The following is a 115,343-nucleotide window of genomic DNA, read 5'->3' on the forward strand; positions in this document are numbered from 1 at the left end:
ATTCCAGGCATCGGATATATCAATGGCGGAATGATCCTGGGCGAGATTGGCGATATTCATCGCTTTTCAAAGCCCTGTCAGCTGCTTGCATTTGCCGGACTGGATCCTTCTATATATCAGTCTGGAAATTTCAATGCCAGCCACACAAGAATGTCTAAACGTGGCTCCCGGGTTCTCCGGTATGCATTGATCAACGCAGCTCACAATGTAGTTAAGAACAACAACACCTTCAAGGCTTACTACGATGCCAAGATGGCTGAAGGCCGGAACCACTATAATGCTCTGGGGCATTGTGCCGGCAAACTCGTCAGAATCCTTTTTAAGATGCTGACGGATGATGTGGCATTCAATCTTGAGTAAGCTCTAACTCGAGATCATAGTAGATTTTGAAAAGCACCCTTTGGGGAGCTCTGTTAGAGTTACCCTTTTATAGCCACTGATAAAAAAGGTAATTTTCTGCTAATCTATGCTTGACTTTTCATAGCTGGTCTCCTTCCCCATCTTTTGCAATCTGGAATAGGATGCAAACTGTTCATCACGGGTATCATCCCCCCAGCGAAGCTGCAGAATCGCATAGGAATCTGTCGCACTTTCCAGAAATGCCACCATCTTTTCATCCTGAGATGCAGCTCCATTTACCTCATCCCATTTCTGAATTTTGTCATTCATCGCCATCTATATCTGCCTCCTTACTATTATTTGAAAATGGCAGACCTTTGACTTTAGCATCCTGGATCTGCCTGTTTCTTCTGTTTTCATCATAGGGTGCCCGAATACCAACACACCTCTTAGGAACTCGATAGGTTACTGCCTTTTGTGGTCCTTTGCTCAGCAAGAGAAACTGTTCCGGATAGTTTTCTGCAAGTTCCTTAAGTTTGCGAATTAATCTGGCATCATGTGTATAAACCTTTGCAGTATCGATCTCGTTGTCGAACAAAATGACTGTCTCCTGCTCAGCTAGAGTTAAATGATAATTACTTGAACTCATATCCACCTCACATCTGCTTAGAATCCGGAAATCTCATCTCATAAGTAGGACTTCCATCTGATTTTGTATGCATTACAACAGTTGCATCATAGAATTTTCCTGTTCTGGCAGATACACAGCCACTCAGGAAAACCTTTCCTTTTTTCACAAGCTGCTCTGCAATCTGCGGTGTCATCCCCCTGCCAATTTTTCTGAAATAATGATTTTCTTTCCAGATCATGAAATGGCATTCCGGATTACTACAGAACCAGCCCTTATTCCTTTCTACTACCTCAGATCCACAGGCCGGACAATTCCCAATGGATTTTCCCTTTTGTGGTAGAAGGATTTCAGACCCTTTTCCGCTATGGCATTCCTTAACCAGGCCAGACACCATCTCCGTTATCTCATCCATAAAATCAGAACTGCGATAACTACCTCTTTCGATTTTCAAAAGCTTTTCCTCCCAATCTGCAGTCATAGATGCTGACTGAATCTGTTCCGGGACAACCGTAATCAGGGCAATTCCTTTTTCTGTTGCAATCAGATATTTTGTTTTCTTATCTCCCTTACGGCTGATATATCCCTTCTGAACCATTTTCTCGATAATACCGGCTCTTGTCGCAGGCGTTCCAATACCTTTCCGTTCTACATCAGCCGATACATCTGCCGCATTTTCCATGGCGGATAATAAGGAGTCCTCAGTGTAATGCTTCGGAGGAGTAGTCTTTCCCTCTTTGATCAGACAATTACGAACAGGGAAAACATCTCCTTCGTCAATATCAGGAAGCACTGCCAGTTCTTTATCTGCCTTTTCTTTTTTCAGATACATTTTCTGAATGGCTTTCCAGCCTTCCTGATCAACTTCTACACATTTTGAGGAGAAGTTCGCTGATCCGCATTCCAGAGTCAGTGTTGTTTCCTTGTATTTGTAATCATCCGAAACCGCCACCTCGAATCTCGCAGCAATCAAAGTACATATCTGCTGCTCTCCAAATGGAAGCTCGTTCAAAACAATTGTTTTAAAACTTCTGGTCGGAATAATTGCATGGTGATCTGTAACCTTACTACTATTCGTTACCTGTCTCACCTTCAGGTCGTTACTCAAACCAGTCTCATGAAATAACTCTGACACACCTTCAATCCAGTCCGGAAGTAACTCGTACATATCCTCAGTCAGATACCTGCTGTCTGTACGCGGATATGTGATCAGCTTCTTTTCATATAAGGACTGAGCATAATCCAGTGTCTGCTGAGCCGTAAAACCAAAGATACGATTCGCCTCTCTCTGAAGACTTGTCAGATCATACAGGGCAGGAGCATGCTCAATTTTCTGTCTTTTCTCAATCTCCACTACTCTGGCACTATGCTTACGCCTGCACTGATCTAGCAGCTGTTCTGCCTCTTCTCTTGATTTCATCTTTTCGCTAACCGCACTGAAATCATCTAACTGAATTTCTACTGTATAAAATGGTTCTGAATGAAAACCTGTAATTTCTGCATCCCGCAGAACAACCATTGCAAGGGTCGGTGTCATAACTCTTCCCACCTGAAGTGTCTGCCCATGAAGACATGAAAAAAGCCGGGTAGCATTAATACCGACAATCCAGTCAGCTCGCTCCCGACAAAGGGCTGCTTCATATAAAGCATCATATTCACTTGAAGGTTTTAAATTACGGAATCCCTCCCGGATTGCATCATCCTCCATGGATGAAATCCACAGTCGCTCCATCGGCTTCGTGCAGTGGCACTGATGATAGACAAGACGCCCTATCAGCTCTCCCTCTCTGGCCGCATCGGTCGCCAAACAGATTGAATCCACGCTTGAATCTTTCATCAGTTTCTGAAGAACAGAAAACTGTTTTCTGGTCGATTTACTCACCTGATATGTCCATCCCTGATCCGTGGTCTGTGGCAAAATGGGAAGATCTTCATACCGCCATCTTGCATAGATTTCATTATAAAAATCCGGTGGTGCAAGTTCTATCAGGTGCCCCAGGCACCAGCTTACAATATACCCATTGCCCTCCAGATATCCATCACAGTGTTTGTTTGCACCAATAACCTTCGCAATCGACTGTGCAACGGAAGGTTTCTCCGCTATTACTAATTTTGACATATACATATCCATCCCCTCAAGGCTTAATCCATCCAGACTCAAACCACTCAAATCCAAACCTTCAACCGAAAAAGTTGTCTCATCCTTCTTTTCAGGCTTCTCTCGATCAATAACCGGAGTCTCCTTCTTTTCTGTCTCCACTTCTTTACTCTCGGCCAAAGCAGATGAATTCTCTGTAACCTGCTTTTCAGCCTCACCTGTATAGGCAAACGCAGGCGTAGAAAAGGCACTGGTTCCAAGCACCAGTGCCATAAAAGCTGCCATCATTCTGATTTTTAATTTCATGTCTTATTCCTCCGTTCCATTCATCCTCTGCAGATTTTCAGGATTCACATTGCCTGCATTTGCAAGGCGAATGATTTCTGCAAGCTGCTCAGGGGTAAGATTGGCTGCATGTACCATGTCATGAATCTCGGAATTCTCCTCCTCACGATACTTTCTATCCAATTCTTTCACCTTTGCATCCCACTCATCACGCTTTTTACGTGCCCTTTCACGTTCAGCTGCAATCTTTTCAAGCTTTGCGCTCATGCATTACTCCTTTCTACCGAATTCGTCCCATACAATAATAGTGCGCACGCCAATAATCTGTTTCAATCGAAGCATACGAAATGGGGTTACCGCAGTGGATCATCATTCCGTTCCCCACAAATATTCCTACGTGACTGGCACCGGCCGTATCATAGGTTCCCTGGAAAAAGATCAAATCACCTGGCTTTGCCTGGCTCTTCGGAATGATATCACAACATCCCATCAGACCATTGGCTGTCTGCCTGCCGACACTCCATCCATTTCCGCAGTTATTGATAACCCAGGATACAAAACCAGAACAGTCAAAGCTGGTGCTTGGACTACTGCCGCCCCATACATAAGGGTATCCCAGATATTTCTCGGCTTCATGAATCATTTTTGCAAACTTAGCATCCGTCAGCGCTTCTCCCGGAATATCGTAATCAGTATATTCGCCAACATAGTTTGCATAGATATCGTCCTCAAACAGATACGGGCGGTTGCCTTTCGTCTCCAGCAGAATCTGATATCGCTCCCACTCATCATCCGTCAAATTGAGATTATTGATTACACTGCTGAGTGAATGATTCGTTGCTGTAATGGTAAGAATTCTTTTTGTTTCTGTTGTTGTTACATCGACTGTGTTAGTTCCATTACTATCTGCCAGATAACATTCCCACTGTTTGCAATACAGGCAGCGATAAAAGATTTTCCGGTACCAACATCACCCCATAATAAAAGGCCAAGGTTATCTGCCTTCGCCTTACTCCAATTCTCAACATATTTCTTCGCCATACGGATATCTTTATTGTCGTCTGCCACATCAAAACGCCATTCCAGGAGATGCTTCTCCTGAATTCCACTGGACTTTAATCTGCGGATCCGTTCCAAACGTTCCTGTTCTTCCTCACGGCGCTTTCGCTCTGCTTCCTCTTCGCAGCGGCATTTGCACATGCAATTTACAACTCTCTGCACTCCGAACATTTCCACACGAGTCTGTGCTTTCGTATGGCATTTCCCACAATAAATCAAACCATCTTCTCCAATATATTCATTTCCTTCAGGCTGTCGCTCAGCCGTAAATCGGTTCATGATCGTCTTTGCTATCTGCGATGCAGAATCATTCATAAGCTTTCGCCCTCCTCATAGCGGTAATTGGAATGGCTGTAACTAAGTCCACCACTTTTATTTTTACCGGTTTCTTTTCTTGCCCAGCTGCGAATCGTAGCCAGGTGATTCTTATACGACTTACCACTGGAAGCCATGTACTCCGACAAGCGTTCAATACGCAGTTCGTAATCTACCGGAAATTCCGCCCTCAATCGTTCCAAATCCTCATCAGACAGTAAGACATTCTGATATTGACCGAACTTATGCCGGTTTCCTACATTCTCTCTGTATTTGTTTTCTTCTGTCTTTGATTCATTAGTATTTAATTGTGGCGGGTTCTCCACCTGCGGCTTTTCCACATCCGACATATCCATATGCGGTTTACCCGTGTGCGGCTTTTCCGTATGCGGTAATCCCTTATTCGGGTTTGAGGCAGGTGTTTCATATATCACATATTCGATTCCTCCAAGCCTTCCATGAGCATCTCTGGTCTGTTTACGCACCAGATAGCCTTTGCGTTCCAGTTCTTGAAGTGTAGTAACGATACAATCCTTACCCTCCAGACAAATTGCCACCAGTCCCCTGACACTATAATCCCAGTTCTCAGGAAGGCTAAGAATCTGCGATAACAGACCCTTGGCCTTTAAACTCAGTTCCTTGTCACGAAGATGGTAATTACTCATCGTAGTAAAATTCTTATTCTTCTCAACTCTGATTACAGCCACGGCGTTCACCGCCTTTCTCTGCTTTCTTAGGAGCTTCTACCCGCTTCTTATCCGCCTTATTGTCTGCTGATGCGCGGTTTCTTCTGCTTCCGTAATCCTTACAGGTCTGCTGCATCATACGTTCATATGCCTGCAGATGACCTTCTGTGAACAAAGTCATCCTACTCACCTCTTTTCTGTTTCGCTAAAAGCTTGCGAAAATGATTCTTCCCCTTTGCGGTAAACAGTGTATACTGCGACTGAATGCCATTAGGCCGGTAATAATCCTTCAAAACAAAATAACCCCTCTTAGTAAATTCTGCATAAGGCATCAATTTGTGTTCCTGGTCTCTGTACAGGTAATGCTTACTCAGTAGGAACTCGATCAGATCTCTCTCCGGAATCTCTAATTCCTTTGCAGTATTTCTGATATTGGTACAATCATGGGCATTGATAAACTGATCAAAGTATTCAACCTTCGGCTGTGCCACCTTGAGCTGTTCCTGCGCCTGTTCCTTCTCTTTCTTTTCTTCAAGAAGCTGCTGTGCTAAGAGAGTAATCAGCTCTGGATTTTTGGTAACCTGCTCCAAGAGAGGAACTGTCATATATGCACCATGTTTTCGGATTGAAGGAATTACTTCATGGGTGATCCATCTCTTAAACTGTTTCGCCTCCGGCTTTCTGGAACTGAGAACCAGGGCGTATAATCCTGACTCATTTACAAAAGTCAGCATCTGTGCCCCGCCTCTCTGTCCCGAATGACTGTCATTTAAAGTGACGGTCATTTTCTCGTCATCATCAAGCCTGGTGACGGCCTGTCGGCTGTTTCCAATCTCAAGAGCATTACAGACATCCAGCGCAGAAAACCAAGGAATCTCTTCCAGAATCATTGTTCTGATCTGTCCGAACTGATTACTTGAAAAAATCTGTAATTCATTTACTTCGCTATTCATAACATTGCAGGCCTTTCTCACAATTAGCCCAGCGCAGGTTCGCTCTTGGTCTTATGCTTTCCAGGCTCTGCTTTCGGCTGCAGGTCCATGTCCTGCTTCTTGCTCTGAAGATCCTTTAATACCGAAGAACGTTCTTCCTTCTCTTCACTCTTCGCTTCCTTCTCAGCCTGTCTGGCCTCAAATTTCTCTCCAAGTTCAAAGGTTCTCGATTCCGCATCGTAGTGATATACGCTGTCTGTCAGCTGATCAGCCAGGCTAACCTCAGATGCATTGATGGAGGTAACCATCTCTCTCAGTTCATCAGTTCTCATCGTTCCATCATCCGGAAGGAACAGAACCTCATGCACAGAAGAAGGAAGAATGAATACATCTCCACCGAGTTCCTTTGCTGCCTGATCCATGAAATCCGGATAGAACATAACTGCGGCACCCTGAACCTTACTGTCATTGGTCGCCACATACATAGGCGGTGCCATATCCGCAGGCATCGCATCTGCAGGCATTCCCATCAGTTCAGCCATGACTTCTGCCATAGTTTTGAAGGATGCCGGTCTGATCTCAGGTGCATTTTCCAGTGCATCTGCATGAAGCTGTTCCTTGGTTACACCCATCTGAGCCATGATGTCGTTTGTGATCAGGATAGTAGCTGCCCCCTGCTCATTGCTATCCAACTGCAGGCGGTACACCATGGACATGTTCTCCACATCGGTGTGAGGAACATTCTCCAGCATCTCCTTGTTGCGCTCTGTACCAACAACATCAAAACAAAGCATCTGCTTGGCAGTTTCATAATTCATGATGTCTGCCACATTCACATCCGGCGCCTGAGCAAGTCCTGCGTCTACCTGAGTAACTGCCATTGCCAGAACGCCCTCATAGGATTTGCCTTCCTGCAGCTGTTCAAAAAGCTGATCTGCATTCAGGTTCATTCCTACATGACTGTCTGCCGGAGTGATACTGATTCCGGTATAAGAACTGCCCTGCAGCTTCTCAACCGAATTCTGTCTTACATCTGCACCCGGAGAAATCTCTGACAGTGCGTCCTTAAGATCCTGTTCCAACTTGTTTACGAATTCCTTGAAATCCATACGTCGTTGACCTCCTTAAAAAGAAATAAAAAAAGAGCACCAGTTCATTCCTGCTTAAAGAATGAGCCAGTGCTCTATGTAATCTGCTATAAATTCATTTTCATTTGGTCAAATCGTGACAGACCGTGTTAAAAGGATTTTGCTCTCTGCGATGCTCTTTGAATCCGAAATATCATGCTTTCCAGAGCGGGAAAATGACTCTGCTTTTTCTCGAAAAACAGGCAATTTTCAGCCCCTCCTTAAGCCCCTTTTGCATCCAAAACAGGCTTTCAGCCCCTCTTAAGCCCCGGCTAAAGCCATCAAATTTTGTCAAATCGTGACAAACCGAGACAAAGCTCACAGAGATTTTGGGCAACAAAAAACCCCGAAAAACCTTGATTTTTCGGGGTTTGTAAGCATTTTGAGTAGTCTCCGAAGAGATGATTATCTCTTACTAAACTGTGGTGCTCTACGAGCTGCTTTGAGACCGTACTTCTTTCTCTCCTTCATTCTCGGATCTCTGGTGAGGAATCCTGCCTTCTTGAGTGCTGGTCTGTACTCAGCATCCATCTCGCAGAGAGCTCTTGCAATACCGTGACGGATTGCACCAGCCTGGCCAGCGATACCACCACCGCAAACATTTACGAGGATGTCAAGCTTGCCCTCGTTCTGAGTCAGAACGATCGGCTGATTAACGATGGTCTTGAGGGTATCAAGGCCGAAATACTCGTCGAGGCTTCTCTTGTTGATTGTGATCTTACCAGTGCCCGGCATGATGTATACTCTGGCAACGGAAGACTTTCTTCTACCTGTACCGTAATTTCTGTTTGTAGCCATTGTAATATCCTCCCTTAGAATGTAAGCTCAACAGGCTTCTGTGCCTGGTGCTTGTGATCTGCGCCAGCGTATACGAAAAGCTTCTTATACATCTGTCTGCCTAATGGTCCGTGAGGAAGCATACCCTTAACAGCATACTCGATTACCTTCTCAGGCTTGTTATCGCGAAGCTCACGAAGTGTGGTCTCCTTCATGGAACCTACATACTTAGAGTGTGTGCGATAAACCTTCTGATCCAGCTTCTTGCCGGTTACAGCGATCTTGTCTGCGTTTACGATGATTACATAATCGCCGCAGTCAAGGAACGGTGTGTAGGTTGGCTTGTTCTTTCCACGAAGAACCTTAGCAACCTCTGATGCAAGACGTCCGAGCGTCTTGCCCTCTGCATCTACTACATACCACTTTCTGTCGATTGTAGAAGCTGTAGCTACGTATGAATTCATAACAACCTCCTGTGATAAGGCTACTTACTCTGGTCTCTGTCCAAAACAGAACTTCTGTAAAACGGTCACCGCATTTGGGTTTGAATGCTCGCGCTCTGCAAGTGGTCCACTCTGAGACTGATTTCAGTATTTAATGTAGCCTGGGTCTCAGTTTCTGAGCCCTTGCTTAATTAGTTCCCCGTCGCATTCCGGACATGATATGCCCCTTCAGGCGACAGCTTTAATAGTATATGCGGAATCGTTCGGCCTGTCAATGGATTTTCGTGAAATTCCGTTGGCAGGCCGAACCCACAGGCCGGCCCCGGAGTACTGTGCTTCTGGTGGCAGCGCTCCGAGTCCGGCCTTTGTATCCGTTCATTTCAGTCCAGAGATCTCCTTCGGAAGGGACTCCATCCACGGGATGATGCGATCGAGACTGTCGATCTGAGCGTCACAGAGGTCCACGAGGCCGGAGAGGTCGTTCATGTCCGGGATGCCGAGCACATAGCCACCGGCGGCGTAGCCAGCCTTCACGCCGTTTACAGAGTCTTCCACGACGACGCAGGCGCGCGGGTCTACACCGAGGCGCTCTGCGCAGATGAGGAAGAGGTCCGGCTCCGGCTTTCCGTGGGTGGTGAGGTCACCGCAGCCGACGAAGTCGAAGGTATCCTCCATCTTCGCTTCGCGGAGGTAGTGCATGACCTGTGGGGTGCGTGTGGAGGAGCCGATGGCGATCTTATAGCCGTGCGCCTTCAGCCAGGCGAGGGTCTCGTCGAGGCCCTTCATCTTCGGCACACCTTCGCGGTCGACGTAGCGGAACACCTCTTTCATGCGAATCGCGCGCTCTGTGGCGTAGCTGAAGCCCGGATTCGCGGCCTCGAAGACCTGTGATCCGTACTCGAGGGAGGCACCGCGCATCTGATCGAGCATCTCGTCGTCGATGTGGAAGCCACGGATCGGTGCGAGCTTGAACCACATTGTGCGGTACAGGCGCTCGGTATCGAAGAGTGTACCGTCCATATCGAAGATAAATGCCTTAATCGGAAGTCTCTCTGAAGTCATACTGTTTCTCCTTTTTTCTGCAGATACGTTTATATCAAATGGTCTCTGCATCTTGGCCGATATTCGGCGCGTTCCATCTTGCTTTCACAGACTGGGTATCATTCATTTTCAGAAACCCTATCTTGTGTGGCCAATGTCTTTATATCCCCATCATCACGCGAATCATCTGCGGTGGCAACTTCGTCGTAGTGAAGTGCGCAGAGGCACAGTCCGTGCGCGGGCACGGTCGGTCCCGCGGTGGTTCTGTCCTTCGCCGCCAGCATGGTCCGGATATCCTCTGGCGCGCGTCGTCCGTTTCCGATGACGAGGAGCGTGCCGACGATGATGCGGATCATGTGGTAGAGGAAGCCGTTGCCGCGGATGCGGATGACGAGCTGTGAACCCTCCTCCAGGATATCGATGCTGTAGATTTCGCGGATGGCGTCGCCGCCGTGTTCGAAGACCTGGCTGTCCGGGTTCACGAAGCTCGTGAAGTCATGGACGCCGACGAGCTCACGGGCGGCTGCCCGCATGCGCTCGAGGTCGAGCGGGTAGGTGTAGTTGTACGCATAGAGGCGCGTCAGCGGGTTCGCGACGCGGCCATGATCGATGCGGTATTCGTAGCACTTTTCGTGTGGCACGAAGCGCGGGTGGAAGTCCATGCTGACCTCGTCCGCCTGCATCACACGGATGTCCGGGGGCAGGTAGCGGTTGATGGCCTTCGGAAAGTTCGCCGCCGGGATCGTGCTTTCGGTGTCGAAGCAGGCGACGTTCCCGAGCGCATGGACGCCGCTGTCGGTGCGGCTTGCGCCCACGACCGGGAGGATGCCCGGAGCTGCGGCTTCGTCTACATGGTCTGGTGACGTCAGCGGATCCAGACTTTTTTCCGGTGCTGCGCCGTAGACGGCCTCCTTCGGCAGGAGCTGTCCGAGCGCACGCTGGAGCTCGCCCTGGATCGTCGGGAAACTGCCCTCCGGGTGGGCTGCTGTAGGCTGCTGGATCTGCCAGCCCCGGTAGTTCGTGCCATCATATGCGATTGTGAGCCTGATTCTTCTCATCTGATCTTTCCTGTGCACGCTGCTTCCTCCGCAGCGCCATAAAAGTGAAGGTCGCCTGCATTGGCCCAGGAAAGGCGATGCGGCGACCAAAGTCATGGGTGTCCGTGTCAGAACGGCAGCGCCACGAAGCGGGAAACCACAGACAGGCCGAGGTAGAGGAGCATGAGGGCGTAGGCGATGCGGTCGCGCGCAGCATAGCGAAGCGGCTTCATCTTCGTACGACCCTCGCCGCCGTGGTAGCAGCGGGCCTCCATCGCCATCGCGAGGTCGTTCGCGCGGCGGAAGGCACTGATGAAGAGCGGTACCAGGATCGGCACCATCGCCTTTGCGCGCTGGAGCAGATTCCCGCTCTCGAAGTCGGCGCCGCGGGCCTGCTGTGCCTTCATAATCTTATCCGTTTCCTCGATGAGGATCGGGATAAAACGGAGTGCGATCGACATCATCATCGAGATTTCGTGAACCGGTACGCCGACCTTTTTCAGGACACCGAGTCCCTTCTCCAAACCGTCGGTGAGCTGGTTCGGCGTGGTCGTCAGTGTCATGAGCGAGGAGCCGAGCACGAGAAGGATGAGACGTGCACCCATCATGAGTGCGATGTGGAGACCCTCACGGGTGATCTTCAGAATCCAGAACTGCACGAGCACCTCGCCTGGAGTCAGGAAGAGGTTGAAGCTCACGGAGATCAGGAGCAGAATCACGATGCTCTTAAGCCCCCGCGTCATGAAGCGGAACGGCACGTTACTGATTTTGATGAGGATCGCGAGGGCGAGCGCAGCGACGCCATACATGATCCAGCTCTTCACGATGAAGAGGGAGATCAGGAAAAGCACGGTGCCGAGCAGCTTCACCCGCGGGTCCAGACGATGGATCACGGAGTCGACCGGATAGTACTGTCCTAAGGTTACTTCTCTCAGCATACGCCGTCCTCCTTTCCTGCCTGTTCTCTACTTTCCTGCGGAGTCGCTGCGGCTGGCTTGATCTGACCATCCTGTGCCAGCGAGTCGTCGGCTGCTGTCCTGCTCTCCTGTGCTGTTTTCACCGGCTGTTTCCCGGCGAGGGATGTCGTATAGCGCTTCCAGAGGTCCACGATGGCATCACACATCTCATCTACGGTGTCCGGGCGGTCCTTGAAGCGGATGCCGACATCCTTCAGCTCATGGATGAGGTAGGTCATCTGCGGTGCGCCGAGTCCCATCTCCTCGAGCTCGAGGTAGCGCTTGAAGATCTCCTCCGGAGTGCCGCTCATGCGCAGCTCACCGTGATCCAGCACGATAACCTGCTCCGTGTAGCGTGCCACGTCGTCCATCGAGTGTGATACGAGGACGATCGTCATGCCGCTCTGCTTATGCAGGAGCTGGATCTGATGGAAGAGGTCGTCTCTTCCGGCCGGGTCGAGGCCGGCGGTCGGCTCATCGAGGATCAGAATCTCTGGGCGCATCGCCAGTACGCCGGCGATCGCAACACGCCGCTTCTGTCCGCCAGAGAGCTCAAACGGCGACTTCTGCCAGAACGCCTCGCCGAGGCCGACCATACGCAGCGCTTCCTCTGCACGCTTCCGTGCTTCTGCCTCCGGCACCCCCTGGTTCTTCGGGCCGAACATGACATCCGTGATGACGTCGACCTCGAAGAGCTGATACTCCGGGTACTGGAACACGAGGCCCACCTTGAAGCGAAGCTCCTTCATGTTGAACTCCGGTGCATAGATGTTCAGGAAGCCGTCCGGGCTGACGAGCGCGGCTGCATCCGCTGCCTGTGCCGCCTTCCGGGTCTTCGCGCTCTGGTCCTTCCGCGGCTTCCGGAAGTCAGTGTCGTCCCGGAACTTCACTTCGATCGTGCCCTCCGTCGCTTTCAGAAGGCCGTTCAGATGCTGGGTCAATGTTGACTTGCCGGAGCCTGTGTGGCCGATAAATCCGACGATGGAGCCCCGCTGGATCTCGAAGGAGACATCCTTCAGGGCATAGCTCTCCATAGCCGTACCCTTCTGATAGACATGGCTTAAATGCTGTACGCGGATGACCGGATCGGTGATGTCCATATGAGCCGGCTTCTTCTTCACGAAATTCGGCTCGAAATCCACCTGCTTCGGAAGACAGCACTGGAGACAGGCCACGAGCTCCTCACGGGTGAGGACGGCATCCGGTACCGGCATCCCGGCCTTCTGCAGCTTCCACGCAAGCTCCGTCACCTCCGGTACATCCATGTGGATGGCCTTCAGCTCCTCGACATGGCAGAACACTTCACGTGGTGCGCCGTCCATAACGACCTTACCGCCGTCCATGACGATGATTCGATCCGCATCGACGGTTTCCTCCATATAGTGGGTGATGAGGATGATCGTCACACCCATCTTCTGATTCAGCTCCCGGATGGTCTCGATCACTTCTTTCCGACCGCTCGGATCGAGCATCGCCGTCGGCTCATCGAGAACGATGGTTTTCGGAAGCATCGCCATCGTACCGGCGATCGCGACACGCTGCTTCTGCCCGCCACTGAGACGGTTCGGGGACTTCATACGGTACGGCACCATATCGACGGCTTCAAGCGCACGATTCACACGTGTCCAGATCTCGTCGGTCGGTACGCCGATGTTCTCCGGGCCGAAGCCGACATCCTCCTCGACGACGGAGGCGATGATCTGGTTATCCGGATTCTGGAAAACCATGCCGGTTTCCTTTCGGATATTCCAGATTTCCTTTTCATCCTTCGTATCGCGGCCACTGACGAGCATGGTTCCCTCACTCGGCAGGTTGAGACCGTTGATGAGCTTTGCCAGGGTCGACTTGCCGGAACCGTTGTGGCCGAGCACACACACGAAGCTCCCGGCCTCGATGGACAGGTTGATGTTATCCAGGGCCCGGGTCTTCTCTACGACTTTATCGTTCTCATCTGTGCGGATGTAGTCATACGCCAGATGTAATGCATCTATGATTTTCAATTTGTTAACCTCATATCAGCTTTGTGGTTTATAGCCCAATTAGTATATTAGAAACGGCTGAAAAACACAAGAGCGGACCCCTGTGGTCCGCTCTTTCATACATTTTCAGGTAGCAGTTTGGGCAGGGGCCCCTACCTGAACGGGTATGATTTTTAATTCGATCTTCAGTGTACCCAGTGGCCGTCGGCGGCGATGGTGTACCCGCCGAGGACAGTGGTGCTTTTCGCCATGTGACCGTAATTGCTGTCGTTTTCCGAGGTCTTCGGATAGAAGTAGTAGTACTGGTCCTGGCCGCTGCTGTCCTTCATGATGACCCAGCCGGTACGCATGCGTCCGTCATGATCGAAGTAGTAGGTCTTCGGTCCGACGATGGCGATCTGGTTTTTAAACATCATACCGTAATATGGGCCTTCAGCCGGATTGAAGTAGTACCATGCGCCGTTGATCACGTCCCAGGAAACCTTCATCGCCCCGGAATCCCTGAGGTAATAGGTGGCGCCGTTGGTATCCGTGTAGAAGCCGGTCAGCATACGACCGCTCGCATCGAAGCGATAGTAGTGATCCTGCCAGAGGAGCCAGGTGTTCGCCATGTTCTGACCGGTCACGGTACGGAAGTACCAGCTTCCGCCGCTCTTATACCAGCTGCCGCTGAGTGCGCCCTGTGACTGTGTGCTGCCGTTCGTCGTATCGCCGTACACCGTATAGGTCGTGTTGTTTCCCGTACCGAGCGTTTGCGTCCCGGTCGTGGTGCCAGTTCCGGTGCCGAGGTTGACCCCCGGGAGGGTGCTCGTGTGCCCGGTGTTTGCATTATACACCGTATAGGAGGTACCGGAGTTATACAGATCGACGCCGGTGCTTGTACCGTTCGTACTGATCACCGTGTTCGTGCTGCCGGAACCGTAGAGGTTGGTGATCGTCTGATTCTGGTTCTGATTCAGGATATACGTGCCATTCGGATACTGACCGGAGCCTGAAGAGATCTGACTCTCCGTGACGATCAGGCTGTCGGACTGAATGCCGAGGGACGCCTGTCCACCACTCTGGCTCGTGCCATACGGTATGCTGCTGACCTCGAAGTAATACCCGCCAGCCCGTGTCATATACGGATACAGGTTCAGGTTCGTCTGGTCGGTCGTGATCGTCGTAACGCGGCTTCCATCCCGGAAAAGCGTCACCTTATAGTAGCCGGAGCTCATCGTCGGCTGACCCCAGGTCGCCATGCCGAGGGCCGTACTCCATCGCGGGCTAACCGGCTCGCCGTAAGTGCCCTTGATCCCCTTCAGTGAAAGAACGACGCGCAGCCCATAATTTCCGATGGTCTGAGCCGATACGAAGGTACCGCCGCTGATACGGACGTTTGAGCTGTTATACGAGCCGTTGAAGTAGTAAAACGTACTGTAGCCATTGGCGTGTTCCTTCTCCTGGGCTGAAAGGTAGAGGAGAACCTTCGGCTGCGTGCCCACCGTAAGGCTGCCGTTCGTGTCATACCACTCTGCACTGTCGATGACATACTGGTCGGTATCCGGGACAGCGAAATCACTCTCGGACAGGGATGGAAGCTCATGATCTCCTCCCTCGAGGCTCAGATCCTTCAGATAGTCTGAAACCGTAATCTTCACCGTACTGATACGTGCATTTCGATCGGCCGCCCAGACGGTCACACTCATCATCAGAAGCAGGACGATAAGCAGCAGGCACTGCCACAAGGATCGTTTCGCGCTCTTCTTCATCTGTCTTTTCATACGAACCTCCCTAGTATTCTCTAATCTAAGTATACTAGACCAGGATCAACAATCAATCTCAAATAGTTTACGAAATTCTGACGCACCACGCTGCGGATGGCCCTCTCATGGATATGTACAAAAAAGACGAAACCATCCGAAGATGATTTCGTCTTTAAAAAATCGCCTGATGTTCTCTTAAGCATTAAACGAGCTCAAGAAGAACCTCCATAGCAGCGTCACCCTTACGGAGACCGATCTTTACGATACGAGTGTAACCACCGTTACGGGTAGCATACTTCGCACCATACTCGTCGAAAAGCTTGGCAGCGAGATCAACACTCTTGGTGTTCTTCTTCTGACCAGCCTTAGCTGCAGGAACCTCCGTTACCGGGTAAAGGTATGCAAGCATCTGACGACGTGCATGAAGTCTGGATGGCTTATCCTTCTTGATGGTCTTCTCGATCTCGTCATAAACGGTAACCTTCTTACCATCAACTACTTCCTTTACACGCTTGCCATCGGCGTCCTTACGAGCAACCTTAGCCTTAACGGTAACCTCTTCGTAGTTGTCCTTCTCACGAACTGCAAGTGCGATTAGCTTCTCAGCCTGCTTACGAACTTCCTTCGCACGAGCCTCGGTTGTAACGATCTTGCCGTTTGCGATCAGAGAAGTGGTCAGTGCGCGAAGCATGGCCTGTCTCTGGCTGGACTCTCTACCTAACTTTCTATAATTTGACATAATCTATTTCCCCCACCGTGCACTTCGGTCTTACCGGTTTTTATGTATCTCAGCTTCTGCAGCTCCCTGCAGACGAATCAGACCATCCCGGATGGATCACTCCTCCTGAGTGGAAAGGCTGAGATTTAACTCCTTCAGTTTTGCAAGAACTTCCTCAAGTGACTTACGACCCAGGTTACGAACCTTCATCATATCATCCGGTGTCTTCGCACAGAGCTGCTGTACGGTGTTGATCCCGGCTCTCTTGAGACAGTTATATGAGCGAACGGAAAGCTCCAGCTCATCGATGTTCATCTCGAGGATACGCTCCTTACCGTCGACTGGTTTCTCAACCATGACTTCGGTCGTCTGCGTATTCTGAGACAGATCAATGAAGAGGGTCAGATGCTCGGAAAGAATTTTCGCTGCTTCAGAAACAGCATCATCCGGGCTCATCTTACCGCTGGTAAATACATCCAGTGTCAGCTTATCGTAATCGATCTTGTTACCGACACGTGTGTTGCTGATGGCCATATTTACACGCTCTACTGGTGTGTAGATCGCATCCACGTCGAAAACTCCTTCCGGAAGTTCTGCGATTCTGGAACGGTCTGCACCGACATAGCCTCTGCCCGATGTGATGGTGATTTCCATCTCGAGCTTCGCATCCTGAGCGTCAAGAGTTGCAATCTTCTGCTCCGGATTCAGGATCTCCAGACCTTCTGCCAGCTGGATGTCGGACGCCGTAACGACGCCCTCACCCATATGCGAAAGATATACAACCATTGCGTCATCGGAGGCTGAAGTGTTCTGAATCTCGAGACTCTTAAGGTTCATGATGACCTCAGTCAGAGACTCCTTTACACCCGGGATCGCATCGCCATCCCGATCGGCACCGGTAATCTTGACCTGAGAAACTGCAGCACCGGTCAGAGCAGAGAGCATGATGCGCTTCAGCGCATTGCCCAGCGTAGTACCGTAGCCTCTTTCCAGCGGCTCGCATACGAATCTGCCGTACTTCTTATCATCTGAAATCTCAACAATCTCAATGTTTGGTTTCTCAAAATCGAACATGCAATGCCTCCTTTATTGCAGGCTAATTATTTTGAATACAACTCGACGATAAGCATCTCGTTTACTGGAACGTCGATTTCCTCTCTGGAAGGAAGCTGCTTTACAGTCGCCTTGAGGTTCTCCTGGTCGCAATCGATCCATGCCGGAACCATACGGCCGTTGGTAACCTCGAGGATATCCTTAAATCTCTGAAGAGACTTCTTGGACTCCTTGACAGCAACTACATCGCCAGCGGATACAAGGTAGGAAGGAATGTTAACAACCTTGCCATTTACAGTGATGAGTCTGTGATCAACGATCTGACGTGCCTCACGACGAGTACGAGCAAGGCCCATACGGAAGATCACATTATCCAGACGAGACTCAAGAAGAACCATGAGGTTGGTACCGGTCTGTCCCTTCATCTGGTTAGCCTTTGCATAGTAGTTACGGAAAGGCTTCTCAAGTACGCCATAGATGAACTTCGCCTTCTGCTTCTCACGAAGCTGAAGACCATACTCAGACATCTTACGACGCTGGTTTCTGAGCTGTCTGTTTGACTTCTTATCAATTCCTAAGAATACAGGGTCAAGTCCGAGTGACCTGCATCTTTTAAGTACGGGAGTTTTGTCAACTGCCATAATTCTTTCTCCTTATAATATCAAGTAATTTACGTGATACGTCCTTTACACCCGTGGGCTTCGTCGGACAGATCTGCCGCTATTTTATACATACTGCGGCCTATGTCTGTGGTGAATCAACTCAAGATAATCCAGAAAAATCAGGATTATACTCTTCTGCGCTTTGGTGGACGGCATCCGTTGTGTGGAACCGGTGTTACATCCTTGATGGAAGTAACCTCGAGACCGTTGGCCTGGAGTGCACGAATAGCTGCCTCACGTCCTGATCCTGGTCCCTTAACACTTACATCCACATACTTTAAGCCGTGTACTAAAGCTGCCTTAACAGCAGTTTCAGCAGCCATCTGAGCTGCATATGGAGTAGATTTTCTTGAACCCTTGAAACCAAGACCACCAGCACTTGCCCATGAAAGAGCGTTTCCTTCAGCATCTGTCAGTGTAACGATAGTGTTGTTGAAAGATGCCTGAATATGTGCCTGTCCGCGTTCAACGTTTTTCTTTACGCGCTTCTTTGTAATTCTCTTACCTGACGCCATATTAAAACTAACCTACTTTCCTTTTTCTGTCTTCCTGTATTTAAAACATGAAGATCACAATAGTTACTTCTGATTCTACATCAGTGTGATCATTTCTGATCTGGACTTTCTCTTACCTTAAAGAAGAATACTCTCTAATAGATTACTTCTTCTTGTTAGCAACAGTCTTACGCGGTCCCTTACGTGTTCTGGCATTGGTCTTGGTCTTCTGACCTCTAACCGGAAGGCCTCTTCTGTGACGGATGCCACGGTAGCAGCCGATCTCCTGAAGTCTCTTGATGTCCAGAGCTGTTGATCTTCTGAGGTCACCTTCTACTACCTGGTGCTCAGCGATGTAGTTCGCAAGCTCCTTGACTTCATCGTCAGTGAGATCCTTAACACGTGTGTCAGGGTTAACGCCTGTTGCCGCGAGAATCTTATCAGCGCTGGACTGACCGATACCATAAATGTATGTCAGACCAATCTCGATACGCTTCTCTCTCGGTAAATCGACACCTGCAATACGAGCCATTTTTGTTTCCTCCTGTAAAAATTAACCTTGTCTCTGCTTGTGCTTAGGGTTTTCGCAGATAATTCTGATAGAGCCTTTCCGCTTGATGACTTTGCATTTCTCGCAGATAGGCTTTACTGATGATCTTACCTTCATAGTAATTCCCCTTTCTAATAACGAATTCGAACAAAGTTGCCGTATCATTCTAACAAAGCGCTCCACTATTGTAAAGCCCTTTTTAAAGGAATTGTAAGAATATCGACCGCTTTATTTGTCTCTCCAGATGATACGTCCCTTGGAAAGGTCGTACGGTGAAAGTTCGATGGTCACCTTGTCACCTGGAAGAATTCGAATGTAATTCATACGAAGCTTTCCGGAAATGTGTGCCAGTACCTGATGGCCATTCTCAAGCTCAACCTGGAACATGGCATTCGGAAGTTTTTCAATTACTTTGCCAGTAATCTCGATTACATCTGATTTAGACATTCAGTTCTCCTTCTTATTTATTTAATGTGATTAATAAACTCTTATCCTCACCCGGCATCGTCAGCAGCTCAGGCTCACCGTCGGTGATGAGAATCGTGTTTTCATAGTGGCAGGAAAGACTGCCGTCATCCGGAACGACATTCCAGCCGTTATCCCGTGTATGGCAGATCGGTGATCCTAATGTGATCATCGGCTCCACCGCCAGTGTCATACCAGCGCAGAGCTTCGGTCCTTTCCGATGCATATCATAGTTCGGAATTTCCGGATCCTGATGGATCTCCGCTCCGATACCATGTCCGCAATATTCTCTCAGGATGCCACAGCCCTGAGACTCTACATAATTACCGATGGCCGACGTAATATCGTTCAGATGATTACCGGCGACGGCCTGCTTCATACCTTCGAAGAAGCTCTGCTGGCAGACTCTGATCACCCGCTTCGCATCCTCGGAAATCTCACCCACCGCCCAGGTTCTGGTCGCATCTGCATTATAGCCATGATAGCTGGTGCAGGTGTCGATGGAGACGATATCACCATCCTTCAGAATCACATGACGATCAGGGATACCATGGATGACTTCTTCGTTGACAGAGATGCAACAGGTTCCCGGGAAGTCATATAAACCCTTCATGCTTGGGAAGCCACCGAGCTTCCGCATGATGCCCTCGGCCAGTTCATCCAGTTCCTTCGTGCTGATACCAGGGGCGATCTTCTCTCCGAGACGATTGTGCATCTCGAAGAGAATCTTGCCTGCCTCACGCATCAGTTCGATTTCACGTTTTGATTTGATTTCGATCATGAGTACTTCTTTCTGAATACGCTTAATGTTTTACAGCAGAGGCTGTTCTGTCACTCACCTTCCGAAGAATCAGTTCTCGGAAAGGATCGCTACGACATCCTCAAATACCTTCGGAAGCTCCTGTGTTCCATCAACTTCACGAAGCACGCCGGCGGTCTTGTAGTACGCGATGAGCGGCTCTGTCTGCTGATGGTAAACATTGAGACGATCCTTTACGGTCTCCGGCTTATCATCCGAACGAATGATGAGCTCGGTACCGCACTTATCACAGATGTTTTCTGTCTTCGGTGCTGCGTATACGATATGGTAGGTTGCACCACACTTCGGGCAGGCACGTCTGCCGGACATACGCTTGATGATGGCTTCATCCGGAACATCGATGTTCAGTGCGAAGTCGATCCGATCGCCCTGGCTCTTCAGTGCCTCTGTCAGGCTTTCCGCCTGCGGAATCGTACGTGGGAAACCATCGAGAACATAACCGTTCTTACAGTCATCCTGTGCGATACGATCCAGCAACATTCCGATCGTTACCTCATCCGGAACCAGCTCGCCCTTATCGATGTAGGACTTTGCCTTCTGTCCGAGCTCTGTACCACCCTTGATGTTCGCACGGAAGATATCACCCGTCGAAATGTGTGGAATATCATACTTATCAGCAATCTTGATCGCCTGTGTACCCTTACCGGCACCAGGCGCACCTAACATAACAATCTTCATTTGCGTTCTCCCGATAGTACTATAGTAATAAACACTGATAGCCTCCCCAGATCGTATGTCTGAGGAGGCTTGGTGTTGACGATTAATCGTTCAGGAATCCCTGGTAGTTTCTTACAACCATCTGAGACTCAATTGCCTTCACGGTCTCAAGCACGACACCGACGATAATGATCAGAGACGTACCGGCGAAGGAGATACGACCAACATTGAACACTCCGGAGATAAAGATCGGAATGATCGCGACGATGGCCAGTCCTGTCGCACCGATGAAAATAATATATGTAAGAATATTATCAAGGTAATCGCTGGTTGGCTTACCCGGACGGATACCCGGGATAAAACCGCCCTGTTTCTTCATGTTATTTGCAATCTCTAACGGATTAAAGGAAATCGATGTATAGAAATATGCAAAGAAGTAAAGCAGCAGAATGTAGATCACCAGTCCGATCGAGTAGATCGGTCTGTCCGGATTGCACCAGGAGCCTGAGTTCAGTGCCATAAGGATCTGACCAGGAATCGTGCTGTAATCCACCTTGATGATCTGACCGACCACAACCGGCATGGTCATCAGTGAGCTGGCGAAGATAACCGGCATAACACTTGCTGTATTGACCTTCAGAGGGATGTTGGAGGACTGTCCGCCCACCAGGCCTCTGCCCTGCACACGCCGGCTGTACTGAACCGGGATGGTTCTCTGCGCGTCGTTGAGGATGATCGTAAATACAACTAGTCCGATAATTGCTGCAACGATGATGATCGCTGCGACAACCATCGTTGCCACATTCTTTCCGCTTATGAATCTGATGTACAGCGTCTGGAAATCGCTCGGAACAGAAGACAGAATATTGAAGAGGAGGACGAGGGAGATACCATTGCCCACACCCTTATCTGTGATCTGCTCACCGATCCACATCAGAAGTGCCGAGCCCGCCGTCATCGCTATAACAGCGATCGCGATATCAGCGATCTTTCTTCCTGTGCTCGCCTCGGCGAAACCGATCAGAAGTCCCTGACCGCCAAATCCGATAGCCATCGCAAGTGACTCGATAAGAGCCAGACCGATCGTTACGTATCTGGTGTACTCAGTGAGCTTCTTTCTTCCCTCTTCACCATCCTTCTGCATCTCCTCGAGGGCCGGAATGGCCACGGTGAGCAGCTGGATGATGATGGATGAAGTGATGTACGGTGTGATGGACAGTGCGAAGATCGACAGCTGCTCGAAGGAGCCACCGGTCATCGTATTGAACCAACCGAATGCATCATTATTGGACATGCTGTTAAACAGCTCGCTAAAGTACTGCGCGTTCACACCCGGGATAGGAAGATTCGATCCAAACCTAATTACTACGAGCATCAGGAAAACGAACAGAAGCTTTTTCCTCAGTTCTTTTACCTTAAATGCATTAAGTAGTGATTTGAACATTATCAGATTACCTCACAGGTGCCGCCTAAAGCTTCGATCTTCTCCTTAGCAGATGCTGAGAAAGCATTCACCTTTACATTGAGCTTCTTTGTAAGCTCGCCGTTACCAAGAATCTTAACGCCATCGTTAACCTTCTTGATGATGCCCTTCTCGAGAAGAGCCTCGATGGTTACTTCCTCACCCTCGTTGAAACGAGTGTCAAGAGTAGAAAGGTTGATACCTGTGATAACCTTAGAATTACGATCAGTGAATCCTCTCTTCGGGATACGTCTGAACAGAGGCATCTGACCACCCTCAAATCCTGGTCTTGGTGCTCCAGATCTTGCCTTCTGGCCCTTTGCACCCTTACCTGCGGTCTTGCCGTTTCCTGAACCATGGCCACGGCCACGTCTGAAGTTCTTTGACTGCTTTGCGCCGTCAGCCGGCTTTAAATTAGCTAACTCCATTGTATGCCTCCTTAGATTTCTTCAACTTTTACAAGATGGTTAACTCTCTGAATCATACCTCTTGTAGCACCGTTGTCCGGAAGCTCTACACTCTGACGGATCTTACGGAGACCAAGAGCCTGAACAGTAGCTCTCTGCTTAGGGATAGCTGCGATTGGAGACTTAACAAGTGTAATCTTTAACTTCTTATCTGCCATTTTGATACCCCCTATTAACCTGTGATCTCAGCTACAGTCTTGCCGCGGAGTGCAGCAAACTCCTCAGGAGTCTTCATGGAAGTGAGGCCCTGAAGGGTAGCGAGTACAACGTTTGTCTTATTGTTCGAGCCCAGAGACTTGGTACGAATGTTCTTGATACCAGCAAGCTCAAGTACAGAACGAGCAGGACCACCAGCGATGATACCAGTTCCTTCCGGTGCCTTCTTCAGAAGAACAGTAGAGCTTCCGAACTTACCAACATAATCGTGCGGTACGGACTTCTCCTCGGTTACAGGGATTGTAACGATAGCCTTTACAGCAGCCTCACGAGCCTTACGGATCGCCTCTGGAACCTCGACTGCCTTACCGATACCACAACCTACATGACCATTGCCGTCACCAACTACTACGAGAGCAGAGAATCTCATGGTACGACCACCCTTAACGGTCTTCGCAACACGCTTGATGGCTACGACGTTGTCGTTTAATTCTAACTGATTTGCATCAATTCTTTCACGCTTCATCTTGCTTGTTTCTCCTCTCGATTAGAATTCAAGGCCAGCTTCTCTTGCAGCATCTGCGAGAGCCTGAACCTTACCATGATACAGGAAGCCGCCACGGTCAAATACAACCTGCTTGATTCCCTTAGCCAGAGCCTTCTCCGCGATGGCCTTACCAACGTACTGAGCAGCCTCAATATTGCTTGTGTTCTCTAAGTTTGCATCCTTATCAAGAGTAGAAGCAGCGCAAAGAGTGTTGCCTGCTACATCATCGATAATCTGTGCATACATATGCTTGTCAGATCTGAATACGGAAAGACGTGGTCTCTCTGGAGTACCAGAAAAACGGTTTCTAAGTCTCTCGTGCTTCTTCTGGCGAAGTTCAGCTTTATTTCTCTTACTTACCATTTCACTTTCCTCCTAATTATTTCTTACCTGTCTTACCAACCTTACGTCTGATGATCTCATCAGCATACTTGATACCCTTGCCCTTATATGGCTCCGGTCCTCTCTTGCTGCGGATCTCAGCTGCGTACTGACCAACTGCTTCCTTGTCAATGCCGCGAACGAAGATGGTATTTGTGCCATCAAGTACAGTCTCAACACCCTCCGGATCTTCCATGGTAACCGGGTGAGAATAGCCGAGTGTAAGGGTCAGTGTCTTGCCCTGCTTCGCTGCTCTGTAACCTACACCGTTGATCTCAAGCTTCTTCTCGAAGCCGTTGGTTACACCATCAACCATGTTGTGGATGAGCGCTCTGGTAAGTCCGTGAAGGGACTTCTCCTTCTTATTATCGTTTGGTCTGGTAACAACGATCTCGCCGTCCTTCTGCTCGATGCCGATTTCTGGAGCGAACTGCTTCTCAAGAGTACCCTTCGGTCCCTTTACAGAAAGAACGTTGTTGTCCTTCATCTCAACAGTAACGCCTGCTGGGATTACTACCGGTAATTTTCCGATACGTGACATACTAATGTCTCCTCTCTTAAATTCTCTGCCTTTTCAGACAGTTTTCAGATTACTAGTTACTATTTGTAAGCCTGTTCAGACTGTTCAGAATATAGTTTAGTGGGTTAATTAAACTAAATTACCAAACAAATGCCAGAACTTCGCCGCCTACGCCCTTTGCTCTTGCTTCACGATCAGTCATAACGCCCTGATTGGTGGAAACAATGGCGATACCAAGACCGCCCAGTACGGAAGGCATGTTCTCCTTGCCAGCGTATACTCTCAGACCCGGCTTGGAAATCTTACGGATGCCGCCGATGATCTTATCGTTCTTCGTAGCGCCATACTTAAGAGTAACCTTGATGTCCTTGAACTTGCCGTTGTCAACGAGCTCATACTTTGCGATGTAGCCCTCATTTACCAGGATGTCAGCGATAGCAAGCTTCATCTTGGAGGATGGGATAGTTACTGTGTCGTGCTTTGCAGTGTTTGCATTACGGATTCTTGTAAGCATATCTGCGATTGGATCACTCATACTCATGTTTACGGATATCCTTTCTTAAAAAAATATAGTTTGTTATATGTCCGTATAATTTCGGACAAAGCAAATGCCGCGTCAACAGGGTGATCTCACCTGACCAGTCCATAGGATACGGGATCCGATGCTTAGTCAAATGGCACAGCATATGCTGTGCGGCCTGCGGCGCAACATTTACATTATAACCATTTTTCTCCGAGTTGCAACCCGGTCCGGCGTATCTTTTTGAAGTAAATTATGTACTTCTTTAAATACAATCCAGAAATTATCGCCCTTGACAACACAATCCCGAAGGATCACATTGCCGCAGGCTCAAATGGTGAAAGGTCCTGATTACCAGGAAGCCTTCTTAACACCAGGGATCTCGCCCTTGTATGCAAGCTCACGGAAGCATACACGGCAGATACCGTACTTCTTAAGAACAGAGTGAGGTCTTCCGCAGATCTTGCATCTGGTATATGCTCTGGTGGAGAACTTCGGAGCCTTCTGCTGCTTTAACTTCATTGATAACTTAGCCATATTTTCCTCCGATTACTTTGCGAACGGCATGTTGAACAGTCTAAGAAGCTCTCTTGCCTCTTCGTCCGTCTTTGCAGTCGTAACGAAGATGATATCCATACCTCTTACCTTATCAACCTTATCAAACTCGATCTCAGGGAAAATGATCTGCTCCTTGAGGCCAAGTGCATAGTTACCTCTGCCATCAAATGCGTTCGGGTTAACGCCTCTGAAGTCTCTTACGCGCGGAAGTGCGAGGTTGATCAGACGATCAGCGAACTCGTACATTCTCTCGCCACGAAGAGTAACCTTACATCCGATAGCCTGTCCCTCTCTGATCTTGAAGTTTGCAACAGACTTCTTCGCCTTGGTGGTTACAGCATGCTGACCAGTGATGATCTCGAGATCACGCACTGCACTGTCGAGAACCTTGGAATTTTCCTTAGCTTCTCCAACGCCCATGTTGATAACGATCTTATCAAGCCTAGGAATCTCGTTAACGTTCTTGTAACCGAACTTCTTCGTCATAGCTTCCTTGATCTCGCTATTGTAAAGATCCTTTAATCTAGCCATCTTAAAATTCCTCCTTTCTCTTACTCAACGACCTTACCGGTCTTCTTCGCAACTCTTACCTTCTTGCCGTCCTTAACCTCGAAGCCTACGCGAGTAGCCTGTCCGTCAACAACGAGCATCACGTTGGAAGCGTCGATCGGAGCCTCCTTGTGAAGGATGCCACCCTGCGGGTTAACCTGAGATGGCTTCTGGTGCTTGGTTACCATATTGCAGCCTTCAACGACTACCTTATTGGTTGCCGGGTCAAAGGAAAGGACCTTGCCCTGCTTACCATTGTCCTTACCGGCAATGATCTTTACCATATCGTCTTTCTTAATTCTACGCATCTGGCAACCTCCTTACAGTACTTCCGGAGCGAGGGAAACGATCTTCATGTAACCATGATCACGAAGCTCTCTTGCTACCGGTCCAAAAATACGTGTTCCCTTAGGTGTTCCATCGTCCTTAAGGATAACAGCTGCATTCTCGTCGAACTTGATGTAGCTGCCGTCCTTACGACGGATATCATCAACGGTTCTTACTACAACAGCCTTGACAACGTCACCCTTCTTTACCTGACCGCCTGGGATGGCATCCTTCACGGATGCGATGATTACATCTCCGACAGCAGCATATCTTCTGGTTGAGCCACCCATAACGCGGATGCAAAGAAGCTCTCTTGCACCTGTGTTATCAGCAACTCTAAGTCTTGTTTCCTGCTGAATCATATAATGCTCCTTCCTTGCCTCTTAATTACTTAGCCTTCTCAACGATCTCAACAAGTCTCCATCTCTTTGTCTTAGAAAGAGGTCTTGTAGCCATCACCTTAACAGTGTCGCCTACGCCAGCTTCGTTGTTCTCGTCGTGAGCGTATACCTTAACGGTTCTCTTTACGATCTTACCGATGACAGGATGCTTAACGTGATCCTCGATAGCGATAACGATGGTCTTGTCCATCTTTGCACTAACGACCTTACCGGTACGTGTTTTTCTCAGATTTCTCTCCATTGTTGTGCTCTCCTTTCTCACGCTTTTGCTTTCTCTGTGATAACTGTCTGAATACGCGCGATGTTCTTGCGAACCTCGGTGATTCTTGCTGTATTATCGAGCTGGTTGGTAGCGTTCTGGAATCTCAGATTAAAGAGCTCCTTCTTTGCAGAAACAAGCTCAGCATTGAGCTGCTCTGTTGTCTTCGCCTGTAACTCTTCTACGTAAGTTTTCTTCTTCATTAGTTATCACCGCCTTCCAGATCGGCCTTCGTAACGATCTTGCAGTTGCAAGGAAGCTTGTGACTAGCAAGTCTAAGTGCCTCTCTTGCCGTCTCCTCAGGTACGCCGGAAATCTCAAACATTACTCTACCTGGCTTAACTACAGCTACCCAGTACTCTACAGCGCCCTTTCCGGAACCCATTCTGACGCCGAGTGGCTTAGCTGTGATCGGCTTGTCAGGGAAGATCTTGATCCATACCTGACCGCCACGCTTGATGTATCTTGTAAGGGCAACTCTGGCTGCCTCGATCTGATTGGATCTGATCCAGCAAGGCTCAGTTGCGACAAGACCGAACTCACCATAAGTAACCTTATTACCTCTCGTAGCCTTACCCTTCATGTTTCCACGAATCTGCTTACGATACTTCGTTCTCTTTGGCATTAACATAATTACTTATCGCTCCCTTCCTTGGTATTCTTGGTAGGAAGAACCTCTCCCTTGTAGATCCATACCTTCACACCGAGTCTGCCGTATGTGGTAGCAGCCTCAGCGAAGCCATAGTCGATGTCAGCTCTGAGTGTCTGAAGAGGAATGGTTCCCTCGGAATAGAACTCACGTCTTGCGATATCAGCACCGCCGAGACGACCACTTACAGAAGCCTTGATACCAAGTACGCCGGACTTCATGGTTCTCTGCATTGCCTGCTTCATCGCTCTTCTGAACGATACACGGTTCTCAAGGGACTGCGCGATGTTCTCAGCTACGAGCTGTGCATCGCGATCCGGTCTCTTGATCTCCTTGATATCGATGTTGACATTCTTGGAGGTAAGCTTCTGAACTTCCTTTCTTACCTTCTCGATCTCAGCGCCGCCCTTACCGATAACGAAACCTGGCTTAGCAGTGTAGATCACTACGCGAACCTTATCGTTTGCAGCTCTCTCGATCTCGATCTTCGCAATTCCTGCAGAGTAAAGTCTCTTCTTCAGGAACTTACGGATGTTGTAGTCTTCAACAAGTGCATCTGAAAAAGTATTCTTGTCAGCATACCACTTGGAATCCCAATCTTTAATAACGCCGACTCTCATGCCGTGCGGATTGACTTTCTGACCCATTTATATGCCTCCTTCTTACTTTCTCTCGTCTAAAACTACAGTAATGTGTGAGTTTCTCTTCAAAATTCTGTAAGCTCTGCCCTGTGCTCTCGGATGAATTCTCTTCATCGTAGGAGCTGCACCAGCATAGCACTCAGCAACATAAAGATTATCTCTATTCATGTTGTTGTTGTTCTCTGCATTAGCAGCAGCAGACTCAAGAAGCTTCTTAACTAAAGTAGAAGCGTATCTAGGATTGTATGTTACGATACCGAGTGCCTCGTCGAGGTTCTTGCCTCTGATGGCGTCAAGAACGAAGCATGCCTTCTGTACGGATACTCTTGCATATGAAAGAGTAGCTGAAGGTCTCTTTACAGTATTCGCATTTCTCTCTCTCTTAATCTGAGATCTATGACCCTTTGACATTTTAGAAATGTCCTCCTTTCAAATATGCGTGAGTTATGCTCTCTTCTCGTTGCCAGTGTGGCCGTGGAAGGTTCTGGTTACAACGAACTCTCCGAGCTTGTGTCCAACCATGTCCTCTGTAACATATACAGGAACGTGCTTTCTACCGTCATGAACTGCGATGGTGTGACCAACAAATGACGGGAAGATGGTGGAACGACGAGACCAGGTCTTGATAACGGCCTTGTTTCCGGAAGCATTCATATTATCGACAGCCTTCTTCAGCGAAGCGTCAATAAATGGTCCTTTTTTAACTGAACGTGCCATATTATTCTCTCCTCCTCAATTACTTGATGGCTCTACCATCACGTCTTCTGATGATAAGCTTGTTGGAAGCCTTCTTCTTATTACGTGTCTTAAGACCAAGTGCTGGCTTGCCCCATGGAGTGCAAGGACCAGGTCTTCCGACAGGTGCCTTACCTTCTCCACCACCGTGCGGGTGATCGTTAGGGTTCATGACAGAACCACGAACAGTAGGTCTCCAACCCATGTGTCTCTTTCTACCAGCCTTACCAAGGTTGATGAGGTTGTGGTCACCGTTACCTACAACACCGATGGTTGCACGGCACTCTACAGGAACCATTCTCATCTCGCCGGACGGAAGACGAAGAGTTGCATACTTGCCTTCCTTCGCCATCAGCTGAGCAGCGTTACCAGCAGAACGTACCATACGTGCGCCCTTGCCAGGGATAAGCTCGATTGCGTGAACGTTTGTACCTACAGGAATCTTGGAAAGCGGTAAGCAGTTACCAACTCTTGCCTCAGCCTCAGGTCCGTTCATAACCTTCATACCGTCGGTCAGACCGTTCGGTGCGAGGATGTATGCCTTCTCACCATCAGCATAAGCGATGAGTGCGATGTTGGCTGTTCTGTTCGGATCATACTCGATTCCGATAACAGTTGCAGGGATACCATCCTTGCTGTTTCTCTTGAAATCGATGATTCTGTACTTCTGTCTGTTTCCACCACCCTGGTGACGAACAGTGATCTTACCCTGATTGTTTCTACCAGCGTTCTCCTTTACTGTAGAAAGAAGAGATCTCTCCGGAGTCTTCTTCGTAATCTCAGAAAAGTCAGAACCGGTCATGTTTCTTCTCGAAGGTGTATAAGGTCTATATGTCTTAATACCCATGACTTATTTTCTCCTTTTTACTAGTCACGTATAATAGAGAATTTTTCACGTGACGTACTATGCTATCTGTAAATTAAAGGCCCTTGAAAATCTCGATTTCCTTGGAATCCTCAGTTAAAGTAACGATAGCCTTCTTCGTTGCAGCTGTCTTGCCGAGCTTGAGACCTCTTCTCTTGGCCTTGCCGTCAGCGTTCATCGTATTTACAGCCTTTACCTTTGTACCCTCGAACATCTTCTCAACGGCCTCACGAACCTGAGCCTTGGTTGCGTCCGGATTTACAAGGAATGTATACTTCTTGGATGCCATCTCGCCCATGGACTTCTCAGTGATAACCGGGCGGAGAATAACGTCGTAATACTTAATGTCTGCCATTATGCGTATACCTCCTGGATCTTCTCTACAGCTGCCTTCGTAGCAACTACAGTCTGGTACTTAAGAACGTCGTATACATTGAGCTCGTTCACACCGGCTGTCTTGATGTCAGCGATGTTTCTAGCAGAAAGAACGGTGTTCTTATCGTTCGAATCAAGAAGAACGAATGCCTTCTCAACCTTGAGTGCATCCAGCATAGCCTGGAAGTTCTTGGTCTTGATCTCGTCGAACTTGATCTCATCAACAACGATGAGCTTGTTCTCCTGAACAGCGTTGGTGAGTGCAGACTTAAGAGCTGCTCTCTTCTCCTTCTTGTTCATGGTTGTTGTATAGTCACGTGGTACCGGTGCGAATACAACTCCGCCGCCCTTCCACTGCGGTGCTCTGATGGAGCCCTGTCTTGCATGACCTGTGCCCTTCTGTCTCCAAGGCTTTCTTCCGCCTCCGGAAACCTCTGCACGAGTTAATGCCTTCTGTGTGCCCTGACGCTTGTTTGCAAGCTGAGCAACAACTGCGAGGTGAAGGAGATGCTCATTGATCTCAACGCCGAATACGGCATCGTTAAGATCCATCTTTCCAACTTCCTTGCCCTGCATATCAAATACTGATACGTTAGCCATTTATGTGTTCCTCCTTTCGTACGTTTCAGGCCTTCACTGCTTCTCTGACAGTTACAAGAGCCTTCTTAGGTCCCGGTACAGCTCCCTTTACAAGAAGCAGGTTGTTCTCAGCATCTACCTTAACGATGGTAAGATTCTGAGTTGTAACCTTTACAGCACCCATGTGTCCTGGCATTCTCTTGCCCGGAAGTACACGTGAAGGTGTTGCGGAAGTACCATTGGATCCTGCGTGACGGTGGAACTTGGAGCCGTGGCCCATCGGTCCTCTGGACTGGCCATACTTTCTGATAGCGGACTCGAATCCCTTACCCTTGGAAATAGCGGTAACGTCGATCTTGTCGCCCTCAGCGAAGATGTCAGCCTTGATCTCGTCCTTAACGTTGTAGTTCTCAGCGTCCTCAAGTCTGAACTCCTTCACAAATCTCTTGCAAGGAACACCAGCCTTGTCGAACTGACCCTTCATAGGCTTGTTTACGAGATTCTCTCTCTTATCCTGGAAGCCTACCTGGATCGCTGCGTAACCGTCGTTCTCAACAGTCTTAACCTGTGTAACAACACAAGGACCAGCCTGAAGTACAGTTACTGGAATTAACACGCCATCTTCGTTCCAGATCTGTGTCATTCCTACTTTTGTTGCTAAAATAGCTTTCTTCATGTGTTCTCCTTTCTACAGCGGAGCCCGATTTCTCAGACTCATACTAGAATCATTACTTGTTCTTCATCTTGATATCGACATAAACGCCAGCCGGCATCTCCAGTCTCTGAAGAGCATCCATGGTCTTCTGGTTCGGACTGATAACGTCGATAAGTCTCTTGTGTGTTCTCTGCTCGAACTGCTCACGAGAGTCCTTGTACTTGTGTGTAGCACGAAGGATGGTTACGATCTCCTTCTTTGTCGGAAGTGGAACCGGACCGGATACCTGTGAACCCGTCTTCTTGCAGTTCTCCACAATCTTTGCGGCTGACTCGTCTACAAGGACGTGATCGTAAGCCTTAAGTGTGATTCTCATTACTTGACTTGCCATAAAAAAAGTCGCCTCCTATCGGTGATTTGACGATAAGTCGGTGACTGTACATTAACGCGCACACCTGTCCCATGTGAGATAAAGGATCGATCTGCGCAAATCCATCTGCTGTTTGATGGATTAAATTGTAGTACAGTGACCTGCCGTCAGTTTCTAAACTAGACATTCGCTCCCTGAAGTTCTCTTACATGACTTATACTTGGTTGCCGTCTCAACTCTCAGGCGGAGCCCGGAGGCTCACTGGATCCAAAGGATACTGTTGTACGGATCTTGGCTTTCGTCCATGCAAGCAATCTTCATTTCAACGCTATCATGTCACAGCGTGTACAAAGATAACACACATGCTTTTTTATTGCAAGCAATTTTTCTGAAAACGTGTATAAAATCCGATACACGTTTCCACACTGCCGTGTGTATCACGATATAATGTACAGCACAGCAGGTAACCACCTCGCCGTGCGTGTCATATCATACCATCTGTTTTTCTGAATTGCAAGACCTTTTTTGATCGCAGTTCAGCGGGGACCCGGACTGCAAACGAACGAATGCAGCCATCTGTTCTATACCAGAAGAGAGCCCGCTCCTTTCGGAAACGGGCCCTCTTCTATATAGAAAGGAAATCTCATCCTCAGTCGATGTCATCGACATCCGGCGGAGTCGCGGTCATCGCCTCGAGGCTGCCATCGAGGTTTGCCTTCAGCGTACCGTCGGCATTAGTCGATACCTTATTACCATCCGCATCGCGGAGATTTGTTTTACTCTTCATGACCAGTCCGGAGTAAGAGATCACGTAGTTCTTTCCATCTACGTAGCAGGTCTGGTACTTCGCACTCTGATCCGCCTGCTGCAGTCTGCCCTCATAATAGAGGTAACCGTTCTTCACGCCGGTGTAGCCGCGGCCGTTGCTCTCTGCATAGTAGGTGATCTTATCGCCATCCGCCTCGGTCATCACGAAACGTCCGGTCTTTACCGAGCAGTCTGCTCTGCTGGATCCACAGTAGTAGTAATGCACGCTTGCGTCGGTCGTCGTGGAACCCTTCTGCATGCCATATACCGGATTTCCCTTTTCGTTGAAGAGGTACTTCTTACCGCTGATCGACTGCACGAGGAAGTTGCCGGTCGTTCCAGCTGCCGGTCGTCCATTCGAGCGGAAGTAGAAATACTCTACATCACCGCTGGCGAGACTCTCATCATAGGAGCCATCGCTGTTCTGCGGTCCGGTCGTCGTATACCAGGTGTTCTCGATCAGCTGGCCCTGCTTGAAGTGATCGTCGGTTTTCATCGCGAAATACATGTATCCGCTGATCTCCGGGGTCGTATCCTGTACCTTCGACCATCCGAGCTGCATCACGCCATTCTCATCGAAGCCGTACTTGAGACCATTGATGGTCTTTACGGTAACGTTATAGCTGTCAGACGCGTACTTTTTATTCGTTCCAGTGGCGAAGAAATACCAGGCTGCATGATTCGTGCTGTAGTTCACATCGTCCTCATAGAAGCTCTGGTCCTCCTCCGGAATCGTCAGGTACTGCCAGCCTGAAACAGCGGCACCTGTGTTCGGATTACAGTAGTAGCTGTTTCCATCTACCCAGCCGGTCTGCATCACACCCATCTCATCGAAGTAGTAGCGATAGCCGCCAACGGTCTGCCAGCCGCCCTTTTTCAGGGTGCCGTTCCCGGTAGCGTAGTACCAGATCACCTGACCGTTGCTCTCCGCCTTGATCCAGGCGTTCGCCGCCACGGTTCCGTTATCCTGCATATATACCGGCTCGCCGCTGGTGTTCGTCGTCCAGCCGGCCGCAAATGCACTCGTCGCGGAAATCACCGCAAGCGCACCGGCTGCGATCAGAAGTTTTCTAAGCTTTTCTTTCATCATATCGTATCCCTCCGGACCCGGCTCTACCGGCCCCAACGCCTGTGGATGCACTGGCTCCGGTCGCCGCCGTCCTCTTTCGGACCGGATGTATGCGCTCGTGTGCGCCTCACCGGACGATTTTCCAGTCTGCATCATACTTATGCTATAATAATAGCCTTTCACTCATGCAAATGCAATTTCTATTCCATGAAGAATACTGAATAATCCCGGCGAAATGCTTACGATTCTCTTACATTCACACGCGTCACCGTGGCTTCGTTCGTCACGCCTACCGCCTTCGGCCAATGCTGTTTTCTCTACTATTATGACTTTTCGCAGCTTTCCCAGCGGCCGCTGCAGCCGCATGGCAGCACGAGTCCGGTTTCCGTCACCGGCAGGCCAACCTCTTCCGAGTGGATCACACCGCCGAGGCGTGCACGGATCGCCGTGCCGAGCATATAGCTCATGACCGCCGGCTGCAGTCCGGTCGTGTAGGAATTGATGAGGAAGAAGATGCTGTCTTCTGTCAGCAGCTTCGCCGCCTGCTGCACGAGCGGATAGACCGAATCCTCGATCTTCCAGATCTCCCCCTTCGGTCCACGACCATAGGATGGCGGATCCATGATGATCGCGTCATAGGTATTTCCACGGCGGATCTCACGCTCTACGAACTTCATACAGTCGTCGACGAGCCAGCGGATCGGCGCATCCTTGAGATGGGAGGCCTCTGCGTTTTCCTTCGCCCACTGCACCATGCCCTTCGAGGCGTCCACATGGGTCACCTGAGCACCGGCCGCGGCCGCGGCCAGGGTCGCACCGCCCGTATAGGCAAAGAGATTCAGCACCTTCACCGGACGGTCGATACCTGCCTGCTTCCGACGCTCCACTTCCCCGAGGATACGATCCGCGAACCAGTCCCAGTTCGCCGCCTGCTCCGGGAAGAGACCGGTATGCTTAAACGTAAACGGCTTCAGGTGGAAGGTCAGGGTGCGTTTTTCTATAGGAAGCTTCTCGAGCTGTGCATAGACCGGTGCCGTCGGGCAGTAGGTCGCACGCACGTCCGGCTTCAGGGTCGAGGCGGCCGCATCCGCGCCACCGAGCACGTAGGAAATCTTCCACTGCTTCGGAAGATCGAAGAACTCCCACTCGCCGCCGCCCTTGTTCGAGCGATGATAGTGGCCGTTCAGCTTCTTCCAGTACGGATTCCGGAAGGGTGTCTGCCAGATAACCTGTGGATCCGGGCGACGGAGGATATACTTCCCCCAGCGCTCCAGCTTGTCGCCGTTTGATGTGTCGATAACCTCATAATCTTTCCAATGATCTGCAATAAACATAGAACTCCTATCGTCCTCCGCTGAGAATTTTCCACTGCAGCGGCAGGTACCGTTTCAGTACACGCTTCAGCCCATACGCGGCCGCGACAGCGACCACCGGGGTCAGCAGGTACAGCGCGAGGCGCACCGCTTCTCCCCATCCGTCGTACGGAATGCCCAAGTACTGTATCATATAATACTGTGCGCGCGCAATCGGATAATGCACTGCGTACAGAAAGAAGCTGTTTTTCATATAGGGTTTCGCTTCCGGCAGACGGTCTCCGGGCAGGACGAACCAGACGCCGAGCACGAGCAGCAGTCGTCGCACGATGGCGACGAGCGCCTGCGGACCACTCCCGGACAGTGAAAGCACAAACAGTGGAAGCTGCTGAAGGCACTTTCCGATCCAGCGCGCCAGTGCCCCTCCGCTCATCAGGTAGGCCGGCATCGACATCCGCGCGATGCCGCTCCCATCATAGAACACGAAGCTCATCAGCTTCGCCGGGGTCAGGATCTGCAGCAGCCATGCTAGCAGCAGGAGGCCAATGCCGGCGATGCGGCACCCTCTCTCCATGGAGCTGCGACGCTGACGGGCGTTCGCTGCCACCGGCAGGACGACGATCTCCGCCTCCCCTTTCACCTTTCCAGGCATCGCCTTCCGGAGAAGCCGGGCGTCCGCTGCGGCGCCTTCGAACAGCCCCCGTCCATGACAGGCGAACAGGGCGCCGACGCCATAATAGATGAGGGCGTCTGCATTGACCAGCGGGAGCGTGGCGCCTGCACCGATCGCGGTGGCGAGCAGGAGAAGTGACAGAAGCATAACGAACGCGTTCCGGAGCAGCAGGTAGAGAAGAGGCGCGAGGAGCGTCAGCAGCATCAGCTGGTACATATACCAGAAGGTCGGATTACAGCTGTGGTTCGCAGCAGCCTCACTCATCGCCGTGAGGGAGAAGTGCCGACGGCCGGTCAGCACGTAAGCGAGATACCAGAGCACATTCCATGCGCCATAGGGTACGAGCAGCGACCAGACCCGCTCCTGCCACTTCCGCCCGATATCCCGGAAGCCATGCAGTGTCCGGAAGAAGAGGTAGCCGGAGATCAGAAAGAAGCCCGGCACCGCCATCTGCCCGAGGGCGTTCGACAGAAGGTGCTCGACGTGGCCGGCGACGCCGGTGATGCCGGCAAGCTCTGCACCGGTATGGTCTGCGGTCAGGATCATCGAGCTGAGCGTCGTGTTGTCGATCGCGAGGTTTACGCTGTGAATCAGGACGACGAGCAGGGACATCAGGAAGACGTACCAGTTTATTTTATTTCGAAATCTGTTTTCTTGTGTCGGATTCATAGCCTTTATTTTACATAGAAAAAGAGCCGCCTGCAACGGCGACTCTTTCGTATATCGATCCATATATCGGTCAGCGGATCCTGTGGATCGGAACGTCTTTTGATACACACCGCCATCTCCGGGCAGTTGGTTCAGTATCACGTCCGAACACGGCACAATCCATGCGATTTACAGTGGAAGCTCCATCTGCTGGGTCATCTGCTCGCGATGTGCTCTGTAGGCAGCGACCTTATCGTTGATTTTCTGGCTGGAATCCAGGATCGAGGAGATCGACATATCATGATTCAGGTTGTCGATGATGAGGGCGATGTACTTCGCCATATCGACGCTGATGTACCACGGCTTCGTCAGAAGCTCCGGCTGCTGGTAGATCAGGTTCGTGGTGAAGACACCGTTTAAGGTGCCGTTTGCGTACGCCTGGTCGAACTTGTTGAAGCCGGAGGTGAAGAGACCGAAGGTGCAGCATGCGAAGACACGTCTCGCCTTACGCTCCTTCAGCTCCTTGGCCGTATCGATGAGGGACTCACCGGAGGAGATCATATCGTCGATGATAAATACATCCTTCCCCTCTACATCTGCACCGAGGAACTCATGGGCCACGATCGGATTACGGCCGTTGACTACCTTTGAGTAGTCACGTCTCTTATAGAACATACCCATGTCGATGCCGAGCACGTTTGCGTAGTAGATCGCACGGCTCATACCACCCTCATCCGGAGAGATGATCATCATGTGGTTCTTATCGATATCGAGGTCCTCTACATGTGCGAGGATCGCCTTGATGAACTGGTAGGAGCAGGAGATGTTGTCAAAGCTGTCCTGCGGGATCGCATTCATGACACGTGGATCATGTGCATCGAAAGTGATGAAGTTCTCCACGCCCATCGCATGAAGCTCCTGGAGCATCATCGCGCAGTCGAGGGACTCACGTCCGGTACGCTTGTGCTGGCGGGACTCATACATGAACGGCATGATGACATTGATGCGCTTCGCCTTGCCGGTCGTCGCTGCGATGACGCGCTTCAGATCACTGTAGTGATCATCCGGGGACATGTGGTTCACCTGGCCGAACAGGCTGTAGGTCTGTGCATAGTTCATGACGTCAACCATCAGATACAGATCCACGCCACGTACGGTCTCGAGGATGTTCGCCTTCGCCTCACCGGAGCCGAAGCGGGACACCTTCGCCTGTACGATATAGCTGTCCTTCTGGTAACCGTTGAACGCGATGGTCTCCTTGTGATCACTCTCACGCTGGGTACGCCATGTAGAAAGATACTCATCGACCTTCTGGCCCAGTGGCTGGATCGAATCGAGCGGCATCAGCGCCAGTGGTCCCACCGGGATACGCTCAATAAACTCTGAAGTTCTGGAATCTGACATTCTCTCTCCTCCTTAGAAACGTTCCAATCTCAAATCAACCTTCTTTATATATGTAAACAGTCATGACTGTCAACATCTTTTTACCATACATTCTATAACTACAGCTTTTTCCATAACAGTACAGACAGAGGACCCGGTGGGCGGTAGCTTTTCCACCTATCCCAGAGGCCTATGGGCTTTCGGCTCAGCGCAGCCTCTGGTCCACTCCGTAGAGCGGGATGTAGTCGTACTCCGCCATGATACGGGAGACGATACGATCAGAATAACGGTCCTGCATCGCCCGGAAGTTCAGATTCGTCGAAATCATCACGGACTTGTGCAGTACCATCCGCTGATTCAGCACATAAAAGAGACGCGAGGTCGTATAGCTGTTGTTCATCTCCGTACCGAGATCGTCGATCACGAGGAGATCGCAGTTCAGGATCGCATCCTCTGTTTCCTCCTGCTCCTCCACATCATGCCGGAGCGCTCTCGAAAAGCTGTCGAAGAGATCCGTGCTGGTGAAGTAGATCACCGAATGGTAGCTGTCCATCAGCGCCTTCGCCACACAGTTGATGAGGAAGGTCTTTCCGGTACCCGGATTTCCCATCAGGATCACGTTGCCGTGCCGCTCATCGAAGTTCTGCGTCCAGTCCAGCAGCAGATTCCGGACCTCCGCCATATACTGACGGTTCGTCTTTCCGCCCGCACCATCGATCAGCTCCCGATCATCGAAGCGTGTGAGATCGAAGTGATCGAAGTTCTGTGTTCGTACGATACGCCCAAGATGGGACTGCTGATAGATAAACTGCATCTGCATCTTTTTGAAGCAGTGACACTTCTCCCCACCGATGAAGCCGGTATCCTGGCAGTCCGGACAGGTATACTGCATCTCGAGATAGTCTGCCGGGAAGCCGTTTCGCACGAGCAGATCCTTCTTCTCCTCGCCGATGGCGCGGATATGGTCCTTCAGGTTCCGAAGCTCCTCCTTCTGTCCCTCGCGCATCAGCTGGAGCGTGCGCCCCGCCTCTGCGCGCACAGAAGCCTCCAGAGCCTTCAGCTCCGGAAGCTTCTGATACGCGTCCTTTTTCCGTGCCTCGAGATGCAGCGCATCCTTCATCCGACGGACGTCATAGACGTGCATGATTTGATTATACTGTGCATTCGTGAGTGCCATTCTTCATCCTGTCCAGCACACGCTTCTGTGCGATGCTGTCATAATCGATTTCTGACTTTTCTATGTTAAGGAACTTGTTGTTTCTGGAGCTGGAACCACGGGTCTTCTTTTTCGTCTTCTTCTCTTCGAAGGACCTGATCAGCTCCCGTGCCTGTGCCAGCGTGACGATGCCCTGCTCGTGCCAGTTGATCGCGACAGCCTGCAGATACTTGCTGGTCGTCTTCTTGATGCTCGCACAGTACTCAAGCAGATACTCGATGACATCTGCCTGCATGTGGAGATCTTTATACATATACTGAAGCGTCTCCACCTGACGGATGCTCGGAAGTGTCGGCAGCACATGCTTCGCCACAAACAGAATACCGGCGAACTCCTCGTCATCGAACACATCATCGACGGTACCGGAAAGCTTCTCGAGCTTCTGCTCGGCCTGCTCCATCGCCTGTGCCGGAATCGCGGTCGAAACAGCCGCCGCAGCGCTCTGCGCCTCTGCTTCCGCCTCCATATCGCAGGTCTCGCGGAGCTCCTCGCGAACGAGGGCATCGGTCCCCGCCTTAAAAACGCCCTGCTTCTCCCAGTAGCGCACGGCACGCTCGATATCACCGTCGGTCAGGTTCAGTGCATCCGCTGCATCCGTCACCGTAAACTGCTCTCCCTTATGCCGAAGCATCAGAAGATATACTTTTATATAATCCCCGTTCGCCGATCCCAGATACTTATCCAGAAAATCGTTCGAAATACAGGTCGCATGTACCGCAAGGTTATCAACAATATTTGTGCCCATCTCAACTACCCGGTTCTATCTACATTCCGTGATACGGAAATCTACAGTTAAAAAAATCCGATGCAAAATCGATCACGCAGACGTCGTTCTCAGGGTACGCGCCCACCGCAATGCCCGGTGGCAGAACCACCGTTTGCTTCGGTGAAATGATGATAACACAGGGTGCAAAGCTCTTCAACCGATCCAGTCCACAACTTTATCCACCTAAGTTATCCACATCGCGGTGGATAATGTTCACAGCTGAAAAGTCAAGACCTACATCTCGATTCTAAATTGTTTACAATTTTATTGCAATGTGTAAAAGCGCGTAAAATCGATGTCAAGAGCGGCAGCGGATTGTATTTAAATAGTACAATCCGGTGTTTATCCACAGCATAGCGGTGGATTTCCATTAATATCTGTTGATGAAAACTTATTTCTTTTTGGTAAACGCTTACATTTTCAGTCGGATCTGGCAGGTGGCCCGGCGGGATTCGTAATACAAAATGAGGCCAGAACCCGCGTAAGGGGTTCTGGCCTCGTCTGATCAGGCTTCTTCCACGATGGCACCCGGCTGCTTCAGCAGGTCGTCGCCGACCTTATAGATGTCGCCCGCGCCCATCGTAATCAGGACATCCCCCTCCTCTACATGCTGCAGGAGGAAGTCCTCGATGTCTTCAAACTTCGGAATGTAATATACATTTGTATTCTGCTCGAGCATATGCTTCCGCAGATCATCGGAGCTGATGCCGATGGTGTTCTTCTCTCGTGCCGCATAGATGTCCGCCAGCACGATCTCATCCGCCTGGCTCAGCGCGCCTGCAAAATCATCCAGCAGCGCCGCCGTACGACTGTAGGTATGCGGCTGGAATACGATCCAGAGCTTCCGGTGCGGATACTTCTTCGCCGCCTCGATGGTCGCTGCGATCTCCTGTGGATGATGCGCATAGTCATCGATGATGGTGAAGCCGTTCACACTGCCCTTCTTCTGGAAGCGGCGGTCTGTGCCGGTGAAGCGCTTCAGGCCGCGCAGAATCACCTCCATCGGGATATCGAGGGAGCGTGCGACCGCAACTGCTGCCAATGAATTATAGATATTATGCTCGCCGGTGACGCCGAGCTCCACCTGTGCCAGCTCTTCGCCCTTATAGAAAAGGGTATAGCTCGGGTGTGCGAACTTATCGTAGCTGATGAAGTTTGCCGTATAGTCTGCATCCTTCTCGTGTCCGAAGGTGACTACCCGGCACTTCAGCGCCTGCGTGAAATACTCACTGTGCTTGATGTCCTTATTGATCACCAGCAGGCCATCCTCCGGCAGCTTCTCTGCGAAGAGCTTAAAGCTGTGACGAATATCATCGATGTCCTTAAAAAAGTCGAGGTGATCGGCTTCGACATTCAGGATGACCTCGATGGTCGGGAAGAAGCTGAGAAACGAGTTCGTGTACTCACAGGCCTCCACGACGAAGGTCTCCTGTCCACCGACGCGGATGTTTCCACCGATGTCCTTCAGCATGCCGCCGACAGAAACGGTCGGATCCTTATGCGCCTCGAGCAGGATCTCCGTGATCATCGAGGTCGTGGTCGTCTTTCCATGGGTGCCCGAGACATTGATCGCCTCCTTATAGTTCCGCATGATCTCACCGAGGAGCTGGGCCCGGGTCAGCATCGGGAGATTCTTCTCCTGTGCGGCTCTGAACTCCGGGTTATCCGGGTGAATCGCCGCCGTATAGACGACGACGTCGATGTCATCTGTGATGTTTTCTGCAATCTGCGGATAGTGGACCACCGCGCCCTGCGCTGCCAGCTGGTCGGTCAATGCTGACTCATGGCTGTCGGAGCCGGACACCGGAAACTTCCGTGAGAGCAGGATCTCGGCGAGACCGCTCATGGAAATACCGCCGATACCGATGAAATGAACGTGTACAGGCTTATCAAACTGAATCTGATACATATATTCTCTACCTTCTTATCAATCTCTTATTTCATTGATTTTTTCAACGAGTTCAGCATAATCCCCGCAGTACTTTTTGTAAAGAGGAGAAACCGCATCCCGGAAGCGCTTCTTTTCCCGCTCTGGCAGCACGATTTCGACGGTGCCCTCCCGAAGACACTTCTCCCGTGCACTCGTTTCACGTGCCGTCCAGAGCTCACGCTCATAGAGGCCGGCCGCGTCCGCACAGCGCTGAATCGTCGCCTGATCCTCCGCGGAAAGCTGCTCCCAGGTCGCACTGCTGACGAGCATCAGCTCCGGAACGCGCATATGCTCATCCACGGTATAGTACCGGGCGATTTCGTCATGCTGCATCGCCTCGTAGGACGCCCAGTTATTTTCCGCGCCATCGATCTCACCGGTCTGCAGCGCATCCTTGACGGCTTCGTAGACGATCGGCACGGCTTCCGCCCCCAGCGCCTCGACCATATCTTCTGCGAGTTCTGCCTGCTGGACACGGATCTTCATCCCCTGCATGTCCTCGAGGCAGTGGATCGCTTCATCCGTCGTATAGAAATTACGAACGCCGGCATCAAACCAGGAAAGTGCAACCATACCGCTTCCCTGGAAGCTGTCCTTCACCTGTGCACCGATCTCCCCATCCAGTACCCGCCACATATGGTCTCGGTCCTCATATAGATAGGGCAGCTGCAGTACGAGCGTTTCTTCACTATAGTCCGGCAGATTCGAGAGCGAACAACGACAGAAATCGATGCCACCATAGGATACCTGTCGTACCGTAGAATCCTCATCCCCGAGCTCTGCGTTCGGATATACACGTATCTCGATGCGGCCATCGGTTTCCTGATTCACCTGGTCTGCAAAGCGGCGTGCTGCCTGGACGGTCGGATAATTGCCCGTCTGGTTATCGGCATAGCTGAACACATATTCCGGGACCTTTCTCTGCCTCTCCTGTGATGTCTGCGACTGATTCGTCTGCGCGTCTGTGATCCCCGCAGCATCCGCACTCGCTGTCGACGCCACACCGGCACCGCCTGTACTCTGCGAGCTCGCCTTCTTCGACGCATCGGCCGCTGCCGTACTGCATCCAGGCAGCTGACTCAGCAGAACGACGCCGCCAAGACTCAACAGCAGGCACTTTCTGCGTCCTCTGAAAGAAAAAATCGTCTGTCTCTTCATGTCACTGCGTCTTTTCACTGTCTACCGTCACTTCGTCTTTTTCGCCGGATGAGCCTTCACTGCACTTGCCTCTGCAAACTGCAGGAAGGATTTGCTTTCTTCTTTACTCTGAAAGGCATAGCCCGGAATCACCAGTCCGTGTCCACGTCCAGTGTACAGTACCGTCAGATTCAGAAAGCGACGAACCGCATAGATTTCCTTCCATGTCAGTGTCTGGTGCTGCTCCCCTACGGTGATATAGATATGCTCCTCCGAAAATGCAAGCTCTGTATCCTCCTGGATCTTCACTGCATTTTTTCTGCATCGAACATAAACGATAAGCGGCTGAATGAGCGGGAAATAAACTGTACCGATCGCTGAAACGATGAGCCAGCCCATCCAGTGATTTCCGTAGCTGGCACCCGCGAGGACCGCCATCGCGAAGGTAAAGACGACATTGACCACGCCAACCAGCGAGCTGTACTGATAGATCATCGCGAGCTCCCACATCTCCTTCACGCCGTTTCTGTATTTAAAATGATAACGCATGCATGCACCTCTCTTCCTGTTTGCATCCATCTTATAAAAAAAGCACGGCGGATTCAACCGCCGCGCTTTTTAATCGCATAAATTCACATGTAGACACGCTGCTTACAGCTTGCCGATCATGGAAAGAACACCGGTACCCTGCTGTACATATCCGAAGAGCTTCGGAATGAGGAGGGAGATGTTCGGAATGAAGGTGATCATCATGAGTGCGACAACCATCATTACATAGAACGGAAGCATCGCTACGACGATCTTCTCCATCGGACGCTTCGCAATCGCTGCACCGATAAAGAGAACCGAGCCAACCGGCGGTGTCAGAAGACCGATACCACAGTTGAGAACGAGGATGATACCATACTGAACCGGATCCATACCGATGGACATAACGATCGGAAGAAGGATCGGGGTCGAAATCAGGATGATCGGCGCCATATCCATGATGCAGCCGAGGATCAGAAGGATGAGGTTCACGAGCAGTGCGATGACAACCGGGTTGTTCGAAACACCGGTGATCAGGTTTGCTGCGAGATCCGGAACATGGAGTCTGGTCAGGCAGTAGCCGAAGATCGAGGAGGTAGAGATAAGGATCAGCACGATACCAAGGGTCTCTACACAGCTGTCGAGGCACGCCCATGCCTGCTTCCAGGTGATACCCTTATAAACGTAAATCGATACAAGCAGTGAGTAGATAACGGCGATCGCAGCAGACTCCGTCGCTGTGAACACGCCGGCTACGACACCGACGACGACGATCAGGATGCACAGCAGTGCCCAGATGGAGGTTGCGAGGCTGCGTCCCAGTCTCTTCAGTGAGAACGGCTCACCCTTCGGATAGTGTCTCTTCTTCGAGATGATGTAGGAACCGATCATCAGGGAACCTGCGAGAACAACGCCTGGAAGGTAACCTGCGAGGAAGAGCGAACCGATGGAGATACCACCTGCCGTGGTCGCGTAAATAACCATATTGTGGGATGGCGGAACCAGCATACCCTCAACAGAGGATGCGATGGTAACAGCCGTCGCAAAGTCAACATCATAACCACGGTTTACCATCATCGGGATCTCAAGAGAGCCGAGGGATGCGGTATCTGCAGAAGCGGATCCGGAGATACCACCGAAGAAGTAGGATGCCAGGATGTTTACCATGGCGAGACCACCGGTCATCCAGCCGACGAAGGCGTCTGCCAGATCCAGCAGCTTCTCAGAGATACCACCGGTTCCCATGTATACACCCATGGTGATGAAGAACGGAACGGCCATCAGGGAGAAAGATGAAATACCCTTTACCATCTGCTGTGCAACGGTGTTCAGCGGAAGTCCCTGATACATCAGGCAGCAGACCGATGAAAGTGCTACAGAGTACGCAATCGGCACTCTAAGGAAAACCAATGCGAAGAATGTAATCAGGAGAACTGCAATAGCGGTTGTATTTGCCATAATTATTTCGCCTCCTTTTCATCCGGTGTATCAAAATGCATGCCGTCATCCGGCTTATAATTCTTATCCAGAATGTGCTCGATATCGATCACTAAGCGCTCCAGCTCGAAGAAGATCATCGCGAAGCCGGCCAGCGGAATCGGGAAATACATCCACTTCTTACTGAGCCATGGCATGGAGATGAAGGAACCCTTCGCACCGATGCCGTTTGCATACTTCCAACCGACGATCAGCATGATGAACGCAAGTACCATGACAGCGATATCATCGAGAAGATCCAAGGCCTTCAGAAGCCCCGTCGGAAGATAACGATCGAAGGTCGTCATACGAATATGCGCATTACGACGGATAGCCAGTGCCGCAGAAAGCACGGACATATAGGCCATCAGTGTCAGGATCGTCTCCTCGCCCCAGCCTGGCGCCGGTAAGAAGGTGAGGTAACGTCCCAGTACAACCCAGGTCATGATGAGGATATCAGCCACGAGAAGCAGCTTACAGAGCACCATGACGATTTTGTAAACCCAATCATAGATTGGCTCAAACTTTTTTAAAGCGTCAAGCATAGAATCCCCCTTCTAAAACTATGAGGTGCTCACGGACACGCCGTGAGCACCTCACTACATGTCATTCGAAAATGACGTTTGGTTAATTTTTTACAGATTAAGCAAGTGCCTTGATCTGATCAAGCACATCCTTAAGCTCGCCGGTAGCATACTCCTCGGTGATCGGTGCGCATGCAGCCTCCCACTCGGACTTGTCAGCGATCTCGATGACGTTGCAGCCACGACCCTTGAGCTCCTCGAGAACCTTATCCTCAGTCTCAGCAGCGATCTTCTGGCAGTAATCAGAAGCGATCTTGGAAGCCTCGGTGATAACGTCTCTCTGGTTGTCGGTCAGCTTGTTGTTCCAGGACTCATCAGAGATAACAACCTCGATTGCACCCAGTGTGTGACCATCCAGTGTAAGGTTTGGACCAACCTCGTCGAAACGGTTGGAAGCGTAGTTTGCGATCGGCTGACCAGCACCATCAACGGTGTTTGTCTGAAGTGCGGAGTAAAGCTCGGTCATGGAAACAGATGCAGGGTTTGCACCGAGAGAAGAAACCATCTTCTGCATGATCGGGTCATTGGAAACACGGATCTTCATGTTCTTAAGATCAGCAACGGTAGAAACCGGCTTGCTCTCAACTGTAAAGAAGTGTCTGAAGCCCTCCTCGCCGTAGAAGAGACCCTTGATACCAACACCAGCCTCCTCAGACTCGTTCAGAATCTCTGCACCGAGATCGCTGTGTACGAAGTTCCAGAAATGCTCTCTGGACTCGAAAACGTACGGGAGAGAAAGAAGAACGGACTTGGATGCGCCGTAGGAAGTCAGAGCGAATGCAGAGATACGGGACATATCGATGTCTCCGCCACCGCCGAGCATAGAGTCAAGAACGTCCTGCTCTGCGCCGAGTACGCCGGATGCCTGAAGGTCGATGGTGATGGAACCACCGGAGATTGCCTCAACAGCCTCCTTGAACTTGGTATCCATCTGTCCGCAGATAGTACCCTCGAGCGGGTTAACCTCAGCCATGGTCAGGGTAACCGCCGGATCAGCTGCTGCAGCCTCGTTTACAGTGTACTCACCGTCTGCTGCTGCGGCCTCGGTCGTCTTCTCCTCTGCTGCTGCAGTGGTCTCCTCAGCTGCGGCCTCAGTAGCTGCCTCGGTTGCTGCTGCAGTGGTAGCTGCTGCAGTGGTCTCAGCCGGCTTGGATGAGCCACAGGCTGCAAGGGATGCAACCATGGTTGCGGCGAGAACGCCACTTAAGATTCTCTTCTTCATAATAGATATCCTCCATTTTGTATAATTTTGACATCCACACTCTGCGGATGTCTTTCACACACAAGCACATTATAAAGAACAATCCTGCGTGGAAACAGAGGAAAATTCTGACATTTGCCGTACTATTTTAACATTTTGTTCACATTTGTTATTCACTTTTATCAAAGTACACAAAACAAGAAACCATAATCTGTGCGATACTCACAACAGATTATGGCTTCTCTCACCATTATGACGTTTTTATGAACAATCAGCCCAGCTGATTTCGATACTCAGATGGGCTCATGCCGGTGATCCGGCGGAACACCTTCGTGAAATAATTACTGTCCGCATAGCCGACCCGCTGGCCGACTTCCTTTACGTTGCAGGAAAGCTCAGCGAGTGCCTTCTTCGCGAGCTCTACCCTGTACTCTGTCAGATAGGTCACGAAATTCTTTCCGAAGTTCTGCTTGAAGAGCTTACAGAAGTACGCCTCGCTGTAGCCGAAGGCACTTGCGATATCGAGCACGGAAACGTCCTCCATATAATGCGCCTCCACGTAGCGGCGCATGCGGGATACGATCCGGTCCTCACCACTCTCTTCCTGCGCGTGGTCTGCTTCGCCCTCCCCCGGCGTTTCCACTCCGGAGGATCCACCTGCCGCTGCTTCCGTCTCCACCTGTGGCAGCGGCTGAAGCTGACCCGCCTTCACCTGATCGACATAGTGCATCGCCGAATCAATCGAGAGAAACAGCTCCGTCTCATCATACGGCTTCAGAAGATAATCGAGCGCATGCACGGAAATCGCCTTCCGCGCATAGTCAAACTCGTTAAAGGCGGTCAGAAAGAGGATGGCACAGTTCCGGTCCTTCTGCCGGATCTGCTCCGCTGCCTCCAGTCCCGTGATACCGGGCATCTCGATGTCCAGCAGCAGGATATCCGCCCCCTTTTCCTCATACAGCTTCAGTACCTCGCGTCCGTTCTCCGCCTCATAAAATACCGCCGATTCCTCACCGAACTTCTGGCGCAGCTTTTTCAACAGTACCTTCCGCTCGATGGCCTCATCATCTGCCACCAGGATTCTGTACATACCAAGCTCCTTTCCTCCATATAAACTGAAACCTGACGGGATCTGCTCCCGTTCGTCTTAAGAATTTCGTAAGGGGGTCTGACCCCATAAAATTTTTCTAAACAAAATCTAAAGCCGAAGTTTATGGGGTCAGACCCCCTCCAGCGCCGGACGCGGTTCCGCTCCCTCCCGTTCCTGTGGGATCGTCAGTGTGATGCGTGTACCGACGCCTTCCTTTGCGTCAATGCGGAGATCGCCACCCTCCGGATAGAGTGTACGAATCCGGCGATAGATATTGCCGAGACCGATGCCGATCCGCGCCGTCTTATTTTCCTCCGGGTTATGCATGCGGGCGTTCAGCGCAGACAGCCGCTCTTCCGCGATGCCCAGTCCGTCGTCCTCGATCAGGAGGGTGACGATCTCGCTCGTCGGATCCTCGGTCACGGTAACCGAGACTGTACCGCCCTGCTCCTTCTTCGACAGACCGTGTACGATGGCATTTTCCACCAGCGGCTGCATCGTAAAGGACGGAATACGAATATGGCTGACGTCTTCCGGCGTGTTCACCTGATACTGTATGCGACTTCCGAAACGCATCTTCTGAAGATACATATAGTTTTCAGCGATGCGGAGTTCCATGTCGATCGGCACGATCTGCTCGCGTGTGTTCAGATTATACCGGAAGAGCTGTGCAAGCGACTGCGTCATCTTCTCGGTCGTCGGGGCATCCTCGAGATCCGCCATGGAGCCGATCATATTCAGTGTATTAAAGAGAAAATGCGGGTTGATCTGACTCTTCAGCAGCTCGAGCCGATTGGCATTGAGCCGTTTCTCCATCTCGCTGTTCTCGAGCTTCTCCTGCTGCAGCAGCTCTGTCATCCGATGGTTTTCCTGAATCGTCTGGATATTCTCCTCCATCGCATGCTTCATATCGTTAAAGATCGACACGAGCTCACCGAGATCGTCCCGGTTTTCTACATGGATATCCTCTCCAGAGAAATCGGAACGAGCGATGCGCTGCGCCTCCTGGCTGAGCTCCCGAACCGGCTTCGCGATGGATTCCTTCATCACGTTTCCCATCTCCACGACGATGACGAGCATAATCAGGGTGAAGTTGATAAAAATAAACGGCAGCACCCGGAAGAGCGGGAGCTTCTCGGTATACGCACTCGAGCCAGCCTCTACGGTCAGCTGCAGCAGCCGGCGGGAATACTGCTCGAGGTAATCCTCCCGCTGATTGTATTCATTGAGACGTTTCAGGAAATCGGTCCGGTTCGTACTTTCAGACAGCATCTCATCACGGAGCGCCGCAAACTGCTGATACGCATTCCGGATATTCCAGGTACGGGCATAACGTTCCGCTCCGATGATTTCATAATCAAACGGAAGCGCTTCGATCGAGCGTTCCGTACGGTGAATCGCCTTCTCGAGCATATCCCGTGCCGTTTCGGTACCGGCAGAAACATAGCCGTCGAAGGCAAGGCCCTCCTCTTCCATCGCTTTCATAAAGGACTGGCAGGCGCGGTTTTCATCGAGGAGCTGACCGTAGTCTCGGAGAGAATAGTTCATCGTGAACATGGCGAAGCCGGCCGAGACCAGTATGATGAATACGATCACAGCCGCAAAGCTCTGCACCTTCCGGTCGATGGACATACGCCACCACTGACGTTTAAACATGCCACTCCTTTCGGATCTCTCCTTCACAGCGCTGCACCTCGCGAAGCAGGTCCTGGGCGGACCACAGGACGGCACCACTTCCCCAGGTGATGACCTGCACTACCTTATCTGAGGTCGCCACGGTGACGTTATACTGCTTCGAGAGCTCGTGGGTCTCCTCCTCGATGTACTCGTCGGCCGTCATCGCTTCCCGCGTGAAGACCACGTAGATATTATGGTACTTCGTCTGCTCTACGACATGCCCTGCCACACGATAGGCATCGAACACGACGATCAGCTCGACGCCGGTGTAGCCGGCATAGTTCGACAGGATATCGAGGAGCTTTCCACGCGCAGCATCGAGATTCACCGCGGCCAGTGCCTTCAGCTCCTCCCAGGCAAATACGATGTTATAGCCATCCACGAGCAGATAATTCTTTTTCTTCACCAGCGGTTTCTTCGTCCGGCGGTTCTCTGCGAGATTTTCTTCCTTTTCCCGTGCACGAATGGTGCGGGCACTCGCGATATTCATGTCCTTCGCCCGGTTTTTGATCGGTCCGTAGGTACGCACGAAGATATCCTCGAGCTCCTGATCCGCGATGTAATGACCGCCGCTCTTGTAGCCCTCGTCCTTCTTGCCCTCATGCATACGCTCGAGGCGCAGGGCATCCGCTTCGAAGTCGCGCTTCTCCACCGGGCCCTCCAGCTCGAGCGGCGACTCGACATGCATGTAGCTCTCCACCTCGTCAAACGGCACGATGAAGCCGGTACCATGCGCACAGAAAACGGAGGAGCATGGATTCAGGATATCCTGATCCGGGTCATAGCCCCGGGCAAGGATTACCTCCTCCGGATTATGACAGCGGTCGTAACCGCTGAAGCGCAGAGAGAGACTACCCAGACCCTTCGTGTAGGCCATCAGCTCCTGATGGTAGTTCCGCATCCGAACGACCGGTGCGGTACCCTCGAGCACTGCCCGCTCCCCCTTCATCTCCGGAGAGCCGAAGTGTGCATTCATATTCGAGAGATCCGTCATCGCACGGCCGATATAGTCGGTCGGAATGTCGAGCGTGAAGGCATAGTACGGCTCCAGCAGGATGTTCTCCGCCTTCCGGAGTCCCTGGCGCACCGCACGGTAGGTCGCCTCACGGAAATCGCCGCCCTCGGTATGCTTGTTGCTGGCCCGTCCGGCCACGAGTGTGAAACGAAGATCGGTGACCGGGCTGCCGGTGAGTACACCGATATGCTCCCGCTCCTTGAGATGGGTCAGTACGAGACGCTGCCAGTTGATGGCCAGCGCATCGGTGGAGCAGTCGGTTCGGAACTGAAGACCGCTGCCACGCGGGAGCGGCTCCAGCAGAAGATGCACCTCGGCATAGTGTCGAAGCGGCTCGAAATGGCCCACACCCTCGACCGGTCCTGCAATCGTTTCCTGGTACAGGATGCGACCGGCCGAAAATCCGATCTCGATACCATAGCGTTCCTTCACCATACGCTTCAGGATCTCGGTCTGGACCTCACCCATGAGATGAATGTGAATCTCCTTCTGCGCACTGTCCCAGCGGATATGGAGCTCCGGGAATTCGTCGGCGAGCGACTGCAGCTTCCGATAGAGCTCCAGCGCATCCACATCTTCGGATACGAGCTGATAGTCCAGCACCGGGCGCAGACTCGGGTCACGTCCTGCCGGCTCACAGCCAAGGCTGTCGCCGGTCTTCAGTCCCGGAAGATCCGGGATCGCCACGACAGATCCGGCTTCCGCCGTATCCGCAGTGGTATACTTCACACCGCTGTAGAACCGAAGCTCCGGCACCTTCTCGCCCGGCAGAAGCTCGGTACGCACCTTCAGCTCGCCACCGGTAATCTTCATATAGGAAAGGCGATGGCCCTGCGCATCCCGTCCGATCTTAAACACGCGGGCCCCGAAGCTCGTCGGATAGAGCGGAATTTCGATCAGCTGGTACATCCCCTGGAGCAGTGCCTCCACGCCATCGCCCTTCAGGGCCGAACCGAAAAATACCGGAAAGAGCTTCCGGTCGAGGATCATGTTCCGTACATCCTTCGGCTCGAGGTCACCGGTTTCGAGGAAGCGCTCCATGCAGTGCTCGTCACACATGGCGATATTTTCCTTCAGCGCGTCGGACATCGCATAGCGACCGGCCTCGCTGAAATCAACGAGGCTCATACCGAAGTGCTTTTCCAGATCCGCCATCAGGGCCGGCTTCTCCGTCCCCGGCTGATCCATCTTGTTTACGAACACGAAACACGGAACATGGTAGCGTTCCAGCAGACGCCATAGGGTCTCGGTGTGTCCCTGTACACCATCGGCACCATTGATCACGAGGATCGCATAATCCATCACGGACAGAGTCTTCTCCATCTCGGCGGAAAAATCCACATGTCCCGGCGTATCGAGGAGGGTCACCGCGATATCCTGAAGCTGAAAGCTCGCCATCTTCGAAAAGATGGTGATACCGCGTTCCTTCTCCATCTGGTCTGTATCGAGGTAGGCATCACCTTTATCGACACGCCCCAGCTTCTGGATGCGTCCGGAGCTGTAGAGGATCTGCTCCGAGAGGGTCGTCTTTCCTGCATCTACATGCGCAAGGATGCCCAGCACCAGGCGTTTCGTATACTTATCTGCCATCTCGTTTTTTCCTGCTCTTCCTGTGCTGCCAGATTTACTTCGGCAGCTTCAGTTCATCCTTATACTGTGTTGTGAAGATCCTGCGCAGCTCATCCACGACCTGTCCCAGGCTTTTGCCGCGCTCGTCGATGCGGATATCCGCATACTTTTCATAGAGGCGGGTGCGTTCATCATACAGGTCCTTCAGTGTGTATCCCTCCGGAATCGCGACGCCACGGTCGACGATGTTCCCGATGCGGCGTACCATCTCATCGTAACTGATGTCGAGGTAGACGACCTTACCGATGGAACGGAGGTGCTGCATCGCCCAATCCTCGTAACAGATGGAGCCGCCCGGTGCGATGACCGCGTTCTCCACATCGAGACCTGCCGCGATATCGCCTTCGACCTGCAGGAAACCCTGCTGTCCTTTTTCAGCGATGATCTCCTTCAGAAGCTTCCCCGTCTTCTCCTGGATGACGATATCGACATCCACGAAGTTCATTCCCAGTCGCTTCGCCAGCAGTACCCCGACGGTAGACTTGCCGCTGGATGGCATTCCGATCATCGTAATATTCATAGTGTCTCCTCTCCGTTCTGTTTTAACGTCTGAAGGGCGGACTTCAGCCTCCGCTCGTCGGAGCCAGAAGTCTGCCCTCCGGTGCATTCGTCACGACTGCCGCTTCAGACTGCACGAATGTCTGTTTACAGCTGTTCGGCGAAAAGGGTGAGCTGTGGCACAAGCTGCTTCTTACGGGAAACCACACCTGGAAGCTCGACGGACCAGGCATCGAGCACCTTCCCGTCTTCGCTTCGTGCAGGTCTCCGCACAGATTCTACGGCGAAGGCATTGTTCACGAGCGGACCTGCGCCGGCTCCGATGGCCAGGAGGTCGGTACTGCGCTCGAGGATGTTGGTCAGCATGATGAAGCTCATGTCGATCCCCTCGATCTTCATCGCCTCAAGGGCGAAATCCTCCAGCTCGTCCTTCATGCTTTCGAGCTCTTCCTTATTCAGGGAGGTCACCTGGCTGACACCGAAGTCGACCTTGCCGGCCTTGAAGTGCTTGAAGTCCTGGTAGAAGATTTCCTTGATGGTTTTTCCCTTCAGGTTCGAGCCGGCGGAGAACATATCGAAGGCGTACTTCTCGATATCGACACCGACGATCTCCGCGAGCTCACGTGCGGTCTTCTCGTCCTTCGGCGTGCAGGTCGGCGAGCGGAAGAGCAGGGTGTCGGAGATGATCGCAGACATCAGAAGACCGGCCGTCGTTCGATCGATCTCTACGCCGCTCTCACGGTACATCATCGTGATGATCGTTGAGCAGCAGCCGAGCGGCTGGTTTCGGAAGTATACTGGGGACATGGTCTGCACGGCACCGATCTTATGGTGATCGATGATCTCGAGGATGTCGGCAGATTCGATGCCCTCGACCGCCTGTCCGGCTTCGTTATGATCCACGAGGATGACCTGCTTGCCATGATTTCCGAGGAGATTTCGGCGGGAAATCATGCCGAGGTAGGTACCGTCCTTACTGAGGACCGGGAAATCACGGTGACGTTTGTTTGCCATGATGTCATGGATATCATCCACGAAATCGTCCTCGGTGAAGGTGATAATATCATCCTCCGTCATGAAGTAGTTGATCGGCATCGACTGGTTGATGAGTCGCGCTGCGGTATAGGCGTCGTAGCTGGTGACCATGATGATCATGCCGTTCTGCTCGGCCAGTGCCTTGATGGTCGGAGAAACATCGGCCCCCTCACAGATGATGATGCAGTCGGCACCGTTATCCATCGCAGAGAGCTGATTCTCCGCACGGTTTCCGAGGAGGACGATGTCGTGCTTCTCGATATAGTAGGACATCATCTCCGGGTTTGCGGCTGCGATCAGCACCTTACCCTCGGTGCAGAAGCGCTTGACATCACCGGTAACGACGGTCGCTTCCAGTGTTTCCTGAATATTTGAAAACTGCGTATGTGCCTTCGAGATGATCTGCGAGTCATAGACATTGAAATAGGACTTCGCGATATCGCCGATGGTGATGACGCCTTCAAGGGCGTTCCGTTTCGTGACGACCGGAAGGGTGACGACATTGCCCTCATTCATGATGGTCCATGCCTTCTTGAGGGACATGTTTTTATTTACACCCGGGGTCTTACGGTACTCGATATCGGAGACCTGGGTCTTTACGGTGGTGATCAGCCGCGGTTCCGGAACCTCGAAGTAATCGAGGACGAAGGCGGTCTCACGGGATGGCTCGCCGGCGCGGCAAGGGATGTACTTACTGCTGCCAGTGATTTTATTTTTCAGGTTTGCGTATGCGATCGCAGCGCAGATGGAGTCGGTATCCGGGTTACGATGGCCCGTGACCAGCACCTCACGCTCCGTGTTGTGTGGGATCAGTGTTTTATTTTTCGGCATGTATTCTCCTCACAGATAAAGCTAAGTTTCCTTGTTATACGTTACCACAAATGCGACGGCAACTCAATGCAGGTACTCGAAAAGGGACATGGCCGGTGAGCGGTTACTTTACTGCTCAAACAGGGGACCCGGAGGGGCGGCTAAAGATGACGGTTCCAGCGGCAGTCAAAATATTTCGAAAAGTGAAAAGCATTTACCGTTTGTTCATAATTTATTCATATTTCGATACTATATTAACAATGTACAGAAAATTAGATAAAGAAAATCCTCTGTACGATATGAATGTTGGTATTTTTCTCCAATTGATAGATTTTTCATAATTGCCCCGGTGGAGCTTCGGCTTCACCGGGGTCTCCTCATTTCAGGGAGAACCTTCCGACTGAAAGCTCATCGGTCAGCACCACGCATAAAATCCTGCAGTTCTGTGAATATATAAGAAATCCCTGCAGGGCATCGCCTGCAGGGATTTCTCTACATCATATGATGATTTATTCTGTTTACTTCGCGTAGTCTACGGCGCGGGATTCGCGGATCACGTTGACCTTGATGACGCCAGGATACTGCATCTGATCCTGGATCTGCTTCGCGATATCGTGTGCCATGATGGTCATATCATCGTCGGATACCTGATCCGGGACAACCATGATACGTACTTCTCGTCCGGCCTGAACAGCGAAGGACTTCTCTACGCCCTTGTAGGAGTTCGTGATATCCTCGAGCTCCTTCAGACGATTCGTGTAGGTCTCGAGAGACTTACGACGTGCGCCCGGACGGGCTGCGGAGATCGCGTCGGCTGCGGCGACGAGGCAGGCAATCAGAGATGTCGGCTCGGTACCGCCATGATGGGATGCCACGGTGTTGATGACCACCTCCGGCTCATGGTACTTCTTGCAGAGATCGACGCCGAGCTGGACATGCGTTCCCTCCATATCATGATCGATAGCCTTACCGATATCATGCAGCAGACCGGCTCTCTTCGCCATACGAACGTCGAGTCCGAGCTCCTCGGCGAGGAGTCCGGAAATCTGGGCGACCTCAACGGAGTGACGCAGTGCATTCTGACCATAGGAGGTACGGAACTTCATACGGCCGAGAAGCTTCACCAGCTCTGGATTCAGGCCGTGTACACCGACCTCGAGGACAGCGGCATCACCCTCCTCACGGATGGTTTCGTCGACTTCCTTCTGTGCCTTCTCTACGACCTCTTCGATTCTCGCCGGATGGATACGTCCATCGACGATGAGCTTCTCGAGGGCGATTCTTGCGACCTCACGACGCACCGGATCAAATCCGGAAAGAACAACCGCCTCCGGCGTATCGTCGACGATCAGCTCTACGCCGGTCAGCTGCTCCAGTGTACGGATATTACGTCCCTCACGGCCGATGATGCGGCCCTTCATATCATCATTCGGAAGCTGCACGACGGAAACGGTCGACTCGGTCACCTGATCAGCTGCACAACGCTGAATCGCATCCACGATATAGTTGCGGGCACTCTTTTCGGCCTCTTCCTTCGCCTGATTATCATACTCGCGAATCATCTTCGCATAATCGTGCTTTGTGTCCTCTTCGAGGGACTTCAGAAGCTCTGACTTCGCCTGATCTCTCGTGAGACCGGACACACGCTCGAGCTCCGTCACCTTCTGATTATGCAGCTCGTCGATCTCGGCTTCCTTCTGCTGCATCCGATCCTGCTGTTTCCGGAGTTCCTGTTCCTTCTGATCCAGGGCCACAGCCTTTTTCTCAGAGGCTTCCTCTCTCTTCAGCATACGATGCTCGAGATCGGATACCTCCTTACGACGGTCCTTGATCTCCTTTTCAAGATCGTTTTTCGCCTTTAACGCCTCTTCCTTCGTCTCGAGAAGAGCTTCACGCTTCTTATTCTCAGCTGTTCTGATCGCATCATCGATGATCTCTCTGGATTTCTTCTCAGCGGAGCCGACTGTCTTTTCGAAGTCACTCTTTGCCTTGTTTGTTCCAGCGAAGAACATGATGAGGCCCACCACAACGGCCACTGCCACAACGATAACGATGGTCACTTTGTGTTCCTCCTTCACTATTATGTTGTTAATGTACAAACAGATATGTGAACGAGTCAAAACGGCAGACTGTCCGTCCCGGCCCAGACCAATTCTATTTATAATACAGCTTATATTTGAAATTATTTTCAAATTACATTAACTCAACCATTTAATTTTATATAAATATAACAATCATGTCAACAAAAAGGGGAAGAACAAAAAACTGCCCGCAGCAGGCTGCGAACAGTTTTTCATACATAGCGTTTCCTATGCGATGGACGCTTCAACGCCGTCCAAGGTCTTATAAAGCAGTGTATACAGTGCATGGATCTCATCCTTCTGAAGCTGCATACATGCGTTGATTTCCTGTGGAATATCGAGTGCGTCTTCCCGAAGCGCTTCGCCCTTCTCGGTGATGGAGACATCCAGCGCACGCTCGTCGCTGTGAGAGCGGGCCCGTCGGATGAGTCCCTTCGTTTCAAGTCGCTTCAGCAGCGGGGTCAATGTACCGGAATCCAGGTACAGATTCTCTCCGAGCGTCTTTACGTTCACACTTTTCTTCTCCCATAACACCATCATCACGATGTACTGCGTATAGGTCAGATCCAGTTTATCAAGGAACGGCTTATAGTGCCGTACGACCTCCTTCGCACATGCATAGAGCGGGAAGCAAAGCTGGTTTTCCAGTTTTAAGCAATCGTATTTATCTGCCATGATACCCTCCGGCTTTTTTTCGTCACGAATCGGTATCTTAGCATATGCGGCCCGGGCATGCAATTATATTTTGCACGACAGATCTGCTCCGCAGTAACGAGTCACCGTTCAGGCAGTGGGGCCCGAACGGGCGGCAACGAAGGCGCAGTACTACGAGACCGGTGAAATCTAAGCCGGGGACCCCTACTTTCTGAACGGTGACCGTAACGAAAAGAGGAGATGCACGAGAAAGGCACCGAGGACGACGCAGCCGAGGTACAGAAGGATCCCGACCGGGCGTCCGATGACGGCATCGATCGAACGAAATACCGGCTGAGAGCTGAGATGATATGGCGTAATGTAGAACATATCACAGTCGCCATAGCGATGCAGTGCGATGTTGATGAGCTCTGCGAGGACGACGGCGATGCCGAAGATCGGGAGGGTACGCCGGAATCCCCGACAGGATCTGTCCGAAAGTCCAGTGGCATGAATATAGAGCGCCGTCAGCAGCATCACGATATGCCAGATGAAGCCATGAGCCGTCAACAGCGGATGTCCCGGATGCAGGAGGCCTTCATGTACGATCAGTGCCAGTGCACCGCCGAGAAAGCCGTAGTCCTGCAGAAAGGTCAGGAGGGCCCGTTTGATGATGAAGGCACGCCGCCCTGTACGCTTCCGCAGCATACCATAAAGGAGGGCGAGGTACATCGGGAGGGAACAGAGCTGAAACGGGAAGTACCAGACATTATACTGTCCGCCCTCCACGAGAAGCCACAGCGTCAGCTGCTTCCAGAGTTCCATCGCGATCAGCACGATGCCGGCGACGACGACCGGCTTTCCATACCTCTGATCCCGCGCCAGCGCCTCTCGCATCCCGGATTCACTGTTTTCAGATTCCATTACGGATGTTGCTTTTTCGGATTCTGTTGTATCTCCCCTGTTCTTCATCTTCTCATGCAGCCTCTCACGTACGTATGCGTCCGCGCATCGATACCGATGCTTCATCCCCATCTTTTACGCTTCCTGTGATCATCTGTCAAGGCTGCAGGGGGAAGAAGCTACAGGCTTTCTTCAGCATCGAGCGCCAGTGCCCGCGTCACGAGCTCATAGCTGAAGCCCTTCCGGAGCAGTGCGGCATAGAGCTTCCGCTTCTCCTCTACGCCGAGTGCCTCCGTATCCTTACACTTCTTACGAATCGCCCGCTGCACGGCTGCAAGCTCCGCGTCGCCGGCGCGCTGGTCGTCTGCGCGGAAGGCATCCATCGCCGCGCGGATTTCCGCCTGTCCGACGCCCCGCTGGTAGAGCTTCTGCTCGATCTCCCGGAGCGACTTCTGTCCGGCATAGGTTTTAATCAGCTGCTCGGCGAAACGACGGTCATCGATGTACCCATAGCGCTTCAGCATCTTTATCGCTTCATCGATGATGTCCTCTGTGTATTTTCCGGATTTCCGAAGCTTCTCCCGGAGACGGGACTCGCTCTTCTCTGCGTGCTCGATGAGATAGAGGCAGCGCTCCTTGCAGCGATTCACGAGCTTCTCCCGCTCACTCAGCTGATCCGGATCCAGCACATATCGCTCACCGCCACCATGCTCTCTCTGAAAATCTTCCAGACTTTTCAATTCATCTTCCTTTCACATACAGCTGACCGAAGACATGAAAACGTTCCGTGGTCCGATCATGCGTGAAAACCGATTGCTCTTTTCTATCATATACAGAAAAAGCCAGCCGGATCATCCAAAAGGATCATCCGGCTGATGATTATCATGCTTACATCCGCACTTCTCTCACCCACTGATACGTACCCGGGTTATAGAGTATCTGCGTTCTTTATACTTCATCCTGCTCTTCCGTGTCTGTATCCGGCATCTGCTGCGCAGCCGCAGCTGCCGCCTCAGCAAACTCGTCCTTCGGCAGGCCGTACTTCTCGCGTACGAGGCCTTCGATCTCCGCCATGACCGCCGGATTCTGACGGAGGTACTCCTTCGCATTCTCACGGCCCTGTCCGATCTTTTCGCCATTATAGGCGAACCATGCTCCAGACTTCTCGACGATGTTCTCATTGACCGCAAGATCCAGGACGTCACCGGCCTTCGAGATACCCTCGCCGAACATAACATCGAACTCTGCCTGCTTAAACGGCGGGGCGATCTTGTTCTTTACCACCTTTACACGTACACGGTTACCGGCGGCATCCCCGTTCTGTTTCAGGGTCTCCACCCGACGGATATCCAGTCGTACGGAGGCGTAGAACTTCAGTGCCCGTCCACCGGTCGTCGTCTCCGGGCTTCCAAACATCACGCCGACCTTCTCACGCAGCTGGTTGATGAAGATCAGGATACAGTTCGACTTCGCGATGACCGCCGTCAGCTTACGAAGCGCCTGCGACATGAGTCGAGCCTGCAGACCGACGTGGCTGTCGCCCATCTCACCATCGATCTCCGCCTTCGGAACGAGGGCTGCGACCGAGTCGATGACCAGGATATCGATCGCGCCGGAGCGCACCATCGTCTCGGCGATCTCCAGTGCCTGCTCACCGGAATCCGGCTGGGAAATATAGAGATTATCGATATCAACGCCGATGTTCTGCGCGTACTTCGGATCCAGTGCATGCTCTGCATCGACGAAGCCGGCGATCCCGCCACGCTTCTGTACTTCGGCCACGGCATGGAGCGCGAGCGTCGTCTTACCAGAGGACTCCGGTCCATAGATTTCGATGATTCTTCCCTTCGGGTAGCCGCCGGCACCGAGCGCGATATCCAGGGAAAGGGATCCGGTCGGTACGGTTTCGATATTTAGATTTGCGGCGGACTCACCGAGCTTCATGATCGAGCCCTTACCAAAATTCTTTTCGATCTGTGTGAGTGCCACATCCAGGGCCTTCAGCTTCTGCTCATGATCCTGATTATAGTCAACCGGTGCCTTACTGGTCTTCGCTGCCATGTCTATCCTCCATAAAAACGTATGTTCTTTTAATTCATCATTTTAAGCTTAAATTCCATCTCTGTCAAGGAGTTACTATTTCCTTTGCACGAAGTATAGCATAGTGTTTATTCTTTGAATATAGTCGTTATACCGACCATAGTCTGTCTGCGGACCATAGTTCTAGTCTGCGGACAGACTAGAAAAAACGATGCACAAAACCCGCACAGGAGACGCTTTTTCAAGCTTTCCGACATCCCGTATCCTAGCACACGGGGCGCGCATAATTTTGCACATCGTTCATTAAAAAATTTATTACAGTCAGGACTGGAACCCGGTGTCTCTTCCGAAGGTACATCGGAAACCACCATACCACGATGAAAGCGAAGGGCTCACAGAATTCCCTGCAGTGCGTTCTGGTAGTTCAGCACCGCCGCAGAGGCGTTGATGGCGGACATGTCCGCCTGCATCTTCGATGCGATATACTGCACCGATGCGGCCTTATAATCCGTGAGGCTCATCATACCGGCCGCCAGCATACGCTCCGCCGAGTCCTTCTGACGGTCCGCGATCCGGAAGCCGAGCTGCGCCGACTCCGCAGTCGTCCCCGCCTGCACGGCCGTGTTATAGAGCTCCGTCATCGTGATATTGAGGTTCTGCTCCGCCGACCTCCGCTGGATATCCGTCGCGGTATAGCCGGTGATGTTCTTATCGACCGTCCCCATCGCACTGCCATAGGCTACATTATGCAGCCGTGCCTCGGCGATGTCCGCCTCGATGTTCCGACCGGCCATGAAGCCCGCGTCATACGCCGGAAGCTTTCCGATCGTCACCTTCGCGGTATCCGCCGCATTCCATCCGAGCGTCAGCGCGATGGCGTCCTTCACGGAACGCAGCTTCTCCTCGGTGTCGGAGAGGCTCAGCTTCGCGCCATCGAGATTCACCTTCGCCTGCTGTACCTCGAGTGCCGTCGCCGAACCGAGAGCCTGCTGCCGCACAGCACGCTCATACATCCCTTCGTACATCCCGACCTGGTCCGTGTACATCTCCCGAAGCTCCACGAGACTCTGGTAGCCCACGAAAGCACCGTTCATGCCGGATATCAGGGCCACCTTCGTCGGGTGCAGTCCCTGCTTCAGCTTCGTCACAAGGGTCGAAATACCACTTTCTGTCTGGTTCTGGTTTCCGGCCAGACCCGTGCCGCCGGCAGTACCGATCATGCCTTCCAGCACCTGCACCTGCATCAGCAGCGCCTGCTTCTCCTCCGCGCTCGTACTATCTGCCGCCCGATCCCGGAGATCCGAGATGGTATCTCTCAGATCACGGATCGTACTCGACAGCGCATTCGTCATCTGCACCATGCCGTCGGCTCGTCCATCGATCATCGCCGTCTGCGTGCGCCCGATGATGCTCCGGTACTCCACGAGATCCGGGATCTCGCTGTACTCGATGACATCATCCATGAGCGCTGCCCAGGTGGCGTCATCCATCCCGTCCGGACGCCCTGAGGCATCCTGCCCCGTCAGCGTGTGGCTCTCACCGTACAGCGGATGGCTGACGGTCGTGGTCGCGGCCAATGCAGGCGATCCTAAGCCGTAGGCACCGAGCGTCAGGATCAGAAGCGCGGTCATATATTTTTTCTTCTTCATCGTCACTCTCCTGTTTATACGATCATCGTCGTGGCAGGCACGCTTACGACCTGTGCAGCCATACAACTCCGGCGTACCCTGTACGCCCTCGTCACGCTGATCGATCAGATGCATGCTTATCCGTCACGTCAGGACGCACTGCTGCCCGCGAGGCCGTCACGGCCGGCGAGGTAGCTGAAGTATGCACTCTGAAGCGCATAGCGATCGAGCTTCACGGTATATTCTGCTGCCGCCGCACTGTACTGTGCATCCTCGAGATCACGCGCACTCGCCGCGCCTGCTGCGTAGCTGCGGGTCACACGTCCGAGGGTCGTCTGCTGATTCTGAAGATTCAGCTCCGCCTTCCGAAGCTCATTCTGTGCACTCAGGACGGCATTGTAGCGGGCCGTCATGTTTGACTGCACCTGATTCTCGTCGTTCGTCACGGTGATCTGCGTCGTGTTCTTCGTGCCGTCGCTCTCGGCGAGCGCGAGCTTCCGCTGATCGATGCGCAGCTGATAATTATTCTGAAGTGCCGTCTGCGTATCCTGGGCGAGATCGAGTGCCGCAATCATCGCGTCCGTCACCTCCGGCACCGCACAGATCTGCGGTGTCGCATCATAGTTCCAGCCGAGGTTCACGAGCACGGTCTGCCGTGCCTTCGTGGCATCCGCGGTCGCGGCCTGCAGCGCAGCCTCGGCATCCTTCGCCGTCTTCTGTGCCGTCAGCACCTCGAGCTCCGTACCAGTGCCCGCCTGCAGCTTCCGCTCGGCGACGCCGATCTTCGTCTCGTTATACTCCGCCGTCAGCTGATCAAGCTCCTTCGTAAGCTCCGAGGTATAGATCGCGATGATCTGCTGCCGGATGGCCTCCGTCATGTTCCGCTCGGTCTTCTGATTCGTGAGCTCCACGATCTGACGGTCCGAATTCTGAATCGTCGTTTCGATCCCCGCGAGCGAGGTACTCCGGGTCATCTCTGCCGTGGCATCCGAGATGTCTCCGTTTCCCAGCGAATTCGAATACGTGTTCTCGATGGCGTCGAGCACATCATCGTAGTCGAGGTCATAGGTGCCGCTGTTCTCGTTATTCCGGTAGTTCAGCCACATCGCCGACACCGTCGGATTGTACTCATGCACGAGGTCCTGCAGCTCATCCCAGCTGATCACATCATCACGCAGCGTCGCCCACTGCTCCGCCGTCCGCTCCCGCTCATAGGAGGTCTGCGCCGGCGCATAGTCCACCGTTGCTCCCGTCACGGCGAGGGCCTGTCCGGACATCGCCATGCTGAGCACGAGCGTCAGGGCGGTCATCTGCTTTCTGCTTTTCTTCATTGAACTCTCCTTTTCGACGGACCGTCACATCCCGGCGGTCCGCCGCCTGTTTCTGCCAATGCAGGCATCCTGTCACGTTTCCGTGGCTATTTTATCACGAGTTAGCATATACTAACAGCTTTTAATCTGGAAATCCGTCGGTCATATCCGAATCGTTCATCGGGGTCGGATCATCGTCCGGGGTACCGTAGCGCTCCCACTCCGATGCAGCTTTCTGCTGATAATACTCGGCCGGATTACGGTCAACCATATAGCCGGCCTCCGGAACATCCCGCTCGACGTTTCTCTTCCGCTTATCCATGACCGCATAGTAGGTCGGCAGCATCAGAAGCGCGAGGAGGGTTGAGGCGGTGAGACCGCCGACATCGACGAGGGCGAGGCCCTGCATCATCTGTCCGTTGTCGCCGATGCCAATTGCCATCGGAATCATGGACACGACGGTCGTGAGGGTCGTCATCAGGATCGGGCGAAGTCGGGTCGCACCAGCCTCGATGAGGGCACGCTGGAGCGGCATCGCCATACGGTACTGGTTCACGGTATCGACATAGAGGATGCCGTTGTTTACGACGGTACCGATCAGCATCAAGAAACCGAGGAGGGACGGCATGGAGATCGTCGCATCCACGATCCACAGCAGGAAGAAGGAACCGATCAGCGCAAACGGCAGGGTCGTCATGACCATGAACGAGAAGCGCATGGACTCAAACTGTGCCGCCATGACCACCCAGATCAGGAAAATCGCGATGACGATGGCCATGCCCAGCGAGCTGAACTCTTCCATCATCATTTTCGTGCTGGAGCTCTCTGCGTAGCCGATACCGTTCGTGAGATACTTCGCGATGACCTCCTGATCGATGGTCTTCGAGGTCATTTTATCCGCGAGATCCGTGTAATCCGCCGTGATGGTCAGCTGATACTTACGATCATCACGTACGATGGTCGCCGGAGAATCCTCGAATTTAATATCACAGAGATCCTTCAGCTGTACCTGGGTGCCGGTCGGCGTGCTCAGGAAGATATCCTCTACCTTCTGAAGATGGTCATACTCATCCTTCGGGTACTCGACCTTGACATCCACATCCTCATCGTCGACCTGCATGGTCATGGCCTTCGTACCGGACAACATGCTGTAGAGCTGCTGTCCGACCTGTACCGGGGTCAGGCCCTCGGCGGCCGCCTTGATCGGATCGACATGGAACTTGATGAGCGGTGCCGCATTCTCGAGCGAGGAGTGAACGGCGGTAACATCCTTCCGCTGACGAAGCTCGTCAATGATCTGATCGGAGGCCTCCTTCAGCTTGTCATAGTTCGTCGAGGTAATGATCGTAGAGTAGGTATCGTTCGAAGTCGACATCGTCGACATCATACTGTAGGACTCCACGGTGATGACCGCGTCCTTCGTGCCATCGAGGGTCTTCCGCCATTCGTTCGCCTTTTCCTTCGTGGACATGCTGCGATCCTTCTTCAGGTACGCCGTCACACTGTTGCCGCCACTGCTCATCATCGACATCATGCCCGAGCTGCCGGCGCTCACCATATAGTCCTCGGTGTCCGGATCGGCCGCGACCATGGCCTCGATGTTCTGAAGGATCTTATCTACCTCCTCGATGTTGAGACCTGGCTTCGTCGAAACCGTGATATCGATCTGGCCCTGATCGGTCTGCGGCATCATCTCCATACGGATCTGGGATGCCAGAAGGAAGGACAGAATCAGGAGACCGACGGTCGAGATAAGCACCATCTTCTTATGCCGAAGCAGCTTCTCCATGATCCGGCGATAGCCACCCTGCATGCTGCGGACCGCCTTATAGGCCGGTGCCTTCGTGTTCTCCTTCGGCTTATAGAAGACGAAGCAGAGCGGTACGACGGAAACCGCCGAAATCAACGAGGCGATCATACAGAACACGATGGTGAAGCCGAGCGGTGCGAAGAACTGTCCCGACAGACCAGACATGAAGCCGAGCGGCAGGAATACGACGCAGGTCGTGACCGTCGATCCGAGAACGGATTCTCCGACCGTCTTTACGGCCTCGACCGCTGCGCTGCGCCGCGTCTTCACGCCGATCGCCACATACTTATCCATCGCACGGAAGCAGGCCTCCAGGACGACGATCGAGTTATCGACCATCATGCCGACGCCGAGCACCAGCGCAGACATCGTGATCATGTTGAGGGAGTAGCCCATCGCCCACATCGCGATGAGGGCCGTCAGGATCGAGATCGGGATGGAGGTACCGACGATGAGGGATGCCTTCCAGTCACCGAAAAAGATGAAGATGATGACCATCGAGATGATGACGGCGGCAATCATGGTCTGGAAAACGGATGAGAGCGAGCTCTTGATCATATCGGCCTCATCCTGTACGACGATGATGTCGAGGTTCTCGTCCTTCGCCTTCAGCTCGTTCACTTCAGACATCACTTCCTTCGACATGGAAACAGCGGAGGAGTCCTGGGTCTTCGTGATGCTCAGCATCATCGTATCGTTGCCATCATAACGGCCGATGGCCGCCTTGTCCTCCAGTGCGAGCTGCACGAGGGCGATGTCCTTCAGGTAGATCGTACTGCCGTTTCCGGTGACGATCGGGATATTCTGAAGCGACTGCACATCCGGGTAGCTGACCGAGGTGGTGACGGAAAGATCCTGGCTGCCGACGCTGGTCGTACCCGCCGGATAGCTGAAATCTGCGGCACTGACAAGCTGTGCCACGGTCGACATGGAAAGATGATACTGCTTCAGCTTCTCCGGAATCAGCTGGATCTGTACGTACTGCTTCTGTCCGCCGGTCGTATCCACCGACGCAACCGTGCTCAGCTTGTTGAACTCCGGTGCGATGTCATTCTCGACATAGTTGTACATGTTTTCCTGCGTCGGATTCTGGATGGTGAGGTACATGGACGGCTGTCCGTTCATGCTCATCTCGAGGAAGGTCGGATCATCTGCGCCATCCGGAAGCTTCGACTTGATGGCATCCATTTTCTTTTTCAGCGCATCATAGGCCTCATCCATATCCGTACCATACTCATACTGGATGATGGTCATGCCGTAGTTTTCTGCGGAACGGGAGGTGACCTCCTTCACATCCGACAGGACGGATACACCGTCCTCGATCGGCTTCGTGATCAGCTTATCCACATCCTCCGGTGACGCGCCTGCATAGGTCGTGGTGACGATCATCATCGGCATCTCGATGTCGGACATGAGCTCCATCTTCTGGTTCGTGATGGACATGAATCCGAAAAAGATCAGACTGACGACCACGAGGAAGGTGGTAACCGGTCTTTTCAGGACAAATTCGGTTATTTTATGCATAGTATTCTCTCCTCAGGTTCAGTCTGCTGCGTGGGTCTCTTCCGTCTCTGCACCTGTGGATGCATCCTCGGTCGTCTGGCCATTTGCATCCACGATGCGGACCTCGGCACCATCATAGATGTCATCGGTCCAGCTGTCCACGATCTGCTCCGTGCCATCGAGGCCATCCGTCACTTCATAATACTGATCATCGGAGATACCGGTGGTGATGAAGACACGCTTCACGAGACCATTTTCATAGGTGTACACGTATGGATTTCCACCGGAATAGTACACCGCATCCACTGGGACGAGAAGGGCATGGTCCGCCTTCGCGGCCACCAGCGAAAGCTTCGTGCTGCTGCCGTCGGAAAGAGCGTCGGCACCGGAAAGGGTCGCCTCTACCGGGAAGAGTCCCGACTGCGGATCCACGAGCTTCGTCAGCTTCGTGACCGTACCACTATAGCTGCTACCGTTCTTTTCCACCGTCACGGTCTGACCCAGCGTCAGGTTCTGAAGGACATCCTCGGTCACGTTAAACTTGACGACCTTCGCGCCGGTACCGGTGATGACGCAGAGCTGAGAGGACTGGGACACCATACCGTGCAGGGTCATGTTCTGGTTCTGTACGACGCCGGCTGCCGGTGCGGTCACCGTAGCAAACTCCACCTGAGTCTCGTAGTTCAGCTTCGCACTCGCCGCCTGGGCCTTCGCAGCATCCACCTGGGAAGCTGCGGCCTTCGCGGAGTTCGCGGTCTGGTTATAGCTCTGTACGGAGATATCGCCGGACTCGTAGAGCGGTGTCATACGATTCACCGCATCCTGCGCCGTCGCCGCCTGCTGCGAAGCCGCCTGAACGGAAGCATTGGCCGCCTCCATCTGAGACTTCGCGGCATCGATCTGCTTCTGGTTATCGATCTTCGCGATCGGCGCGCCCTCCTCAACGGACTGGCCGTTCTGAACGTAGATCTCGACGAGTTCACCGGCCACCTTCGGGGTGATGTAGTAGGTGTCGGACGGCTGAACCGTACCCATAAGCGCGGTCGTCTGCTCGATGCTTCCCTCCGTCGCCGTGGTCAGCGTGACCGCCGGCAGTCCCTTCGTCTGCATCTCCTCCTGTGGCTTCATCATGCGCGTCGCCACGAGCCCTGCAAAGCCGAGTACGATGACGGCACCGATGGCGATTTTTACCTGTTTCTTCATATATAATCTCCTGTTTTCTGATCTTGTAATTTTACTGTTCCTTCACATCCGGGTCCGGGACAATGTCGTCGACCTAGACGCATATGGCGCTGCCCTGCGTATATCTTTCCTGCATCCAGAAATGTCGTCGACCTGAACACTTATGGCTTACGCGCCTGTGCTCACATCGCCGATCGGCGCCTCCCCCACACGAAAATGCGGATCCGCACCCTCTCGCAGGATGGCAAGCTCTGTTTCAAAGTTTCGAAGGACACGCGCGTGCTCCTCCGACGCATGTGCGACCAGCGCCATCACGGTCATCATCGCGATGGCGTTTCCGAGTCGGATGATGCCGGCAAACTGTCCCGGACGATCGCTATGACGGAAGCAGGTCGGATCGATCTGCCTTCGGAACCACTCGTTCTTCATGCACTCCGCATGGTCCATCTTTCCACTTTCGGTGAACGCAAGGATACGCTGCATCATACCGCTCTGCATCATGATGTTGATATCTTCCTGTATCGAACCCTGATCGATGAGCTTTTCGATGCTGTACACCCATTCATGAAGCGCTTCCCAGTAGTTCCCCTGCTTTCGAAGCAGAAGTTCCCGGAAATACTGCTCGTTTCGCATCCCCTCATCGCGAAATACATAGTGGAGAAGATCCAGCTTATCCTCGAAGTAGGTATAGAAGCTACCGCGAGAAATCCCGGCCTCCTTGATAATCTGATTGATCGAGGCATCCTCGAACGGGACCCTCGCAAATTCATGCCTTGCTGCCTGTAATATTCTGTCTTTTTTATCCTGGGAAAGCTTAAGAAATCTTTCCGTCGCCATAGATTCTCCTCTCCTTGACGGCACCTCGAATGCTCCGCATATCGTCGCTTCACGTCGGTGCCGGTTTCGTCATGTTAAAAAGATGACATGTCGTCACCAAAAGTGACAGTCTGTCACTCATGTCAGAGAGTATACTCATCCACTTTTCTTTTGTCAATAGAGCAGAGGAGCGCTTGCTTTAAACGTCGGGATGCCCTAAAATAAGAGTAATGTATACAAAGGTCAAAATACAAATCAAGGAAACAGGGAGTTATGAATCATATCAAACTTCAGGCATATGGAAAAATCAATCTGTCGCTCGACGTGCTGCGGCAGCGCCCGAACGGTTATCATGATGTCCGCATGATCATGCAGACCGTGAAGCTCCACGACAACATCGATATCGAGCGCACCGACAGGCCGGGCATCGTGCTGAAAACCAATCTGCCGTTTCTGCCGGTCAACGAAAACAATCTCATGTACCGGGCGGCGAAGATGCTGATGGACGAGTTTCATCTCGAGGGCGGTGTGAAGATGAATCTTCGAAAGATCATCCCGGTGGCCGCCGGCATGGCCGGAGGATCTGCGGATGCGGCCACGGTACTGTACGGTATGAACCGGCTGTTTGATCTCCGGCTGAGTCTCGAAGAGCTGAAGAAGCGTGGCGTCCAGCTCGGGGCAGACATCCCGTTCTGTCTCATGCGCGGGACGGCACTTTCCGAGGGCATCGGAGAGATTCTGACTCCGCTCCCGGCACTGCCGGCCTGCTCGATCGTGCTCGCCAAGCCGGCGATCTCGGTATCCACGAAGGCCGTCTACGAGAACCTGCATGTAAACACGCTCCCGGCGGAGGCACACCCGGATGTTGATCAGGTGATCGAGGCGCTGAAGGCGCGGGATGTACGCGCAGTCGCCGGACGGATGGGGAATATCCTCGAAACCGTCACCAGCCGGCAGCATCCGGAAATCGACGCCATCAAAGAGCGTATGATGGCGCTCGGCGCACTGAATGCCATGATGTCCGGCTCCGGCCCGACGGTGTTCGGCCTCTTCGATGATCCCGAAAAGGCACAGGCCTGCTATCAGGCGCTGCTTTCCGCGAAGGAAAGCGGCCTCGCGAAGCAGGTATACCTCACCGAGCCATGGCTGCAGCCATCCAGAACCTCACCGAGCCGTCCGGCTCGCCTGTGAACGACTTTCTTCGGAGGACAAGTACAGTGATGAATGATTTTACAGTAAATATGAATGAATATCTTCCTTTACGGGATCTCGTGTTCAACACACTCCGTCAGGCGATCCTGAAGGGCGAGCTAAAGCCGGGTGAGCGTCTTATGGAGATCCAGCTCGCCGAGAAGCTCGGTGTCTCCCGTACACCGATTCGTGAGGCGATCCGAAAGCTGGAGCTGGAAGGTCTCGTACTGATGATTCCGCGTCGTGGTGCCGAGGTCGCGAAGATCTCCCACAAGAATCTGCAGGATACCCTCGAGGTGCGTGGTGCCCTGGAGGAGCTGGCGACGGACCTCGCCTGTCAGCGGATCACGGACGAAGAGCTTCGTGAGCTGAGCGCAGCCGAGGATCATTTTCAGAAGGTCGTGAAGAACGGCGGCACGGAGATCGAGATCGCCGAGGCCGACGAGGCCTACCATGACATCATCTATAAGGCCTCCGGAAACGAGAAGCTCGTCCAGATGATCAATAATCTCCGGGAGCAGATGTACCGCTATCGTCTCGAGTATATCAAGGATGAGGCGAAGCGTGGCATCCTCGTGCATGAGCACGAGGAGATCCTGCAGGCGATCCGGATCCGTGATCTCATCCGCGCGAAGACACTGATGAAGGAGCACATCGATAATCAGGAGATGACCGTTTCGCAGAACCTCGTTGAGGAAGCAGAGGCCACTTCGGAAGTTGGGAAGAAAACAAGAAAACGTTAAAAAAGACGACCGCGCTGCATCTTCAGTATGTAGCGAACAGAAAAACCACCGTACAGCCTGCGTAAGGCTTGTACGGTGGTTTCTTTTATTTACGGCTATCATGACAGGTGAAGTAAATCACCTGGTGGTCACGGGCGATGGCCTCGAGGAAGCGCATGCCGCCCTCGACCTTCGGCGGATCGAGGTTGATGAACGGGTCATCGAGGAGGATGAACGGCTTCTCCTCCTTATACATGGCGTCAATGAAGGCCATGCGCCGCGCGAGCTCCACGAGGTTCCGGTAGCCGGCAGAAAGAAGCTCCGTATTACGTGCCTCCCCTTCTGCGAGGAGATGCACGTTAAAATCCGCATCCATGCGGAACGGAATCGCCGACGGCGAGGAGACGACCGCTTCACTGCCTGCTGCTGTGTCCGTCAGCGAAGACGTCACGTGTGCTGTCCCGTTGCCAGCAGGCGCATCCATTCGCGCTACCGTTCCGCCCGGGGTAGTCACCAGCGCTTCGTCCGAGGCATTGGACAGGATACAGTAGTACTTCGTGAACGCATCCATCATCGGGTCCATGTACTGCTTCGTGAAGTCGTTCCGTGCCTTCGTGAGGTGGTCGCGGACGATCGTCAGCAGATGGTGGCGCTGCTCCATCGCCGCGAGATCCTCGAGGGCCTGCTGTGCATGCCGCTCCATCTCGTACAGCTCCTCAAGTCTGCGCTCCGCTGTTTCCTGTTCAGCGGACAGCTGCTGGATACGGGCCTCGAGCGCTTCGAGCTGTGCCCGCAGCGTCTGCATCTGCTGGCTCAGCGCTGCGAGACTCTCCGCTGCCTCCGCCGGTCTCTGGATGGCGCGCAGCTTTTCCATATCATGGCTCTGCTCGAAGGCCTCCTGCGCCTGCTGCCGCTTCGAAAGCTCGATAGCGATCGTTCGGATATCCGTAAGCCGGCTGTAGCTGAGCATGTCCGTGCCGAGCCGGCGAAGCAGGGCTGCCCGGTTCGGGTGTCTTCGGTCAATGTCATCGCCGTCGACATCCTCCCCCTCCGCCGCGGTGGGATCATCCGCAGCGGCACTGTAGTCCATCTCCGGATAGAAACGGCCCAGAAAGCGGTTCAGCTCCTGGTTCAGGTGCTCGAGCTCCACACGCATATTCTGCAGCGCGGCCATGCGCTCCTGATCATCACTCCTCGTTCCTGTGCTTTTCACGAAGCGAGCGGCAGACAGCAGCAGCACAAGCGCTCCGAGACCGAGCAGCACGACACTCGGCATGATGTTTCCGCCGAAATGAAGAAGACAGTACACACCGAGGAGCAGCAGAAGGAGGGACAGCAGCAGTCCGGCGAAGGCGCGTGTCTGCTGTGTACTCTTCTTCGGCGATGCCTTCCGTCTCCGACGGCCGCCCTGCTGCTCGAGGCCGGCGATGCGATCTGCCAGCCAGGCGATGCGACCGAGACGCTTCTCCGCGCCGCGCATCTCGGCTTCCGATGGGAGTCCGCTTCGGAAGGTCTCCTGAAGACGCCGCAGCGCCCGCTGCAGCTGCTGTGCCCGCTGCTCTCCGCTCAGCGTATCGAAGGAAGCACCGAGGTAACGCCGCTCCTGCTCCAGGAGCCGTGTCAGGCTGTCGCTGCGATCCGCGCACAGGCGGTCATACTCCATCCGGTCGCGGATCGCGTCCTGCTGCTGACTCTGCTGGACCAGTCGCCGGTTCGTGCTTTCCAGCACCGACTGCAGGCGCTGCTTCGTTTCGCGCGCCTGGTGGAGTGCGGCCGCCCCCTCGACCGCCTGCTGCTCTTCCGCTTCCCTGCCGGCACAGCCGTTCTTCAGCTCCTCGAGCTCCAGACGTTTCTTAAAAATCGCACCCGTCCGCCGCGCCGGTGAGAGTGCATTGATCTCATCCTTCAGCTGCTCCAGCACCGCTGCATAACGGTTCATATCCTCCGGATCCTCTGAGACATTACCGATACGCGCATTGATCTCCGAGGTCACGCCGGTTTCGAGCGCCTGCTGTCCGATGAAGCAGGTACGCCGGAAGGAGGTCTCATCTATGCGGAAGAGCTCCTCCCCGATGCGCTCACTGTAGTCCTTCGACGGCAGATTCGTCTCCGCATCGTAAAGCATGAACTGGTCCTGCCCCTTCCGCTCGCCGAAGTGTCGTGTGATGCGGTAGCACCTTCCGTCGTCGAGCGCGAAGCAGAGCGAGCCGCCGAAGCTGCCGCCCTGCCATGGACGGTATTTCTTCCGCTCATTGTCGCTGTCCTGCGCCTTCCGCTCACCGGACAGTCCATAGAACATGACCCGGATAAAGGCCGCCAGCGTCGACTTCCCGAAGCCGTTCTCCCGGAGGAAGACATTGAGCCCGTCCTGGAAATCAAGCTCCAGATTCTGCAGCTTTCCGAAATTTTCGATTTGACAGTTCAGTAATCTCATCTACAAATCCTTCGATTCTCTCTTTCTTTACTGGGCAGCGCGCCTCGGAAGCGCCGCCCGATCCGTCCCGTTCTGCCACGGCCCCCACTCACAGCAGCTCCTCGCCCCGCAGCAGCCGGAGACCTGCTTCGATCACCGCCGCCTTCGTCTGCTCGTCGAGCGTCGCATCCGCCTCGACCGAGTGGACGAACGCGCCCTTCAGTGATTTATCATGCTGATACATCGCAGGGTCGATGAAACGCCGTGTCTCATCCACGACCCGAAGGAAGTAAAACATCGGTGCAAGCTGCGTACGGATGAAGTCGAGGCTAAGCTCCACATCCATCGCAAGCGCGCCGCGAAGCTCCAGCTTCACGAGGTCCTGCGCGCGCATGCGCACCCCGGCCCCCGCCTGAAGGATCGCCTCGACGCGTTCCGCCGGGATCTCCGCGATCGCCGGATCCGCACTCGGCGTCCCGGAAAGCAGTGACAGCAGGGCACGCGCACGCCGCACGATCGCCATCGACGAGTCAAGCCCCTGCACCTCCAGCGGCACCGTCCAGAGGTGGCGCGTACTGATATCCACGAGCTGACGCCGGAGCTGATGTGTCGCCTCATCGACCTCGAGCAGGACGAAGCCATGCCGCGTACACTCATCGAAGCCGCGCCCCTCGAGGCAGCCCGGATAGCACCAGCTTCCGCGCCCGTCGAGGCTTCCCTCCTGGTACTGGTGCACATGTCCGAGCGCCAGATAATCGATGGCCTGATGCGCATAGTCCGCGAGACGGATCGTCTCGGTCGACGCACTGTCCTGCGCTGTGCTTTCGCTGACCTGCCCATGGAGGAGGACAATGTTTACATCCGCCTCCTCGAGGCGCAGGGTCTTCGCCGCCAGCTCGTTCAGGGTGCCGGATTCCGTAAACTCTCGGCCGGCGATCACGAGATGATCTGACAGCCGGTACTTCCGCCAGGTGTCCTGGAAGGTATAGAGATTCTCTGGCAGACTCTCCGCCTGGTTCAGAAAGCTGTCCGTGTCATGATTTCCTTTTAAATAGAAAAACGCGATTTCCGGGTGGGTACGTACGCTCTCGAGGACGGCATGCGCCGTCGTCCGGCTCACGGCCGGCCGGTCGAAGAGGTCGCCGGCGATGAGGATCGCGCGCACCTGATGCTGCTCCGCGTACGCGACGAGGTGGAGCCAGGTGCCGAGCAGCTCCTGCCGCCGCTCCCGGGCTGCCGCATCCCCGAGATGCGTACTCATCCGGCTGTCGAGATGCAGGTCTGCACAGTGAATCAGTTTCATAAAAAAACTCCTCTGAAAAGAGAATAATCCGTCAAACAAATGTACGTGACTATTCTAGCATTTCAGAGGAGTGAACTCAATCAGTATTCTACGTTTCATCCGGGGTGCTGCTGTTCAGACGTAGCTCGGCGAACGACAACCGGAAGCACAGTACTCCGAGACCGGTGAAATCTAAGCCGGGGCCCCCGTATCCCAGGTTTACGAGATGTATCCGCCGACCTTCATCTTGCGGAGGCTGCTGTGGTGGATGTGCAGCAGGAGCGCGAAGATGCCATATACAAAGACAAGCGTGATAAAGGCACCCACCAGCTGATTATGTCCGGCGAGCAGCATCAGGCAGAGATAAGCCGCCAGGATCGAGAGGACGAAGCCTATGAACTTAAAGCGGTTCGTCCGAAGGTGCTCTTTCGCATAACGCTCGGTCGCCAGCAGGCACAGATAGTAGACGAGCAGCATACTGGTCATCCACATGGTCTTCGGAAGAAGCGGCACCAGCGGGCGAGCGAGGAGCTCGAGCGCGATGGTCGTCGAATTGATCGCGAGGATCATGATGACGTGGATCGCGAGGAAGCCGAGGCCGGAGGTCTTTCTGTGGTGGTCGAGGACATTGTCATTAAAAAAGCCGTAGCTCAGGAACATGCCGATGACGATCAGGAAGGAAATGATGTTCAGAAGCACATTCTTCCCCGCCTCGAAGAAGCTGGCGATGCCGATGATCATCTCACCGAAGGTCAGGATCACGAGCAGCAGATTTCGCTCGGCGAGATGCGGGAAGTCGCACGGTCTCGCCTTATAGGCGCGGAACTCACTGGCCTTTGCGACATAGCCGTAAATCAGCGCAAGCGGCGAGAGCACGACGCCGGTGGTTTCATGCACCGGGATCGACACGAGGATGATGCCGCACTCGATGAGATGATGGACGACATTCGCCCCGAGTATCCTCCGGTCGATGTCATCGAGATGCGGGGCGAAACGCAGCTTATCCCAGCTTCGATACGCGAGGTTCAGCATGATCAGTGCCCAGGCTCCGTGGTAGCGGATATAATGATCGAGCCAGTGGTGGTTCGAGCCGCTCGCCATGTAGTACAGGAGATACATATTAATGAAGATACTGATGTAATCCCGGAGGGCTTTCCGGCCGTAACGGTTGAAAAACATCGTGGTAAACATCCAGACCTGCATGACGACCGCGGTCAGGAAAAGGAAGGTCTGGATCGCACTCATCGGCGGGAAGGAGTGCTCATAGGCATGAAACAGTGCGTTGATCGTACGGAGGCTGTACACGAAGATGAGGTCGAAAAAGAGCTCGACGTACTCGACCTTCTTTTCGACGATGCCGGCGACGGCCTCCTCGCTTTCGTGATTCACGCGGGACCAGATGCGGTAGAGCAAGGAGTTTTCGGCGTTCGGGCCCAGCCCCTCCGCTGCCTGTAATGCTTCATTCTCTGCTTCACCGACGACCTTATTAAAGTATTCGCGTCGGGCATGCTCCTGTTCGTCGATATCGTCGCTCGTGGTGCGGACGAAAAATTCAGACGGTCGACGAATCCGTCCGTCATCGATATTCTCTGTGCGTTCGCCATCGGTATCTACGCCCGGAAGGGATACCACTTCCTCGTAGTTCTCATCGTAATGATCTGCCATGGTGGACTCTCCTTTAATTGTGCTCAATATAAAAAAATTATACAAAAAAAGAGCGTCATGTACATACATGGCGCCCGATGTTTTTGAATTTGTTCAATAAGCAGAATCACAGGATCTGTTATAATCCGACGTCTCCCTTCGCGGTCAGTATCGCGGAAGGGATTCCGGTCCCGGAAACTGCTGAAATCACAGGATCTGTTATAATCCTCAGATTTCCTTGCCGGTCAGCATAGTGTACGCTTCCTTGTAGAGGGCGATGGTCTTATCAACAACCTCCTGCGGAAGGGTTGCGTTGTTGTCCGGGTTTGCCTTCAGCCAGTTACGTACGAACTGCTTATCGAAGCTGGACTGTCCCTCACCCGGCTTGTACTGGTCGAGTCTCCAGAATCTGGAGCTGTCCGGTGTCAGTACCTCATCGGCGAGGAGCACATTACCCTCCTCATCGAGACCGAACTCGAACTTGGTGTCGGCGATGATGATGCCCTTCGAAAGCGCATAGTCTGCGCACTTCTTATATACAGCGATCGTTGCATCCTTGATCTTCGTCGCGATCTCCTCGCCTCTGCCAGGGAATGCCTTCTCGAGAACCACGATGGACTGCTCGAAATTGATGTTCTCATCGTGATCGCCGATCTCTGCCTTCGTCGACGGAGTGTAAAGCGGCTCAGGAAGCTTCGCGCACTCGACGAGGCCCTCCGGGAGCTTCATGCCGCAGATGGTGCCGTCCTTCTTGTAGTTCTCCCAGCCGGAACCAGTGATGTAGCCACGTACGATGCACTCGATCGGGATCATCTCGAGCTTCTTGCACAGTGTCGCTCTGCCCTCAAACTCCGGCTGCTGGAAAAACTCCGGCATATCCTTGTTCTCAACAGAGATCAGATCGTTCGGGATTACATCCTTCGTCAGATCGAACCAGAACTTCGACATCTGGGTCAGAACCTTACCCTTCTCTGTGATCTGGTTGTGCAGGATCACATCAAATGCGGAAATACGGTCGGTTGCGACCATGATGAGCTTGTCTCCGAGATCATAGATCTCACGAACCTTGCCTTCCTTCACTGGCTTAAAATCTGTCATCTTTACCCTCCATATGAAATTGAACGTAGTAAATCATTAATCACCGCATTTTAGTATAATGGAATTTTCACAAAGCACAATAGGGGAAATGCACAGAATCACATACTTTTATATGTACGGGTTATGGCAGTGTCTGGATAATAAATTAACGCTTTACAGCGTCCGTCATGAGCGTATAATGGAGGCCATTGCGTGCACTGATGGACCTATAGTAAAGAAAAGAGACAAGTATGAAGTATGTAAAAGAAATCATGTGGATCATCGCATTCACCTTTCTCGGTGAACTGCTGAACACGCTCCTGCCCCTTCCGGTTCCGGCGGGTGTGTATGGTATGATCCTGCTGCTGATCGCACTGGTGACCGGGATCGTGAAGCTTCCGGAGGTCGAGGGCGCGGGTAATTTCCTGCTCGACACCATGACCATGATGTTCATTCCGGCGGCGGTCGGCATCATGAGTGCCATCGATATCCTGCTCCCGGTGCTCCTGCCGTACCTCGTGATCATCGTCGTGTCGACGGTGCTCGTCATGATCGTCACGGGCCTGACCGCCACCGCGATTCTTCGGCGCAGTGAGTCGAAGGAGGATCAGGCTGCAGAGGACGCCGAGCTTTCACTCGAGCCGCACGAGACCTTCGGCATCGGTCGCCGGACGCTCAGTCCGAACGGTGAGATCGATGGTGCGAACGGCTACCGTGAGATCCTGCACGAGAAGGAAGTGCAGCGCCACGCGTCACAGGCGGAGGCCAATGCTTCCGGCGCTGCACAGATAACTTCCGCGGAAGCGGAGCGAAAGGAGAAGGCATGATGAAGGAAGCACTGCAGAGCTCTGGCTATTTCGGTTTAATCTTAAGTATCTTCTTATTTCTGCTGGCCGTCCGGCTGAAGGCGAAGTTCCGTGTCGCCATCCTGAATCCGCTGCTGGTGTCGACGATCATGGTCATCGCGGTGCTGGTGATCTTTCAGATTCCATATGAGGATTACAAGGCGAGTGCGAATCTGCTCAGCTACCTGCTGACACCGGCGACGGTCTGTCTCGCGATTCCGATGTACAAGCAGCTCCGGCTGCTGAAGGATAATCTGGTGGCGGTGCTGGCAGCGATCACCGCCGGCACGCTATGCTCGATTCTCAGCATTCTCATCATGGGAAAGCTGTTCGGACTGACAGCGGAGCACATCGCCACCCTACTGCCGAAGTCGATCACGACGGCGATCGGCATGGGTGTCTCAGAGGAGGCGGGCGGTATCGTCACGCTGACCGTGGCGGCGATCATCATCACGGGCATCCTCGGCAATATGATCGCAGAGCTGGTCTTCCGGCTTTTCCATATCGATCATCCGATCGCGCGGGGGCTCGCGCTCGGTACCTCGGCACATGCGGTCGGTACCGCGAAGGCGCTGGAGCTCGGTGAGATCGAGGGCGCCATGGGTTCCATCAGTATCTGTGTGGCGGGAATCCTCACCGTGGTGCTGGTGCCGCTCGTGATGAACGTAGCATAAATGTATTCCGAACGCAGAACCGGCACCATAGGGGAACCGCTCACTTAGTTCAAAGTACAGAACCTCATGAAAAGTCCGTGTAGGGCATTACAGATAAATCTGTATGCCCTACACGGACTTTTCATAAGAACCTGTTCTTTGAATGCGCAAGCTGGTTCCCCTATGGCGCCGGTTCTGCTGTGTAATGACATTCGTACAACTGAGTACAAGAAAAGCTCCTCTTACCCGAAGGTAAGGGGAGCTTTGTCATACTGCTTAATGAAGCAAGTCAGGAATTAACGCTGTACACGTGCGCCTGCGCCGCCCATGATAGCTTCTACTTCCTTCTTGGTAGCCATGGTGGTGTCACCCGGAGTGGTCATCGCGAGTGCGCCGTGAGCTGCACCGTAGTTTACAGCCTTCTCCGCATCACCGGTAGTCATGAGGCCATATACGAGGCCGGATGCGAAGGAGTCGCCGCCGCCGACACGATCCATGATCTCGAGGCCCTTGTAATCCGCTGCCTTGTAGATCTCGCCGTCTGCCCAGCAGAGTGCGGACCAGTCGTTTACGGTTGCAGTGTGAACGGTACGAAGCGTCGTTGCAACTGCCTTGAAGTTCGGGTAGGTCTTTACAGCCTCGTTGATCATCTTCTTGTAGCCGTCGATATTGAGCTCCTTCAGAGACTCGTCCTGGCCCTCGATCTGGAAGCCGAGGCAAGCGGTGAAGTCTTCCTCGTTACCGATCATAACGTCAACGTACTGAGCAATCTCCTTATTTACCTCCTGCGCCTTTGCCTGGCCGCCGATTGCGGACCACATGGAAGGACGGTAGTTGAGGTCATAGGAAACGATGGTGCCATACTTCTTCGCAGCCTTGATCGCAGCGATTGCGGTCTCGGAAGCCTGCTCAGAAAGAGCTGCATAGATTCCGCCGGTGTGGAGCCAGCGAACGCCGAGCTCACCGAAGATGTAATCGAAATCAAAATCAGCCGGTGTAGCCTTGGAAATAGCGGTGTTTGCACGGTCGGAGCAGCCCTTTGCACCACGGATACCGAAGCCTCTCTCTGTGAAGTTCAGTCCGTTTCTGCATACACGGCCGATTCCGTCGGTGTCCATCCACTTTACGAGGGATGTATCCACACCACCCTGCATCATGAAGTCCTCAACCAGGTGACCGACCTCATTGTCTGCAAGTGCAGTAAGAACAGCGGTCTTTAAACCGAAGCACTTACGAAGTCCGCGGATAACGTTGTACTCTCCGCCGCCTTCCCATGCACGGAAGGATCTGGCAGTTCTAATTCTGCCCTCACCTGGATCCAGACGAAGCATAACCTCGCCCAGAGAAACCGCATCAAATGCACACTCATTTGCTGGTCTTAAATTTAAATCCATAACTTCCTCCATTTAAAACTGTCTGCACTATGCCGACAGAACCTAACTGGTTTACCTGAAAGCGCAGTACCATTTGTAAGCGTTTTCAAAACATTTAAAGTATAGCACAGCCTCTTTTAAGTCATCAAGCATATTGTACTAAATTCAGAACTATTTTCGGTCCAGCCCCTGCTCTCATTTCGAAAGCCGCTGAAGCACCTCCGGGAGCTCGGAGATTTCGTGGATCACGGCCTTCGGGTTCGCGACGGTGCCGAAGCCGTAGCTCGCATAGATAAAGCGGATGCCGGCCTGCGCGGCGCCAGCCTCGTCCATTGCGGTATCGCCGACGTAGACACAGCTCTCCTTCAGAAGGCCATTTCGCTCCATCAGAAGCCGGATGTTGCTGCCCTTTTTCTTTCCGGTTCGTCCATAGCACTCGAAGTCCTGCACATCGCCCTCGACCTCTACCGGTCCCAGGAGCCAGCCGGCATCCTCGATGAGGGTCTCGATGTAGCCGTCCTGACAGTTCGACACGATGTACACGCGGTAGCCCTCCTCATGGAGACGCTCGATCGTCTCCATGCAGCCCGGATAGAAATCTCCGCTGTGGGCACGAAGGTACTGGTCCTCGTTCTCCATGCAGTCCTGCATGATCAGCGCCCGCAGCTCCTCCGAAATATCCGGCAGCATCATGCAGCTGATTTCATACATCGTGTGTCCCATATAGCGGTACATATCGTCCACCGTGATCTTCACGTCCTTTGTTTCCGGATGACGGTCCAGCACCTCCTGCCAGGCCGCCGTCACCTGACGCGCCGAGTCCCATAAGGTGCCATCCACATCGAATATCACATTTCTGATCATGCTCTTATCTCCATCTTTCTTTCTGACCGGCGCAGGACCGGGATACCGATTTTTCGGCATCCGTTTCTGCACTTTCTGAAGTGTAGCAGAAGTCTCCGTATTCGAAAAGTCAAATTTGAATTCTGTGTTCATAGTCCGTTCATATTTGAACCTGAATGTTAACAGAATGTTCACGTGCCCCACATACTTTGTTCACCATTGACTTATATATTATAACCAAGATAACAAATAAGTTATCGATTTAAAAAGATTTTTTTCATAATACTCGGGCAGGGATCGAAGGATCACCTGCCCTCCTCCCTTTTATGGGGGATTTTTTTATTTACAGAAAAATCACATGATAAAAATTCAGCCGGAGAAACTCAGATCGCCGAAGACGAACGAATCGAAAACAGGACCATGCAGAAGCCCGGCAAAACTGCGCCGGAGGCCTCTGTATGGTCCTGTTTTGATTTTCATGTTTTCAGTGCAGGGTTTCTTTTACTTCTCTTTTCTCTGTCATATCTCATCTTCCGATGATTTCTTCAAGCTGGAAATCGCCTCAACGGTTTCTTCGGCAGCCCCCTCCTTCAGAGAGCCATCCATATTGATATCCTCGAGAATCGGGTGCACATCACCGTCGTGGCTGTGATCCTCCTTCGGCATGAACTTGAGAAAGATATGCTCGAACATCGTGGAGTTGATCCAGGCGATCAGTGCGAAGCCCATCAGCATCAGAAACGCGGACAGCCATGGTATATAAAATAAGAGAATATACCATACCAGCAGAATCACGACATCACAGATCAGCATCGAAATCGTGGATCCGAGATAGCGGATCGACATCAGGATGGCATTCAGGATGGTGTTCTTCGTCGTATTTTCGAAACGGCTTAAGACCGGCCATACATACAGGAAGACGAAGCTCCAGACGATGATCATGGCGAGCACGACCGCCTGCAGGAAGAACTTCACCGTACCAGAGCCGGCCATCAGCTGTCCGAAGAACCAGAAATCGAAGCCCAGCACCGCAGCGATCAGCAGCATCGGGATCCAGATGATCGTCGCCTGTCTGAAATTCTGCTTAAACGAGCGGAAGAACATCCGAAAATCACCGTAATCCTCATTACGAACATACTTCAGCGTGCAGTAGTACAGCGCCGTCGTGGACGCACCGATCGTCACGACCGGAATCGAGCAGACGAGCCACAGAAGGTTCAGCACGATCATATCGCCAAGCCGCCCCATGAAACGCCAGATCGGATTATCATAATTAAAAAAGCTCTGTAACATCATGTCCCCCTGTTAAAATAATCTCAAATCATATTCAACAGAATTCTAGCATATTCCACCATACACATTCAACGTCTCACGCCAAAACATCTCAAGCATTCAGACACAGGGGGCCATCCAAATGTCTAGTTTATATCCTCCAGATACGCCTTCGCGTCCTTCAGGAACGCGGCGGTGATCAGGACGATGACGGCACCGATCGGGAAGGCCGCGATGATGCTGACGGACTGAAGGTTCGCCATGGAGCTGTCCGAGAAGACGAGGGCGACCGGAAGCAGGATGAGCAGCACCGACCAGAGTGCCTTGATCCAGCCCTGCGGTTCCTCGTCCTTTCCGAGCTTTTTATAGCTGTACTGGGAAGCGACCAGGGCGATGGAATCGAAGGAGGTCGCATAGAAGGCGATCATCGTCACGATGAGCAGCACGAGCACCGCCTTCGCGAGCGGCAGCTGCTGAATGATGGCGATGATGGTGGTGTACAGGTTCTGCGTCTCATCATAAAGCGCGACGATGTCGAAGCGACCAGCCATCTGAAGCCCCAGTCCATAATTCCCGAGCACGATGAAGCTTACGAAGGTGCTGCCCATGCCGAAGACATAGCCGCCGAGAATCGTCGAGCGGATGGTGCGGCCACGGGAAATCGATCCGATGAAGAACGGCGCGGCTACGCACCATACCATCCAGTATGCCCAGTAGAAAATCGTCCAGTTCTGCGCGAAGCCGGTGCTTCTCGTCGGATCCGTATAGGTCGCGAGGCCGAGGAAGTTCTGCGCGAGACGCCCCATCGCGGAGAAACCGGTCTCGAGGATGAAGCGCGCTTCTCCGCCGCAGACGAGCACGTAGAGAAGTAAGCCATAAAAACAATAGGTGCAGACATTGGCGAGCAGAGAGACACCGAGCATACCACGCATGACCGCGCAGGTGTAGAGCACGCAGGTCACGAGCAGAATCGCGATCGTGATGGTACGATCCGGGAGATCGATGCCGAGGAGCGTCTTCAGCGCTTCACTGAGGAGTGGCGTGGCGACGGAAAAGGTGGTTGCGGTGCCGGCCAGGAGTGCAAACACGGCGAGGAGGTCGATGAAACGGCCCGGCAGACGGTCGGTGTACTTCCCGAGGATCGGACGGCAGGCTTCCGAATACTTCTGGCGCGTCCGCTTCCGCACATGCAGCATGAAGCCGAAGGCCACCGCGAGCACGAGGTAGAAGCCCCACGGAATCGGGCCCCAGTGGAACAGCGTGAAGGTGCTGGCCCAGTCCATACGGCTGCCCATCTCCACGGTGTGCGGGTCCTCCCAGTAGAGGATCCACTCGCAGAAGGAGTAGAACAGGATGTCGGCGGCGAGCCCCGCCGTGAACATCATGGCCCCCCACTGGAAGAAGCTGTACTTCGGCTTCTCATCCGGCGCACCGAGCACGATGCGACCATAGCGTGAGAGCGCGATATAGAGCGACATCACGGCCGTTCCGAGGCCGATCAGAAGATAGTACAGCCCGAAGCTGTCCCCCAGGAAGGTCCGGATACTGCCGAGCACGGCATTGGACGCGTCCGGCAGAAGGAAAAACAGCAGTGCCAGCACCACGATGAGCACAAACGGCACCAGCGTGATCATCCAGTCGATGCGACTCCGGTCCACCTCTATCTGTTTGAATTTTTCATTCCCGCCTTGCTTCATGTTCATTTTCTCCTTATTTCAAAATGTTTTGAACAATATAGCACCGGCGATCCCACGCGTCAAGCGAATTCTGTGCAAGTCCGAGGAATCATGCTAGAATAGGATAACAGTTCAGGCAGGGGGACCCGGAGGGGCAGCTTGCATGAACGGTTACAGAATAGGATCATACCGCTGGAAAGGACCGCACGAACATGCTTTTAAATAAAGAAAAAACGCCGGCCATCAACTATAAGGAAGACTGGCCGACGCACTACTATGACATCAAGGATATCGATACCCGTGAGAAGATTCTGACCGAGATGCTCGAGGACAATGCAGGCGACCGGAACGATCGCCGCCGTCTCGAGCTTCTTCGCAAGCGCTACCCGACGAACGAGCGCGCGGGTGCGAAGCGAAAGGATGCCTTCGTCGCGGCCTGGATGGGGCTCCTCATCGATGGCCGCCTCGGTACGAACTTTCTGAACCAGAAGAAGCGCGCGCGCGATATCCGGCAGTACTTCACCACGCTCTGCGTGCTGGATGAGGAGGTCGATGAGGTTCTCCTCGAGGAGTGGCGCCAGTTCGCCCGCTTCTGGATCGAGAGCTGTGCCGGCGACCGGAGCTACGACTCGACCGCCTTCGGCCTCTTCCGCCTCGGCGATGAGCGCCTCGGAAAGAAGATCGCCGCCGAAATCCACGAGGTCACCAGCACCATCCCGGCCCGCTTCGGCCTCGCGGAAGAGCTCCGCGCCTTCCGCCGCGTTATGAAGGAAACCTACATCGCGATGGTCGACCACGGCGACCGCTACTGGGCCGACGTCACCGGTGACAGAGACTGAAAGAGGCCACGGTCACTTGAATTCCAGAACATTATCCCGCGTCACCTTCTCATACGGCAGACGGATATACTTGTCGCCGACGAGCGGAAGGTCCCGCAGCGGCTCCTCCAGGGCCAGGTGGTGTGCCAGCTGAAAGATGGCCGCTGCCTGGCCTTCGGCGTCGTTATAGATCGTCGCTTCGAGCTTCCCGTCGCATACCGCACTGAGCCCCGCCTCCGTGCCATCGATGCCGAAGATCAGCGGCCGCTGCGCCTTCGGAAGATCACTCGCCTCGAAGGCATCGATCGCACCGAGGGCCATCTCATCATTATTCGCGAGCACCAGCTCGATATCCGCCCCATACTGCCGGATGATTTTATCCATCTGGGTTTTCGCCTGCGCACGGTTCCAGTTTGCGATCGCATACGTAAGACGATCCAGCTTCACACCGAGCTCCAGCATCCGATTGACGGAGCTCTCCGAGCGGGCGATGGCATCCTGGTGTCCAGCCTCCCCCTCGAGCACGACATACTGAATCGCGCCGTCCCCATTCCGGTCCACCGTGCCGCTCTGGATCGCATCTAATGCCAGCTCCCCCTGCATCTTTCCAGAAACGAAGGCATCGGCCCCCACATAAAAGAGCTTATCCCAGCGCTGCAGATCATCCTCCACCAGCTCACGATTGAAAAAGATGATCGGCACATCCGCATCCCGTGCCGCATTGATGACCTCGGTCGGTGCCGTCCGGTCGACCAGATTGACACAGATCACATCGAAATTCGCTGCGATCATGTCGCGCACCTGTTCGTTCTGCTTCGTCTGGCTCTGCGCGGCATTATAGACCTCCAGCACGATATCCTGCTTTTCCTCCGCCTTCGCGCCCAGCACCTGATCATTCAGATCCTGCATCAGCTCCGCTACGAAGGCGTCGTACTGATCATAGACCGACACGCCGATTTTGATCTTTCCATCGGTTTTTCTGGCCGGCAGCTTCTGTCGCGTACCACAGCCGCAGAGAACCAGCATCACGACCAGCATCACCATAACTGCACTCCTGCGCCCTTTTTTCTTCTTCATACCATCCTCCCAGTTGTTTTCCATGACAGCGGCACCACTCACTGCACGATCGGAAACAGGATCCGCTGATTCTCATCCCGGAACAGATTATCCTGATGGACGACATTGAAGTCCTGTTCCCGATCCTCGAGCACCATCATCCGGTTTCGAAGCTTGGCCGCAAGATCCGTGAGACTCTGATAGCCCATGCTGAACTCGTTCGGGAGGATCATCGATGCGATGGTGCCGTTATCGATATAGTACGCGAGCTTCTCACTGCAGCCGGCACCATAGAGGGGCAGCTTCTTCGTCTCCGCCGTCGCCACATAGTCCACCGCCGCTTCGAGACTCGTATTATCGAGGCCGACGATCACCGCCGGTGTCACCCGCTCCATCGAGCGTTTCAGCTCCTGCTCAAGGAAACGGCTCTCCTCCACCGTCCAGACGATCTCCGGTTCCTTCGCACCCACGGCCTCCAGGAACCCCTTCAGTCGGTCCTGCATCGCATACTGCTGCTGGTTTCCGGCGATGATGCCGATCTTCATTTCCTTCAGACGGTCGCCGTAATCGATCACGAGCTCGTTTCCGATGGCCCGGCCGACCTCTACATTATCCGTCATCACCGTCGCATAGTTTCCGGAGATATCTGCATCCGCATCCACATTCGTGATGATAAACTCCACCGGCACACGGGCGATGATGCTTCGCACGATGTCCGCGGTGCCCACGCTGAGACAGAAATCCGTGATGATGCCATCCGCACCATCCGCGATTTCCTGATTGATCAGCGCGGTCTGTGTAAAGACATCATCGATGTAGTCGGTATAGACGTAGCTCAGGTCAATGTTGTTGTCCCTCGCTGCCTGTGTGAGCCCTGCCTTCAACGGCACCCAGCGATCCTGGGAGGAATCACTCACGATCACCGATACCTGATAGCGCTTCTCACCGGTGCCCCGCACCAGCATCACGGAGCAGAACAGGATGGTGACCACCAGCCCACCGATGATCGGCCATAAGAAGCTTCGATCCTCATGCATGCTGTTTTCCTCCTTCCGTTCTGCCTGCATCCTCCACCAGTACGTCTGTTATATCTGAGCTCTGCACATCTGAACGCGTCGCGGCTGCATCCTCGGTGTCGGCATTGCCCGCACTCGCAGTTTTCACATCCGCTGTTTTCCTGTCCGAAACAGCGGTCCTGTAGTGTCCGCTCTCCAGCAGCTTCTGGTTCTCCGGTGTATCCGGGATCGCCGGCAGATGGATCGTGATCGTCGTTCCCTCATCCGGCTCAGACGCGGCCATCAGCCCGTACTGTGCGCCGAAGCGGATCCGAATACGATTGTGGACGTTCACGAGTCCGACACCGGAGCCATGCTTCGGCACCCGCTGTCTCGATTCCTCATCGTCCTTCAGCAGATTTTCACACACCTCCGGTGGCATGCCATAGCCGTTGTCGCTCACTGCGATATAGATGTCGCCGACCGACATCGCCTGAATCATCTGCCTGTGTGCACGGTCGCCAGCATTGGCCTCTGTCGGATCCGGCTGCCGAGCCGTCCGAGCGGCCACCGGGCCCGACGCCGCATCGTACGTCTGCCCATGTGCTGCATCGCCTTCACCGCTCTTCTCGTTTTCTGTATCTGGGATCAGCCAGCCACGGATACGGATCTCGGCACCGTCATCTGGATCCATATCCCCAACGCCGTAATAGATGGCATTTTCGAGGATCGGCTGGATGATGAGCTTGACGCTGAGGTAGTCCCGGATGTTTTCATCGATGTCAAACACAACGGAGAAGTTATTCTTATAACGCACCTTCTGGATGTTCATATAGTTTTCCGCATGCTTCAGCTCCTGCGCAAGTGGAATGATGTTCTTTCCACGGCTCAGGCTGATACGGAAGAGGCTCGCAAGCTGGGTCACCATGAAGACCGCATCCTTGTTGTGCTCCCCCTCGATCATCCAGACGATGGAATCCAGGGTGTTGTAGAGGAAGTGCGGATTGATCTGCGACTGGAGGGCGTCCATCTCCGACTTTCGCTTCTCCTCCTGCTCGATCACGATGTCATCCATCAGCTGATTGATCCGTGTCATGGAGCTTCGAAGCGTCCGTCCGAGATGCTCTACCTCCTCGGAGCCGCCCACATAGATATCCTCCGGCACGACATCCCCGCCCTCCATCCGCTTGATGGAGCGGTTCAGCCGGTTCAGCGGCAGGGAGATCTGACGCGATACGATCTGATTCACGAAGATCATGACGAGGAGGGAGATCGATACGAGCAGGATCACGACGAAACGTAGGCTGGCCGCATCCACACCGTAGGCGCTGGCCGGGATCACGGCGATCATCTTCCAGCCGGTGTAGGAAACCGAGTTCAGCAGCACCTGGCGGCGTGTACCGAGGTAAAGCTCCTGATGATGGCCATCCTGGTAGTGCGCCTCGTTGATGTTGTTCTCTGTGAGAATCCCATAGTTGATCTGCATCTGCTTCGGATGATAGATGAGGCTGCCGCTCGAATCGGTCAGATAGATGTACTGACCGCTCGAATCCTGATTGATCCGCTCCATCATTCGATCGATGGTCGAGTAGTTCATATCGACGAGGAGGACGCCCATGGTCGGGGTACCGTTTTCATAGATTTCGACGGCGCGGCTCAGGGAGATGACCCAGCGATAGCGATAGGCCGGATCCAAGAAGAGATTTTCGACATGCGGGGTGGAGAAATGCAGATTATCGGTCTTTCGAAGCGCCTCGGTAAACCAGCTCTGGGTCGTCACATCGAGGTTTTCCTTCGTCGTGGCGATCGGCGAGGCCGAAATCAGCCGGCCATCGGCGGTAAAGAGCGCCATACTGACGAGATGCTCGAGGTGTGCTTCATAGATGAGGTCCATCTCACGATCGATGCTGTCCGTGCTGAGATCTGCATTTTTGATGACATTATAGTATACCGCATCCGAGATGCGGCGCATATTGGCGAGGTAATCCTCGAGATTGATGACGGACTGCTGCACGATCTGCTCGGTGGATTCCACGGAGCTCGTCCGCATACGACGTGCAAACAGCTGATACAGGACCAGCCCCAGGATCATGAGCAGCACGAAGGAGATGACGGTGAAGGCCATCAGAATCGTTCCCTGGATGGTATGTGGGAGATAGCTTCGCTTCCCCTTTTTCCGGTTCTGTTTCGTCTCTGCCGGATGCTGTTTCTCCACTATGTCCTCCTGTATCTGCACATGGTTCTTTCTTATACGCAAGCAGAGAGGTGTCTGCAGGTTTTCTGCAAAGCACCTCTCCGTTCATCCACCATCAGGCAGGTGCGGTGCCGGCCTGCTGCTGTGCCTTATACTTCGACGGCGATACGCCGAATTTCTTTTTAAATGCATAGCTGAAGTAGTTCGGATCACTGTAGCCGACCGCTTCCGCGATCACATAGGTTTTTTCATTTTCGTCGAGCAGCATGTGGACTGCCCGGTCCATACGGATATCCGTGAGGTAGTTGATGAAAGTCTTTCCCGTTTCCCGCTTGAAGACGGTCGAGAAGTACGCCGCACTGATGCCGAGGAAATCACAGATGCTCTCGACACTCAGGTCCTTATCACTGTAATGCTCATGCACATAGGCCTCTGCCTTCGCCACGAAGGTACGCGTGCTGTCGCTGCGCGATACGCGGAGAAGCGCCTGCATCTTATGGGCGCTTTCCTTCATCCATGCACGCAGGGCCTCCAGATCAAGGTGCTGTACCTTCTGAAAGATGTCCTCATCCTTTCCAAACACTGCCTCCATCGACAGATGATTCGCATTTATGAAGCGATGTCCCTCGGTCACGAGCTCCATCACGAAGAAGCGATACTCCTGCAGCGACGGATTGACCGGTGCCTCCGCGTCCAGAAACTGATCGATCTGACGATCGACTTCCTCCGGCGAACTCAGCTTGATGGCCTTGAACACCGGGTAGAAGCGGTCATCGCTGTCCTCGGACGGACTCTCCGCCGGCATCTCCTTCTGGGTCTCCGGCGCCACCTCCATGATGTTGATCGCCTGTCCGCGTCCATAGATGACGCGGTAGGACACGGCCTCCCGGGCACTCTCGTAGGCCTCCGGCAGGTTCAGAAGGTGATTGACCGCACGACCGATGCCGGCGGTGATGGTCGCGTTCGACACATGCTTACTGAGACGGCACAGCACCTGACAGTCATCCGTCAGCTTCGTCAGCGCGCCCGGCTGCTCGAGCTGCACGATCATCACCGTGTCGCCGAGGTAGGTGAAGAAGCGCGCATGCCACCTCGCGTCGAGGTGCTCCTCCCATAGCCGACGCACCGACATCGTGATCAGCAGCGGATTGATGCCCTCCGGCGCGAGTGAAATACTGTTGTGAAGGATCACTACACCGAAGTACGGACCGTCGAGACTGATCTGATAGTCCATCATATCGCGACTGAGCGAATTCGCCGGCTCGCGTCCCTCGATGAGCGCCGTGCAGAAATTCTCCTGCAGGATCGGCAGGCTCTCCATATAATAGTTTTTCAGCATGTTGATGTTCTGCTTCTCGTCGAACTCCTGATCCAGCGATGCGTGGATGCGCTCGAACACGGCACGCAGCTCGTCCGCATCGATCGGCTTCAGGATGTACTCCTCGGCCTCCAGACGGATGGCCTCCTTCGCATACTCGAACTGGTCGAAGCCGGAGAAGATGATGATCTTGATGGTCGGATACTGCTCCTTCAGACGCCGGCTGAGCTCGAGTCCATCCATGAACGGCATCTTGATGTCCGTCATCACGACGTCCGGCTGCTCCTCCTCGGCCATCTCCAGCGCTTCCAGTCCGTTGTGGGCATAGCCCTGCACCGTGAAGCCGAGCTTCTCCCAGTTCATCTTCCGGATGATCACCTGGATGACATCCTCCTCATCATCCACCAGCATCACTCTGTACTTGTTCAATGTAGACCTCCCTCTGCCATCACATCCTGTCCGCATCCCGGAAAGCGCATACCCTCCCGCATGCGAGCGAAGCATACCGAACCTTCGGCTGCGCCGTGTTTCACCGTCACAAGCTACTAAGCTCAGTCCTCCACCTTCTGATGATGGTCGAGATTTCCGTACTTGTCTTCGATTTTCTTAAAACGATAGAAGGTCACCGCGATGGACAGAATCATAAACAGAAGGCCCATCAGTCCATCATACTGGCTCACCACCTCCATCACGAAGATGCAGGCACCGAACATCAGCACGAGGATGCCCATCTCACGCGTATATGGGAGAAGATTCTCCTCCTTTACCTTTCCCCACTCCTTCGGACGGATAAAATCCGGATCGTGGAAGACCAGCAGCTTCACGGCGCAGTAGATCACCAGCACACCGAGTATGAGCTGCACACCGTGCTGGCTGAGGAAAAAGGCGACCGGATCGTTCGTCACCGGATCCGAAGCCGTCTGTGCAAGCAGTGTCATGTTATATGTCATAGAAACCTCTCTTTTACTGTGTCAGGTCGTGGACAGACCCCGAACGTTTATCTTAAGAAAAATTTAATGGGGTCAGACCCCCTTACGAAATTCTTAAGGTCGATACAAAAATGGACTGTGGCATGCGCCACAGCCCATATTATAGACGATAGAAATCGTTCGCTCAATTACTTCTTCTGTACGTACTTTCTGATATCGAGAGAAATTGCGACGAAGATAACGATACCGATCGCGATGTACTGAGAGTTTGCATCGACACCGAGGAACTGAAGAGCGACCTTCAGGAGCTCGAGGACGGCAACACCGATGATGGCAGATGAAACCTTACCACGACCACCGGTTACAGATACACCACCGAGGGCGCAGGCTGCGATACCTTCCATCTCGTAGGAAAGACCCGTATTGATGGATGCACCACCGGCCTTTGCACCGAGCATGAAACCTGCCATGGCGAAGAATGCAGATGCCTTCGCATAGATGAGAACGAGGGTAAGCTTTACAGGAACACCAGCAACCTCTGCGGCCTGTGCATTGCCACCGATGGCATACATGTACTTACCATGACGGGTCATGTTATAGATGAACCAGGTGATCGCTGACATGGCGATGGCCATCCAGATCAGGAAGCTTAAGCCCAGGAAACGACCGGTCGAGAACATGGTGTAGCCGGTGATATATCCACCGAGCGGTGTAGCGCCGGTGTAGATCAGACCGAGGCCATAGATGATCTCCATCATCGCCAGTGTGGAAATGAATGGAGGAACACTCAGATAAGCGATAAACCATCCGGTGATGGCACCGAAGCATCCGCAGATGATCATGACGATCAGCAGTACCAGGAACGGATTCAGCGGTGTGATGTTTGCCAGGAAGCCCTCCTTAAAGAAACGGCCTGCATAATCCTGCTTCTGAAGAAGTGTACCGGCGATACATGCGCCGAAGCCGACCATACGTCCACCGGAAAGATCACATCCTCCGGTGATAACGCAGCCTGAAATACCGAGCGCGATAACCAGTCTGTAGGACATGTTTGCGAGGAGGTTCAGGAAGTTGTTGGCCGTTAAGAAGTTCTTCGTTGTCAATCCTGTGTAGATAACGAGGATGAACATAACGATGATAACACCGTTGTTAATGAGAAAATCCGTGATTTTCTTTTTCTGTGACTTTTGCATTTTATTTCCCCTTTATTCTATCGAATCAGAATCAGAACTGCGTTGCGAAGGACATTACCTTCTCCTGCGTCATATCTTCCTTCTGATCAATCTCACCTGTGATCTTACCATTACACATTACATATACACGATCGGCCATGCCGAGAAGCTCCGGCATTTCGGAGGAAATCATGATGATCGACTTGCCCTGATCGGCGAGCTGCTCCATGATCTCATAGATCTCGTGCTTGGCACCGACGTCGATACCTCTGGTCGGCTCATCCATGATCAGGATCTCCGGATCATTTGCGAGCCATCTCGATACGATAACCTTCTGCTGGTTACCACCGGAGAGGTTCTCGATATGCTGCTGCATACTCGGTGTCTTAATCGAAAGCTGCTTGATACTGTCATCTACGATCTTATTGATCGTCGGGTGATCCAGGATGAAGCCCGCCTTCAGGTGCTTGTTGTAAATGGAAATACCCGTGTTATCCTTGATGGACAGGCATCCGAAGATACCATTACCACGACGGTCCTCGGTGATCATACCGAGACCTGCATCCATCGCATCTCTCGAACGCTTGATCTTCACTTCCTTGCCATGCATTTTGATGGTTCCTGAAGCGAGATGACGGATACCGAAGAGACCCTCCATGAGCTCGGTTCTCTGTGCACCGACCAGTCCACCGAAACCGAGGATCTCACCCTTACGGATGTTGAAGCTGCAATTCTGGAAGGACTTCTCGTGAATAGAGGAAAGATGCTCTGCCTCGAGGATGACGTCGCCGATCTCATGTACGTGATCCGGATATACCTTCGTAAGCTCACGACCTACCATCTTCGCGATGATATCGTCGGTGCTCATCTCGGCTGCCGGCCAGGTACCGACATAGGTACCATCTCGCATGACCGTGATGTCGTCGGCGATCCGCTTGATCTCATCCATCTTATGAGAGATGTAGATCATCGCAACGCCCTTATCACGCAGCTGGTTCATAACCTTGAAGAGGAAATCTACTTCCTTATCAGAAAGCGAGGAGGTCGGCTCATCGAAGATGATGACTCTTGCCTCATGAGAAACCGCCTTCGCGATCTCGACCATCTGCATCTGTCCGATGGAAAGCGAGCCGAGCAGCGCCTTCGGATTATAGTCGAGGCCCAGCTCCTTCAGCCAGCGATCGGTCTCTTCAAACATCTTCTTGTGATCGATCACCTGTAAAGGACCATACTTATGTACCGGGAAACGTCCCATGTACATATTCTCCGCGATGTTACGTGCCGGTATCGGCTGCAGCTCCTGATGCACCATGGCAACACCCTTCGCCATCGCATCATCCGGGTCTGTAATCGTTGTCTTCTCGCCATCCAGGTAGATTTCACCCTCATCCATGTGATAGATACCGAAAAGGCACTTCATCAGTGTGGACTTTCCGGCACCATTTTCTCCCATGAGTGCGTGAACTGTACCCGGGCGAACAGCGAGGTTAGCGTGATCCAGCGCTTTTACACCGGGGAATGACTTACACACATTCCGTAATTCCAGTTTATACTCCGCCATTTTGCCCTCCAAGCATTAAATAATGGGTTTAAAAAACGGGTGGGGCGCAGCTCGTGCACCCGCACCCATTTCTATGTACTTCGTTAAATTCTTACGAACCTTTCGGATTAACCAAGAGATGCAAGAACGTCGTCAACGTTATCGGAGGTTACCTTTACGTAATCGCAGCCGATGTAGTGCTCATTGTCGCCGCCGGTGATGTACTTAACAGCTGCATCTGCTGCGGAATGAGACTGAGAAATGTGATCGTTGAATACAGTACCGGTCTGCTTGCCAGCCTTAACGTTGTCACAAGCCTCCTGAAGAGCATCAACACCTACAAGGTAAACATCCGTACCAACGGTCTCGCCTGCTGCCTCAATTGCCTGCAGAGCGCCGAGAGCCATCGCATCGTTGTTACAGAAAACAACCTCGATGTCCTTGCCGTGCTGTGCAAGAGAGTTTGCAACGAGAGACTGTGCCTGCGCCTGATCCCAGTTACCAACCTGATCGTCAAGCTGCTCAACCTCGATGCCGGCATCCTTCAGAGCCTTTACAGAGAACTCTGTTCTGTACTGAGCATCTACGTTCTCCGGGTCACCCTCGATCATGATGTAGGAAACCTTGCCATCGCCGTTGATATCACCGTGGTTCTCAAGGTCAGCGATGATCTCGCCCTGCATGGTTCCGGACTGACGAGCGTCACATCCTACGTAGCAAACCTTCATGTTCTCGTCTGCCCATCTCTGCTCTTCCTGAGCATCCGGCTCTCTGTTGATGTATACGAGCGGAATGTTTGCTGCGGTTACCATATCGGTGATGGTTGCTGCGGAAGAAGAGTTAACCGGGTTGATGATGAGACAGTCAACACCCTTGGTGATGAAGTTCTGAATCTGGTTGGTCTGTGTAGCCTGGTCGTTTGCACCATCCATGATCTCGATGTTCTCTGCCTTGAAGCCGAGGGATACGAGATAGTTCTGAAGCTCATTTCTGAAAAGGGTCATGAAGTTATCAGAGAACTGATAGATACATACGCCGACCTTCTTATCGGAAAGATCCGCATCCGTTGCAGCTGCAGCTGCCTCTGTTGCTGCCTCAGAAGCTGCCTCTGTAGCGGCTGCAGTGGTCTCTGCCGCTGCTGCAGTCGTAGCTGCTGCAGTAGTCTCTGCCGGCTTCGAGCTGCCGCATCCTGCGAGCATCGAAACTGCCATTGCTGAAACGGTAAGTAAGCTAAGTGCCTTCTTCATAATAATCCAATCCTCCTATGATTGTTTATCCTGACGGGACTCCCCCGTCCTTTTGATCATATTATATGAAGATGTTATGGCTGATAGAATAGAGAATCCTTCTTTTCATCTTGAAAATTCTTTGATTTCTTTGTTTATTTTTTCTTAGATTTTCTTATTTTCTCGTTCTGGATTCATGCAATATGTGCTTAATTGCTTTGAAAGTCAGTGATTTCACAAAGTTCTTTCGTAAAAATCGCCATAACAGAACCCCGGAGGGCTGCCACTCGGAGTATTGCGCTTCCAGTGGCAACCCTCCGGGGTTCTGTGTCAGATGTTCCGGCTGTCCTCTACGATGTAGATCGGGCGGTCCTTCAGCTCTTCGAACAGCACCGCGATGTACTCACCGATGATGCCGACGACGATGAAGAGGACGGCAAACATGAAGCAGAGCAGGACGACGATCGTCGCATAGCCGGACGGTGCGCCATCACGGGTCACCAGGGTATAGATCAGCACGATCATCCCCAGAAATCCGCTGAAGAGACCGGCGAAGATCCCGAGCTTCAGAGGCATGTTCGAGAAGCACATGATGGTGTTCATCGCGAAGACGAAGAGCTTACGGATAGAATAGTGGCTGCTGCCCGCCACACGCGGGGCTGCCTCATAGGAAATCGTAGTCTTCCGGAAGCCGACGTTCTGCACGTAGCCGCGGAGGAAACGGACCTTCTCCCGGTAGTTTTTCATGAGCACCTTCTGTACCGGGCGGGTGATGGCGAAGAAGTCCGAGGCATTGGCCTCGAGATGGACCTCCGACATGCGGTTGATGAGCCAGTAGAAGCCGCCGGAGGTAATGTTTTTCAGAAGCCCGGCCGTTTTGTTTTCGGTGCGTACCATGGAAATCACCTGGTAGCCGGCGTCGAACTGGTCGACGATGTCCGCGAGGTACTTCGGCGGATGCTGCAGATCCGCATCCATGAAGACGAGGCCCTCGCCCGTGGCGTAGTCGAGTCCAGCGGTCATCGCCGCCTCATGTCCGAAATTCCGGGAGAAGTGCAGCACGCGCACGTGAGTCGCATCACGGGCGGCCAGATCATCCAGGATCTCGCCGGTCCGGTCACGGGAGCCGTCATTCACGAAGACGAACTCGTAATCCCAGCCCTTCGCCGCAAGCGCCTCCCCGTATTCTCTGGTCGTCTGGTAGAAGGTCTCCAGTCCGGCCTCCTCGTTATAAGCCGAAACCACCAAGCTCAATAATTTCATATGTCTTCCTTCCAGCGTTTCTATAAATTAGTAACTGTACCAGTCAATCAGTCGAGGATCTCGAGCTCCATGCCACTGTGCGATGGGTGACGGTCCTCCGGGCGCGGCAGCTTCATGTAGTCGCCATACAGCATCGTGAGCACCTTATCCCAGGCCTTCGGTCCGGTGAAGTGTTCGCCCTCAAACTGGAACTCGATCGGCTCCTCCCAGTCATCCTCCACGGTGCAGTACTGGAAGTCCGGCTGGTAGTTCGAGAAGAAGGACTTCCCGCTGACGGAACGCTTCCCACAGATCGGACAGCCCTGCTTTCCGGCATTCTTCGCACGCTCCACATCGCCCGCAGCGGTAGCCGCCGGAGCTGCACAGCCTGCCCCTTCACGGTTCTGATCCGTGTACTTCCGGGCCCAGCGCTCCTGCAGGCGGAAGATCCTCGGAAGCGGGATGAAACGGCCGACGGCGGCGAGGACCTGCACCTCCAGCTTCTGAAGGCCATGATACTTACGCCAGTCGAGCTTCCGGCGGTGGCCCATGCCGAGGCCGAAAGCGATCTGCTGCTCCAGCTTCATGAGCCGCGCGCGGATCGGGCAGGATGGCAGGCGGTCGAGGATGAAGAGGTCGACCCAGAGGTGGTTGAGCTTTCCCTCATAAAAGGCCATGTCCGCGTCGTCCTCTGCGTGACGGCGGGAGTTGAGATAGAGCACACGTGGTACGAAATCATAGAAGGCCTCGCCACCGCGATACTCATCCGGCAGCACGAGCTGCATGTTCTCCGGGAGCTCCGCCCTCGCTACATCGACGAAGCGCTCGAACTCTTCTCTACGGAAGCAGAGATCGACATCGTCGTCCCAGGGGATGAAGCCCTTATGGCGTACTGCGCCGAGGAGCGTACCGGAATCGATGAGGTACGTGATACCATGGCGATCACAGATCGTCTTCACGGCCTTCAGAATCTCCAGATTCGCCTGATGTACCCGCTCAAGATCAAATGTAAATTCTTCACTCATAGTTCTACCTTTATAATGAAAGGGCGTTTCTGCAACGCCCTCTTTCACACACTGCCGTCCGCTGCACAGGGCACTTCGTCGGTTCTCCCGGCGCAGCGCTTACTGCTGAATCGCCTCCAGGATGATGCGCGCCATGTAGCGGAGCTTCTCATCCGTCATACCTGGATACAGGCCGACCCAGAAGGTATCGCGCATGATGCGGTCGGTCGTGTCGAGGCTGCCGACCACGCGGTAGCCCTCACCCGTCGCACGCATCTCATCGAAGCACGGGTGCTTGATGAGGTTGCCGGCGAAGAGCATACGGGTCTGCACACCGTGGTCCTCGATATAGCGAACCACCGTCTCACGGTCCACACCCTCCTGACAGGTCATGAGGAAGCCGAACCAGCTCGGGTCCGAATGTGGCTCCGGCTCCGGCAGGATCAGCTTCGCATCCGCTCCGCCCTCGACGAGGAGGGACTTCAAAAGCTCGAAGTTGTGCTTACGGCGTGCGACGAAGCCCGGGAACTTCTCGAGCTGTGCGACACCGATCGCCGCCTGCATATCGGTGGCCTTCAGATTATAGCCGAAGTGGCTGTAGACATACTTGTGGTCATAGCCCTTCGGAAGCTCGCCATACTGCCCGTCGAAGCGGTGGTGACAGGTATTATCGTGCCCTGGTGCGCACCAGCAGTCACGGCCCCAGTCACGGATCGAGCGCATGATGCGGTGAAGCTGCGGGTTGTTCGTATAGCAGGCACCACCCTCGCCCATCGTCATGTGATGTGGCGGGTAGAAGCTGGAGGTACCGATGTCGCCGATCGAGCCGGTCTGACGGGTCTCGCCGTCGATCGTATAGGTCGAGCCGAGCGCATCACAGTTGTCCTCCACGAGCCAGAGCTGATGCCGGTCGCAGAAATCCTTCACCGCCTTCAGATTAAACGGATTACCGAGGGTATGCGCGATCATCACTGCCTTCGTCTTCTCGGAGTACGCCGCCTCGAGCTTCGTCACATCGATATCACAGGTCGGCAGGGTCACATCCACGAAGACCGGAATCGCACCATACTGGATGATCGGGTTCACGGTCGTCGGGAAGCCGGCAGCCACAGTGATCACCTCATCGCCACGCTTCACGCGGCGCTCGCCGAGCAGCGGACTCGTCAGTGTACTGAAGGCCAGCAGATTGGCGCTGGAGCCGGAGTTCACGAGGCTCACATAGCGTACGCCGAGGTACTCACCGAACTTCTGCTCGAAGGCCTCGGTGTAGCGTCCGGCGGTCAGCCAGAACTCGAGCGCACTGTCCACGAGATTCACCATCTCCTTGTCATCATAGACACGGCTGGCATACGGGATGCGCTCGCCCTCATGATACGGCTGCTGCATCGGTGCGACCTTATATTTTCTTGCATATTCTGCGACGAGATCGAGGATTTCCTGTCTCGCCTGCTGCTCTGTTTTCTCTGTCATGTTCTGCTCTTTTCTCTTTCATCTGCTAAAAATGCACGGATCTGCTGCTCGGTCAGGGCCCGCATATCGGCCCCCTCCGACCATGCATGGTACCATGCGACGGTTTCCTGAACGGCCTCCGTGACATGCCAGCGCGGCTGCCAGTGGAAGCGCTCCTTCAGCTTCTGCGTATCCAGCTTCAGGTACGCGGCCTCATGCGGTGCGTTCGCCTCGGCATCCGTGTGCCAGGCCGCGCCCGCGCCCCAGCTCTGTACGAAGAGATCCGCGAGTGCGCCCGTCGTGATGGCGTCCACCTCATCCGGACCGACGTTATAGCATCCGGCCACGTCTCGGGCCAATGTCTCCGTCGTGCGCTCGTCATGCCCCGCTTCGTTCATCTCAGCGGAAGCGGCGGACGCCTGCGTGCCCGTAGTCTGCTGTCCCTGCGCCTGGGTCATCGCAATCAGGAGGTAAACATACAGCGGCTCCAGCACATGCTGATACGGACGCGTGCTGTACGGGTTCCGCACATGGATGGTTCGGCCGGCGATCGTATCCCGTACGCAGTCCGGGATGATACGGTCCACCGCGAAATCACCACCGCCGATGACATTGCCCGCACGTGCAGTGGAGATCGCCGTCACCGTAGCGGATGGGTCCGCGCCCGGCGAAAAGAAGGACTTCTGGTAGCTGTGGGTCACGAGCTCGGAGCAGGACTTCGAGTTGCTGTACGGATCGTAGCCGTCGAGCTTCTCATCCTCCCGGAAGGCGTGGTCTGCGAGATCCGGGTTCTCATAGACCTTATCGGTCGTCACGTTCAGGAAGGACTGCACCTTCTCCGCATGCTGCGCATTGTAGCGACGGATCGCCTCGAGGATGTTCACGGTGCCCATGACGTTCGTCTCGAAGGTCTCCCGCGGATAGAGGTAGGAGGTGCGGACGATCGGCTGTGCCGCAAGATGCAGCACGACCTCGGGACGCGCGGTCTCCATGAAGGCGCTGAGATGCGGAAAATCACGGATGTCGCCGATCTCCGAGTGCATCTCCTCTGAAAGCTTCAGGATGTCGAAGAGCGCCGGCTCGGTCGGGGCCGCGAGGGCGTAACCGTAGACCTCTGCGCCGAGCATTCGGAGCATGAGGCAGAGCCAGCTGCCCTTGAAGCCGGTGTGGCCGGTCACGAGCACCCGCTTCCCTTTATAAAACTGCTGTAAGGATTCAAACTTGGTCATAAAAAATGTCTTTCTATTTACAAAGCCCTAAACTCGGGCTGAGGAGGCCCGAGTTTAGCCCTGCGGGAGCAGAGCATAGCTCTGCTGGATATCGTTCCAGCGTTTGCTTTATGCAAACGCTTTCACTCCCATTTTTTCCATGGTGCCTTTCCACTCGCCCAGAGGTCTTCGAGGAGCTTTTTCTCGCGCTGGGTGTCCATGCACTGCCAGAAGCCGGCGTGGTAGAAGCTCATGAGCTCGCCGTCCGCGGCGAGGCGGTGCATCGGCTCCTGCTCGAGGACGCAGCGATCATCCGTGAGGTAGTTGAAAATCTCCGGCTGGAAGACCATAAATCCGCCGTTGATGATGGCACCGTCCTCCCGCTCCTTCTCGCGGAAGGCCCGGATCTGGTTGTTTTCGTCGATGTCGAGGACGCCCTTCTGCTGTGCGAGGGAAACGGTCGTGATGGTCGCGATCTTCCCATGTGCATGATGGAAGTTTACGAGCGCCTCGAGGTCCACGTCAGAAACGCCATCGCCATAGGTGAGCATAAACGGCTCATCCCCGACATAATCCTGCACGCGCTTGATGCGTCCGCCGGTCATGGTGTTGAGGCCGGTGTCGACGATGGTCACGCGCCACGGCTCGTTCATGTTGTGATGGACCTCCATCTGGTTGTTGCTGAGGTCGAAGGTGACGTCAGAATTATGCAGGAAGTAGTTCGCGAAATACTCCTTGATGACGTACTGCTTGTAGCCGGCCAGAATGATGAAATCGTTGTAGCCGTAGCTCGAGTAGTACTTCATGATGTGCCAGAGAATCGGCATCTCGCCGATTTCGATCATCGGCTTCGGACGGAGATGCGACTCCTCGGAAATACGGGTTCCGAAACCACCTGCTAAAATCAATACTTTCATAGCTTACATCCTTTTATGCATCGTAAACGGAAGCGCATGTCTCAGAAATCATGACGCATGTACCGCCTGTATGACTTCCATCAGGCCGTACATGCATGCACCCCAGGACATGGCACATGTACCGTCACTTCCGGAAAACATTCCACTGGTTTTCCTTTAAAATATCCATGGCATGGCGAACGCGGTTCGGGCCATGGTGGTATTCGAAGATGAGATTCAGCTCATCATCGCTCAGGTTTTCATAATCACGCGCGGCGTCCGCTATGGAGGCGAAGTACATCTGCCGGAACGGCATCGCGTCGATTTCACGCTTATCAGTATAACAGGTCCCCGCAGTGAAGGAAAGAAGCACCACGAGAGAGAGCATCACAGGTGTGACCTTATGCTGCTGCCGGAAGCGCGTGAAAGCCGCGCCATAGATGAGCAGGAGGCCGAGGGTGCCCGGCAGGTACTGAAGGCCGTAGCGGCTCTGCCATGCGTAGGTTTCCGTCAGGAAGATGTAGCGGGACAGGAAGACGAGGACATGGCTTCCGGCACCGCTCACGAGGAGCAGCATCGGGAAAATCGTCCGGCGGTACTGTCCGGTCCGGAAGTAGAGCAGCACGGCACCGGCATAGAGCAGGATCACGAGGGCACCGAGAAGGTACACCATCGGATACGTGAGCGTCCCGGCCGCGAGCATATCCTCCAGCACCGAGCCAGAAAGCAGGGTGCTGGCGAAGCCGTTCAGCAGAAAATGCAGCGAGAAGCCGCGGTACTGCTGCAGGGTTTCCAGGAGACCGATGTCCTGCGCACCCGTATGCTCGAAGGTGGCCGCCGCGTTACTCATATAGTAGAGCACCAGCGGGACCAGCGCACAGAGGCCGTACCACGGAAGCCGGCGGACGTCGACATTGCGATTCCGAAGAAAGACGAGGTAGCCATAGGCCACGAGGAGGGTCGCCGTGTACTGCGCGATATACGGGCCGGCCACCAGCAGGGAGAGCCACGGAAGCAGATAGAGCCGCCGCACATCCCCCGGCTTCTGTGTGCCGGTGAAGACGCGCTCGAGCACGAGGTAATGATAAAAAAACAGACCGTAGCTCAGGAAGTGCACGCAGCCGGTGCCGTTCAGAAGCATCTCCCACTTATCGAGGCTGAAGCCGACGAGCATCACTGGCAGGATGATCCAGACGCCGCTTCGCTCCCGGATCAGGTACTGCGCCACCGAGCACATCAGCAGCACGCAGCCCAGGATGCAGAGCACCCGGTCAAACAGCACCGAGTAGCCGAAAAACGTGACATTGATCCAGCGAAGCGGATAGTTGATCGGAATCCGGGTCAGGATATCCGGCACGAAAAAGCTCGTCGGGTCCAGGGTATACGGGAGGTAGCTGTTGATGATGCGGATATAGTCGGAATAGACCACATCCACCGTCGCATGCAGCACATACCAGAGCAGAAACAGCCCTCCGATGAACGGCAGAAGGAGGAGTCCCTTCCGGCACTCCCCCACCCGCTTTCTGCTTCGATTTTCCGTTTTTCTGCTTTCGTGCTTCACTATGGACATCGCACACAGCCTTTCCGTATATCCGCGGGGTGCCCCGGGAACCTTTTCATCTTGTTGACGCTGCATCGAGCGCATCCTACGCCTGCGGAAGCGCCTCCCACGCGGCCAGTCCGAAGGTCTGGGCGGTCACATCGATGTAGCCACGGTTTCCATGCTCCATGAGGACGACGCTGTTCTCCACCGTCGCGTCGGCCGGCATCTCGTCCGGGCGGTTGATGAAGTGAATCTCCGTGCCCTGTCCGGTCTTCTCCGGGTCAAACGGCTTATAGAAGTACTCCGCATAGAAGTCGCTCATCTCGTAGTAATTATAGTAGATATACACCTGCTTCTTTCCGAGGAACTCCCCGGCACCGACTGCGTCGATCGTACAGTCCGCAAGCGAATTCACACGATCCTGATCGAAGAAGAAAAAGATGTTCGGATAATGCTGTCGATCATAATGCTCCACCGGTGTCATCACGGCCCCGTACGCCATAAAAAGGAGCGAGAACGCGAGGACCATGGCCATTCCGTGGCACGCTGCCCGTTCACCCGAGGCACTTATGGAAGCCGTCGACGCTCTCTGCACGGTGGCTGCACGCGTGCGCACTGCCCTGCCGGCTTTCGCTTTCACAGCTCCAGACTTCGCGATCTCTCCGAGCATATAGGAGAGATACAGAAGCGCGGCGGTATAGCTCACATAGACCCAGCGGGTTTCCAGACGGATCGTGATGGAGCTCGAGCCGATGCAGAGGGCGATGAAGCAGATAAAGAGAAGGTTCTCCCCGATCAGACACGGCGTGATCCGTCCCCTCTTCCAGGCCCCACGTACATAGAGCACGAGCATCAGGAGAAGGCAGAGCCAGCTGAGGACGATCAGTGCCTGTACCCAGCGGGCGGAATCCGCGAAGGACACGCCACAGAAAATCGCGTGGCCTGCATTGATCCCGAAGATGTAGGCGACCTGCGAAAACGCGAAGCCGAGGGCCTGGGCGAGGGAAAAGGTGTCCTGCACCTTCGTGCCGGCCGTACCGACCGGGATCGCTTCCCCGGCCACCACCACACGGGTGCCGAAAAAGACGGCGAGGATCAGAAGCGGCAGAAGCAGCTCGACGGTCCGCCCGAGGCGGTTCATCGCTGGTATTTCGTCCGAAGCCGCACAGGACGTCCGGGACGGTGCGAAGCGTCGGCAGAGCCGCCGCTCCGTGAGGTACTGCGTGAGCACCGCGAGGTAAAAGAGCGGGGCCAGCGCGATATAGCGCTCATGGGTGAAGATCACGAGGAAGAAGCAGAGACAGGCGCGCAGGTAAGCACGCGTGCCGCGGCCCTCCATGTAATCGAAAAGGCCCCAGAGGGTCAGCAGCGCAAGCAGCAGGGCGAGGGACTCGAGGAGTCCGAGCACCTGTGCGATCTGGTAGGCCGCGAAGTGCGACTGCAGGTAGAGCATACCGGTCAGGAGACCGACGGCCTGTCCGATCCGCATGCCCTGCGGCGTCCGCGTGAGGCGGCTCAGGCGACGGCTGAAGAAATAGATCACCCAGGCGATCGCGACGTTCAGGAGCACGTTGAAGCGGGCATACCAGTGCACGTGCGGGCCGATCAGACGAAACTCGAGGTAGCTCAGCGCCCAGTAGAACGGGCGGAAGTTTCCCTTCGTCACCTTCGGAAAGGTGAAGGACCAGAAATCCTCACAGCCATAGAAGGACCAGAGGTAGAGGTCGTCACCATAGAGTGCCCGTATGCTGAGGTGCCGGTTGATAAACAGCCCAAACAGAAGGAGCAGGATGAGTGCCACGCCTGTCATAAGAACATGTTTACTGTTTTGGGTCTTGCTGATATGCGCCATACGCCTTCTTATAGAAGTGCATCAGCATATCCGTCACCGGTGCCGAATGCAGCTTCCGGAACACTTCCCGTTCCTCTTTCTCCCGATTGTGATTTTCGATGTTTCGCATCGTCTCCGCTCCGGCATGCACACGGTAGGCCATGAGTGGTTTCTCGATGCAGATGAAGCGCCCCGGTTCACGTGCAAGGCGGATCAGGGTATCCCAGTCGATGACGAACTTATAGTCGTTCCGGAACAGCGGTGCCGGACAGTACTTCGTGTGATAGGTACAGCTCGGACAGCCGATGCCGTTGCCGTAGCGGAGGGCCGAGAGCTTCACAATCGTACGGTCCGCATGCGCATGGTCCTTCAGCCGAAGCCGCAGGATGCGCTTCACCTTCTCCGAGCTTCCGTCGATCGTGTTGCCCTCGCCATCGATCGTATCGTAGCGACAGCAGAATACCGACATATCCGGGAAGTGCTGGAAGGCATGCAGCAGTGCCTTCGTGTAGTCCGGAAAATACAGATCGTCCTGGTGGGCGATCGTCACGAGCTCCGAGCGCTCCGCGCCCATCTCATAGGCGAAGTTCCAGTCCTGCTGCAGCCCGTGTGCGCCATTCCGCACATAGACCGGGTAGCCGAACTGCGCGCTCAGCTTCGTGATATAGCGGTTCGGGGTCGAGGTACAGATGATCACCCGGCTCTCGATACTCTGCATTGTCAGCGAATGCAGAAGAAGCGGAAGGTAGGGTGACTCTCCATAGGCTGCGACCGCGAAGCAGTGTTTATAATGCTTACGTGTATTCATGTTTCTTTAGCATCTGCAGAATGCGTCTTTCGAAGCATCCTGCACTTCATATCTCATATGCCGCTGTCATAAACAGCGGCATGGTACTTCCATATGGTTTATACGTTCCGGCCGGTTTCGAAATCATCTTTAATCTTCGCCCAGGCACCCTCCGGTGAGTAGAAGGTCGAGATGAAGCTGACGGCGTTGTGCGCCATCTGCTCGATCTCCTCCGGATGCCTGTAGAGGTGGATAACCTCCTGTGCAAAGCCGGTCGGATCATCCTTTATACGCAGGGCCGTCTCTGCCGCCGGGATACCCTCGGCACCACAGCTTGTCGTCACCACCGCGGTTCCCGCGTGCAGCGCTTCGACGACCTTGCCCTTGACACCGGCACCGAAACGAAGCGGTACCACGACGACGCGGCTCCGACGATACATCTCGTCGAGCTTCTCGATGCTGACAAAGCCAAGCACATCCACATCCGGCCGCGCGTTCAGCGCGAGCACCTCGTCATCTGCATGAGACCCGATAACGTGGAGTACCACGCCCGGAATCTCCGCCTCGATCTGTGGCAGGATATCCTTCACGAACCACAGGAGGCCATCCTTGTTTGGCGGGTGCGCGAAGCCACCGACAAACAGGAGATCCTGCTTCTTCGCATAATCCTCATCGAGGACGGCCGGCGCATCGTATACAAAGGAGGTGATGGCCTTCACATGGATGGTCGGATCCTCCTTATGCACGATCTCCGCCTCTACCTCGGACGGGAAGTAGCTCATGTCGGCCTTGCGCATCACGGCGTACTCGACGCCATGCCAGTACTCGGCCTCCTCACGGGTCTTTTCGTTATGGTCGATCGCATACTCGCGCATCAGACGGAGGGAGTGAAGGTCGGATCCATGGTAGATGATCTTCATATCCGTATGGTCGCGGATGTAATCGATGTAGCGTGCCGCGATGTGCGGACGGCTGAGATAGGCGATCCGGATGAAGGCGCTGTTCCGCTCGATCCAGCCCCAGATGTCCGCCTGGAGCTTCGCACCATAGAGCACCTCGATGCCGAGCTGCTCGAGCGCGGAGGTGTACGGCTCCTCATGGGCGAAGTTGTCGCCGAGGAACTTCACGCGCCAGCCCTGACGCAGGAAGAGCTGCATATACTGATAGTCCAGCTTACTGCCGGCATCCTTATCCCAGGTCGGTACATAGTGGTCGATCATCAGCATGCATGGCCGGTGCTGACCACGCTCACGGGCGTCAAACGGGTTCGGGTTGCCATCATTGACACACTGCTCCCGAAGCTCGGCCGCCCACTTCTCGCGGAACTTCTCCTGGTTCACGACCTGATAATGCTTCAGGCTCGAGGTATCCGAGGTGTCCGTGCCGTTCGAGATGCCCTCGAAGTGGATGACGACGGACTTCGGCTGGAACATAACCTTCTTTCCGTGCTTCCGCACCTCGAAGGCAAGGTCGGTATCCTCATAGTACGCCGGCGCGAAGCGCTCATCGAAGCCGCCGATCTCCTTCCAGAGCTCGGTACGGATCATGATCGCGGCACCTGAGATGAAGTCGACCTCCTTCACATAGTTGTACTCCGGGTCCGCCGGATCCTGCAGACGGCCATAGTTCCAGCCGGAGCCATCCGACCAGATGATGCCGCCCGCCTCCTGGAGACGACCGTCCGGGTACACGAGCTTACTGCCGACCATACCGATGCTCTCATCGCGCTCGATCAGCTCGACGAGGGAGGACAGCCAGCCCTCCTGCACCTGCGTGTCGTTATTTAAGAAGAAAATATATTTACCACGGGCGATGGAGGCCGCCTGATTACAGTTCTTCAGGAAGCCCATATTCTCGCGGTTTCGTGCCACGACGAGGTTCTCCGCATACTGGCCGATCTCACGGGTCGCGTCGGTCGACACATCGTCCGCGATGATGACCTCGTATGGGGTCGCTGCGAAATCCGTATGCTCCTTGATGCTGATGAGGCACTGGTAGGTATAGTGGATCTGGTTGTAGCATGGGATGACGATGCTGACAAGCGGTGCATCGCTTCGCTCAAACTTCACTTTTCCGTAGCTTGCATACAGATCACCGACATTGAAATCCCCACGGATCCGGTTCTTGCCATCCTCCGTGAAGTACATCGGAAGCATCTTCGCCGGGTGGCGGAGGGTCCGCTTCACATAGCTCAGCACCTTCCGCTTACGGGAGCCGACCGGGAAATGGTGGTTCAGGCTGTTCCGAAGGCGGGTGCCCACGCGGGCCTTCAGGCTCTGGCGGGCCATATAGTAGTCGCGTTCGGCGATGAGGGACTGGATGTCACGCTCATGCACCTGAATCACGTTCGTGAGGTTTGCGACATGCACCTGGGTGAGGCGGTTGACCTCGCGCTCCTTCTGGATCGTGATGTCCCGCTCCTTCACCTCGCGCTGCAGCTCCTGTGCATCGTGGAGGGTCTTCGTATACTCCTCCTCGAGGGCGCGGAAGCGCTTTACGGTGACCCTATCGTTCAGGAAGGCATGCATGCGCTCGCCGTCCTGTCCATGAATCTCCTCCTGGAAGGATCGCTCACGCTCAGCGAAGGCGTCGAGCTCCGGCTTCGAGAAGCCGAAGTTCCGGAGGAAGGCCAGCACATCCTCATAGGCCAGGAACTCCCGGTACTCCATGTACCAGTAGTAGAGGATACGGTACTGCAGGAAACGGACGTCGACGGCTTCCTCGAAGACCCACTCACAGTCGATGAGGGTCGGCCGGTCAGCGGACATGATGATGTTATCAAACTGGCAGTCGAAGTTCGCCGGCTGCACACTTCCATCCTTCGCGCCGAGCACGAGGTCGACGCTCTCTGCGAGCTCCCGGATCGGTGCGACACCGTCCTTTATCATATCCCGCAGGATCTCGCTCAGACTCTGTCCCTCGACGAACGGATAGCGGATGAAGCTCAGGAACTGATAGCTTCCGAGGGCACGACTGGTCTCGACGGCACGGAGTACCGTGAGCTGCGGGTTCGCTGCAGCGATCGCCTCTGCCTTCTCGCTGAGTGACTCGATGTGTGCATTGGCCGCAGGCGTCGTACCGGCCTTCACCGCGAAGCGCTTCCCCTGATCATCCCGGTAGAGCAGGGTCTTGATGGCGTATTCCGGCTTGCGGGTCGAATTATACTTGATGTAGTCCGGAAGGAAGCGGCGGTAATCCCTTGCCTTCGGGCGGACGCTGTCATCCGGCTGATAGATGTAGAAGTAGGCCGGCGCGAACTCGCGGAAGCGGTTCTCCCGGATGAGGAGTGCGGTCTTTTCGTCCTCCTCAGAGACGTCCGGCATGCGCGCATCACTATAGAAGTGAAGCGGTACGCTGAGCTCCGGCGTCAGATAGTAGAGGGTATCCCGTGCGCCCGGCTTCTCCTCACGAAGGGTCGCACGCAGGGACGCGAGCTCGGACCAGCGAAGATAGAGGACATCCTCCTTCCGGTCGCTGGAAGCCATACGGTCGATGTCGAGGGCGTTTTCGATGCCCATCAGGATACGGCCACCCTTCTTCAGCCAGGTTTCCGTCAGGGCATGCAGCATCGTGTGGACGTCGCCCTGAAACAGACGGAGGATCTTCTTCGTCAGCACCGGGATCACGACATAGTCGTAGGTGCTGTCGTCGAGACGGCGGGATACCTGATGTACGCGCGGCTCGAGGAGGGTCACGAAGGGTGCCGTCGTCTCCTTATCGCCGAGCACCAGAACCGACGCGTCGCGCTCGCGGCCCGAGGTTACGTCCTCGAAATAAAACCATTCGATGGTATTGGTGATGTGTCGTGAAAAATCCATTAGTGTTCACGCCTTTCCAGAGTCACCTCGGACTCCATATCGTACACACCCACGGTGTTCTTGTTCGAAAGAACGGTGATGGATGCGACGTCATACTTTCTGTCATAGACCACATGCTCGCCCTCCTCGAAGCCCGTGCAGGACATACTGAGGAGATACTCGCCGCCCTGCAGGGTCATCCGCTGGGTGAAGGTGCAGGTATATTCATCGCCCGCCTTCACCGGCTGGATATCGCAGCCCTCGATGAGGGTGTTCGTGCCGGTGAGATCCGCGCCGCGCTTATCCTTGATGGTGAAGGTAAAGATCGGGGCCGCGATCGGGGCGTTGAAGCGGATCCTTTCCTTGATGGAGAAGGTCTCGCCCTTTACGATGACGTTCGAGATCTTCCCGCGCTGGTCGAGGATGCCGAGATCCCAGATGGTCGCGCGTCCGTCGCCGTAGTGCTGGACGTTCGGGTTCAGGTTCAGGCTGTCCTGCATGAGCGGTGCTGTCTCGTGACCCGCGGAGGTACCGGTGCTGTGGTCGCCTGCATTGGCTTCCCCGGACGCGTCCTTCGAACGCTGGATGCGGGTCGCCGGGCCGTCCTCGCCCTCTGCGAGGGCCGCGGCACCGACACTGTCGACGCCGAAGTTCTGGCCGTCGATGAAGTCCACTGCTGCCTGTGCGTCGGCCTGGTGCTGCGCATAGCGCTGATCCTCCTCGGTGAAGCGGCCGGCGAGAATCTTCTTATACAGATCAACCATGTCGCCCGGCAGTCCCTCGGAGACCTTCTCACCCTTGTTCAGCAGGATGACGCGGTCGCAGTACTTCATGACGGAGCCGAGGTCGTGCGTGACCATGAGGATGGTCGTGCCGTTCCGGCGGAGCTCGTCCATGCGATGATAGCACTTCGCCTGGAAGAAGACGTCGCCGACGGACAGTGCCTCATCGACGATGAGGATCTCCGGGTCCATCGCGACGTAGAGTGCGAAGGCGAGGCGGACGAACATACCGGAGGAGTAGCTCTTGACCGGCTGGTGCACGAAATCGCCGATGTCTGCGAAGTCGAGGATCTCCTGGAGCTTCTCGTCCATCTGCTCCTTCGTGAAGCCCATCATCGTACCGTTCATGTAGACGTTCTCGATGCCGGTGTAGTCCGGGTTGAAGCCGGCACCGAGCTCGAGGAGCGCACAGACGATACCGTGGATGCTGACCGCACCCTCGGACGGTGTCAGGACGCCGGTGATGATTTTCAGCATGGTCGACTTACCGGAGCCGTTGGTACCGATGATGCCGACGGCTTCACCCTTTCGTACCTGGAATCCGACGTGGCTCAGGGCATAGAAGTCCCGATGGTAGTTCCGGTGCGTGAGGCTCACCGCCTCCTTCAGGCGGTCGATCGGCTTATCGTACAGGCGGTATATTTTCGTGACGTCCTGAACATCGATGACGATGTCGGACGAGCTGTGTTCTGTATTCTTCGTTTCCATATAGTTTATAAGTGAAGGCGCCGTGGTTTCCGGCGCAAACAAAAATCCCCAGATGCGTTTCTGCGCATTTGGGGAATATTTTAGCATAGTTGCTTCTATTTTTCCATATAGGATGGTAAGTCTCCAGCCGGGTCCTCTGGCTGAATGAATTATACGATCAGGCCTGTGGGGTCTTGTAGGTGTTCACGTTGGTTGCGCCGGTTGACGGGAGGGTGCCGGTGTAGCTCATGCCGGTGCTGGTCTGCGTCGTGGTGCTGCCCGTCGTGCCGGTCGTTGTCGTTGTGGTGGTGCTGGTCGTGGTCTGGGTGGTCGTGCCGGCGGTCGGGCCTACGTTCGGGGAGCCTGCGTTCGTCACGAGGTGTCCGTCACTTGCGTAGTAGCTGTAGGTGCCGGTCGTGGTGTTATAGTTATAGGTCTTCGTCGTCTGCGCGACACCAGCCGGAGAAAGGTAGGTGCCGGCGGTTACGCCGCTCTGATTCAGCTGGCTCTGATCCTGGGTCTGGATCGTCGGGAGTGTCGCGTTCGTATAGGTATTATTCGGGCCGGTGCCACTGCCCCTCTTCGGCAGTACCTTCGCGATCGTGGTGACATCACCGATCTGGAGGTTTGCGTTCGCGGCTGCGGTGTTTGCAGCGAGCTGCTCGGTGGTCAGGGTCGTCTCCTGCACGACGTTTCCTCCGCGGGCGGCCTTCGCCGCATCGACGGCAGCATTGGCTGCGGCGATGGACTGTGCGGTGTTTGCGCGCTGCGCGGCCTCAGTCGTGAAGGTTTCGGCGGTCATCGTGACGGTCGGTGCCGGGGTGCCGTCCGGAGCCGGCTGTCCGGCGTATACACATACCTGCTGTCCGGTCGTCGTCTCGGTCCAGATTGCGATCGGGCCCTGCAGGGTATACTGCCATGCGGCCATCGACGGCATCGCGCTCATCAGGGTCATCGCCGTCGCGCTAGCCAGAAGCTTCGTCCAGTTTAATCGTCTCATATCTCTTCTCCTTTAAGGATCTCTCTTCGTTCTTAATGGGAGTATAGCACAGAATGGCGTACGGAATGCTTACAATTTTTTGACAGTAAGTCAGAGACCCCGGAGGGATGCCGGCAGAAGCACAGTATGGCTTCTGCCGGCACCCCTCCGGGGCTCTTGTCTTATCTGTGAATCTCTGCGTCGAGCCGATCCCCCTTCAGATCGAGGGTGATGGTGTCGCCTTCCTGTACCTTATCCTCGAGGATGATGCGGGCGACGAGGGTTTCGACGTTCTTCTGGATGAAACGACGAAGCGGACGTGCACCGAACTGCGGATCATAGCCGTGCTCGGTGACATAGTCACGCGCCGCGTCGGTGAGCTCGATCTTCAGCTGACGATCCGCGAGACGGCGGTTGATGTCGGCCACCATGAGCTCCGTGATATGCGCGATGTTGTCCTTCGTCAGCGGCTTGAACATGATGATCTCATCGAGACGGTTCAGGAACTCCGGACGGAAGGAGCGGAAGAGCTCGTCGTGTACCTGCTTCCGTGCGTCTTCAGTAATCTCACCATTTGCGTCGATACCGTCCAGCAGATACTGCGCACCGAGGTTCGAGGTCAGGATGATGATGGTGTTCTTGAAGTCCACGGTCTTGCCCTGGCTGTCGGTAATCCGACCGTCATCGAGAATCTGCAGGAGGATGTTGAAGACATCCGGATGCGCCTTCTCGATTTCGTCGAAGAGCACGACAGAGTATGGCTTTCTGCGGACAGCCTCGGTCAGCTGACCACCCTCCTCATAGCCGACGTAGCCAGGTGCAGCACCGATCAGTCTCGATACGGAGTACTTCTCCATATACTCGGACATATCGATACGAACCATGGCGTTTTCGTCATCGAAGAGGTTCTGTGCGAGGGACTTCGCCAGCTCCGTCTTACCGACACCGGTCGGACCCATGAAGAGGAACGAACCGATCGGCCGTGTCGGATCCTTGATGCCGGCCTTCGAACGCTGGATAGCTTCGACGACCTTCTCTACCGCCTCGTCCTGGCCGATCAGGCGCTTGTGGATCTCGTCCCCGAGATGCAGCACCTTCGAACGCTCGGACTCGTTCAGCTTCGATACCGGGATGCCGGTCCAACGGCTGACGATCTTTCCGATCTCATCCTCGGTCACGGTCTCCTGGAGGAGTGCGCGATCCTCCCCATGGACGCTGTTCTCCGCGTCCGCCAGCTTCTTTTCGATGGCCGGAAGGTCGGCGTACTTGATCTGGGAGGCCTTTGCATATTCGTCTGCCTGCAACGCCCGATCCATATCCTTCTTCAGCCGATCCCGCTGCTCGCGGAGTGCCTGCAGGTCGCCGGCTGACTTCTTCTCGTTGTCCCACTGTGCCTGCTTCGTGTCGAACTGTGACTGCAGCTCGGCGAGCTCCTTCTCGATGTCGGCGAGACGCTGCTTCGAGAGGGTATCGTCCTCCTTCTTCAGCGAGATCTGTTCCATCTTGAGCTGTGTGATCTTACTCTGCAGGGCAGCCATGTCCTCCGGCATCGACTCCATCTGAGTCTTCACCATCGCGCAGGCCTCATCCACGAGGTCGATGGCCTTATCCGGCAGGAAACGGTCGGAGATGTAACGATCACTGAGCGTCGCCGCGGCGACGAGTGCGTTGTCGCTGATCGTCACACCGTGGTACTTCTCGTAGCTTTCCTTGATACCACGCAGGATATAGATGGTATCCTCGACCGACGGCTCATCGATCATGACCGGCTGGAAACGACGCTCGAGCGCCGCATCCTTCTCGATGTACTTATGATACTCGTTCAGCGTCGTCGCACCGATGCAGTGGAGCTCACCGCGCGCCAGCATCGGCTTCAGGATGTTGCCTGCATCGAGCGAGCCCTCCTGGTTGCCGGCACCGACGATGGTGTGCAACTCATCGATGAACATGAGAATCTGCCCCTCGGACTTCCGGACCTCATCGAGTACCGCCTTCAATCTTTCCTCGAACTCACCACGGTACTTCGCACCGGCGACGAGGGAACCCATGTTGAGGGCGAAGATCTTCTTATCCTTCAGGCTCTCCGGTACCTCTCCATCCGAGATACGCTGTGCGAGACCCTCGACGACGGCGGTCTTACCGACACCCGGCTCACCGATCAGCACCGGGTTGTTCTTACTTTTACGGCTGAGGATACGGATGATATTCCGGATCTCATCATCACGCCCGATGATCGGATCATCCTTCTGATCCTTCGCGCGCTGCACCATCTCGTAGCCGTACTTATTTAAGGCATCATAGCTGTCCTCCGGGTTATCGGACAGGACACGCTGATTATGTCTCACCTCGGCGAGGGCCTTCAGGAAACCATCCTTCGTGATGCCATACTGCTGGAACAGCTTCTTCAGCGTCGGATCGGCTTCCTTCATGAGGCTGAGGAAAATGTGCTCTACGGAAACATACTCATCGCCCATGGCCTTCGCATGCTCCGCTGCCTTCGTAAGCGCCAGGTTCGCCCTCTGCGAATAGTGTGTATCACCGGCACCCGATACCTTCGGGAGACGGCTGATCTCATCGGTGATGGATGATTTAAACTGATCCATCGGTACACCCATCTTCTTCAGAAGCTGCGTGATCAGACTGTCATCGATGGTAATCAGCGAGTAGAGAAGATGAACCTGCTCCACATACTGATTTCCATATTCACTGATGATATTCTGACAGTTATTGATCGCTTCGATCGATTTCTGTGTAAATTTATTAATATTCATAAGACTGAACCTCCTTATTTCCTTCGGATAAAAATATTATAGCGCGGTTGTTAGCACTTTCAAGCATCGAGTGCTAATTAAATTATAAATTTTCTATAACGAAAACAGTTCAGTCAAAGGCCCCGGAGGAGCGCCAGCAAAAGCCATACTGTGCTTCTGCTGGCGCCCCTCCGGGGCCTTTTGTTGATATGAAAGTATTACTTCATGCGTTCGCCAAGTTCAGCGGCGATGGCGGCTTCACAGGCTTCTGCGGCGGCCTGATTCTCCGCGCTGATGGAGATATAGATCTTCAGCTTCGGCTCGGTGCCGGACGGGCGTACCACGACGGAGCAGTGGTCGCTCAGCAGGTACTTGAGGACATCCGACTTCGGCAGTCCGTCGAGACCCGGCAGGTAATCGAGGACCTTCTCCACCTTCTTTCCGGCGAAGGCGTCCGGCGCATCCGTACGGAAGTTCTGCATGATCTTCTGCATCTTCCCAAAGCCGGCGGATCCCTCGAAGGTGAAGCTGTGGAGGGTGTTCAGGCAGTAGCCGTACTCCGCATAGAGCGCCTGCAGACGGTCGAGGAGGCTGATGCCCTGCGTCTTATAGAAGCTGAACATCTCACAGATCATGAGGGCACCATCGACGGCATCCTTATCACGGACATAGCTGCCAGTGAGGTAGCCGTAGCTCTCCTCGAAGCCGAAGACATAACGCTCCGGATGGCCCTCCTTCTCGAGCCGACCGATCTGCTCTCCGATGAACTTGAAGCCGGTCAGGACATTGATGGTTTCGACGCCGTAGTGCGCGGCGATGCGCTCGCCGAGGTCCATGGTCACGATGGTCTTCACCATCACCGGATCCTTCGGCAGCGTTCCGTGCTTCGTTCGCTGCGCGAGGATGTAGTCCAGCAGCAGGATGCCGGTCTCGTTGCCGCTCAGAAGCTGATAGCTTCCGTCGGCTCTTCGTACGGCGATGCCGACACGATCGCAGTCCGGGTCGGTTGCAAGCAGGAGGTCTGCCTGTACGCGCTTCGCATAGTCCATGCCGAGGGCCATCGCTTCCTTGATCTCCGGGTTCGGATACGGGCAGGTCGGGAAGTGACCGTCTGGCATCTCCTGTTCCTTCACGAGCGTAATGTTCGTGTAGCCGCACTCCCGGAGGGTCCTGGTCACCGGCGCGCGACCGGTGCCGTTCAGCGGCGAGTAAACGATTGCTACGTTTCGGTCAATGCTGTCATCCGGACCAAGTACGGACTGCTTCTTTACATTTTCCACGAAGTCGGTGTAGACGGCTTCCCCGATCCAGAAGATATGTCCAGTCGCAGGCGCATCCATGTCCACCGCAGCTGTCGCGCTGTGTGATGACGCAGCTTCCTTTTCTGTCGATGTCGCGTCGGCCGTAGCGGTCTCCAGCATGACCGGGGTGGTGACGCTGTGCGCGACGGAGACATTGGCCTCCGCCGTGTCGCGGATGCCGGCGATCTCGAACTCGGTCATGCGGATGTCGGCGAAGAGGTCGAGTGCCTCGATTTCTGCGAGGATCTCGGCGGCTGCCTCGGTCGTGATCTGACAGCCATCGGCGCCATAGACCTTATAGCCGTTGTACTTCGAGGGGTTGTGGGACGCGGTCAGCATGATACCGGCAGCGCAGTGAAGCGCACGGGTCGCGAAGCTGAGGCACGGGGTCGGCATGATGTCCTCATACATGTAGACGTCGATGCCGTTCGCTGCGAAGACGCGGGCCGCGGTTTCGGCGAAAAGATCCGACTTGATACGGCTGTCGCGGGAAACTGCGATGCGGCGGTCGGCGGCTGCGAAGCGCTTCCGCACATAGTTTGCGAGGCCCTGGGAGGCCTTCGCTACCGTGTACA

General features: G+C 53.8%; 108 protein-coding genes and 1 pseudogene (1 of these 109 running past the window's edge). 6 read left to right on the forward strand and 103 right to left on the reverse strand.

Annotation, left to right across the window (positions count from 1 at the left end):
- Positions 1-360, forward strand: a 360-nt coding sequence (locus tag ACTNC3_RS02690; RefSeq protein ID WP_441226380.1) for a transposase, incomplete at its 5' end; no start/stop codon positions are given.
- A gap of 99 nt (positions 361-459) precedes the next feature.
- Here ACTNC3_RS02690 and ACTNC3_RS02695 read toward each other — a convergent pair.
- From ACTNC3_RS02695 to ACTNC3_RS03060, 74 genes and pseudogenes are all read right to left on the reverse strand, one after another.
- Positions 460-675, reverse strand: coding sequence for a hypothetical protein (locus ACTNC3_RS02695; RefSeq protein WP_441226381.1), 216 nt, complete (start codon positions 673-675; stop codon positions 460-462).
- Positions 662-988, reverse strand: coding sequence for an immunoglobulin (locus tag ACTNC3_RS02700; protein ID WP_441226382.1), 327 nt, complete (start codon positions 986-988; stop codon positions 662-664). The genes ACTNC3_RS02695 and ACTNC3_RS02700 overlap by 14 nt, the downstream gene beginning before the upstream one ends.
- Before the next feature lie 7 nt (positions 989-995).
- The gene (locus ACTNC3_RS02705) at positions 996-3,086 is read right to left on the reverse strand and encodes a DNA topoisomerase 3 (protein ID WP_441226485.1); all 2,091 of its coding nucleotides are present in this window, start codon (positions 3,084-3,086) and stop codon (positions 996-998) included.
- Between the two features lie 288 nt (positions 3,087-3,374).
- Positions 3,375-3,617: a DUF4315 family protein gene (locus ACTNC3_RS02710; protein WP_441226383.1), complete on the reverse strand. Its 243-nt coding sequence runs from the start codon at positions 3,615-3,617 to the stop codon at positions 3,375-3,377.
- Positions 3,618-3,630: 13 nt separating this feature from the next.
- Positions 3,631-4,275: pseudogene (locus ACTNC3_RS02715) on the reverse strand (C40 family peptidase); the annotation flags it as partial.
- On the reverse strand, positions 4,227-4,724 hold the full coding sequence (locus ACTNC3_RS02720) for a hypothetical protein (protein WP_441226384.1): 498 nt from the start codon (positions 4,722-4,724) through the stop codon (positions 4,227-4,229). The pseudogene ACTNC3_RS02715 and the gene ACTNC3_RS02720, both read right to left, overlap by 49 nt.
- Positions 4,721-5,431, reverse strand: coding sequence for a helix-turn-helix domain-containing protein (locus tag ACTNC3_RS02725; RefSeq protein WP_441226385.1), 711 nt, complete (start codon positions 5,429-5,431; stop codon positions 4,721-4,723). The genes ACTNC3_RS02720 and ACTNC3_RS02725 overlap by 4 nt, the downstream gene beginning before the upstream one ends.
- Positions 5,432-5,592: 161 nt before the next feature.
- A complete protein-coding gene (locus ACTNC3_RS02730) occupies positions 5,593-6,363 on the reverse strand; it encodes a phage antirepressor KilAC domain-containing protein (protein ID WP_441226386.1) in 771 nt (256 codons plus the stop codon).
- 23 nt (positions 6,364-6,386) lie between these two features.
- Entirely contained in the window at positions 6,387-7,451 is a 1,065-nt protein-coding gene (locus tag ACTNC3_RS02735) for a DUF5688 family protein (protein ID WP_441226387.1), read from the reverse strand.
- 423 nt (positions 7,452-7,874) lie between these two features.
- Complete coding sequence (rpsI, locus tag ACTNC3_RS02740) at positions 7,875-8,267, reverse strand: 30S ribosomal protein S9 (protein WP_410042645.1); 393 nt, start codon at positions 8,265-8,267, stop codon at positions 7,875-7,877.
- Between the two features lie 14 nt (positions 8,268-8,281).
- On the reverse strand, positions 8,282-8,710 hold the full coding sequence (rplM, locus tag ACTNC3_RS02745; RefSeq protein WP_410042646.1) for a 50S ribosomal protein L13: 429 nt from the start codon (positions 8,708-8,710) through the stop codon (positions 8,282-8,284).
- A gap of 354 nt (positions 8,711-9,064) precedes the next feature.
- The gene (locus ACTNC3_RS02750) at positions 9,065-9,751 is read right to left on the reverse strand and encodes an HAD family hydrolase (protein WP_441226388.1); all 687 of its coding nucleotides are present in this window, start codon (positions 9,749-9,751) and stop codon (positions 9,065-9,067) included.
- A 98-nt stretch (positions 9,752-9,849) separates the two neighbouring features.
- Positions 9,850-10,788, reverse strand: coding sequence for a tRNA pseudouridine(38-40) synthase TruA (gene truA / locus ACTNC3_RS02755; RefSeq protein ID WP_441226389.1), 939 nt, complete (start codon positions 10,786-10,788; stop codon positions 9,850-9,852).
- Between the two features lie 107 nt (positions 10,789-10,895).
- Positions 10,896-11,705, reverse strand: coding sequence for an energy-coupling factor transporter transmembrane component T family protein (locus ACTNC3_RS02760; protein WP_410042649.1), 810 nt, complete (start codon positions 11,703-11,705; stop codon positions 10,896-10,898).
- Positions 11,699-13,723 carry an energy-coupling factor transporter ATPase gene (locus ACTNC3_RS02765; protein WP_441226390.1) on the reverse strand — a complete coding sequence of 675 codons (2,025 nt, stop codon included), beginning with the start codon at positions 13,721-13,723 and terminating at the stop codon, positions 11,699-11,701. Before ACTNC3_RS02765 ends, ACTNC3_RS02760 begins: the two co-directional genes overlap by 7 nt.
- Before the next feature lie 164 nt (positions 13,724-13,887).
- Complete coding sequence (locus ACTNC3_RS02770; protein ID WP_441226391.1) at positions 13,888-15,465, reverse strand: hypothetical protein; 1,578 nt, start codon at positions 15,463-15,465, stop codon at positions 13,888-13,890.
- A gap of 184 nt (positions 15,466-15,649) precedes the next feature.
- Complete coding sequence (locus ACTNC3_RS02775; RefSeq protein ID WP_410042652.1) at positions 15,650-16,186, reverse strand: bL17 family ribosomal protein; 537 nt, start codon at positions 16,184-16,186, stop codon at positions 15,650-15,652.
- 96 nt (positions 16,187-16,282) lie between these two features.
- Complete coding sequence (locus ACTNC3_RS02780; RefSeq protein ID WP_410042653.1) at positions 16,283-17,239, reverse strand: DNA-directed RNA polymerase subunit alpha; 957 nt, start codon at positions 17,237-17,239, stop codon at positions 16,283-16,285.
- Positions 17,240-17,265: 26 nt separating this feature from the next.
- Positions 17,266-17,859, reverse strand: a complete 594-nt coding sequence (gene rpsD / locus ACTNC3_RS02785) for a 30S ribosomal protein S4 (RefSeq protein WP_410042654.1) — start codon at positions 17,857-17,859, stop codon at positions 17,266-17,268.
- A gap of 146 nt (positions 17,860-18,005) precedes the next feature.
- Positions 18,006-18,395: a 30S ribosomal protein S11 gene (rpsK, locus tag ACTNC3_RS02790; RefSeq protein WP_036607960.1), complete on the reverse strand. Its 390-nt coding sequence runs from the start codon at positions 18,393-18,395 to the stop codon at positions 18,006-18,008.
- Between the two features lie 142 nt (positions 18,396-18,537).
- Positions 18,538-18,906, reverse strand: a complete 369-nt coding sequence (gene rpsM / locus ACTNC3_RS02795; protein WP_410042655.1) for a 30S ribosomal protein S13 — start codon at positions 18,904-18,906, stop codon at positions 18,538-18,540.
- 21 nt (positions 18,907-18,927) lie between these two features.
- Entirely contained in the window at positions 18,928-19,041 is a 114-nt protein-coding gene (gene rpmJ / locus ACTNC3_RS02800) for a 50S ribosomal protein L36 (protein ID WP_003022746.1), read from the reverse strand.
- Positions 19,042-19,152: 111 nt separating this feature from the next.
- Positions 19,153-19,371, reverse strand: a complete 219-nt coding sequence (gene infA / locus ACTNC3_RS02805; RefSeq protein ID WP_007157657.1) for a translation initiation factor IF-1 — start codon at positions 19,369-19,371, stop codon at positions 19,153-19,155.
- Positions 19,372-19,384: 13 nt separating this feature from the next.
- Positions 19,385-20,170 (reverse strand): type I methionyl aminopeptidase, encoded by a 786-nt coding sequence (gene map / locus ACTNC3_RS02810; protein ID WP_410042656.1) that lies wholly within the window; start codon positions 20,168-20,170, stop codon positions 19,385-19,387.
- Between the two features lie 69 nt (positions 20,171-20,239).
- On the reverse strand, positions 20,240-20,887 hold the full coding sequence (locus tag ACTNC3_RS02815; RefSeq protein WP_410042657.1) for an adenylate kinase: 648 nt from the start codon (positions 20,885-20,887) through the stop codon (positions 20,240-20,242).
- Between the two features lie 82 nt (positions 20,888-20,969).
- The gene (gene secY, locus ACTNC3_RS02820) at positions 20,970-22,310 is read right to left on the reverse strand and encodes a preprotein translocase subunit SecY (RefSeq protein WP_410042658.1); all 1,341 of its coding nucleotides are present in this window, start codon (positions 22,308-22,310) and stop codon (positions 20,970-20,972) included.
- 2 nt (positions 22,311-22,312) lie between these two features.
- Positions 22,313-22,756 carry a 50S ribosomal protein L15 gene (rplO, locus tag ACTNC3_RS02825; RefSeq protein WP_441226392.1) on the reverse strand — a complete coding sequence of 148 codons (444 nt, stop codon included), beginning with the start codon at positions 22,754-22,756 and terminating at the stop codon, positions 22,313-22,315.
- Positions 22,757-22,767: 11 nt separating this feature from the next.
- Positions 22,768-22,953 (reverse strand): 50S ribosomal protein L30, encoded by a 186-nt coding sequence (rpmD, locus tag ACTNC3_RS02830; RefSeq protein WP_410042660.1) that lies wholly within the window; start codon positions 22,951-22,953, stop codon positions 22,768-22,770.
- Between the two features lie 14 nt (positions 22,954-22,967).
- Positions 22,968-23,477, reverse strand: coding sequence for a 30S ribosomal protein S5 (gene rpsE / locus ACTNC3_RS02835; protein WP_410042661.1), 510 nt, complete (start codon positions 23,475-23,477; stop codon positions 22,968-22,970).
- Positions 23,478-23,498: 21 nt separating this feature from the next.
- Positions 23,499-23,861 carry a 50S ribosomal protein L18 gene (rplR, locus tag ACTNC3_RS02840; protein ID WP_410042662.1) on the reverse strand — a complete coding sequence of 121 codons (363 nt, stop codon included), beginning with the start codon at positions 23,859-23,861 and terminating at the stop codon, positions 23,499-23,501.
- A gap of 16 nt (positions 23,862-23,877) precedes the next feature.
- The gene (gene rplF / locus ACTNC3_RS02845) at positions 23,878-24,420 is read right to left on the reverse strand and encodes a 50S ribosomal protein L6 (protein ID WP_410042663.1); all 543 of its coding nucleotides are present in this window, start codon (positions 24,418-24,420) and stop codon (positions 23,878-23,880) included.
- Between the two features lie 118 nt (positions 24,421-24,538).
- Entirely contained in the window at positions 24,539-24,940 is a 402-nt protein-coding gene (gene rpsH / locus ACTNC3_RS02850; RefSeq protein ID WP_441226393.1) for a 30S ribosomal protein S8, read from the reverse strand.
- Between the two features lie 330 nt (positions 24,941-25,270).
- Positions 25,271-25,456: a type Z 30S ribosomal protein S14 gene (locus tag ACTNC3_RS02855; RefSeq protein WP_410042665.1), complete on the reverse strand. Its 186-nt coding sequence runs from the start codon at positions 25,454-25,456 to the stop codon at positions 25,271-25,273.
- A gap of 12 nt (positions 25,457-25,468) precedes the next feature.
- Positions 25,469-26,008, reverse strand: a complete 540-nt coding sequence (gene rplE, locus ACTNC3_RS02860) for a 50S ribosomal protein L5 (RefSeq protein WP_410042666.1) — start codon at positions 26,006-26,008, stop codon at positions 25,469-25,471.
- Between the two features lie 20 nt (positions 26,009-26,028).
- The gene (rplX, locus tag ACTNC3_RS02865; protein ID WP_410042667.1) at positions 26,029-26,334 is read right to left on the reverse strand and encodes a 50S ribosomal protein L24; all 306 of its coding nucleotides are present in this window, start codon (positions 26,332-26,334) and stop codon (positions 26,029-26,031) included.
- A 12-nt stretch (positions 26,335-26,346) separates the two neighbouring features.
- Positions 26,347-26,715 (reverse strand): 50S ribosomal protein L14, encoded by a 369-nt coding sequence (rplN, locus tag ACTNC3_RS02870; RefSeq protein WP_410042668.1) that lies wholly within the window; start codon positions 26,713-26,715, stop codon positions 26,347-26,349.
- A 25-nt stretch (positions 26,716-26,740) separates the two neighbouring features.
- Complete coding sequence (rpsQ, locus tag ACTNC3_RS02875) at positions 26,741-26,995, reverse strand: 30S ribosomal protein S17 (RefSeq protein WP_410042669.1); 255 nt, start codon at positions 26,993-26,995, stop codon at positions 26,741-26,743.
- A 17-nt stretch (positions 26,996-27,012) separates the two neighbouring features.
- Positions 27,013-27,216: a 50S ribosomal protein L29 gene (rpmC, locus tag ACTNC3_RS02880; RefSeq protein WP_410042670.1), complete on the reverse strand. Its 204-nt coding sequence runs from the start codon at positions 27,214-27,216 to the stop codon at positions 27,013-27,015.
- Positions 27,216-27,644 (reverse strand): 50S ribosomal protein L16, encoded by a 429-nt coding sequence (rplP, locus tag ACTNC3_RS02885; protein ID WP_410042671.1) that lies wholly within the window; start codon positions 27,642-27,644, stop codon positions 27,216-27,218. The genes rpmC and rplP overlap by 1 nt, the downstream gene beginning before the upstream one ends.
- Positions 27,645-27,646: 2 nt before the next feature.
- Positions 27,647-28,309: a 30S ribosomal protein S3 gene (gene rpsC, locus ACTNC3_RS02890; RefSeq protein WP_410042672.1), complete on the reverse strand. Its 663-nt coding sequence runs from the start codon at positions 28,307-28,309 to the stop codon at positions 27,647-27,649.
- Between the two features lie 15 nt (positions 28,310-28,324).
- Positions 28,325-28,714, reverse strand: coding sequence for a 50S ribosomal protein L22 (gene rplV, locus ACTNC3_RS02895; RefSeq protein ID WP_410042673.1), 390 nt, complete (start codon positions 28,712-28,714; stop codon positions 28,325-28,327).
- A gap of 33 nt (positions 28,715-28,747) precedes the next feature.
- Positions 28,748-29,020, reverse strand: a complete 273-nt coding sequence (rpsS, locus tag ACTNC3_RS02900) for a 30S ribosomal protein S19 (protein ID WP_410042674.1) — start codon at positions 29,018-29,020, stop codon at positions 28,748-28,750.
- Positions 29,021-29,039: 19 nt separating this feature from the next.
- Positions 29,040-29,885 (reverse strand): 50S ribosomal protein L2, encoded by an 846-nt coding sequence (gene rplB / locus ACTNC3_RS02905; protein WP_410042675.1) that lies wholly within the window; start codon positions 29,883-29,885, stop codon positions 29,040-29,042.
- A 73-nt stretch (positions 29,886-29,958) separates the two neighbouring features.
- Positions 29,959-30,258 carry a 50S ribosomal protein L23 gene (gene rplW, locus ACTNC3_RS02910; RefSeq protein WP_410042676.1) on the reverse strand — a complete coding sequence of 100 codons (300 nt, stop codon included), beginning with the start codon at positions 30,256-30,258 and terminating at the stop codon, positions 29,959-29,961.
- Positions 30,258-30,878 (reverse strand): 50S ribosomal protein L4, encoded by a 621-nt coding sequence (gene rplD / locus ACTNC3_RS02915; RefSeq protein ID WP_410042677.1) that lies wholly within the window; start codon positions 30,876-30,878, stop codon positions 30,258-30,260. Before rplD ends, rplW begins: the two co-directional genes overlap by 1 nt.
- A 25-nt stretch (positions 30,879-30,903) precedes the next feature.
- Positions 30,904-31,533 carry a 50S ribosomal protein L3 gene (gene rplC, locus ACTNC3_RS02920; RefSeq protein WP_441226394.1) on the reverse strand — a complete coding sequence of 210 codons (630 nt, stop codon included), beginning with the start codon at positions 31,531-31,533 and terminating at the stop codon, positions 30,904-30,906.
- A gap of 52 nt (positions 31,534-31,585) precedes the next feature.
- Positions 31,586-31,903: a 30S ribosomal protein S10 gene (gene rpsJ / locus ACTNC3_RS02925; protein ID WP_441226395.1), complete on the reverse strand. Its 318-nt coding sequence runs from the start codon at positions 31,901-31,903 to the stop codon at positions 31,586-31,588.
- Positions 31,904-32,531: 628 nt separating this feature from the next.
- Positions 32,532-33,779 carry a cell wall-binding protein gene (locus tag ACTNC3_RS02930; protein ID WP_441226396.1) on the reverse strand — a complete coding sequence of 416 codons (1,248 nt, stop codon included), beginning with the start codon at positions 33,777-33,779 and terminating at the stop codon, positions 32,532-32,534.
- Between the two features lie 302 nt (positions 33,780-34,081).
- Positions 34,082-35,092, reverse strand: a complete 1,011-nt coding sequence (locus ACTNC3_RS02935; RefSeq protein WP_441226397.1) for a class I SAM-dependent methyltransferase — start codon at positions 35,090-35,092, stop codon at positions 34,082-34,084.
- Positions 35,093-35,099: 7 nt separating this feature from the next.
- A complete protein-coding gene (locus tag ACTNC3_RS02940) occupies positions 35,100-36,413 on the reverse strand; it encodes an acyltransferase family protein (protein WP_441226398.1) in 1,314 nt (437 codons plus the stop codon).
- 168 nt (positions 36,414-36,581) lie between these two features.
- Entirely contained in the window at positions 36,582-37,796 is a 1,215-nt protein-coding gene (locus ACTNC3_RS02945) for a ribose-phosphate pyrophosphokinase (RefSeq protein ID WP_441226399.1), read from the reverse strand.
- 184 nt (positions 37,797-37,980) lie between these two features.
- Positions 37,981-38,952 carry an ATP-binding protein gene (locus tag ACTNC3_RS02950; RefSeq protein WP_441226400.1) on the reverse strand — a complete coding sequence of 324 codons (972 nt, stop codon included), beginning with the start codon at positions 38,950-38,952 and terminating at the stop codon, positions 37,981-37,983.
- Complete coding sequence (locus tag ACTNC3_RS02955) at positions 38,927-39,736, reverse strand: DnaD domain-containing protein (RefSeq protein WP_410042685.1); 810 nt, start codon at positions 39,734-39,736, stop codon at positions 38,927-38,929. Before ACTNC3_RS02955 ends, ACTNC3_RS02950 begins: the two co-directional genes overlap by 26 nt.
- A gap of 526 nt (positions 39,737-40,262) precedes the next feature.
- Positions 40,263-41,666, reverse strand: coding sequence for a UDP-N-acetylmuramate--L-alanine ligase (murC, locus tag ACTNC3_RS02960; RefSeq protein WP_441226401.1), 1,404 nt, complete (start codon positions 41,664-41,666; stop codon positions 40,263-40,265).
- An 18-nt stretch (positions 41,667-41,684) separates the two neighbouring features.
- Positions 41,685-42,845, reverse strand: coding sequence for a TRAP transporter substrate-binding protein (locus tag ACTNC3_RS02965; RefSeq protein WP_441226402.1), 1,161 nt, complete (start codon positions 42,843-42,845; stop codon positions 41,685-41,687).
- A 27-nt stretch (positions 42,846-42,872) separates the two neighbouring features.
- On the reverse strand, positions 42,873-43,373 hold the full coding sequence (locus tag ACTNC3_RS02970) for a YcxB family protein (protein ID WP_410042688.1): 501 nt from the start codon (positions 43,371-43,373) through the stop codon (positions 42,873-42,875).
- Positions 43,374-43,475: 102 nt separating this feature from the next.
- Positions 43,476-44,810 carry a TRAP transporter large permease gene (locus ACTNC3_RS02975; RefSeq protein WP_410042689.1) on the reverse strand — a complete coding sequence of 445 codons (1,335 nt, stop codon included), beginning with the start codon at positions 44,808-44,810 and terminating at the stop codon, positions 43,476-43,478.
- A 2-nt stretch (positions 44,811-44,812) separates the two neighbouring features.
- The gene (locus ACTNC3_RS02980) at positions 44,813-45,373 is read right to left on the reverse strand and encodes a TRAP transporter small permease (protein WP_410042690.1); all 561 of its coding nucleotides are present in this window, start codon (positions 45,371-45,373) and stop codon (positions 44,813-44,815) included.
- Between the two features lie 97 nt (positions 45,374-45,470).
- Positions 45,471-46,634: a TRAP transporter substrate-binding protein gene (locus tag ACTNC3_RS02985; protein WP_410042691.1), complete on the reverse strand. Its 1,164-nt coding sequence runs from the start codon at positions 46,632-46,634 to the stop codon at positions 45,471-45,473.
- Positions 46,635-46,884: 250 nt separating this feature from the next.
- Positions 46,885-47,703, reverse strand: a complete 819-nt coding sequence (locus ACTNC3_RS02990; RefSeq protein ID WP_410042692.1) for a response regulator transcription factor — start codon at positions 47,701-47,703, stop codon at positions 46,885-46,887.
- A gap of 129 nt (positions 47,704-47,832) precedes the next feature.
- Positions 47,833-49,359, reverse strand: a complete 1,527-nt coding sequence (locus ACTNC3_RS02995; protein WP_441226403.1) for a sensor histidine kinase — start codon at positions 49,357-49,359, stop codon at positions 47,833-47,835.
- Positions 49,352-51,985, reverse strand: a complete 2,634-nt coding sequence (locus tag ACTNC3_RS03000; protein WP_441226404.1) for an NYN domain-containing protein — start codon at positions 51,983-51,985, stop codon at positions 49,352-49,354. Before ACTNC3_RS03000 ends, ACTNC3_RS02995 begins: the two co-directional genes overlap by 8 nt.
- Positions 51,986-52,019: 34 nt before the next feature.
- The gene (locus ACTNC3_RS03005; RefSeq protein ID WP_410042695.1) at positions 52,020-52,544 is read right to left on the reverse strand and encodes a shikimate kinase; all 525 of its coding nucleotides are present in this window, start codon (positions 52,542-52,544) and stop codon (positions 52,020-52,022) included.
- Between the two features lie 125 nt (positions 52,545-52,669).
- Positions 52,670-54,388 (reverse strand): putative manganese-dependent inorganic diphosphatase, encoded by a 1,719-nt coding sequence (locus tag ACTNC3_RS03010; RefSeq protein ID WP_441226405.1) that lies wholly within the window; start codon positions 54,386-54,388, stop codon positions 52,670-52,672.
- A 497-nt stretch (positions 54,389-54,885) separates the two neighbouring features.
- Positions 54,886-56,379, reverse strand: a complete 1,494-nt coding sequence (gene rny / locus ACTNC3_RS03015; protein WP_441226486.1) for a ribonuclease Y — start codon at positions 56,377-56,379, stop codon at positions 54,886-54,888.
- Between the two features lie 297 nt (positions 56,380-56,676).
- A complete protein-coding gene (locus ACTNC3_RS03020) occupies positions 56,677-57,123 on the reverse strand; it encodes a MarR family winged helix-turn-helix transcriptional regulator (RefSeq protein ID WP_441226406.1) in 447 nt (148 codons plus the stop codon).
- Between the two features lie 183 nt (positions 57,124-57,306).
- Positions 57,307-58,005 carry a TMEM164 family acyltransferase gene (locus ACTNC3_RS03025; RefSeq protein WP_441226407.1) on the reverse strand — a complete coding sequence of 233 codons (699 nt, stop codon included), beginning with the start codon at positions 58,003-58,005 and terminating at the stop codon, positions 57,307-57,309.
- 158 nt (positions 58,006-58,163) lie between these two features.
- Positions 58,164-58,724 carry a regulatory protein RecX gene (locus ACTNC3_RS03030; RefSeq protein WP_441226408.1) on the reverse strand — a complete coding sequence of 187 codons (561 nt, stop codon included), beginning with the start codon at positions 58,722-58,724 and terminating at the stop codon, positions 58,164-58,166.
- 208 nt (positions 58,725-58,932) lie between these two features.
- Positions 58,933-60,045, reverse strand: coding sequence for a recombinase RecA (gene recA, locus ACTNC3_RS03035; protein ID WP_410042700.1), 1,113 nt, complete (start codon positions 60,043-60,045; stop codon positions 58,933-58,935).
- 371 nt (positions 60,046-60,416) lie between these two features.
- Positions 60,417-61,787, reverse strand: a complete 1,371-nt coding sequence (locus tag ACTNC3_RS03040; RefSeq protein WP_441226409.1) for a TolC family protein — start codon at positions 61,785-61,787, stop codon at positions 60,417-60,419.
- Between the two features lie 14 nt (positions 61,788-61,801).
- A complete protein-coding gene (locus tag ACTNC3_RS03045) occupies positions 61,802-62,983 on the reverse strand; it encodes a hypothetical protein (RefSeq protein ID WP_441226410.1) in 1,182 nt (393 codons plus the stop codon).
- A 121-nt stretch (positions 62,984-63,104) separates the two neighbouring features.
- Positions 63,105-66,296, reverse strand: coding sequence for an efflux RND transporter permease subunit (locus tag ACTNC3_RS03050; protein ID WP_441226411.1), 3,192 nt, complete (start codon positions 66,294-66,296; stop codon positions 63,105-63,107).
- Between the two features lie 18 nt (positions 66,297-66,314).
- Positions 66,315-67,478 (reverse strand): efflux RND transporter periplasmic adaptor subunit, encoded by a 1,164-nt coding sequence (locus ACTNC3_RS03055; protein WP_441226412.1) that lies wholly within the window; start codon positions 67,476-67,478, stop codon positions 66,315-66,317.
- A 147-nt stretch (positions 67,479-67,625) separates the two neighbouring features.
- Complete coding sequence (locus ACTNC3_RS03060) at positions 67,626-68,294, reverse strand: TetR/AcrR family transcriptional regulator (RefSeq protein WP_441226413.1); 669 nt, start codon at positions 68,292-68,294, stop codon at positions 67,626-67,628.
- A 252-nt stretch (positions 68,295-68,546) separates the two neighbouring features.
- Here ACTNC3_RS03060 and ispE point away from each other — a divergent pair, with 252 nt between their 5' ends.
- Both ispE and ACTNC3_RS03070 read left to right on the forward strand, forming a co-directional pair.
- On the forward strand, positions 68,547-69,464 hold the full coding sequence (ispE, locus tag ACTNC3_RS03065) for a 4-(cytidine 5'-diphospho)-2-C-methyl-D-erythritol kinase (RefSeq protein WP_410042706.1): 918 nt from the start codon (positions 68,547-68,549) through the stop codon (positions 69,462-69,464).
- Between the two features lie 26 nt (positions 69,465-69,490).
- Positions 69,491-70,207, forward strand: coding sequence for a GntR family transcriptional regulator (locus ACTNC3_RS03070; protein WP_441226414.1), 717 nt, complete (start codon positions 69,491-69,493; stop codon positions 70,205-70,207).
- A gap of 85 nt (positions 70,208-70,292) precedes the next feature.
- Here the strand turns inward: ACTNC3_RS03070 and ACTNC3_RS03075 are convergent, their stop codons facing one another.
- From ACTNC3_RS03075 to ACTNC3_RS03090, 4 genes are all read right to left on the reverse strand, one after another.
- Positions 70,293-72,620 carry an AAA family ATPase gene (locus tag ACTNC3_RS03075; RefSeq protein ID WP_441226415.1) on the reverse strand — a complete coding sequence of 776 codons (2,328 nt, stop codon included), beginning with the start codon at positions 72,618-72,620 and terminating at the stop codon, positions 70,293-70,295.
- 88 nt (positions 72,621-72,708) lie between these two features.
- Positions 72,709-73,902, reverse strand: coding sequence for a metallophosphoesterase family protein (locus ACTNC3_RS03080; protein ID WP_441226416.1), 1,194 nt, complete (start codon positions 73,900-73,902; stop codon positions 72,709-72,711).
- A 198-nt stretch (positions 73,903-74,100) separates the two neighbouring features.
- Positions 74,101-75,546, reverse strand: a complete 1,446-nt coding sequence (locus tag ACTNC3_RS03085; protein WP_441226417.1) for a low temperature requirement protein A — start codon at positions 75,544-75,546, stop codon at positions 74,101-74,103.
- A gap of 207 nt (positions 75,547-75,753) precedes the next feature.
- The gene (locus ACTNC3_RS03090) at positions 75,754-76,623 is read right to left on the reverse strand and encodes a phosphoribosylaminoimidazolesuccinocarboxamide synthase (RefSeq protein WP_441226418.1); all 870 of its coding nucleotides are present in this window, start codon (positions 76,621-76,623) and stop codon (positions 75,754-75,756) included.
- Between the two features lie 230 nt (positions 76,624-76,853).
- Here ACTNC3_RS03090 and ACTNC3_RS03095 point away from each other — a divergent pair, with 230 nt between their 5' ends.
- Positions 76,854-77,429 carry a CidA/LrgA family protein gene (locus tag ACTNC3_RS03095; protein ID WP_410042711.1) on the forward strand — a complete coding sequence of 192 codons (576 nt, stop codon included), beginning with the start codon at positions 76,854-76,856 and terminating at the stop codon, positions 77,427-77,429.
- Positions 77,429-78,121, forward strand: coding sequence for an LrgB family protein (locus ACTNC3_RS03100; RefSeq protein ID WP_410042820.1), 693 nt, complete (start codon positions 77,429-77,431; stop codon positions 78,119-78,121). Before ACTNC3_RS03095 ends, ACTNC3_RS03100 begins: the two co-directional genes overlap by 1 nt.
- A 275-nt stretch (positions 78,122-78,396) precedes the next feature.
- Here the strand turns inward: ACTNC3_RS03100 and ACTNC3_RS03105 are convergent, their stop codons facing one another.
- The 4 genes from ACTNC3_RS03105 to ACTNC3_RS03120 all read right to left on the reverse strand — a co-directional run bounded on the left by ACTNC3_RS03105 (position 78,397) and on the right by ACTNC3_RS03120 (position 83,285).
- Positions 78,397-79,494: a sugar kinase gene (locus ACTNC3_RS03105; RefSeq protein WP_410042712.1), complete on the reverse strand. Its 1,098-nt coding sequence runs from the start codon at positions 79,492-79,494 to the stop codon at positions 78,397-78,399.
- A 174-nt stretch (positions 79,495-79,668) separates the two neighbouring features.
- Entirely contained in the window at positions 79,669-80,337 is a 669-nt protein-coding gene (locus tag ACTNC3_RS03110; protein ID WP_441226419.1) for an HAD family hydrolase, read from the reverse strand.
- 498 nt (positions 80,338-80,835) lie between these two features.
- Positions 80,836-81,609, reverse strand: a complete 774-nt coding sequence (locus tag ACTNC3_RS03115; RefSeq protein ID WP_441226420.1) for a YesL family protein — start codon at positions 81,607-81,609, stop codon at positions 80,836-80,838.
- 125 nt (positions 81,610-81,734) lie between these two features.
- Positions 81,735-83,285 (reverse strand): BCCT family transporter, encoded by a 1,551-nt coding sequence (locus ACTNC3_RS03120; protein ID WP_441226421.1) that lies wholly within the window; start codon positions 83,283-83,285, stop codon positions 81,735-81,737.
- A 191-nt stretch (positions 83,286-83,476) separates the two neighbouring features.
- Between ACTNC3_RS03120 and ACTNC3_RS03125 the strand changes: the two genes are divergently transcribed.
- Complete coding sequence (locus ACTNC3_RS03125; protein ID WP_441226422.1) at positions 83,477-84,103, forward strand: DUF6553 family protein; 627 nt, start codon at positions 83,477-83,479, stop codon at positions 84,101-84,103.
- Between the two features lie 12 nt (positions 84,104-84,115).
- On the opposite strand, the gene ACTNC3_RS03130 is transcribed toward ACTNC3_RS03125, so the two are convergent.
- From ACTNC3_RS03130 to ACTNC3_RS03230, 21 genes are all read right to left on the reverse strand, one after another.
- Positions 84,116-85,159 carry a galactose ABC transporter substrate-binding protein gene (locus ACTNC3_RS03130; RefSeq protein ID WP_441226423.1) on the reverse strand — a complete coding sequence of 348 codons (1,044 nt, stop codon included), beginning with the start codon at positions 85,157-85,159 and terminating at the stop codon, positions 84,116-84,118.
- A gap of 38 nt (positions 85,160-85,197) precedes the next feature.
- Positions 85,198-86,175 (reverse strand): sugar ABC transporter substrate-binding protein, encoded by a 978-nt coding sequence (locus tag ACTNC3_RS03135; RefSeq protein ID WP_441226424.1) that lies wholly within the window; start codon positions 86,173-86,175, stop codon positions 85,198-85,200.
- Positions 86,168-88,348 carry a cache domain-containing sensor histidine kinase gene (locus ACTNC3_RS03140; protein WP_441226425.1) on the reverse strand — a complete coding sequence of 727 codons (2,181 nt, stop codon included), beginning with the start codon at positions 88,346-88,348 and terminating at the stop codon, positions 86,168-86,170. Before ACTNC3_RS03140 ends, ACTNC3_RS03135 begins: the two co-directional genes overlap by 8 nt.
- 94 nt (positions 88,349-88,442) lie before the next feature.
- Positions 88,443-90,074 (reverse strand): response regulator, encoded by a 1,632-nt coding sequence (locus tag ACTNC3_RS03145; RefSeq protein WP_441226426.1) that lies wholly within the window; start codon positions 90,072-90,074, stop codon positions 88,443-88,445.
- Positions 90,075-90,196: 122 nt separating this feature from the next.
- A complete protein-coding gene (locus tag ACTNC3_RS03150; RefSeq protein ID WP_410042721.1) occupies positions 90,197-90,595 on the reverse strand; it encodes a hypothetical protein in 399 nt (132 codons plus the stop codon).
- Between the two features lie 167 nt (positions 90,596-90,762).
- Complete coding sequence (locus tag ACTNC3_RS03155; RefSeq protein WP_410042722.1) at positions 90,763-91,767, reverse strand: ABC transporter permease subunit; 1,005 nt, start codon at positions 91,765-91,767, stop codon at positions 90,763-90,765.
- 31 nt (positions 91,768-91,798) lie between these two features.
- Positions 91,799-93,307, reverse strand: coding sequence for a sugar ABC transporter ATP-binding protein (locus ACTNC3_RS03160; protein ID WP_410042723.1), 1,509 nt, complete (start codon positions 93,305-93,307; stop codon positions 91,799-91,801).
- 107 nt (positions 93,308-93,414) lie between these two features.
- Complete coding sequence (locus tag ACTNC3_RS03165) at positions 93,415-94,533, reverse strand: galactose ABC transporter substrate-binding protein (RefSeq protein WP_441226427.1); 1,119 nt, start codon at positions 94,531-94,533, stop codon at positions 93,415-93,417.
- 309 nt (positions 94,534-94,842) lie between these two features.
- Positions 94,843-95,775 (reverse strand): glycosyltransferase family 2 protein, encoded by a 933-nt coding sequence (locus tag ACTNC3_RS03170; RefSeq protein WP_441226428.1) that lies wholly within the window; start codon positions 95,773-95,775, stop codon positions 94,843-94,845.
- A gap of 47 nt (positions 95,776-95,822) precedes the next feature.
- The gene (locus tag ACTNC3_RS03175) at positions 95,823-96,779 is read right to left on the reverse strand and encodes a LicD family protein (RefSeq protein ID WP_410042726.1); all 957 of its coding nucleotides are present in this window, start codon (positions 96,777-96,779) and stop codon (positions 95,823-95,825) included.
- A 99-nt stretch (positions 96,780-96,878) separates the two neighbouring features.
- Positions 96,879-98,228 carry a lipopolysaccharide biosynthesis protein RfbH gene (rfbH, locus tag ACTNC3_RS03180; protein WP_410042727.1) on the reverse strand — a complete coding sequence of 450 codons (1,350 nt, stop codon included), beginning with the start codon at positions 98,226-98,228 and terminating at the stop codon, positions 96,879-96,881.
- A complete protein-coding gene (rfbG, locus tag ACTNC3_RS03185; protein WP_441226429.1) occupies positions 98,225-99,436 on the reverse strand; it encodes a CDP-glucose 4,6-dehydratase in 1,212 nt (403 codons plus the stop codon). The genes rfbH and rfbG overlap by 4 nt, the downstream gene beginning before the upstream one ends.
- Positions 99,437-99,558: 122 nt before the next feature.
- Positions 99,559-100,332 carry a glucose-1-phosphate cytidylyltransferase gene (gene rfbF / locus ACTNC3_RS03190; RefSeq protein WP_441226430.1) on the reverse strand — a complete coding sequence of 258 codons (774 nt, stop codon included), beginning with the start codon at positions 100,330-100,332 and terminating at the stop codon, positions 99,559-99,561.
- Positions 100,333-100,456: 124 nt separating this feature from the next.
- A complete protein-coding gene (locus ACTNC3_RS03195) occupies positions 100,457-101,881 on the reverse strand; it encodes a hypothetical protein (protein WP_441226431.1) in 1,425 nt (474 codons plus the stop codon).
- A gap of 76 nt (positions 101,882-101,957) precedes the next feature.
- Positions 101,958-103,664: a hypothetical protein gene (locus ACTNC3_RS03200; protein WP_441226432.1), complete on the reverse strand. Its 1,707-nt coding sequence runs from the start codon at positions 103,662-103,664 to the stop codon at positions 101,958-101,960.
- Positions 103,665-103,674: 10 nt separating this feature from the next.
- A complete protein-coding gene (locus ACTNC3_RS03205; RefSeq protein WP_441226433.1) occupies positions 103,675-104,493 on the reverse strand; it encodes a glycosyltransferase family 2 protein in 819 nt (272 codons plus the stop codon).
- Between the two features lie 98 nt (positions 104,494-104,591).
- Positions 104,592-108,290 (reverse strand): glycosyltransferase, encoded by a 3,699-nt coding sequence (locus ACTNC3_RS03210; RefSeq protein ID WP_441226434.1) that lies wholly within the window; start codon positions 108,288-108,290, stop codon positions 104,592-104,594.
- Positions 108,290-109,759, reverse strand: a complete 1,470-nt coding sequence (locus ACTNC3_RS03215; protein ID WP_441226435.1) for an ABC transporter ATP-binding protein — start codon at positions 109,757-109,759, stop codon at positions 108,290-108,292. Before ACTNC3_RS03215 ends, ACTNC3_RS03210 begins: the two co-directional genes overlap by 1 nt.
- Before the next feature lie 157 nt (positions 109,760-109,916).
- A complete protein-coding gene (locus ACTNC3_RS03220; protein ID WP_441226436.1) occupies positions 109,917-110,738 on the reverse strand; it encodes a hypothetical protein in 822 nt (273 codons plus the stop codon).
- A gap of 161 nt (positions 110,739-110,899) precedes the next feature.
- On the reverse strand, positions 110,900-113,488 hold the full coding sequence (clpB, locus tag ACTNC3_RS03225; protein WP_441226437.1) for an ATP-dependent chaperone ClpB: 2,589 nt from the start codon (positions 113,486-113,488) through the stop codon (positions 110,900-110,902).
- Positions 113,489-113,685: 197 nt separating this feature from the next.
- Positions 113,686-115,343, reverse strand: the 3' portion of a protein-coding gene (locus tag ACTNC3_RS03230; protein ID WP_441226438.1) for a phospho-sugar mutase. The gene runs 187 nt beyond the window's last position; the window shows 1,658 of its 1,845 coding nt (coding positions 188-1,845); the start codon falls outside the window, past its right edge; the stop codon is at positions 113,686-113,688.

The sequence above is a fragment of the Oribacterium sp. HCP3S3_B9 genome, from assembly GCF_052064255.1.
GTDB lineage: Bacteria > Bacillota > Clostridia > Lachnospirales > Lachnospiraceae > Oribacterium.

Excerpts from the sequence above, each read along its gene's own strand:
- rpmJ (WP_003022746.1), bottom strand. The coding sequence starts at position 19,041 with ATGAAGGTAAGATCATCAGTAAAGCCTATCTGCGAGAAATGCAAAGTC.
- ACTNC3_RS02775 (WP_410042652.1), bottom strand. The coding sequence starts at position 16,186 with ATGTCAAATTATAGAAAGTTAGGTAGAGAGTCCAGCCAGAGACAGGCC.
- ACTNC3_RS03055 (WP_441226412.1), bottom strand. The coding sequence starts at position 67,478 with ATGAAGAAACAGGTAAAAATCGCCATCGGTGCCGTCATCGTACTCGGC.
- ispE (WP_410042706.1), top strand. The coding sequence starts at position 68,547 with ATGAATCATATCAAACTTCAGGCATATGGAAAAATCAATCTGTCGCTC.
- rpsM (WP_410042655.1), bottom strand. The coding sequence starts at position 18,906 with ATGGCTCGTATTGCAGGTGTCGATTTACCGAGAGAGAAGCGTATCGAG.
- ACTNC3_RS03080 (WP_441226416.1), bottom strand. The coding sequence starts at position 73,902 with ATGAAACTGATTCACTGTGCAGACCTGCATCTCGACAGCCGGATGAGT.
- ACTNC3_RS03165 (WP_441226427.1), bottom strand. The coding sequence starts at position 94,533 with ATGAAGAAGGCACTTAGCTTACTTACCGTTTCAGCAATGGCAGTTTCG.
- ACTNC3_RS03000 (WP_441226404.1), bottom strand. The coding sequence starts at position 51,985 with ATGGCAGATAAGTATACGAAACGCCTGGTGCTGGGCATCCTTGCGCAT.
- map (WP_410042656.1), bottom strand. The coding sequence starts at position 20,170 with ATGATCGAAATCAAATCAAAACGTGAAATCGAACTGATGCGTGAGGCA.
- ACTNC3_RS02950 (WP_441226400.1), bottom strand. The coding sequence starts at position 38,952 with ATGGCACTCACGAATGCACAGTATAATCAAATCATGCACGTCTATGAC.
- ACTNC3_RS03105 (WP_410042712.1), bottom strand. The coding sequence starts at position 79,494 with ATGGATTTAAATTTAAGACCAGCAAATGAGTGTGCATTTGATGCGGTT.
- rplV (WP_410042673.1), bottom strand. The coding sequence starts at position 28,714 with ATGTCAAAGGGTCATAGATCTCAGATTAAGAGAGAGAGAAATGCGAAT.
- ACTNC3_RS02815 (WP_410042657.1), bottom strand. The coding sequence starts at position 20,887 with ATGAAGATTGTTATGTTAGGTGCGCCTGGTGCCGGTAAGGGTACACAG.
- ACTNC3_RS02735 (WP_441226387.1), bottom strand. The coding sequence starts at position 7,451 with ATGGATTTCAAGGAATTCGTAAACAAGTTGGAACAGGATCTTAAGGAC.
- rplW (WP_410042676.1), bottom strand. The coding sequence starts at position 30,258 with ATGGCAGACATTAAGTATTACGACGTTATTCTCCGCCCGGTTATCACT.
- ACTNC3_RS02750 (WP_441226388.1), bottom strand. The coding sequence starts at position 9,751 with ATGACTTCAGAGAGACTTCCGATTAAGGCATTTATCTTCGATATGGAC.
- ACTNC3_RS02970 (WP_410042688.1), bottom strand. The coding sequence starts at position 43,373 with ATGCGTTATCATTTTAAATACAGAAACGGCGTGAAGGAGATGTGGGAG.
- rpmC (WP_410042670.1), bottom strand. The coding sequence starts at position 27,216 with ATGAAGAAGAAAACTTACGTAGAAGAGTTACAGGCGAAGACAACAGAG.
- ACTNC3_RS03130 (WP_441226423.1), bottom strand. The coding sequence starts at position 85,159 with ATGAAGAAGAAAAAAGGGCGCAGGAGTGCAGTTATGGTGATGCTGGTC.
- rpsH (WP_441226393.1), bottom strand. The coding sequence starts at position 24,940 with ATGAGTATGAGTGATCCAATCGCAGATATGCTTACAAGAATCCGTAAT.
- rplP (WP_410042671.1), bottom strand. The coding sequence starts at position 27,644 with ATGTTAATGCCAAAGAGAACGAAGTATCGTAAGCAGATTCGTGGAAAC.
- ACTNC3_RS02705 (WP_441226485.1), bottom strand. The coding sequence starts at position 3,086 with ATGTCAAAATTAGTAATAGCGGAGAAACCTTCCGTTGCACAGTCGATT.
- rpsD (WP_410042654.1), bottom strand. The coding sequence starts at position 17,859 with ATGGCAGTTGACAAAACTCCCGTACTTAAAAGATGCAGGTCACTCGGA.
- ACTNC3_RS02760 (WP_410042649.1), bottom strand. The coding sequence starts at position 11,705 with ATGCTGAGAGAAGTAACCTTAGGACAGTACTATCCGGTCGACTCCGTG.
- ACTNC3_RS02730 (WP_441226386.1), bottom strand. The coding sequence starts at position 6,363 with ATGAATAGCGAAGTAAATGAATTACAGATTTTTTCAAGTAATCAGTTC.
- secY (WP_410042658.1), bottom strand. The coding sequence starts at position 22,310 with ATGTTCAAATCACTACTTAATGCATTTAAGGTAAAAGAACTGAGGAAA.
- ACTNC3_RS03205 (WP_441226433.1), bottom strand. The coding sequence starts at position 104,493 with ATGAATACACGTAAGCATTATAAACACTGCTTCGCGGTCGCAGCCTAT.
- rpmD (WP_410042660.1), bottom strand. The coding sequence starts at position 22,953 with ATGGCAGATAAGAAGTTAAAGATTACACTTGTTAAGTCTCCAATCGCA.
- rfbF (WP_441226430.1), bottom strand. The coding sequence starts at position 100,332 with ATGAAAGTATTGATTTTAGCAGGTGGTTTCGGAACCCGTATTTCCGAG.
- rpsK (WP_036607960.1), bottom strand. The coding sequence starts at position 18,395 with ATGGCGTCAGGTAAGAGAATTACAAAGAAGCGCGTAAAGAAAAACGTT.
- ACTNC3_RS03155 (WP_410042722.1), bottom strand. The coding sequence starts at position 91,767 with ATGCAAAAGTCACAGAAAAAGAAAATCACGGATTTTCTCATTAACAAC.
- ACTNC3_RS03210 (WP_441226434.1), bottom strand. The coding sequence starts at position 108,290 with ATGGATTTTTCACGACACATCACCAATACCATCGAATGGTTTTATTTC.
- ACTNC3_RS03090 (WP_441226418.1), bottom strand. The coding sequence starts at position 76,623 with ATGACAGATTTTAAGCCAGTGAAGGAAGGCAAGGTTCGTGAGATCTAT.
- ACTNC3_RS02780 (WP_410042653.1), bottom strand. The coding sequence starts at position 17,239 with ATGTTCGATTTTGAGAAACCAAACATTGAGATTGTTGAGATTTCAGAT.
- ACTNC3_RS03095 (WP_410042711.1), top strand. The coding sequence starts at position 76,854 with ATGAAGTATGTAAAAGAAATCATGTGGATCATCGCATTCACCTTTCTC.
- ACTNC3_RS03170 (WP_441226428.1), bottom strand. The coding sequence starts at position 95,775 with ATGAAATTATTGAGCTTGGTGGTTTCGGCTTATAACGAGGAGGCCGGA.
- ACTNC3_RS02980 (WP_410042690.1), bottom strand. The coding sequence starts at position 45,373 with ATGCTTGACGCTTTAAAAAAGTTTGAGCCAATCTATGATTGGGTTTAC.
- rplN (WP_410042668.1), bottom strand. The coding sequence starts at position 26,715 with ATGATTCAGCAGGAAACAAGACTTAGAGTTGCTGATAACACAGGTGCA.
- clpB (WP_441226437.1), bottom strand. The coding sequence starts at position 113,488 with ATGAATATTAATAAATTTACACAGAAATCGATCGAAGCGATCAATAAC.
- ACTNC3_RS03085 (WP_441226417.1), bottom strand. The coding sequence starts at position 75,546 with ATGGCAGATCATTACGATGAGAACTACGAGGAAGTGGTATCCCTTCCG.
- ACTNC3_RS03150 (WP_410042721.1), bottom strand. The coding sequence starts at position 90,595 with ATGACATATAACATGACACTGCTTGCACAGACGGCTTCGGATCCGGTG.
- rfbG (WP_441226429.1), bottom strand. The coding sequence starts at position 99,436 with ATGACCAAGTTTGAATCCTTACAGCAGTTTTATAAAGGGAAGCGGGTG.
- rplB (WP_410042675.1), bottom strand. The coding sequence starts at position 29,885 with ATGGGTATTAAGACATATAGACCTTATACACCTTCGAGAAGAAACATG.
- rplC (WP_441226394.1), bottom strand. The coding sequence starts at position 31,533 with ATGAAGAAAGCTATTTTAGCAACAAAAGTAGGAATGACACAGATCTGG.
- rplE (WP_410042666.1), bottom strand. The coding sequence starts at position 26,008 with ATGGCTAGATTAAAGGATCTTTACAATAGCGAGATCAAGGAAGCTATG.
- ACTNC3_RS03020 (WP_441226406.1), bottom strand. The coding sequence starts at position 57,123 with ATGGCAGATAAATACGATTGCTTAAAACTGGAAAACCAGCTTTGCTTC.
- ACTNC3_RS03110 (WP_441226419.1), bottom strand. The coding sequence starts at position 80,337 with ATGATCAGAAATGTGATATTCGATGTGGATGGCACCTTATGGGACTCG.
- murC (WP_441226401.1), bottom strand. The coding sequence starts at position 41,666 with ATGTATCAGATTCAGTTTGATAAGCCTGTACACGTTCATTTCATCGGT.
- rpsC (WP_410042672.1), bottom strand. The coding sequence starts at position 28,309 with ATGGGTCAGAAAGTCAATCCGCACGGCATGAGAGTCGGCGTTATTAAA.
- ACTNC3_RS03220 (WP_441226436.1), bottom strand. The coding sequence starts at position 110,738 with ATGAGACGATTAAACTGGACGAAGCTTCTGGCTAGCGCGACGGCGATG.
- ACTNC3_RS03100 (WP_410042820.1), top strand. The coding sequence starts at position 77,429 with ATGAAGGAAGCACTGCAGAGCTCTGGCTATTTCGGTTTAATCTTAAGT.
- ACTNC3_RS03010 (WP_441226405.1), bottom strand. The coding sequence starts at position 54,388 with ATGCCGAAAAATAAAACACTGATCCCACACAACACGGAGCGTGAGGTG.
- ACTNC3_RS02710 (WP_441226383.1), bottom strand. The coding sequence starts at position 3,617 with ATGAGCGCAAAGCTTGAAAAGATTGCAGCTGAACGTGAAAGGGCACGT.
- ACTNC3_RS02930 (WP_441226396.1), bottom strand. The coding sequence starts at position 33,779 with ATGATGAAAGAAAAGCTTAGAAAACTTCTGATCGCAGCCGGTGCGCTT.
- ACTNC3_RS02990 (WP_410042692.1), bottom strand. The coding sequence starts at position 47,703 with ATGTACAGAATCCTGGTGGCAGATGATGAGGCCATCGAGCGGAAGGTA.
- ACTNC3_RS03200 (WP_441226432.1), bottom strand. The coding sequence starts at position 103,664 with ATGACAGGCGTGGCACTCATCCTGCTCCTTCTGTTTGGGCTGTTTATC.
- rfbH (WP_410042727.1), bottom strand. The coding sequence starts at position 98,228 with ATGACAGAGAAAACAGAGCAGCAGGCGAGACAGGAAATCCTCGATCTC.
- ACTNC3_RS03125 (WP_441226422.1), top strand. The coding sequence starts at position 83,477 with ATGCTTTTAAATAAAGAAAAAACGCCGGCCATCAACTATAAGGAAGAC.
- ACTNC3_RS03060 (WP_441226413.1), bottom strand. The coding sequence starts at position 68,294 with ATGGCGACGGAAAGATTTCTTAAGCTTTCCCAGGATAAAAAAGACAGA.
- ACTNC3_RS03215 (WP_441226435.1), bottom strand. The coding sequence starts at position 109,759 with ATGGAAACGAAGAATACAGAACACAGCTCGTCCGACATCGTCATCGAT.
- recA (WP_410042700.1), bottom strand. The coding sequence starts at position 60,045 with ATGGCAGCGAAGACCAGTAAGGCACCGGTTGACTATAATCAGGATCAT.
- ACTNC3_RS03135 (WP_441226424.1), bottom strand. The coding sequence starts at position 86,175 with ATGCATGAGGATCGAAGCTTCTTATGGCCGATCATCGGTGGGCTGGTG.
- ACTNC3_RS02940 (WP_441226398.1), bottom strand. The coding sequence starts at position 36,413 with ATGAATCCGACACAAGAAAACAGATTTCGAAATAAAATAAACTGGTAC.
- rplD (WP_410042677.1), bottom strand. The coding sequence starts at position 30,878 with ATGGCTAACGTATCAGTATTTGATATGCAGGGCAAGGAAGTTGGAAAG.
- rpsJ (WP_441226395.1), bottom strand. The coding sequence starts at position 31,903 with ATGGCAAGTCAAGTAATGAGAATCACACTTAAGGCTTACGATCACGTC.
- truA (WP_441226389.1), bottom strand. The coding sequence starts at position 10,788 with ATGAGAAGAATCAGGCTCACAATCGCATATGATGGCACGAACTACCGG.
- ACTNC3_RS02995 (WP_441226403.1), bottom strand. The coding sequence starts at position 49,359 with ATGTTTAAACGTCAGTGGTGGCGTATGTCCATCGACCGGAAGGTGCAG.
- rny (WP_441226486.1), bottom strand. The coding sequence starts at position 56,379 with ATGTTCTTCGCTGGAACAAACAAGGCAAAGAGTGACTTCGAAAAGACA.
- ACTNC3_RS02945 (WP_441226399.1), bottom strand. The coding sequence starts at position 37,796 with ATGTCAGATTCCAGAACTTCAGAGTTTATTGAGCGTATCCCGGTGGGA.
- ACTNC3_RS03175 (WP_410042726.1), bottom strand. The coding sequence starts at position 96,779 with ATGAGTGAAGAATTTACATTTGATCTTGAGCGGGTACATCAGGCGAAT.
- ACTNC3_RS02965 (WP_441226402.1), bottom strand. The coding sequence starts at position 42,845 with ATGAAGAGACAGACGATTTTTTCTTTCAGAGGACGCAGAAAGTGCCTG.
- ACTNC3_RS02855 (WP_410042665.1), bottom strand. The coding sequence starts at position 25,456 with ATGGCTAAGTTATCAATGAAGTTAAAGCAGCAGAAGGCTCCGAAGTTC.
- rpsI (WP_410042645.1), bottom strand. The coding sequence starts at position 8,267 with ATGGCTACAAACAGAAATTACGGTACAGGTAGAAGAAAGTCTTCCGTT.
- ACTNC3_RS02700 (WP_441226382.1), bottom strand. The coding sequence starts at position 988 with ATGAGTTCAAGTAATTATCATTTAACTCTAGCTGAGCAGGAGACAGTC.
- rpsQ (WP_410042669.1), bottom strand. The coding sequence starts at position 26,995 with ATGGAGAGAAATCTGAGAAAAACACGTACCGGTAAGGTCGTTAGTGCA.
- rplM (WP_410042646.1), bottom strand. The coding sequence starts at position 8,710 with ATGAATTCATACGTAGCTACAGCTTCTACAATCGACAGAAAGTGGTAT.
- ACTNC3_RS02770 (WP_441226391.1), bottom strand. The coding sequence starts at position 15,465 with ATGAAAAGACAGATGAAGAAGAGCGCGAAACGATCCTTGTGGCAGTGC.
- ACTNC3_RS02695 (WP_441226381.1), bottom strand. The coding sequence starts at position 675 with ATGGCGATGAATGACAAAATTCAGAAATGGGATGAGGTAAATGGAGCT.
- ACTNC3_RS02955 (WP_410042685.1), bottom strand. The coding sequence starts at position 39,736 with ATGGGCACAAATATTGTTGATAACCTTGCGGTACATGCGACCTGTATT.
- rpsE (WP_410042661.1), bottom strand. The coding sequence starts at position 23,477 with ATGAAGCGTGAAAGAATTGATGCAAATCAGTTAGAATTAAACGACAAC.
- ACTNC3_RS03160 (WP_410042723.1), bottom strand. The coding sequence starts at position 93,307 with ATGGCGGAGTATAAACTGGAATTACGGAATGTGTGTAAGTCATTCCCC.
- ACTNC3_RS02985 (WP_410042691.1), bottom strand. The coding sequence starts at position 46,634 with ATGAAGAAGAGAATCTTAAGTGGCGTTCTCGCCGCAACCATGGTTGCA.
- rplF (WP_410042663.1), bottom strand. The coding sequence starts at position 24,420 with ATGTCACGTATCGGAAAATTACCGGTAGTAATCCCAGCAGGCGTTACT.
- ACTNC3_RS02975 (WP_410042689.1), bottom strand. The coding sequence starts at position 44,810 with ATGGCAAATACAACCGCTATTGCAGTTCTCCTGATTACATTCTTCGCA.
- ACTNC3_RS03195 (WP_441226431.1), bottom strand. The coding sequence starts at position 101,881 with ATGTCCATAGTGAAGCACGAAAGCAGAAAAACGGAAAATCGAAGCAGA.
- rplR (WP_410042662.1), bottom strand. The coding sequence starts at position 23,861 with ATGGTAAGTAAGAGAAATAAAGCTGAACTTCGCCAGAAGAAGCACGAG.
- ACTNC3_RS03120 (WP_441226421.1), bottom strand. The coding sequence starts at position 83,285 with ATGAAGCAAGGCGGGAATGAAAAATTCAAACAGATAGAGGTGGACCGG.
- ACTNC3_RS03040 (WP_441226409.1), bottom strand. The coding sequence starts at position 61,787 with ATGCATCTGATCGATCAGCGTGACGAGGGCGTACAGGGTACGCCGGAG.
- ACTNC3_RS03115 (WP_441226420.1), bottom strand. The coding sequence starts at position 81,609 with ATGTTACAGAGCTTTTTTAATTATGATAATCCGATCTGGCGTTTCATG.
- rplX (WP_410042667.1), bottom strand. The coding sequence starts at position 26,334 with ATGCGTAGAATTAAGAAAGACGATATGGTAAAGATCATTGCCGGTAAG.
- ACTNC3_RS03050 (WP_441226411.1), bottom strand. The coding sequence starts at position 66,296 with ATGCATAAAATAACCGAATTTGTCCTGAAAAGACCGGTTACCACCTTC.
- ACTNC3_RS02720 (WP_441226384.1), bottom strand. The coding sequence starts at position 4,724 with ATGAATGATTCTGCATCGCAGATAGCAAAGACGATCATGAACCGATTT.
- rplO (WP_441226392.1), bottom strand. The coding sequence starts at position 22,756 with ATGGAGTTAGCTAATTTAAAGCCGGCTGACGGCGCAAAGCAGTCAAAG.
- ACTNC3_RS03045 (WP_441226410.1), bottom strand. The coding sequence starts at position 62,983 with ATGAAGAAAAGCAGAAAGCAGATGACCGCCCTGACGCTCGTGCTCAGC.
- ACTNC3_RS03075 (WP_441226415.1), bottom strand. The coding sequence starts at position 72,620 with ATGAGATTACTGAACTGTCAAATCGAAAATTTCGGAAAGCTGCAGAAT.
- ACTNC3_RS03005 (WP_410042695.1), bottom strand. The coding sequence starts at position 52,544 with ATGAATATTACGATGATCGGAATGCCATCCAGCGGCAAGTCTACCGTC.
- ACTNC3_RS03025 (WP_441226407.1), bottom strand. The coding sequence starts at position 58,005 with ATGGAATCTGAAAACAGTGAATCCGGGATGCGAGAGGCGCTGGCGCGG.
- rpsS (WP_410042674.1), bottom strand. The coding sequence starts at position 29,020 with ATGGCACGTTCAGTTAAAAAAGGACCATTTATTGACGCTTCGCTGAAG.
- infA (WP_007157657.1), bottom strand. The coding sequence starts at position 19,371 with ATGTCTAAATCAGATGTAATCGAGATTACTGGCAAAGTAATTGAAAAA.
- ACTNC3_RS02935 (WP_441226397.1), bottom strand. The coding sequence starts at position 35,092 with ATGTTTATTGCAGATCATTGGAAAGATTATGAGGTTATCGACACATCA.